103 protein-coding genes, 2 tRNA genes and 1 other RNA gene (2 of these 106 only partly in view) are annotated in these 113,742 nt (G+C 70.9%); 48 read left to right on the top strand and 58 right to left on the bottom strand.

From position 1 onward, the window contains the following. From BLT99_RS06160 to aceE, 4 genes are all read right to left on the bottom strand, one after another. On the bottom strand, nucleotides 1-764 hold the 5' portion of the coding sequence (locus BLT99_RS06160) for a beta-ketoacyl-ACP synthase III (RefSeq protein ID WP_092670195.1). It extends 241 nt beyond the left edge of the window; 764 of the gene's 1,005 nt are visible here — the first part of the coding sequence; the start codon lies at nucleotides 762-764; its stop codon lies beyond the left edge, outside the window. A gap of 28 nt (nucleotides 765-792) precedes the next feature. Beyond that, complete coding sequence (locus BLT99_RS06155) at nucleotides 793-1,716, bottom strand: ACP S-malonyltransferase (protein WP_092670193.1); 924 nt, start codon at nucleotides 1,714-1,716, stop codon at nucleotides 793-795. 90 nt (nucleotides 1,717-1,806) lie between these two features. Next, nucleotides 1,807-3,021, bottom strand: a complete 1,215-nt coding sequence (locus BLT99_RS06150; RefSeq protein WP_092670191.1) for a PucR family transcriptional regulator — start codon at nucleotides 3,019-3,021, stop codon at nucleotides 1,807-1,809. Nucleotides 3,022-3,035: 14 nt separating this feature from the next. Further along, complete coding sequence (aceE, locus tag BLT99_RS06145; RefSeq protein ID WP_092670189.1) at nucleotides 3,036-5,762, bottom strand: pyruvate dehydrogenase (acetyl-transferring), homodimeric type; 2,727 nt, start codon at nucleotides 5,760-5,762, stop codon at nucleotides 3,036-3,038. Nucleotides 5,763-5,929: 167 nt separating this feature from the next. Between aceE and BLT99_RS06140 the strand changes: the two genes are divergently transcribed. After that, the gene (locus tag BLT99_RS06140; RefSeq protein WP_229724819.1) at nucleotides 5,930-6,388 is read left to right on the top strand and encodes a redoxin domain-containing protein; all 459 of its coding nucleotides are present in this window, start codon (nucleotides 5,930-5,932) and stop codon (nucleotides 6,386-6,388) included. 27 nt (nucleotides 6,389-6,415) lie between these two features. Here BLT99_RS06140 and BLT99_RS06135 read toward each other — a convergent pair whose 3' ends face one another. Then, nucleotides 6,416-7,114, bottom strand: a complete 699-nt coding sequence (locus tag BLT99_RS06135) for a hypothetical protein (RefSeq protein WP_092670185.1) — start codon at nucleotides 7,112-7,114, stop codon at nucleotides 6,416-6,418. Between the two features lie 73 nt (nucleotides 7,115-7,187). Between BLT99_RS06135 and BLT99_RS06130 the strand changes: the two genes are divergently transcribed. The 4 genes from BLT99_RS06130 to rnpB all read left to right on the top strand — a co-directional run bounded on the left by BLT99_RS06130 (nucleotide 7,188) and on the right by rnpB (nucleotide 9,328). Next, nucleotides 7,188-7,263, top strand: a tRNA-Val gene (locus BLT99_RS06130). A 39-nt stretch (nucleotides 7,264-7,302) separates the two neighbouring features. Continuing rightward, nucleotides 7,303-8,124 carry a Nif3-like dinuclear metal center hexameric protein gene (locus BLT99_RS06125; RefSeq protein ID WP_092670183.1) on the top strand — a complete coding sequence of 274 codons (822 nt, stop codon included), beginning with the start codon at nucleotides 7,303-7,305 and terminating at the stop codon, nucleotides 8,122-8,124. A 37-nt stretch (nucleotides 8,125-8,161) separates the two neighbouring features. Further along, nucleotides 8,162-8,899: a zinc ribbon domain-containing protein gene (locus BLT99_RS06120; protein WP_092670181.1), complete on the top strand. Its 738-nt coding sequence runs from the start codon at nucleotides 8,162-8,164 to the stop codon at nucleotides 8,897-8,899. Nucleotides 8,900-8,954: 55 nt separating this feature from the next. Next, nucleotides 8,955-9,328: RNase P RNA component class A (rnpB, locus tag BLT99_RS06115), an RNA gene on the top strand. A 7-nt stretch (nucleotides 9,329-9,335) separates the two neighbouring features. On the opposite strand, the gene ppgK is transcribed toward rnpB, so the two are convergent. Then, the gene (ppgK, locus tag BLT99_RS06110) at nucleotides 9,336-10,091 is read right to left on the bottom strand and encodes a polyphosphate--glucose phosphotransferase (protein ID WP_092670179.1); all 756 of its coding nucleotides are present in this window, start codon (nucleotides 10,089-10,091) and stop codon (nucleotides 9,336-9,338) included. Between the two features lie 33 nt (nucleotides 10,092-10,124). Further along, a complete protein-coding gene (gene map, locus BLT99_RS06105; protein WP_092670177.1) occupies nucleotides 10,125-10,988 on the bottom strand; it encodes a type I methionyl aminopeptidase in 864 nt (287 codons plus the stop codon). An 11-nt stretch (nucleotides 10,989-10,999) separates the two neighbouring features. Here map and BLT99_RS06100 point away from each other — a divergent pair, with 11 nt between their 5' ends. Further along, complete coding sequence (locus tag BLT99_RS06100; protein WP_092670175.1) at nucleotides 11,000-11,185, top strand: hypothetical protein; 186 nt, start codon at nucleotides 11,000-11,002, stop codon at nucleotides 11,183-11,185. 47 nt (nucleotides 11,186-11,232) lie between these two features. Here the strand turns inward: BLT99_RS06100 and panB are convergent, their stop codons facing one another. Continuing rightward, a complete protein-coding gene (gene panB, locus BLT99_RS06095) occupies nucleotides 11,233-12,120 on the bottom strand; it encodes a 3-methyl-2-oxobutanoate hydroxymethyltransferase (protein WP_092670172.1) in 888 nt (295 codons plus the stop codon). A gap of 86 nt (nucleotides 12,121-12,206) precedes the next feature. Here panB and BLT99_RS06090 point away from each other — a divergent pair, with 86 nt between their 5' ends. Continuing rightward, a complete protein-coding gene (locus tag BLT99_RS06090) occupies nucleotides 12,207-13,544 on the top strand; it encodes a glutamine synthetase family protein (RefSeq protein WP_092670170.1) in 1,338 nt (445 codons plus the stop codon). A 13-nt stretch (nucleotides 13,545-13,557) separates the two neighbouring features. Next, the gene (locus BLT99_RS06085) at nucleotides 13,558-16,572 is read left to right on the top strand and encodes a bifunctional [glutamine synthetase] adenylyltransferase/[glutamine synthetase]-adenylyl-L-tyrosine phosphorylase (protein WP_092670168.1); all 3,015 of its coding nucleotides are present in this window, start codon (nucleotides 13,558-13,560) and stop codon (nucleotides 16,570-16,572) included. Between the two features lie 96 nt (nucleotides 16,573-16,668). On the opposite strand, the gene glnA is transcribed toward BLT99_RS06085, so the two are convergent. After that, nucleotides 16,669-18,093: a type I glutamate--ammonia ligase gene (gene glnA / locus BLT99_RS06080; RefSeq protein ID WP_092670166.1), complete on the bottom strand. Its 1,425-nt coding sequence runs from the start codon at nucleotides 18,091-18,093 to the stop codon at nucleotides 16,669-16,671. A 138-nt stretch (nucleotides 18,094-18,231) separates the two neighbouring features. Here glnA and BLT99_RS06075 point away from each other — a divergent pair, with 138 nt between their 5' ends. Further along, nucleotides 18,232-18,663 carry an RDD family protein gene (locus tag BLT99_RS06075; protein WP_092670164.1) on the top strand — a complete coding sequence of 144 codons (432 nt, stop codon included), beginning with the start codon at nucleotides 18,232-18,234 and terminating at the stop codon, nucleotides 18,661-18,663. A gap of 54 nt (nucleotides 18,664-18,717) precedes the next feature. Here the strand turns inward: BLT99_RS06075 and BLT99_RS06070 are convergent, their stop codons facing one another. From BLT99_RS06070 to lipB, 3 genes are all read right to left on the bottom strand, one after another. Beyond that, nucleotides 18,718-19,440, bottom strand: coding sequence for a DUF4191 domain-containing protein (locus BLT99_RS06070; protein WP_092670162.1), 723 nt, complete (start codon nucleotides 19,438-19,440; stop codon nucleotides 18,718-18,720). A gap of 75 nt (nucleotides 19,441-19,515) precedes the next feature. After that, a complete protein-coding gene (gene lipA / locus BLT99_RS06065) occupies nucleotides 19,516-20,505 on the bottom strand; it encodes a lipoyl synthase (RefSeq protein ID WP_092670160.1) in 990 nt (329 codons plus the stop codon). After that, nucleotides 20,502-21,149 carry a lipoyl(octanoyl) transferase LipB gene (gene lipB, locus BLT99_RS06060; RefSeq protein WP_092670158.1) on the bottom strand — a complete coding sequence of 216 codons (648 nt, stop codon included), beginning with the start codon at nucleotides 21,147-21,149 and terminating at the stop codon, nucleotides 20,502-20,504. The genes lipA and lipB overlap by 4 nt, the downstream gene beginning before the upstream one ends. Before the next feature lie 112 nt (nucleotides 21,150-21,261). On the opposite strand from lipB, the gene BLT99_RS06055 reads away from it, so the two are divergent. Then, entirely contained in the window at nucleotides 21,262-22,875 is a 1,614-nt protein-coding gene (locus BLT99_RS06055; protein ID WP_157674945.1) for a hypothetical protein, read from the top strand. On the opposite strand, the gene sucB is transcribed toward BLT99_RS06055, so the two are convergent. The 3 genes from sucB to BLT99_RS06040 all read right to left on the bottom strand — a co-directional run bounded on the left by sucB (nucleotide 22,872) and on the right by BLT99_RS06040 (nucleotide 27,531). After that, a complete protein-coding gene (gene sucB, locus BLT99_RS06050; RefSeq protein WP_092670154.1) occupies nucleotides 22,872-24,524 on the bottom strand; it encodes a 2-oxoglutarate dehydrogenase, E2 component, dihydrolipoamide succinyltransferase in 1,653 nt (550 codons plus the stop codon). The genes BLT99_RS06055 and sucB overlap by 4 nt on opposite strands. A 66-nt stretch (nucleotides 24,525-24,590) precedes the next feature. Beyond that, complete coding sequence (gene lpdA / locus BLT99_RS06045) at nucleotides 24,591-25,964, bottom strand: dihydrolipoyl dehydrogenase (RefSeq protein ID WP_092670152.1); 1,374 nt, start codon at nucleotides 25,962-25,964, stop codon at nucleotides 24,591-24,593. A 94-nt stretch (nucleotides 25,965-26,058) separates the two neighbouring features. Continuing rightward, on the bottom strand, nucleotides 26,059-27,531 hold the full coding sequence (locus BLT99_RS06040) for a leucyl aminopeptidase (RefSeq protein WP_092670150.1): 1,473 nt from the start codon (nucleotides 27,529-27,531) through the stop codon (nucleotides 26,059-26,061). A gap of 87 nt (nucleotides 27,532-27,618) precedes the next feature. Here BLT99_RS06040 and BLT99_RS06035 point away from each other — a divergent pair, with 87 nt between their 5' ends. The 4 genes from BLT99_RS06035 (at nucleotide 27,619) to BLT99_RS06020 (ending at nucleotide 32,256) form a co-directional block, all read left to right on the top strand. After that, nucleotides 27,619-28,536 (top strand): proteasome assembly chaperone family protein, encoded by a 918-nt coding sequence (locus BLT99_RS06035; RefSeq protein WP_092670148.1) that lies wholly within the window; start codon nucleotides 27,619-27,621, stop codon nucleotides 28,534-28,536. A 285-nt stretch (nucleotides 28,537-28,821) separates the two neighbouring features. Further along, nucleotides 28,822-30,252 (top strand): RNA polymerase sigma factor, encoded by a 1,431-nt coding sequence (locus BLT99_RS06030; RefSeq protein WP_092670146.1) that lies wholly within the window; start codon nucleotides 28,822-28,824, stop codon nucleotides 30,250-30,252. Nucleotides 30,253-30,259: 7 nt separating this feature from the next. Continuing rightward, nucleotides 30,260-31,516, top strand: a complete 1,257-nt coding sequence (locus tag BLT99_RS06025) for a Mur ligase family protein (RefSeq protein WP_092670144.1) — start codon at nucleotides 30,260-30,262, stop codon at nucleotides 31,514-31,516. Next, entirely contained in the window at nucleotides 31,513-32,256 is a 744-nt protein-coding gene (locus tag BLT99_RS06020) for a type 1 glutamine amidotransferase (RefSeq protein ID WP_092670142.1), read from the top strand. Before BLT99_RS06025 ends, BLT99_RS06020 begins: the two co-directional genes overlap by 4 nt. A gap of 87 nt (nucleotides 32,257-32,343) precedes the next feature. Here BLT99_RS06020 and BLT99_RS06015 read toward each other — a convergent pair whose 3' ends face one another. Next, complete coding sequence (locus tag BLT99_RS06015; protein WP_092670140.1) at nucleotides 32,344-32,580, bottom strand: DUF7455 domain-containing protein; 237 nt, start codon at nucleotides 32,578-32,580, stop codon at nucleotides 32,344-32,346. 146 nt (nucleotides 32,581-32,726) lie between these two features. Here BLT99_RS06015 and BLT99_RS06010 point away from each other — a divergent pair, with 146 nt between their 5' ends. Continuing rightward, nucleotides 32,727-34,805, top strand: a complete 2,079-nt coding sequence (locus tag BLT99_RS06010) for a DNA gyrase/topoisomerase IV subunit B (protein ID WP_229724818.1) — start codon at nucleotides 32,727-32,729, stop codon at nucleotides 34,803-34,805. Between the two features lie 19 nt (nucleotides 34,806-34,824). Here BLT99_RS06010 and BLT99_RS06005 read toward each other — a convergent pair whose 3' ends face one another. Both BLT99_RS06005 and BLT99_RS06000 read right to left on the bottom strand, forming a co-directional pair. Next, entirely contained in the window at nucleotides 34,825-36,165 is a 1,341-nt protein-coding gene (locus BLT99_RS06005) for an FAD-binding oxidoreductase (RefSeq protein ID WP_092670136.1), read from the bottom strand. Nucleotides 36,166-36,304: 139 nt separating this feature from the next. Further along, a complete protein-coding gene (locus tag BLT99_RS06000; RefSeq protein WP_092670134.1) occupies nucleotides 36,305-38,773 on the bottom strand; it encodes a DNA gyrase/topoisomerase IV subunit A in 2,469 nt (822 codons plus the stop codon). Nucleotides 38,774-38,850: 77 nt separating this feature from the next. Here BLT99_RS06000 and BLT99_RS05995 point away from each other — a divergent pair, with 77 nt between their 5' ends. Then, entirely contained in the window at nucleotides 38,851-39,996 is a 1,146-nt protein-coding gene (locus BLT99_RS05995; protein WP_229724817.1) for an alkaline phosphatase family protein, read from the top strand. Nucleotides 39,997-40,037: 41 nt separating this feature from the next. Here the strand turns inward: BLT99_RS05995 and BLT99_RS05990 are convergent, their stop codons facing one another. Beyond that, complete coding sequence (locus tag BLT99_RS05990) at nucleotides 40,038-40,622, bottom strand: DUF3043 domain-containing protein (RefSeq protein ID WP_229724816.1); 585 nt, start codon at nucleotides 40,620-40,622, stop codon at nucleotides 40,038-40,040. Nucleotides 40,623-40,662: 40 nt separating this feature from the next. On the opposite strand from BLT99_RS05990, the gene BLT99_RS05985 reads away from it, so the two are divergent. The 5 genes from BLT99_RS05985 to BLT99_RS05965 all read left to right on the top strand — a co-directional run bounded on the left by BLT99_RS05985 (nucleotide 40,663) and on the right by BLT99_RS05965 (nucleotide 45,845). After that, nucleotides 40,663-42,108, top strand: coding sequence for a dipeptidase (locus BLT99_RS05985; RefSeq protein ID WP_092670130.1), 1,446 nt, complete (start codon nucleotides 40,663-40,665; stop codon nucleotides 42,106-42,108). 109 nt (nucleotides 42,109-42,217) lie between these two features. Then, the gene (gene erpA / locus BLT99_RS05980; protein ID WP_092670128.1) at nucleotides 42,218-42,568 is read left to right on the top strand and encodes an iron-sulfur cluster insertion protein ErpA; all 351 of its coding nucleotides are present in this window, start codon (nucleotides 42,218-42,220) and stop codon (nucleotides 42,566-42,568) included. Between the two features lie 193 nt (nucleotides 42,569-42,761). Continuing rightward, entirely contained in the window at nucleotides 42,762-43,652 is an 891-nt protein-coding gene (ctaC, locus tag BLT99_RS05975) for an aa3-type cytochrome oxidase subunit II (protein WP_092670126.1), read from the top strand. A 6-nt stretch (nucleotides 43,653-43,658) separates the two neighbouring features. Continuing rightward, nucleotides 43,659-45,395: an aa3-type cytochrome oxidase subunit I gene (ctaD, locus tag BLT99_RS05970; protein WP_092670124.1), complete on the top strand. Its 1,737-nt coding sequence runs from the start codon at nucleotides 43,659-43,661 to the stop codon at nucleotides 45,393-45,395. Then, complete coding sequence (locus tag BLT99_RS05965) at nucleotides 45,396-45,845, top strand: cytochrome c oxidase subunit 4 (protein WP_092670122.1); 450 nt, start codon at nucleotides 45,396-45,398, stop codon at nucleotides 45,843-45,845. Nucleotides 45,846-45,904: 59 nt separating this feature from the next. Here the strand turns inward: BLT99_RS05965 and BLT99_RS05960 are convergent, their stop codons facing one another. The 6 genes from BLT99_RS05960 to ctaE all read right to left on the bottom strand — a co-directional run bounded on the left by BLT99_RS05960 (nucleotide 45,905) and on the right by ctaE (nucleotide 51,661). Continuing rightward, the gene (locus BLT99_RS05960; protein ID WP_188434426.1) at nucleotides 45,905-46,450 is read right to left on the bottom strand and encodes a methyltransferase domain-containing protein; all 546 of its coding nucleotides are present in this window, start codon (nucleotides 46,448-46,450) and stop codon (nucleotides 45,905-45,907) included. Nucleotides 46,451-46,587: 137 nt separating this feature from the next. Next, entirely contained in the window at nucleotides 46,588-47,436 is an 849-nt protein-coding gene (locus BLT99_RS05955) for a putative RNA methyltransferase (protein WP_092670120.1), read from the bottom strand. 29 nt (nucleotides 47,437-47,465) lie between these two features. Further along, nucleotides 47,466-49,076 carry a cytochrome bc1 complex cytochrome b subunit gene (gene qcrB / locus BLT99_RS05950; RefSeq protein ID WP_092670118.1) on the bottom strand — a complete coding sequence of 537 codons (1,611 nt, stop codon included), beginning with the start codon at nucleotides 49,074-49,076 and terminating at the stop codon, nucleotides 47,466-47,468. Then, the gene (qcrA, locus tag BLT99_RS05945; protein WP_092670116.1) at nucleotides 49,073-50,149 is read right to left on the bottom strand and encodes a cytochrome bc1 complex Rieske iron-sulfur subunit; all 1,077 of its coding nucleotides are present in this window, start codon (nucleotides 50,147-50,149) and stop codon (nucleotides 49,073-49,075) included. The genes qcrB and qcrA overlap by 4 nt, the downstream gene beginning before the upstream one ends. Nucleotides 50,150-50,179: 30 nt before the next feature. Beyond that, nucleotides 50,180-50,971: a cytochrome bc1 complex diheme cytochrome c subunit gene (gene qcrC / locus BLT99_RS05940; RefSeq protein ID WP_092670114.1), complete on the bottom strand. Its 792-nt coding sequence runs from the start codon at nucleotides 50,969-50,971 to the stop codon at nucleotides 50,180-50,182. 51 nt (nucleotides 50,972-51,022) lie between these two features. Next, a complete protein-coding gene (gene ctaE / locus BLT99_RS05935; protein ID WP_092670112.1) occupies nucleotides 51,023-51,661 on the bottom strand; it encodes an aa3-type cytochrome oxidase subunit III in 639 nt (212 codons plus the stop codon). 131 nt (nucleotides 51,662-51,792) lie between these two features. Here ctaE and trpD point away from each other — a divergent pair, with 131 nt between their 5' ends. Next, nucleotides 51,793-52,845: an anthranilate phosphoribosyltransferase gene (gene trpD, locus BLT99_RS05930; RefSeq protein ID WP_092670110.1), complete on the top strand. Its 1,053-nt coding sequence runs from the start codon at nucleotides 51,793-51,795 to the stop codon at nucleotides 52,843-52,845. 84 nt (nucleotides 52,846-52,929) lie between these two features. Here trpD and glpK read toward each other — a convergent pair whose 3' ends face one another. Together glpK and BLT99_RS05920 are read right to left on the bottom strand one after the other, a co-directional pair. Beyond that, nucleotides 52,930-54,450 carry a glycerol kinase GlpK gene (gene glpK / locus BLT99_RS05925; protein ID WP_092670108.1) on the bottom strand — a complete coding sequence of 507 codons (1,521 nt, stop codon included), beginning with the start codon at nucleotides 54,448-54,450 and terminating at the stop codon, nucleotides 52,930-52,932. Nucleotides 54,451-54,566: 116 nt separating this feature from the next. Next, complete coding sequence (locus BLT99_RS05920) at nucleotides 54,567-55,340, bottom strand: MIP/aquaporin family protein (protein WP_268238601.1); 774 nt, start codon at nucleotides 55,338-55,340, stop codon at nucleotides 54,567-54,569. A gap of 219 nt (nucleotides 55,341-55,559) precedes the next feature. Here BLT99_RS05920 and dhaK point away from each other — a divergent pair, with 219 nt between their 5' ends. From dhaK to BLT99_RS05900, 5 genes are all read left to right on the top strand, one after another. Then, nucleotides 55,560-56,561, top strand: coding sequence for a dihydroxyacetone kinase subunit DhaK (gene dhaK, locus BLT99_RS05915; RefSeq protein WP_092670104.1), 1,002 nt, complete (start codon nucleotides 55,560-55,562; stop codon nucleotides 56,559-56,561). Between the two features lie 11 nt (nucleotides 56,562-56,572). Continuing rightward, nucleotides 56,573-57,220: a dihydroxyacetone kinase subunit DhaL gene (gene dhaL, locus BLT99_RS05910; protein ID WP_092670102.1), complete on the top strand. Its 648-nt coding sequence runs from the start codon at nucleotides 56,573-56,575 to the stop codon at nucleotides 57,218-57,220. Continuing rightward, entirely contained in the window at nucleotides 57,213-57,929 is a 717-nt protein-coding gene (gene dhaM / locus BLT99_RS05905) for a dihydroxyacetone kinase phosphoryl donor subunit DhaM (RefSeq protein ID WP_231945699.1), read from the top strand. Before dhaL ends, dhaM begins: the two co-directional genes overlap by 8 nt. Nucleotides 57,930-58,019: 90 nt before the next feature. Beyond that, nucleotides 58,020-58,358, top strand: a complete 339-nt coding sequence (locus tag BLT99_RS17550; RefSeq protein WP_157674944.1) for a hypothetical protein — start codon at nucleotides 58,020-58,022, stop codon at nucleotides 58,356-58,358. Between the two features lie 99 nt (nucleotides 58,359-58,457). After that, nucleotides 58,458-59,399 carry a patatin-like phospholipase family protein gene (locus tag BLT99_RS05900; protein WP_331712595.1) on the top strand — a complete coding sequence of 314 codons (942 nt, stop codon included), beginning with the start codon at nucleotides 58,458-58,460 and terminating at the stop codon, nucleotides 59,397-59,399. A gap of 161 nt (nucleotides 59,400-59,560) precedes the next feature. On the opposite strand, the gene BLT99_RS05895 is transcribed toward BLT99_RS05900, so the two are convergent. The 6 genes from BLT99_RS05895 to BLT99_RS05870 form a co-directional block, all read right to left on the bottom strand. Then, nucleotides 59,561-59,935, bottom strand: coding sequence for a hypothetical protein (locus BLT99_RS05895; RefSeq protein ID WP_092670098.1), 375 nt, complete (start codon nucleotides 59,933-59,935; stop codon nucleotides 59,561-59,563). Between the two features lie 197 nt (nucleotides 59,936-60,132). Continuing rightward, on the bottom strand, nucleotides 60,133-60,960 hold the full coding sequence (locus tag BLT99_RS05890; protein ID WP_157674943.1) for a LysM peptidoglycan-binding domain-containing protein: 828 nt from the start codon (nucleotides 60,958-60,960) through the stop codon (nucleotides 60,133-60,135). 81 nt (nucleotides 60,961-61,041) lie between these two features. Next, nucleotides 61,042-62,232 (bottom strand): carboxylesterase family protein, encoded by a 1,191-nt coding sequence (locus BLT99_RS05885; RefSeq protein WP_157674942.1) that lies wholly within the window; start codon nucleotides 62,230-62,232, stop codon nucleotides 61,042-61,044. 278 nt (nucleotides 62,233-62,510) lie between these two features. Next, nucleotides 62,511-64,871, bottom strand: coding sequence for an ATP-binding cassette domain-containing protein (locus BLT99_RS05880; RefSeq protein WP_092670092.1), 2,361 nt, complete (start codon nucleotides 64,869-64,871; stop codon nucleotides 62,511-62,513). Between the two features lie 44 nt (nucleotides 64,872-64,915). After that, complete coding sequence (locus BLT99_RS05875) at nucleotides 64,916-65,326, bottom strand: VOC family protein (RefSeq protein WP_092670090.1); 411 nt, start codon at nucleotides 65,324-65,326, stop codon at nucleotides 64,916-64,918. 10 nt (nucleotides 65,327-65,336) lie between these two features. After that, nucleotides 65,337-65,804: a helix-turn-helix transcriptional regulator gene (locus BLT99_RS05870; protein WP_092670088.1), complete on the bottom strand. Its 468-nt coding sequence runs from the start codon at nucleotides 65,802-65,804 to the stop codon at nucleotides 65,337-65,339. Between the two features lie 110 nt (nucleotides 65,805-65,914). On the opposite strand from BLT99_RS05870, the gene BLT99_RS05865 reads away from it, so the two are divergent. Together BLT99_RS05865 and BLT99_RS05860 are read left to right on the top strand one after the other, a co-directional pair. Then, nucleotides 65,915-66,757, top strand: a complete 843-nt coding sequence (locus BLT99_RS05865; protein WP_092670086.1) for a patatin-like phospholipase family protein — start codon at nucleotides 65,915-65,917, stop codon at nucleotides 66,755-66,757. Further along, nucleotides 66,757-67,839 (top strand): 1-acyl-sn-glycerol-3-phosphate acyltransferase, encoded by a 1,083-nt coding sequence (locus tag BLT99_RS05860; RefSeq protein WP_092670084.1) that lies wholly within the window; start codon nucleotides 66,757-66,759, stop codon nucleotides 67,837-67,839. The genes BLT99_RS05865 and BLT99_RS05860 overlap by 1 nt, the downstream gene beginning before the upstream one ends. Here BLT99_RS05860 and BLT99_RS05855 read toward each other — a convergent pair. Beyond that, the gene (locus tag BLT99_RS05855; protein ID WP_308209008.1) at nucleotides 67,782-69,410 is read right to left on the bottom strand and encodes a RecQ family ATP-dependent DNA helicase; all 1,629 of its coding nucleotides are present in this window, start codon (nucleotides 69,408-69,410) and stop codon (nucleotides 67,782-67,784) included. The genes BLT99_RS05860 and BLT99_RS05855 overlap by 58 nt on opposite strands. A gap of 239 nt (nucleotides 69,411-69,649) precedes the next feature. Here BLT99_RS05855 and BLT99_RS05850 point away from each other — a divergent pair, with 239 nt between their 5' ends. Next, the gene (locus BLT99_RS05850) at nucleotides 69,650-70,258 is read left to right on the top strand and encodes an HdeD family acid-resistance protein (protein ID WP_092670080.1); all 609 of its coding nucleotides are present in this window, start codon (nucleotides 69,650-69,652) and stop codon (nucleotides 70,256-70,258) included. 70 nt (nucleotides 70,259-70,328) lie between these two features. On the opposite strand, the gene BLT99_RS05845 is transcribed toward BLT99_RS05850, so the two are convergent. Further along, nucleotides 70,329-71,093: an SDR family oxidoreductase gene (locus BLT99_RS05845; RefSeq protein ID WP_092670078.1), complete on the bottom strand. Its 765-nt coding sequence runs from the start codon at nucleotides 71,091-71,093 to the stop codon at nucleotides 70,329-70,331. A gap of 131 nt (nucleotides 71,094-71,224) precedes the next feature. On the opposite strand from BLT99_RS05845, the gene BLT99_RS05840 reads away from it, so the two are divergent. From BLT99_RS05840 to BLT99_RS05825, 4 genes are all read left to right on the top strand, one after another. Continuing rightward, nucleotides 71,225-71,692 (top strand): NfeD family protein, encoded by a 468-nt coding sequence (locus tag BLT99_RS05840; protein WP_229724842.1) that lies wholly within the window; start codon nucleotides 71,225-71,227, stop codon nucleotides 71,690-71,692. Next, nucleotides 71,689-72,630 carry an SPFH domain-containing protein gene (locus BLT99_RS05835; RefSeq protein ID WP_092670074.1) on the top strand — a complete coding sequence of 314 codons (942 nt, stop codon included), beginning with the start codon at nucleotides 71,689-71,691 and terminating at the stop codon, nucleotides 72,628-72,630. Before BLT99_RS05840 ends, BLT99_RS05835 begins: the two co-directional genes overlap by 4 nt. 13 nt (nucleotides 72,631-72,643) lie before the next feature. Further along, nucleotides 72,644-73,396: a glycerophosphodiester phosphodiesterase family protein gene (locus BLT99_RS05830; protein ID WP_092670072.1), complete on the top strand. Its 753-nt coding sequence runs from the start codon at nucleotides 72,644-72,646 to the stop codon at nucleotides 73,394-73,396. Nucleotides 73,397-73,482: 86 nt separating this feature from the next. Next, nucleotides 73,483-73,848, top strand: a complete 366-nt coding sequence (locus BLT99_RS05825; RefSeq protein ID WP_092675708.1) for an RNA polymerase-binding protein RbpA — start codon at nucleotides 73,483-73,485, stop codon at nucleotides 73,846-73,848. On the opposite strand, the gene lnt is transcribed toward BLT99_RS05825, so the two are convergent. The 9 genes from lnt to BLT99_RS05780 form a co-directional block, all read right to left on the bottom strand. Continuing rightward, nucleotides 73,845-75,479, bottom strand: coding sequence for an apolipoprotein N-acyltransferase (lnt, locus tag BLT99_RS05820; protein WP_229724813.1), 1,635 nt, complete (start codon nucleotides 75,477-75,479; stop codon nucleotides 73,845-73,847). The two genes, BLT99_RS05825 and lnt, sit on opposite strands and share 4 nt — an antisense overlap. Continuing rightward, the gene (locus BLT99_RS05815) at nucleotides 75,476-77,914 is read right to left on the bottom strand and encodes a DEAD/DEAH box helicase (protein WP_092670068.1); all 2,439 of its coding nucleotides are present in this window, start codon (nucleotides 77,912-77,914) and stop codon (nucleotides 75,476-75,478) included. The genes lnt and BLT99_RS05815 overlap by 4 nt, the downstream gene beginning before the upstream one ends. A 9-nt stretch (nucleotides 77,915-77,923) precedes the next feature. Then, on the bottom strand, nucleotides 77,924-78,688 hold the full coding sequence (tatC, locus tag BLT99_RS05810) for a twin-arginine translocase subunit TatC (RefSeq protein ID WP_092670066.1): 765 nt from the start codon (nucleotides 78,686-78,688) through the stop codon (nucleotides 77,924-77,926). 49 nt (nucleotides 78,689-78,737) lie between these two features. Further along, a complete protein-coding gene (gene tatA / locus BLT99_RS05805; protein ID WP_092670064.1) occupies nucleotides 78,738-79,022 on the bottom strand; it encodes a Sec-independent protein translocase subunit TatA in 285 nt (94 codons plus the stop codon). A gap of 63 nt (nucleotides 79,023-79,085) precedes the next feature. Beyond that, the gene (locus tag BLT99_RS05800; RefSeq protein ID WP_092670062.1) at nucleotides 79,086-80,105 is read right to left on the bottom strand and encodes a helix-turn-helix transcriptional regulator; all 1,020 of its coding nucleotides are present in this window, start codon (nucleotides 80,103-80,105) and stop codon (nucleotides 79,086-79,088) included. Further along, nucleotides 80,102-81,121: a helix-turn-helix transcriptional regulator gene (locus tag BLT99_RS05795; protein WP_229724812.1), complete on the bottom strand. Its 1,020-nt coding sequence runs from the start codon at nucleotides 81,119-81,121 to the stop codon at nucleotides 80,102-80,104. Before BLT99_RS05795 ends, BLT99_RS05800 begins: the two co-directional genes overlap by 4 nt. A gap of 48 nt (nucleotides 81,122-81,169) precedes the next feature. After that, nucleotides 81,170-82,087, bottom strand: coding sequence for an FKBP-type peptidyl-prolyl cis-trans isomerase (locus tag BLT99_RS05790; RefSeq protein WP_092670058.1), 918 nt, complete (start codon nucleotides 82,085-82,087; stop codon nucleotides 81,170-81,172). A gap of 39 nt (nucleotides 82,088-82,126) precedes the next feature. Then, entirely contained in the window at nucleotides 82,127-83,143 is a 1,017-nt protein-coding gene (locus BLT99_RS05785; RefSeq protein ID WP_092670056.1) for a tRNA (adenine-N1)-methyltransferase, read from the bottom strand. Next, entirely contained in the window at nucleotides 83,140-83,814 is a 675-nt protein-coding gene (locus BLT99_RS05780) for an HAD family hydrolase (RefSeq protein ID WP_268238600.1), read from the bottom strand. Before BLT99_RS05780 ends, BLT99_RS05785 begins: the two co-directional genes overlap by 4 nt. 35 nt (nucleotides 83,815-83,849) lie before the next feature. Between BLT99_RS05780 and BLT99_RS05775 the strand changes: the two genes are divergently transcribed. Continuing rightward, nucleotides 83,850-84,800, top strand: a complete 951-nt coding sequence (locus tag BLT99_RS05775) for a PAC2 family protein (RefSeq protein WP_092675701.1) — start codon at nucleotides 83,850-83,852, stop codon at nucleotides 84,798-84,800. Nucleotides 84,801-84,842: 42 nt separating this feature from the next. Here BLT99_RS05775 and BLT99_RS05770 read toward each other — a convergent pair whose 3' ends face one another. Further along, on the bottom strand, nucleotides 84,843-85,664 hold the full coding sequence (locus tag BLT99_RS05770; RefSeq protein WP_092670054.1) for an undecaprenyl-diphosphate phosphatase: 822 nt from the start codon (nucleotides 85,662-85,664) through the stop codon (nucleotides 84,843-84,845). 75 nt (nucleotides 85,665-85,739) lie between these two features. Then, nucleotides 85,740-87,095 (bottom strand): M20/M25/M40 family metallo-hydrolase, encoded by a 1,356-nt coding sequence (locus tag BLT99_RS05765; RefSeq protein ID WP_092670052.1) that lies wholly within the window; start codon nucleotides 87,093-87,095, stop codon nucleotides 85,740-85,742. Between the two features lie 122 nt (nucleotides 87,096-87,217). Here BLT99_RS05765 and BLT99_RS05760 point away from each other — a divergent pair. The 4 genes from BLT99_RS05760 (at nucleotide 87,218) to BLT99_RS05745 (ending at nucleotide 93,351) form a co-directional block, all read left to right on the top strand. Further along, nucleotides 87,218-87,302 (top strand) — tRNA-Leu (locus tag BLT99_RS05760). Nucleotides 87,303-87,572: 270 nt separating this feature from the next. After that, on the top strand, nucleotides 87,573-88,349 hold the full coding sequence (locus BLT99_RS05755) for a hypothetical protein (protein WP_157674941.1): 777 nt from the start codon (nucleotides 87,573-87,575) through the stop codon (nucleotides 88,347-88,349). Beyond that, a complete protein-coding gene (locus BLT99_RS05750; RefSeq protein WP_092670048.1) occupies nucleotides 88,346-89,896 on the top strand; it encodes a DNA polymerase Y family protein in 1,551 nt (516 codons plus the stop codon). Before BLT99_RS05755 ends, BLT99_RS05750 begins: the two co-directional genes overlap by 4 nt. Next, a complete protein-coding gene (locus BLT99_RS05745) occupies nucleotides 89,896-93,351 on the top strand; it encodes an error-prone DNA polymerase (protein WP_092670046.1) in 3,456 nt (1,151 codons plus the stop codon). The genes BLT99_RS05750 and BLT99_RS05745 overlap by 1 nt, the downstream gene beginning before the upstream one ends. Here BLT99_RS05745 and BLT99_RS05740 read toward each other — a convergent pair. Further along, complete coding sequence (locus BLT99_RS05740) at nucleotides 93,348-94,340, bottom strand: IS481 family transposase (RefSeq protein ID WP_157674940.1); 993 nt, start codon at nucleotides 94,338-94,340, stop codon at nucleotides 93,348-93,350. The genes BLT99_RS05745 and BLT99_RS05740 overlap by 4 nt on opposite strands. Nucleotides 94,341-94,468: 128 nt before the next feature. Here BLT99_RS05740 and BLT99_RS05735 point away from each other — a divergent pair, with 128 nt between their 5' ends. After that, the gene (locus BLT99_RS05735) at nucleotides 94,469-95,731 is read left to right on the top strand and encodes an MFS transporter (protein ID WP_092670042.1); all 1,263 of its coding nucleotides are present in this window, start codon (nucleotides 94,469-94,471) and stop codon (nucleotides 95,729-95,731) included. Nucleotides 95,732-95,814: 83 nt separating this feature from the next. After that, nucleotides 95,815-96,687, top strand: a complete 873-nt coding sequence (locus BLT99_RS05730) for a DUF3097 domain-containing protein (RefSeq protein WP_092670040.1) — start codon at nucleotides 95,815-95,817, stop codon at nucleotides 96,685-96,687. 12 nt (nucleotides 96,688-96,699) lie between these two features. Here BLT99_RS05730 and BLT99_RS05725 read toward each other — a convergent pair whose 3' ends face one another. After that, the gene (locus tag BLT99_RS05725) at nucleotides 96,700-97,794 is read right to left on the bottom strand and encodes a VIT1/CCC1 transporter family protein (protein ID WP_092670038.1); all 1,095 of its coding nucleotides are present in this window, start codon (nucleotides 97,792-97,794) and stop codon (nucleotides 96,700-96,702) included. Nucleotides 97,795-97,980: 186 nt separating this feature from the next. Further along, nucleotides 97,981-98,457 carry an Lrp/AsnC family transcriptional regulator gene (locus BLT99_RS05720; RefSeq protein WP_092670036.1) on the bottom strand — a complete coding sequence of 159 codons (477 nt, stop codon included), beginning with the start codon at nucleotides 98,455-98,457 and terminating at the stop codon, nucleotides 97,981-97,983. A gap of 120 nt (nucleotides 98,458-98,577) precedes the next feature. Here BLT99_RS05720 and BLT99_RS05715 point away from each other — a divergent pair, with 120 nt between their 5' ends. After that, complete coding sequence (locus BLT99_RS05715) at nucleotides 98,578-99,828, top strand: trans-sulfuration enzyme family protein (RefSeq protein ID WP_197675526.1); 1,251 nt, start codon at nucleotides 98,578-98,580, stop codon at nucleotides 99,826-99,828. Here BLT99_RS05715 and BLT99_RS05710 read toward each other — a convergent pair. Next, the gene (locus tag BLT99_RS05710; RefSeq protein WP_092670032.1) at nucleotides 99,747-101,195 is read right to left on the bottom strand and encodes an MFS transporter; all 1,449 of its coding nucleotides are present in this window, start codon (nucleotides 101,193-101,195) and stop codon (nucleotides 99,747-99,749) included. The genes BLT99_RS05715 and BLT99_RS05710 overlap by 82 nt on opposite strands. Before the next feature lie 22 nt (nucleotides 101,196-101,217). Continuing rightward, a complete protein-coding gene (locus tag BLT99_RS05705) occupies nucleotides 101,218-103,044 on the bottom strand; it encodes a DEAD/DEAH box helicase (protein ID WP_229724630.1) in 1,827 nt (608 codons plus the stop codon). Between the two features lie 64 nt (nucleotides 103,045-103,108). On the opposite strand from BLT99_RS05705, the gene BLT99_RS05700 reads away from it, so the two are divergent. After that, nucleotides 103,109-103,927, top strand: coding sequence for an SGNH/GDSL hydrolase family protein (locus tag BLT99_RS05700; RefSeq protein WP_092675698.1), 819 nt, complete (start codon nucleotides 103,109-103,111; stop codon nucleotides 103,925-103,927). Here BLT99_RS05700 and BLT99_RS05695 read toward each other — a convergent pair whose 3' ends face one another. Both BLT99_RS05695 and BLT99_RS05690 read right to left on the bottom strand, forming a co-directional pair. Next, nucleotides 103,928-105,226: a D-alanyl-D-alanine carboxypeptidase family protein gene (locus BLT99_RS05695; RefSeq protein ID WP_092670028.1), complete on the bottom strand. Its 1,299-nt coding sequence runs from the start codon at nucleotides 105,224-105,226 to the stop codon at nucleotides 103,928-103,930. Further along, nucleotides 105,223-106,047, bottom strand: coding sequence for a TrmH family RNA methyltransferase (locus tag BLT99_RS05690; RefSeq protein WP_092670026.1), 825 nt, complete (start codon nucleotides 106,045-106,047; stop codon nucleotides 105,223-105,225). Before BLT99_RS05690 ends, BLT99_RS05695 begins: the two co-directional genes overlap by 4 nt. A 114-nt stretch (nucleotides 106,048-106,161) precedes the next feature. Here BLT99_RS05690 and BLT99_RS05685 point away from each other — a divergent pair, with 114 nt between their 5' ends. Both BLT99_RS05685 and BLT99_RS05680 read left to right on the top strand, forming a co-directional pair. After that, the gene (locus tag BLT99_RS05685; protein WP_092675695.1) at nucleotides 106,162-106,971 is read left to right on the top strand and encodes a Sir2 family NAD-dependent protein deacetylase; all 810 of its coding nucleotides are present in this window, start codon (nucleotides 106,162-106,164) and stop codon (nucleotides 106,969-106,971) included. Further along, nucleotides 106,968-107,627, top strand: a complete 660-nt coding sequence (locus BLT99_RS05680; protein ID WP_092670024.1) for a histidine phosphatase family protein — start codon at nucleotides 106,968-106,970, stop codon at nucleotides 107,625-107,627. Before BLT99_RS05685 ends, BLT99_RS05680 begins: the two co-directional genes overlap by 4 nt. On the opposite strand, the gene BLT99_RS05675 is transcribed toward BLT99_RS05680, so the two are convergent. Further along, nucleotides 107,628-108,722 (bottom strand): glycosyltransferase family 4 protein, encoded by a 1,095-nt coding sequence (locus tag BLT99_RS05675; RefSeq protein WP_092670022.1) that lies wholly within the window; start codon nucleotides 108,720-108,722, stop codon nucleotides 107,628-107,630. It lies immediately after the preceding gene. Further along, complete coding sequence (locus BLT99_RS05670) at nucleotides 108,719-109,642, bottom strand: alpha/beta fold hydrolase (protein ID WP_092670020.1); 924 nt, start codon at nucleotides 109,640-109,642, stop codon at nucleotides 108,719-108,721. The genes BLT99_RS05675 and BLT99_RS05670 overlap by 4 nt, the downstream gene beginning before the upstream one ends. A gap of 52 nt (nucleotides 109,643-109,694) precedes the next feature. On the opposite strand from BLT99_RS05670, the gene BLT99_RS05665 reads away from it, so the two are divergent. Beyond that, complete coding sequence (locus BLT99_RS05665) at nucleotides 109,695-110,393, top strand: exonuclease domain-containing protein (protein ID WP_092670018.1); 699 nt, start codon at nucleotides 109,695-109,697, stop codon at nucleotides 110,391-110,393. Nucleotides 110,394-110,433: 40 nt separating this feature from the next. After that, nucleotides 110,434-110,931 (top strand): hypothetical protein, encoded by a 498-nt coding sequence (locus tag BLT99_RS05660; protein ID WP_092670016.1) that lies wholly within the window; start codon nucleotides 110,434-110,436, stop codon nucleotides 110,929-110,931. Between the two features lie 81 nt (nucleotides 110,932-111,012). On the opposite strand, the gene BLT99_RS05655 is transcribed toward BLT99_RS05660, so the two are convergent. The 3 genes from BLT99_RS05655 to glgA all read right to left on the bottom strand — a co-directional run bounded on the left by BLT99_RS05655 (nucleotide 111,013) and on the right by glgA (nucleotide 113,405). Next, nucleotides 111,013-111,261: a type B 50S ribosomal protein L31 gene (locus BLT99_RS05655; RefSeq protein ID WP_092670014.1), complete on the bottom strand. Its 249-nt coding sequence runs from the start codon at nucleotides 111,259-111,261 to the stop codon at nucleotides 111,013-111,015. A gap of 109 nt (nucleotides 111,262-111,370) precedes the next feature. Continuing rightward, nucleotides 111,371-112,162 (bottom strand): ABC transporter ATP-binding protein, encoded by a 792-nt coding sequence (locus BLT99_RS05650; protein WP_092670012.1) that lies wholly within the window; start codon nucleotides 112,160-112,162, stop codon nucleotides 111,371-111,373. Between the two features lie 52 nt (nucleotides 112,163-112,214). Further along, entirely contained in the window at nucleotides 112,215-113,405 is a 1,191-nt protein-coding gene (gene glgA / locus BLT99_RS05645; RefSeq protein ID WP_092670010.1) for a glycogen synthase, read from the bottom strand. Nucleotides 113,406-113,483: 78 nt separating this feature from the next. On the opposite strand from glgA, the gene glgC reads away from it, so the two are divergent. Beyond that, on the top strand, nucleotides 113,484-113,742 hold the 5' end (the start) of the coding sequence (gene glgC / locus BLT99_RS05640) for a glucose-1-phosphate adenylyltransferase (RefSeq protein WP_092670008.1). Its footprint extends 992 nt past the window's final position; only the first 259 of its 1,251 coding nucleotides appear in the window; its start codon is at nucleotides 113,484-113,486; its stop codon lies beyond the right edge, outside the window.

Raw genomic sequence — 113,742 nt, 5'->3', positions numbered from 1 at the left:
GCGGCGAGGTCGTCGGAGGTGATGCCCGCGGCATCCAGCGCCTGCTTGGCGACCTTGGCCATGTCCCACACGGCCCAGCGGAAGACCGTCTGGCCCTCTTGACGGAGCGTGGGCCACTCCGACGCGCCGTCGCGGAACTCGGTGAGCGTGTGGTTCATGCCCACCGCACCGGCCTTCGAGCCGTCGGAGCCCCAGACGGTGGCGCCGATGCCGGCCTCGTCGCTCGGACCGACGACGACCGCGCCGGCGCCGTCGCCGAGCAGGAACGAGATGGTGCGGTCGGTCGGGTCGACGACGTCGGAGAGCTTCTCGGCGCCGATCACGAGCGCGTAGTGCGCGGCGCCGGCGCGGATCAGCGCGTCGGCCTGGGCGACGGCGTACGCGTAGCCGGCGCACGCGGCGTTCATGTCGTAGGCGGCGGCGGGGTTCGCACCGACCCGGTCGGCGACGACTGCAGCGATCGACGGCGTCTGCTGCACGTTCGAGATGGTGGCGACGATGACCAGGTCGATCCGGTCGGCGGGGATGCCGGAACGTTCGACGGCCTCGCGCCCGGCCTCGGTGGCGAGGTCGACCGCGAGCACGTCGGCTCCCGCGCGGGCGCGCGTGATGATGCCCGTGCGCTGGCGGATCCACTCGTCGGACGAGTCGATCGGTCCGACCAAGTCGTCGTTCGGGACGAGGTTCTCGCCACGCGACGCCCCCACCGAGAGGAGGCGGGTGAAGGCGGGTCCGTGCGACTGCGTGAGGGTGGGATGCGTCATTCGTTCTCTCGTCCGGAGTCGGGGTGGGCTACGCGGCGGCCTGCTCGAGGAGCTCGATCGCGGCGGGCAGGTCGTCGGGCGTCTTGACGGCGACGGTCGGCACGCCCTTGAGGGCGCGCTTGGCGAGCCCGACCAGTGCGCCGGCCGGCGCGAGCTCGATGAGTCCGGTGACGCCGTCGGCGGCGAACGACTCCATGCAGCGGTCCCAGCGGACGGGCGAGGCGACCTGGCCGACGAGGAGATCGACGAACTCGGCGCCCGAGGCGACCTTCGACCCGTCGCGGTTGGTCCACAGCGTGACACCCGGGTCGGACACGGACAGGGACGATGCGACTTCGGCGAGGCGCTCGCGCGCGGGCTGCATGTACCGCGTGTGGAATGCGCCGGCGACCTGGAGCGGGATGACGCGGGCACCGGCCGGCGGCTCGGCCCTGAGCTGCTCGAGGGCCTCGACCGCGCCGGCGACGACGACCTGTCCGCCGCCGTTGAAGTTCGCCGGCTCGAGCCCGAGCACGTCGAGCCGTCCGAGCAGGTCGGCCTCGTCGGCGCCGATGACGGCGCTCATGCCCGTCGGAACGAGGGCGGCGGCATCGGCCATCGCCCGGCCGCGGGCCGCGACGAAGCGCATCGCGTCGGCGTCGTCAAGGACGCCGGTGGCCGCGGCCGCGGTGATCTCGCCGACCGAGTGGCCCGCGATCCCGCCGATGGCGGAGCCGTGCGAGCCTGCCGTGAGCGCGTCGAACGCGAGGATGCCGGCCGCGACGATGAGCGGCTGGGCGACGGCGGTGTCGCGGATCGTGTCGGCGTCGCTCTCGGTGCCGTGCGTGGCGAGGTCGATGCCGGCGGCTTCGGAGAGCCCCGCGAGGCGGTCGGCGAACGACGGCTCGGCGAGCCACGGAGCGAGGAAACCGGGGGTCTGGGAGCCCTGTCCAGGGCAGACGACGACGATCACCGCTCCAGTCTGCCAATCACGAGGTGGCCATGTGTGTGCACTCGCGACAAGGTATCGGACGAGTCGTTGTCTCCGCGATACATACGTGACTCAGCCCGCGGGTCGACGCCGAGGCGTGGCCTCGTGATCGCTCATCGAGCCGATGATCAGCGCGGACTGCAGGATGAGCGCCTCGCGGGCTCCCGTGGCATCCCACCCGATCACGTCGGAGACGCGCTTGAGCCGGTACCGCACCGTGTTCGGGTGCACGAACAGCTCGCGCGCGGTCGCCTCGAGCGACCGGCCGTTGTCGAGGTAGCTCCAGAGCGTGGTCAGGAGCTCGGTCGAGTGGGCCTGCAGCGGACGGTAGATGCGGTGCACCAGCGTGGCGCGTGCGAGCGGGTCGCCCGCGAGCGCCCGCTCGGGGAGGAGGTCGTCGGCGTGCACCGGGCGCGGCGCGTGACGCCAGGATCGTGCCACCGCGAACCCGGCCAGCGCCGCCTTCGCGCTCTTGCCCGCGTCGACGAGGTTCGCGACCTCGTGCCCGAGCACGAGGTGGCCGGGCCCGAAGTGCGGCTCGAGCTGGGTCGCGATCTCCATGAACGTGAGCGCGGGCGCCGTGCCGACCGCGTCCTCGGAGTCGGGGGCGCGCGGGTCGGCGCGGCCGATCACCACGACGAGGCGGTTGCCCTGCACACCGACGAGGACGTCGGCCTGCATGTGCCGTGCGGCGCGACGGACCTGGTCGACGTCGAAGAGCTTCGGTGCCGTGCCCACGAGCACCGCGACCTCGCCGTGGCCGTGCCATCCGAGGGCGGCGATGCGGCTCGGCAGCTCGTCGTCGTACTCGCCCGAGAGGATCGAGTCGACGACGAGCGCCTCGAGGCGCGCGTCCCAGAGGCCGCGCGCCTCGGCCGCACGAGCGTAGACGTCGGCGGCCGCGAAGGCGATCTCGCGCGAGTAGAGCAGGATCGCCTCGCGCAGCGGCTCGCCGCCGTCCTTCACCCGCTCCTCGACGACCTCGACGGTGACGCGGATGAGCTGCAGGGTCTGCTGCAGGCTCACCGACCGCAGGAGCTCGCGCGGCGCGGCTCCGAACACGTCGGCGGCGATCCATGGCGTCGAGCGCGGGTCGTCGAACCACGCGATGAACGAGGTGATGCCGGCCTGCGCGACGAGGCCCACCGCAGAGCGCCGGCTCGGCGGCATCTCGCCGTACCAGGGCAGGGTGTCCTCGAGACGCTTCAGCGTCTGCGTGGAGAGCTCACCGGAGATGGTGCGCAGCCATGCGAGGGTCTCCGCCTTGGTCCTGGGCTTCGTTGCCACCGTCTCGACGCCTGCTAGCTCTCGCCGCCGGCGGTGCCGGTCGTGCCCGCGTTGACGTCGTGCAGGCGGTACTTCTCGATCGCCCGGGCCGGAAGGGACCGGTCGACCTCGCCGCGGTCGGCGAGCATCTGCAGCGTCCGGACGACGACCGAGGGACCGTCGATCTTGAACCAGCGGCGTGCGGCCGGGCGGGTGTCGGAGAAGCCGAAGCCGTCGGCGCCGAGCGTGGCGTACTGGCCGGGAACATAGGGACGGATCTGCTCCTGCACCGCGCGCATGTAGTCGGAGACGGCGACGAACGGACCGCGCGCCCCCGAGAGCTTCTGCGTGAGGTACGGCACGCGGCGCTCGGCCTCGGGGTGGAGGAAGTTGTGCTCGTCGGCCGCGAGTCCGTCGCGGTTCAGCTCGGACCAGCTCGTGACCGACCACACGTCGGCCGCGACGCCCCAGTCCTGTCCGAGCAGGTGCTGCGCCTCGATGATCCACGGGACCGCGACACCCGATGCGAGCAGCTGGGCCCGGGGGCCTTCGCCCCAACCCTCGGAGATGCGGTGGATGCCGCGGACGATGCCGTCGACATCGACTTCCTCGGGCTCGGCGGGCTGCACGAGCGGCTCGTTGTAGACCGTGAGGTAGTACATGACGTTCGGGTCGTGGTGGCTGCCGCCGTACATGCGGTCGAGCCCCGAGCGCACGATGTGCCCGATCTCGTAGCCGTACGCCGGGTCGTACGAGACGACCGCGGGGTTCGTCGACGCCAGCAGCGGCGAGTGGCCGTCGGCGTGCTGGAGTCCCTCGCCGGTCAGCGTGGTGCGGCCCGCCGTGGCGCCGATCATGAAACCGCGCGCCATCTGGTCGCCGGCCGCCCAGATCGCGTCGCCCGTGCGCTGGAACCCGAACATCGAGTAGAAGACGTAGATCGGGATGAGCGGCTCGCCCTGCGTCGAGTACGACGTGCCGACGGCGGTGAACGCGGCGAGCGCGCCCGCCTCGTTGATGCCGACGTGCACGATCTGGCCCTGCGGGCTCTCCTTGTAGGCCAGGAGCAGCTCGCGATCGACCGACGTGTAGTGCTGGCCCATCGGGTTGTAGATCTTCGCGTTCGGGAAGAACGCGTCCATGCCGAACGTGCGGGCCTCGTCGGGGATGATCGGCACGATGCGGTTGCCGAAGTCCTTGGCGCGCATCAGGTCCTTGAGCAGCCGGACGAACGCCATCGTCGTGGCGATCTCCTGCGTGCCCGACCCCTTCTTGGCGATCGCGTACGCCGAGTCGTCGGGCAGCGAGATCGCCGTGTGCTTCGTGCGGCGCTCGGGCAGGTAGCCGCCGAGCTCGCGGCGACGCTCGTGCAGGTACTGGATGGCCTCGTCGTTCTCGCCGGGGTGGTAGTACGGCGGGAGGTAGGGGTTCTCCTCGAGCTGCGCGTCGGAGATCGGGATGCGCATCGTGTCCCTGAAGGTCTTCAGGTTGTCGAGCGTCATCTTCTTCATCTGGTGGGTCGCGTTGCGGCCCTCGAAGGCCGGACCGAGGCCGTAGCCCTTGATCGTCTTCGCGATGATGACCGTCGGCTGGCCCTTGTGCTCCATGGCCGCCTTGAACGCCGCGTACACCTTGCGGTAGTCGTGGCCGCCGCGCTTGAGGCCCCACACCTGGTCGTCGGTGAGGTCCTTCACGAGTTCGAGGGCCCGCGGGTCGCGGCCGAAGAAGTTCTCGCGCACGTAGGCGCCCGACTCGGCCTTGTAGGTCTGGTAGTCGCCGTCGGGCGTGACGTTCATCAGGTTGCGGAGCGCACCGTCGTGGTCGCGTGCGAGCAGGTCGTCCCACTCACGGCCCCAGATCACCTTGATGACGTTCCATCCGGCGCCGCGGAAGAAGCTCTCGAGCTCCTGGATGATCTTGCCGTTGCCGCGGACCGGTCCGTCGAGGCGCTGCAGGTTCGCGTTGATCACGAACGTGAGGTTGTCGAGCCCCTCGTTCGCGGCGACCTGGAGCTGTCCGCGGCTTTCGACCTCGTCCATCTCGCCGTCGCCGAGGAATGCCCAGACGTGCTGGTCGGAGGCGTCCTTGATGCCGCGGTTGGTGAGGTACTTGTTGAGCTGCGCCTGGTAGATCGCGTTGATCGGGCCGAGGCCCATCGACACGGTCGGGAACTGCCAGAACTCGGGCATGAGCCGCGGGTGCGGGTACGACGAGAGGCCGTTCGGCGCGTGCGACTTCTCTTGCCGGAAGCCGTCGAGCTGGTCGGTCGAGAGCCGGCCCTCGAGGAACGCGCGTGCGTAGGTGCCGGGGGAGGCGTGCCCCTGCACGAAGATCTGGTCGCCGCCGCCCGGGTGGTCGTGGCCGCGGAAGAAGTGGTTGAAGCCGACCTCGTAGAGCGCGGCCGACGAGGCGTAGGTCGAGATGTGGCCGCCGACGGCGATGCCCGGACGCTGCGAGCGGTGCACGAGCATGGCCGCGTTCCAGCGGATCCATGCGCGGTACCGGCGCTCGATCTCCTCGTCGCCGGGGAACTCGGGCTCGTTCTCGGGCGCGATGGTGTTCAGGTAGTCGGTCGTGGGCACCATCGGCACGCCGAGGTGCAGCTCCTTCGAGCGCTTCAGCAGGCTGAGCATGATCTCGCGCCCGCGCTGGTGGCCCTTCTCGGCGACGAGCGCGTCGAGGGACTCCGCCCACTCGCCGGTCTCCTCCGGATCGGAGTCCATCGCCTCGACCGAGTACGGGTCCTGGTCGTTGACAGTCACACTCGACCTCTCTCTTCAGCAGATCGTGCCTTCGGTTTCCGTGCGTGCGCACGCCGAAACGACCGGGTCACGGTCGGGGGCACCACGCCATCCTAGTGATTCTAAGCCGGGGTATGACCGGGCTAGGCTGGCCGCGCATTCAAGCCCCCGCTCGTGAGGAGGGCCACGTGATCCTGGGCACCGGGGCGATCGCGCCCGAGTTCGACCTTTCCGACCAGTTCGGCGCCCCGCAGCGGCTGGGCGCTCGCCGGGGCATCCGTGGCGTCGTGCTCGTCTTCGTCCCGTTCGCGTTCTCGCGCACCTGCACGGGGGAGTTGCACGATCTCGACGCGCACGCCGACCTGTTCGCGGCATCCGGTGCCGACCTGCTCGTCGCCTCGGTCGACGCCAAGTACGCGCTGCGCGCGTGGGCCGAGTCCGAGGGCGTCGGCCTCACGCTCGTGTCCGATTTCTGGCCGCACGGCGCGGTCGCACGCGCCTACGGCGCCTTCGACGAACGCGCCGGCCACGCGCGACGCGCCACGTTCGCGATCGGCGCCGACGGTGTCATCCGCTCGTCGTTCATGACCGGGCCGGGCGAACCACGCCCTATGGGCGCGTATCGCGAGGCGCTGTCGGCGTTGTGACGGATGGTCGGGGGCCGCGCTCGCGCGTCAGCCGAGGATGCCGACCGACCGGGCGATCACGAGCGCGAGGATCACGAACCCGCCGAACGCCTGCAGGCCCATGAGCAGCTTGATGCGCTGCGAGAGCGGGATGGAGTCGCTCGCGCTGAACGCCATGCTGTTCGACAGCGACGTGTAGAAGTAGTCGACGAAGCGGGGCGTCCAGTCCATGACCGCCGACGATCGGGCGGCGACCTCGGCCACGGCGGTGTGGTCCTCGTCCTGCGGGAAGCGCAGGTCGGCCGCCGGCAGCTCGGTGCGCGCCCACATGGTCCGCACGACCGGCCCGCCGCGGTCGAGCTCCCAGTACAGCAGGGCGAACCCGATGACGTTCGCGACCCACACCTGCAGCGCGGCGAGCAGCAGCTCGGGGGCGTCGTGATGCCCGCCGACGAGCTTGTAGACGATGATGACCAGCGCGACCTGGTTGACGAGCACGAGGAGCAGCGCGAACCCGACCGAGACGATCCGGTACCACCTCGGCTGGCGGACCAGCCGGTGCGGATTCACGATCGAGAGCGTGATGAGGAAGGCGACGCCGGCGCCGACGACGACGAACCGCTGGACGCCCACGAGCGAGTTGGGCAGCAACGCGTACAGCGCGAGCGCGCCCAGCAGCGCGACCACGGCCGGCCAGCGGTACTCGGGCTCGGCCGTCCGGCTCGGATGCCGCTCAGCCACCTCCATGCCCGTGAGTCTAGGCCGCTCGGATACCATGGGCGTGCGCCGCACGGCGGGCCGAGCGGCCCGGCGCGGCGAGGGGCCCTTAGCTCAGTTGGTAGAGCGCCACGCTTACACCGTGGATGTCGTCGGTTCGAGCCCGGCAGGGCCCACCACACGCCGGGGCGATCACCGCCCGGCGCTAGGCTGGGCGGGTGCCCGTCCTCCTCGCCGACCTCCTCGCGACCGTGGAGCGCCTGTGGCCGGTCGCCGGCGCCGAGGCGTGGGACGCCCCGGGACTCGTGACCGGTGATCCGCGCCGGGAGATCGGCCGGGTGCTCCTCGCCGTCGACGCAGTCGCCGCCACCGTCGACGAGGCGGTCGATGCCGGCGCCGACGTGCTCGTGACGCATCACCCGCTACTCCTGCGCGGCGTGACCTCGATCGCCGAGGACCGCTACAAGGGGGCGCTCCTCGCGCGCCTGATCCGCGCCGACTGCGCGCTCGTCGCCGCGCACACCAACGCCGACGTCGTCGAGACCGGCACGTCGGCCGCCCTCGCCGAGCGGATCGGGATCGTCGATGCCGTGCCCATCGTACCGAGCGCCGCAGACCCCGGCCGCGGGCTCGGTCGCGCCGGGCGGTTCCCCGAACCCACGACGCTCGGCCGTCTCGCGCGCCGCCTCGCCGAGATCCTCCCCGCCACGGCGAGCGGCGTCCGTGCCGCAGGCGGCTACGACGATCCGATCGAGACGGTCGCCGTCTGCGGCGGCGCCGGCGACTCGCTGCTCTCGCATCCGCTCGTGCAGGCCGCTGACGTCTACATCACCGCCGACCTGCGCCACCATCCCGCCTCCGAGGCGCGCGAGCAGGCGGTGCTCGGCGGCGGGCCCGCGCTCGTCGACGTCTCGCACTGGGCGAGCGAGTGGCTGTGGCTGGATTCCGCGGCCGCCGAGCTGCGCACCGCCCACCCCGAGCTCGAGGTCGTCGTCAGCGACCTGCGCACCGATCCGTGGGACTTCCAGGTCCTGCAGTGACCGTCCGACCGACCACGACCCCCACGAGGAGCACCACGTGAAGGCCAGCCCCGCCGACCAGCAGCAGCTGCTGCGTCTCCAGTCGATCGACACGCGCCTCCAGCAGCTCGCGCATCGGCTCCGGTCGCTCCCGCAGACCGCGGAGCTCACCGCGCTCGGCGAGCGCGACGGCGCCGTCCGCGCGCGGCGAGCCGAGGCCGTCGGTGCGCTCGAGGACGCGCGGAGCGAGCTGAGCCGCATCGAGTCCGATGTCGAGGTCGTCGAGAAGCGCATCGCGCGCGACGGCGAGCGGCTCACCCACACGTCGTCGATGAAGGATGTCGCGGCGCTCGAGTCCGAGCTGGCCTCGCTCCGCAGGCGGCTCTCCGACCTCGAGGACCAGGAGCTCGTCGTCATGGAGAAGGTCGAGTCCGCCGAGGCGCACGTCGCCGACGTCGACGCCGAGCGCGCCGACATCGCGGCCGACGTGGCGCGCCTCGAGGGCGAGCGCGACGAGGCGGCCGGCGGGCTGGCGACCGAGCGCGACGGCGCCGAGCGCGATCGCGCCGCCATCGCGGGCACCGTGCCCGAGGACCTCCTCGCCTTCTACGAGCAGCGCCGCGTCCGCGGCGGAGGCGTGGGCGCCGCACTCCTGCAGCAGCGCACCTGCGGGGGGTGCACGATCACGCTCACCGGATCCGACCTCGAGGCCGTGCGGCGGGCCGCGCCCGACGAGGTCGTGCAGTGCCCCGAGTGCGACCGCATCCTCGTCCGCACCGACGAGTCGGGCCTCTGACCCCTCGCCGTGCCCGGCGCGTACCCAGCCTGAGGCGCTAGCCTTGACGTGCGAGCGGGTCGGCAAGACGGTCGCGTCATCCGAGCGATCGGATGCCGAGGAACGTCCGGGCTCCGCAGGGCAGGACGGTGGGTAACGCCCACCCGGGGTGACCCGCGAGACAGTGCCACAGAAAGCAGACCGCCGCAGGCCCGCCTGCGGTAAGGGTGAAACGGTGGGGTAAGAGCCCACCAGCGGCCGCGGTGACGCGGTCGGCTCGGCAAACCTCGTCCGGAGCAAGGCCAGACAGGGAACCATGGGGCGGCCCGTCCCGTTCCCGGGTAGGCCGCTGGAGGGTCACGGCAACGTGGCTCCGAGAGAGATGGCCGTCCAGCCGGTGTCGCGCAAGCGCCCGGTGAACAGAACCCGGCGTATCAGCCGGCCCGCTCGCACCCCGTTAGTACTTCGCCGCGAGGGCGGCGGCGCCGAGAAGGCCCGCGTTGTTGCGGAACGCCGCCGGCACGATCGGCGTCGTCAGCGAGAGCAGCGGCAGGAAGTGCTCGTGGTGCTTGGACACGCCTCCGCCGACGATGAAGAGGTCGGGCGAGAAGAGGAACTCCACGTGCGAGTAGTACCGCTGGAGCCGCTCCGCCCACTGCGCCCACGAGAGGCCCTTGCGTTCCATCGCCGAGTAGGCGGCGCGGTCCTCCGCGTCGTGCCCGTCGATCTCGAGGTGGCCGAGCTCGGTGTTCGGCACGAGCACCCCGTCGTACAGGAACGCGGAACCGATGCCGGTTCCGAGCGTCGTGAGGATGGCGAGGCCCCGCTCGCCTCGGGCGGCACCGAACTGCGATTCGGCGTAGCCCGCGGCATCCGCGTCGTTGATGAAGTGGATGGGGCTGCCGAGCTCGCGCTCGAACAGCTGCTCGGCCTCGAGGCCGATCCACTCCTCGGAGACGTTCGCCGCCGAGAGCGTGCGACCGTGCTTCACGATGGCGGGAAAGCACACGCCGAGCGGCAGCGCCGAGTGCCCCTGGCCGGCGATGATCCCGAGCAGCTGCCCGGTGGCCGCGACGATATCGGCGGGTCGTCCGCCCGCGGGCGTCTTGATCTTCACGCGCTCGGTGACGAGCCCGCCCGTGCCGAGGTCGACCACCGCGCCCTTGATGCCCGTGCCGCCGATATCGATGCCGATCGCGCGCTCAGTCGCCATGCGGCCACACTATCGCGGCGCCCGGGCGCGGACTCACGGCAGCGTCAGGATCTCCGCCCCCCGCTCGGTCACGACGACGGTGTGCTCGAACTGGGCCGTCAGCGACCGATCCCGCGTCACGACGGTCCAGTCGTCGGCCCACAGGTCCCATTCGGTCGTGCCGAGCGTGAGCATCGGCTCGATCGTGAAGACCATGCCCGACTCCATCACCGTCGTGGCGTTCGGATCGTCGTAGTGGGGGATGACCAGACCGGTGTGGAAGGCCCGGCCCACGCCGTGTCCGGTGTAGTCGCGCACGACCCCGTAGCCGAAGCGCCTCGCGTACGACTCGATCGCGCGCCCGATCACGTTGACCTGCCGACCGGGGGCGGCGGCGCGGATGCCGCGGGCCAGGGCCTCGCGCGTGCGCTCGACGAGCAGCCGCGCCTCCTCGCTCGACTCGCCGACGAGGAAGGTGTGGTTGAGGTCGCCGTGCATGCCGTCGAGGTACGCCGTCACGTCGATGTTGACCAGGTCGCCGTCCTCGAGCACGGTGTCGTCGGGGATGCCGTGGCAGATCACCTCGTTCACCGACGTGCACGACGACTTCGGGTAGCCGCGGTATCCGAGCGTCGAGGGATAGGCGCCGTGCGCGAGCACGTGCTCGTGCGCGATCCGGTCGAGCTCGTCGGTCGTGACACCCGGTCGGATGGCGCGCGCCGCGGCCTCGATGGCTCCAGCCGCAACGCGTCCGGCGGCCCGGATCCGCTCGACCTCGTGGGGGGAATAGCGGTCGCCGCCGGTGTTCGGCGTCGGTGCGGCGTGGCCCACGTACTCGGGCCGGGGGATCGCCGACGACACGGCGCGCGTCGGCGACAGTCGGCCGGGGATCAGGCGGCCGGCGGGGTCCTTGGGCATAGGATCAGCCTATGTCGCGGGACGCCGAGCATCAGTTCTGGTACAACCTCACCACGGGGCAGGTCGAAGAGGGCATGGTCTCTCCGGCGGTCGAGCGCGTGGGCCCGTTCGAGACGCGCGCCGAGGCCGAGAACGCCCTCGAGATCCTCCGTGCGAACAGCGCGAAATGGGCCGAGGAGGAGGCCGCCGAGGAGTGAACCACCGCCGGCACGCGCGATCGGCGCGCGCCGGCCGGTGACGCGCCTCAGTACGAGTGCTGCTCCGTCGGGTAGGCCCCCGACGCGACATCGGCTCGCCAGGCCGTCGCGGCATCGCTCAGCACGCCCGCCAGGTTCGCGTACTGCTTGACGAACTTGGGGATGCGTCCGGTGGTGAGGCCGGCCCAGTCGGTCCACACGAGCAGCTGCCCGTCGCAGTGCGGGCCCGCGCCCACCGAGATCGTCGGGATCTCGAGCAGTTCGGTGACCTCGCGGGCGGCGTCGGCGGGCACCATCTCGAGCACGACGGCGAACGCGCCGGCATCCTGCACCGCCTTGGCGTCGGCGAGCAGCTGGTTGAGGCCCTCGCCGCGACCCTGGATGATGTGACCGCCGAGCTGGTGCTCGCTCTGCGGCGTGTAGCCGATGTGGGCCATCACCGGGATGCCCGCGCCGACGATGCGTCGGATCTGCTTGTGGCTGCGTTCGCCGCCCTCGAGCTTGACCGCGTGGGCCCCCGTCTCCTTCATGAAGCGGATGGCGGTGTGCAACGCCTCGTCGGGGCCGTTCTCGTACGAGCCGAACGGCAGGTCGCCGATCACGAACGCGCGGGTGACCGCACCGGCGACGGCGCGGGTCAGCGGGATCAGCTCATCGACCGTGACGGGCAGCGTCGTCTCGTAGCCGAGCACGTTGTTGCCGGCCGAGTCGCCGACCAGGAGGAAGTCGATGCCGGCGTCGTCGAAGATGCGCGCGGTGAGTTGGTCGTAGCTCGTGAGACCCGTGATCTTGATGCCCTCGCGCTTGGCGTTCTGGAAGTGCCGGGTTCGCACGCGCTTGGGGCCCCCGACGGCCGCCGAGGCGCCGCCGTACGGGTTCTCGGGCACGGGGGAATCGGCTTCGGACGCTGCGTCGCTGGATGCGTGGTCGGACATGTCGTCATCCTCGCACAGCGGACCGTCACCCGGCCGGGCGCGGGGGCGCGACCCAGTACGCTGAAGAGCGTCGAGGAAGGGTGTGCATGGACAAGCAGCGCGACTTCGTTCTCCGGACCATCGAGGAGCGAGGGGTCAAGTTCGTCAGGCTGTGGTTCACCGATGTCGTCGGCACCCTGAAGTCGGTCGCGATCGCCCCGGCCGAGGTCGAGGGCGCGTTCACCGAGGGCATCGGATTCGACGGCTCGGCGATCGAGGGTCTCAGCCGCACCTTCGAGTCCGACCTGCTCGCGTTCCCCGATCCGACCACGTTCCAGACCCTGCCCTGGCGCGGCGACATCGACCCGACCGCGCGCATGTTCTGCGACATCACGACGCCCGACGGCGAGCCCGCCGTGGCCGATCCGCGCAACGTGCTCAAGCGCACCCTCGCGAGCGCCGCCGACCGGGGCTTCACCTTCTACACGCACCCCGAGATCGAGTTCTACCTCCTCAAGTCGAGCAAGTACGGCCCCGAGGGTCCGCAGCCGGTCGACTCGGCGGGCTACTTCGACAACGTGCCCGGAGGCACGGCGCACGACTTCCGCCGTCGCTCCGTGCGCATGCTCGAAGACCTGGGCATCTCGGTCGAGTTCAGCCACCACGAGGCGGGGCCGGGGCAGAACGAGATCGACCTCCGCTACGCCGATGCGCTGACCACGGCCGACAACATCATGACGTTCCGCACGGTCGTCAAAGAGGTGGCGATCGAGCAGGGCGTGTACGCGACCTTCATGCCGAAGCCGTTCTCGCACTATCCGGGTTCGGGCATGCACACCCACCTCTCGCTGTTCGAAGGCGACGCGAACGCGTTCTACGAGCCCGGCGCGCAGTACCAGCTCTCGAAGATCGGCCGCCAGTTCATCGCGGGCCTGCTGCGGCACGCCAACGAGATCTCGGCCGTCACCAACCAGTTCGTGAACTCATACAAGCGCCTCTGGGGCGGCGACGAGGCGCCGAGCTTCATCTGCTGGGGCCACAACAACCGCTCGGCGCTCGTGCGCGTGCCGCTCTACAAGCCCAACAAGGGGCAGAGCGCGCGCGTCGAGTACCGCGCGATCGACTCGGCCGCCAATCCGTACCTCGCGTTCTCGCTCCTGCTCGCCGCCGGCATGAAGGGCATCGAGGAGGGCTACGACCTTCCGCCCGAGGCCGAGGACGACGTGTGGGCCCTGACCGACAGCGAGCGTCGGGCGCTCGGCTACCACCCGCTGCCCGCGAGCCTCGATCACGCGATCGAGTACATGGAGGAATCCGAGCTCGTCGCCGATACGCTCGGCGAGCAGGTCTTCAACTACGTGCTCGCGAACAAGCGGGCCGAGTGGCGCGACTACCGTTCGCAGGTGACGCCGTTCGAGCTGCAGCGCAACCTCGAGATCCTCTGACGAGCGCGAGCGGATGACTCGACAGGTCCCCACGCTCGGCGGACTCGCTCGCGCTGGGTTCGACGACCTGGAGCGGGCCGGGGGCGGGCTCGCCGAGCTCGCCGAGGCGGCCGGGCTGCCGCCGATGTCGCTGCTCGACGCGTTCGCGGCCGCGGGCGACCCCGACCAGGCGCTCGCCGAGCTGCAGCGGCTGTCCGAGCGGGCGCCCGCGGCGGTCCGCGACATCCTGCACGACCCCGGATCGCTCGATCGGGCCGCCCGGCTGCTCGGTGCGTCACGGGGATTCGGCGAGTTCTTCCTCCGGAACGTCGACGAGCTCGCCCTGCTGCGCGACGCGCCCCTGCCGCCGCCGTCGCCGGAGGCGGCGGCAGCCGAGCTCATCGACGCGGTCGCCTCGGTCGACGCGGCGCCGGCGATGCTCGCCGAGGCGGGCGGCCGAGCCCTCCGGGTTCGATACCGGCGGCTGCTCGCCGGCATCGCGGTGTGGGACCTGACCCGCTCCGACGCCGTCGAGGCCGTCGACACGGTCGCCGCCGGCCTGGCCGATCTCGCCGGAGCCGCCTTGGAGGCGGCACTGCACCTCGCGCGCCGCACGGTCGCTCGGCGCGACGACGAGCCCGCGGGTCCCGGCCGGTTCCCGGCGGCCGAGGTCGCTGCCACGAACCTCGCGATCATCGGCATGGGCAAGGCCGGCGCGCGTGAGCTGAACTACGTCAGCGACGTCGACGTGATCTTCGTCGGCGAGTCCGCCGACGACGATGTCGTGTCATCCGCCCGCGCGCTCGACGTCGCGACACGGCTCGCGATGACCGCGATGCGGCTGATCGGCGAGCCCGGGATCGAACCGCCGCTCTGGGAGGTCGACCCCAACCTGCGACCCGAGGGCAAGGACGGTGCGCTCGTGCGCACGCTCGAGTCGCACCTGCAGTACTACGACCGCTGGGCCAAGAGCTGGGAGTTCCAGGCGCTGCTGAAGGCCCGGCCGCTGGCCGGCGACCGCGACCTCGGCGATCGGTACGCCGCCGGCGTCGCGCCGAAGGTGTGGGCGAGCTCGTCCCGCGAGGGCTTCGTCGAGTCGGTGCAGCGCATGCGCGAACGTGTCACCGAGCACATTCCCGCCGACGAGGTCGACGTGCAGCTCAAGCTCGGGCCCGGAGGCCTCCGCGACATCGAGTTCACGGTGCAGCTGCTGCAGCTCGTGCACGGCGCGACCGATCCTTCGATCCGCCAGCCCGGGACACTGGGCGCGCTCGCGGCACTCGCCGAGCACGGGTACGTCGGACGCGAGGAGGCCGCCGAGTTCTCGCGCGACTACCGGATCCTGCGCGTCCTCGAGCATCGGCTCCAGCTCGCGCGGCTGCGGCGCACGCACCTGATGCCACGCGACGCGGCGGCGCGGCGTGCGCTCGCCCGGGCGTCCGGCCTCGGCCGCGATGCCGACGAGCTGACCTCGGTGTGGCAGGCCACGCGCCGGCGCGTGCGCGGACTGCACGAGCGCCTCTTCTACCGTCCGCTGCTCTCGGCGGTGGCAGCGCTGCCCGCCGATGGACTGGAGCTGACCAGCGCGCAGGCCGAGGCGCGACTCGCGGCCATCGGATTCCGGGATCCGCGAGGGGCGCTGGCGCACATCGGGGCGCTCACCGCGGGCGTGTCGCGGCGCGCGACCATCCAGCGCCACCTCATGCCCGTGCTGATCTCATGGTTCGCCGACGGCGCCGACCCCGACTACGGGCTGCTCGCGTTCCGGCGCATCAGCGACGGCCTCGGCACGACGCACTGGTACCTGCGACTGCTCCGCGATTCGTCGGATGCCGCGTTGCGACTCACGCGCGTCCTGTCTGGTTCGCGGTTCGCCGGCGAGCTCCTCGAGCGCATCCCCGAGGCGGTCGCCTGGCTCGAGGACGTCGAGGAACTGCGCCCGCGGCCGCTGTCGGCGCTTCGGGAGGAGACGTCGGCGGTGCTCGCGCGCCACTCCGAGCTCGACCCGGCAGCGAAGGTGCTGCGCGCCGTGCGCCGGCGCGAGGTACTGCGGCTCGCGCTCGCGGCGATGCTCGACGTCTGCACGATCGAGGAGCTCGGGCACGGCCTGAGCGATGTCGTGGAGGCGCACATCGACGGGCTCGTGCGGGCGATCCGGCGAGGCGACGACGGCATCGAGTTCGCCGTCATCGGCATGGGGCGGTTCGGCGGGCGCGAACTCGGTATCGGGTCGGACGCCGACATCCTGTACGTCTACCGCCCGGCAGGAGCCGAGCCCGATGCCGCCCACTCGCGCGCGCTCAAGATCGTGTCCGAGCTCGTACGCGTCAGCGAGGATGCGCGGCTGCCGTTCGAACTCGATACCGGATTGCGTCCCGAGGGCCGCAACGGCGTCGTCGCCCGTTCCCTCGACGCCTACCGTGCCTACTACGCCCGCTGGTCGCTCACGTGGGAGGCGCAGGCCCTGCTGCGCGCACGCGGCGTCGCGGGCGATCCCGCGCTCATCGCCGACTTCACCGAACTCGCCGACGCGGTGCGGTATCCGGCAGCGATCGCCGAGCAGGAAGTGCGTGAGGTCAAGCGCATCAAGGCGCGAGTCGAGAACGAGCGGCTCCCGCAGGGTGCTGACCCGACCCGCCACCTGAAGCTCGGGCGCGGCTCGTTGAGCGACGTCGAGTGGTTCGTGCAGCTCGTCCAGCTCGAGCACGCCTCGAGCGTTCCCGAGCTGCGGACGCCGTCGACCCTCGACGCCCTCTCGGCGTCGGTCGGCGCGGGGCTCGTCGCCGAGGTCGACGCCGAGACGCTCCGATCCGCCTGGGTGTTCGCATCCCGGGCGCGGTCGGCGCTGACACTGTGGCTCGACAAGACCACCGACGTGCTTCCCGTCGAGCGCACGCAGCTCGAGGGCGTCGCACGCATCATGGGCTATCCGCCGGGCTCGGCGACGCGCCTCGAGCACGACTACCTGCAGGTCACGCGTCGCGCGCGCGCGGTCTTCGAGCGCGGCTTCTACGGCGTCGAGCCGCGACGCGAACCGACGACCGGCTGAATCGCGCCATCCGCTCGGCCTCGGCTCGACCCGGTACGGACGAGGGCCCGTGTCGCACGCGACACGGGCCCTCGGCTCTCCCTCGGGGCGGAGAGATCAGACGCCGTAGTAGAGCTCGTACTCGAACGGGTGGGGACGCTGGGCCAGCGGCTTCAGCTCCTTCTCGCGCTTGTAGTCGATCCAGGTCTCGATGAGCTCCTTGGTGAACACGCCGCCCTCGAGGAGGAAGTCGTGGTCGGCCTCGAGCGCGTCGAGCACGGCGTCGAGCGAACCCGGCACCTGCGGGATCGACTTGGCCTCCTCGGGCGGGAGCTCGTAGAGGTCCTTGTCGACCGGCTCGTGCGGCTCGATGCGGTTCTTGATTCCATCGAGGCCGGCCATGAGCTGCGCCGCGAAGGCGAGGTAGGGGTTGCCCGAGGCATCCGGCGCGCGGAACTCGATGCGCTTGGCCTTGGGGTTCGTGCCCGTGATGGGGATGCGGATGGCTGCCGACCGGTTGCCCGCCGAGTACACCAGGTTGACGGGGGCCTCGAAGCCCGGCACGAGGCGGTGGTAGGAGTTCACCGTCGGGTTGGTGAAGGCGAGCAGCGCCGGGGCGTGACGCAGGATGCCGCCGATGTACCAGCGCGCGATGTCGGAGAGACCGCCATAGCCCGCCTCGTCGTAGAAGAGCGGCTTGCCCTCGTTCCAGAGCGACTGGTGGGTGTGCATGCCCGAACCGTTGTCGCCGAAGAGCGGCTTCGGCATGAACGTCGCCGTCTTGCCCCACTCGTTGGCGGTGTTCTTGACGATGTACTTGAACTTCAGGATGTCGTCGGCGGCGTGCACCATCGTGTCGAACTTGTAGTTGATCTCGCCCTGGCCGGCGGTGCCGACCTCGTGGTGCGAGCGCTCGACCTCGAGGCCGGCCTCGATGAGCTTGAGCACGATGTCGTCGCGCAGGTCGGCGTGCTGGTCGACGGGGGAGACGGGGAAGTAGCCGCCCTTGTACGCCGTCTTGTTGGCGAGGTTGCCGCCTTCCTCCTCACGGCCCGAGTTCCAGGCACCTTCGCTGGAGTCGACCGAGAAGAAGCTCGCGTTCTGCTTCACCTCGTAGCGGACGTCGTCGAAGATGTAGAACTCGGCCTCGGGCGCGAAGAACGCGGTGTCGGCGATGCCGGTCGAGGCGAGGTACTTCTCGGCCTTCTTCGCGACCTGGCGCGGGTCCTTGCCGTAGATCTCGCCGTTGCGCGGGTTGTAGATGTCGAAGACCATGATCAGCGTGCGCTCGGCACGGAACGGGTCGATGTACGCGGTCGAGACGTCGGGGATCAGCTGCATGTCGGACTCGTGGATCGACGCGAAGCCGCGGATCGAGGAGCCGTCGAACAGCTGGCCGACGGTGAAGAAGTCCTCGTCGACGGTGGAGGCCGGGATGTTGAAGTGCTGCTGCACGCCCGGGAGGTCGGTGAAACGGATGTCGAGGAACTTGACGTCCGTCTCCTTGATGAACTTGAGGACTTCGGAAGAATCACTGAACATGTGACGATGCTCCAAGGGCGGGTAGAGGGCGCGGACGCAGTCGTTCGACCGGTAGCGAGGCTACGCGGACGGCGTTTCCCGACCGTGACGCGAATGTTTCCACCGTGTTACGCGGTCGGCCCTCGGTAGAATCGTCCGGTGCCCGAACCCGCTCCCGCATCCGGTGACCTGACGCCCAATCGCTACCCGGGGGAGCGGCTCGGGCTTCCCGAGGAGGGCACGGGATCCGTCGCCCGGGTCGGGCGTCGCATCGCTGCCCTCCTCGTCGACTGGGCGATCGCGAACGTCATCGCCCTGCTCGCGGGTCCCTACGCATCGCCGGCGCAGTCGTGGGCGACGCTCGGAATCTTCGCGCTCATGCAGGTGCTCTTCATCCCGACCCTCGGCGGCAGCGTCGGCCACCGGTTCCTCGGACTCCGGGTCGTGCCGATGGCCGGCGGCTGGGTCGGCCTGTGGCGGCCCGTCGTCCGCACGCTGCTGCTCGTGCTCGTCATCCCGGCGCTCATCTGGGATGCCGACCAGCGCGGCTTCCACGACAAGCTCGCCGGGACCATCCTCCTCCGGAGCTGAGACAGCCGCGGCATCCGCTCGAAGAGAACGGATGCCGCGGGGGAGTCGTGCGGGTCAGCGCATCTTGCCGCGCTGCGGGCGCACCTTCATCGGGTCGATGCCCTTCGGGATCGGCAACGGCGCCTGGAGCGAGTTCAGGCGATTCGTGACCGCGAGCACCTCGGGCTTGGTCAGCACGCGCTTGCGCTTGCGCAAGGCGGCGGCGAGGCGGTGCAACTCGACCGAGCCCTCCTCGTGGCCGACGGAGAGTGTGCTCACGGGCACGTTCGGGAGCACTCGGGTCACCTTGCGCTGCTCGTCGGTCAGCATGCGCTCGGTGCGCGAACGCGGTCCCTCGCTGATGAGCACGACGCCGCCGCGGCCGACCGCGCGGTACACGGCGTCCTGCGTCTTGCCGTTGACGGCGACGGGCATCTCATTGCCGACCCATCCGCCGCGAAGACCGCTGCGGAGGACCGCGCCGACCGCGCCGGGCTGTCCGTCGATCTGGGAGTACGCGGCACGTTCGGCACGACGGCCGAGGATGACGAGCGCCACGAGCAGGCCCGCGAGCACTCCCGCGACGATCCACAGCGCGATGGTGAATCCGTTGCCCTCGCTGAGCCAGAGGGCGAGGCCGAGGCCGACGAGCACGGGTCCGAGGAATCCGAGGAGCATGAGCCACTGCGCGGTGGGGTCGTAGCGGCGGGTCATCTGGAAGACCTGCCACATCTGCTTCATGCGGCCGGGCTCCTTCGGGGGCTTGGAGGCAGCCCCGGCGTCCTTGGTTCGTGCCATGCGACAAGGATACCGGCGGCTGACGGGACGTCCGACCGTCGGATGACGACCGGACGTCCCGTGAGAGGTGCGGCCTCAGCCGACGGCCTGAGCGAATCCGAGCGAGGCGTCGGCGAGGTGTGCGAGTTCGGCCGGCAGCGCACGGCCCTTGGCGTGCATCGACTGCGCCCAGAGGCGGCCGGCACGGTACGACGAGCGGACCAGCGGGCCTGCGAGCACTCCGAGGAACCCGATGTCCTCGGCTTCGGCCTTGAGCTCGACGAACTCCTCGGGACGCACCCATCGCGCCACGGGCAGGTGCCGTGGGCTCGGGCGGAGGTACTGCGTGATCGTGATGATGTCGGTGCCCGCATCGTGCAGGTCGCGGAGCGCCTGCGAGATCTCATCGCGCTCCTCGCCCATGCCGAGGATGAGGTTCGACTTGGTGATCAGGCCCGCGTCGCGACCCTGCGTGATCACGTCGAGCGACCGTACGTACCGGAATGCCGGGCGGATGCGCTTGAAGATGCGCGGCACCGTCTCGACGTTGTGGGCGAACACCTCGGGGCGTGCCGAGAAGACCTCGCCGAGCAGCTCGGGCTTGCCCGAGAAGTCGGGCACGAGGATCTCGACGCCCGTGCCGGGCGACTGGCGGTGGATCTCGCGGATGGTCTCGGCGTACAGCCAGGCGCCCTCGTCGGGCAGGTCGTCGCGCGCGACGCCCGTGACGGTGGAGTAGCGCAGCTGCATCCGCACGACCGACTCGGCGACGCGCCGCGGCTCGTCGACGTCGTAGTCGGCCGGCTTGCCCGTGTCGATCTGGCAGAAGTCGCAGCGCCTCGTGCACTGCGAGCCCCCGATGAGGAAGGTCGCCTCGCGGTCCTCCCAGCACTCGTAGATGTTCGGGCAGCCCGCCTCCTGGCAGACCGTGTGCAGATCCTCGGACTTCACGAGCTGCTGCAGCTGGCGGTACTCGGGACCCATCTTCGCCCGCGTCTTGATCCACTCGGGCTTGCGTTCGATCGGCGTCTCGGCGTTGCGGACCTCGAGCCGGAGCATCCGGCGGCCGGCGGGATCGGCGCTCACGCGGCGGCCTCCTCGGCCGGGGCGAACTCGGCGGACAGCCGCGCCTGAACCGCGTCGACGACGTCGGCCGGCGTGACGGGGCGGTCGAGCTCTCTCGACATCGTGGTGATGCCGGCGTCGCGGATGCCGCAGGCCACGATCTTGCCGTAGGGCTCGAGCGAGTTCGAGCAGTTCAGGGCGAATCCGTGCATGGTCACGCCCTCGGCCACGCGGATCCCGATCGCGGCGATCTTCTCCTCGACCGCATCGCGGACGATCCAGACGCCGGAGCGGCCCTCGACCCGGCGGCCCTCGATGCCGAAGCCGGCAAGGACGTCGATGAGCACGCCCTCGAGGCGGCGCACGTAGCCGACCACGTCGATCGGCTCCTCGAGGTGGAGGATGGGGTAGCCGACCAACTGACCGGGCCCGTGCCAGGTGATCTTGCCGCCGCGATCGACGTCGACCACCGGTGTCCCGTCGGTCGGTCGCTCGTCGGGAGCGGTCCGCTTGCCGGCGGTGTAGACCGGCTCGTGTTCGAGGAGGATGACGGTGTCCGGCCGATCACCGGAGACCACCGCCTGATGGACGGCGCGCTGGAGGGAGAGACCCTCGAGATACGGCACGGAGTTGGCGCTTAGCCCCGTGACGACGTAGTCGAGCATGGGCTCCATCCTAGGTCGCGGCCCGTCCTCCACAGTCCGCAGGAAGCGCAGGATGTGCACCGTGGGCCGTCGCGTCGGCGGGAACCACGATCGTTCGCCCGATCCTGCCGGTATGCCACGCTTCCGCCGCCCGCAGTCACCCGCGACCTCGGCGTCGACGGCGGCCGGCGACCCCGCGTCGGGCGGTGCCGGCATCGAGACGGTCCTCGCCGGCTACCGGCTCATCCGCCGACTCGCGACGGGTGAACGAGCCGACGTCTACCTCGCCACGGCGCACGTCGACCCGGCCGCGACGCCCCCGATCGGGGCCACCTCGAGCGGGTCGCTCGTGGTCGTTCGCGTATACGGCCCGGCCGCCGACGAGGAGGCGATCGCGAACGAGATGCTCGCCATGGAGCACGACGGATCCGGTGCGACTCCCGCCCTCCTCGATGTCGCCGGGCTCGCCGAGGGCCGATGCTGCCTCGTCGTCGAGCGCATCGCGGGCATGTCGCTCGCGGCGGTGCTGGCCGATGGCGGGCTGCTTCCTGGACAGGCGGTCACCGCTCTGGCCCCGATCGTGGTCGCGGTCCGCGAGCTCGCCGGGCGCGGGCTCGTCCATACGCGCCTCGATCTCGTCGATGTGACGATCGACGCGGACGGCCGGCCGCGACTGCTCGGGCTGGGCGCCCTCGCGCGACTCGACCGCGCCGCCGCCGCAGGCGTGCGCGCCGACCTGCTCCGCACGGGGCATGCCGCACTGCTGCGGCTCATCGGGGACGTCGCCGCCGCCACGCGCGACCGACGGGCCTTCGATGGCGTCATCCGCATCGCTCGCGACGCGCTCGAGGCGCGCCCCTTCGTGCCACGCGAGCTCGAGCTCGAGCAGGCCCTGTTCGACGTCGCGGCACCCCTGCCATTGCCCGGGCGCCCGTCCGAGGCGACGCTGCGACGCGAGGTGCCGTCGCGCGTCGTGGGTGTCGCTGCGCCGTCGACCGCGCCGGGCCCGGCCCAGACGCGCGCGGCCGAGACCGACGCCGATGACCTCGCCGACGCGCGAGCCGGTCGCCCCGGCCGGTGGGCACGCCTCGCCGCGATCGCGCAACTTCCCACCGGTGCCGCCGCCGAGATGGCGGAGGCGCTCGATCATGATCCGCGCGCGGCGCTGACCGGGCGACTCGGTGACGTCGTGCGGCGACGCCGTGGCGCGCTGCTCACCGGTGGTTTCGTGGGCGCCGGTGCGCTGGTCGTCCTGCTCACCGCAGTTCCGCCGTCCGCGGCCGACCCTTCCTCGCGCCCCCGCGACGAGAGCGCCGCCTCCATCGCGCCGTCGCACGAGCCGGAGAGCCCGCCGCCGTCTCCCGAGCCCGATGGCGGCGGGTCTGATGCCGAGCAGGCAGCCGTGGCCACCGACCCCGGCGCCGCCGAGCCCGACGCCGACGACGCGATCACCGCGGCGGCGGCCCTGCTGGAGATCCGTACGAGCTGTCTCGCCTCGCGCGACCTCGCCTGCCTGGACGCGGTCGTGCAGCCGGGTTCGCCGATCGAGGCCAGGGACCGCGCCGCCATCGAGCGGGGCGACACCAGCGCTGAGGCGCAGGCCGACCTCGATGCGATCAGGGTCGTCGCCGACCTGGGCGATGCGGTGGTCGTCTCGGTGCCGGATGTCGCGGGCGAACGCGAACCGGCCTCGCTCCTCATCATGCGGAGCGAGGCCGGTTGGCGGTTGCGGGAGTGGTTCGACTAGATGCCGAGGTCGCCCTCGAAGTCGCCCTCCTCGAGGCGGGCCTTGACGGCGGTCAGGAACCGCGCGGCGTCGGCACCATCGATGATGCGGTGGTCGTACGACAGCGCGAGGTAGACCATCGAACGGATCGCGATCGCGTCGGAGCCGTCTTCCGAGATCACGACCGGCCGCTTCACGACGACGCCCGTGCCGAGGATCGCCGTCTGCGGCAGGAACACGACCGGCGTGTCGAACAGCGCACCGCGCGAACCGGTGTTGGTCAGCGTGAAGGTGCCGCCCGCGAGCTCGTCGGGCTTGAGCTGGTTGTTGCGGGTCCGCTCGGCCAGGTCGGCGATCTGCTTGGCGAGGCCGGCGATGTCGAGTTCGCCCGCGTCGCGTACGACCGGGGTGAGGAGGCCGCGCTCGGTGTCGACCGCGATGCTCAGGTTCTCCCGCTCGGGGTAGACGATCGACTCGCCGTCGACCGTCGAGTTGACGATCGGGTAAGCGCGGAGCGCCTCGACCGCCGCGAGGGCGAAGAACGGAAGGAACGAGAGCTTGGTGCCCGTCTGCTCGTGGAAGGCGCCCTTGACCCGATCGCGGAGGCGGGCGACGCGCGTGACGTCGACCTCGACGACCGAGGTGAGCTGCGCCGTCGACTGCATGGAGACCACGGCGCGCTCGGCGACGACCTTGCGCAGTCGCGTCATCGGCTGGGTGGTTCCACGGAGCGGCGACGTCTCGAGCGGCTGACGAGCGGGCTTGGCCTGGGCGCCCGCCGCAGCCGGTGCCGCCGCGGGGGTTCCCGCCGACATGACGTCCTGCTTGCGGATTCGACCGCCGACGCCCGTGCCCTGCACCGACGCGAGGTCGACGCCCTGCTCGTTCGCGAGCTTGCGCACGATGGGGGTGACGTAGCCGGAGGCGCCGGCGTGGGCGCCGGCCTGCGGAGCCGGAGCGGCCTCGGCGGCCGGGGCCGGTGCGGCCGGCTGCTCGGGAGCCGGCGCCGGAGCGGCGGGAGCCTGTGCGGCGGGCGCCTGGGCGGGCTGCTCGGGTGCCGGGGAGGGCTGGGCCGGAGCCTGCGCCGCCGCGGGCTCGGCGGCCGGCTGCGCGGGCGGAGCCGGAGCCGGAGCGGCCTGCGGGGCTGCCGGCGCCTCGGCGGCCGGAGCCGGGGCTTCGTATCCGCCCTGCGGCGCGGGTGCCGCCTCAGCGGCCGGCTGTGCCGCGGGCGCCTGCGCCGGTGCGGCCGGAGCCGCCTCCGGAGCCGGGGCCGGTGCGGCCGGAGCCGCCGCGGGCGCCTGCGCCGGTGCCGCCTCGGGAGCGGCCGGTGCCGCCTCGGGAGCCGGCGCCGGGGCCTGCTCGGCGGGGGCGGCCTCAGGTGCCGGCGCCTGCTCGGCTGCGGGCGCCTCGGCGGGCGCGGCGCCCGCTCCGGAGCCGTCGCCGATGGTCACGAGCGGGGTGCCGACCTCGACGGTCTCATCCTCCTGGACCAGGATCGCCTCGATGACTCCGGCGACGGGGGATGGGATCTCGGTGTCGACCTTGTCGGTCGAGACCTCGAGCAGCGGCTCGTCGACCTCCACACGGTCTCCCACGTTCTTCAGCCAGCGGGTGACCGTGCCCTCCGTGACACTCTCGCCGAGTGCCGGGAGGCTGACGGATTCGCTCATGCGCTTGTCTCCTTCACAGCGTTGACGCGTTCTAGCTTATTGCAGTCGTGTTTCAGCGGGCCGGGCTCAGAGCGCGTGCAGCGGCTTGCCCGCGAGCTTGAGGAACGCCTCGCCGAGTGCTTCGTTCTGGGTCGGGTGCGCGTGGATGAGCGGGGCGATGTCCTCGGGGTACGCCTCCCAGTTGACCGCGAGCTGGGCTTCGCCGATGAGCTCGCCGACGCGCGCGCCGATCATGTGGACGCCGACCACCGGGCCGTCCTCGACGCGGACGACCTTGATGATGCCGCTCGTCTCGAGGATGTGGCTCTTGCCGTTGCCGGCGAGGTTGTACTCGTACGAGGAGACCTTGTCGGCACCGAACTTCTCGGCGGCGCGGGCCTCGGTGTAGCCGACCGACGCGACCTCGGGCTCGCAGTACGTGACCTTGGGGACGTTGACGTCCTCGACGACGATCGGGTTCAGGCCCGCGATCTCCTCGGCGACGAAGATGCCCTGCTGGAAGCCGCGGTGCGCGAGCTGCAGGCCCGGGACGATGTCGCCGACTGCATAGACGCCGGGAACGCTCGTCTGGAGGCGCTCGTCCGTGATGACGAAGCCGCGGTCGATGGTCACGCCGGCCTCTTCGTATCCGAGGTTCTGCGTGACGGGCCCGCGACCGACGGCCACGAGCAGGAGCTCGGCTTCGACGGTCTCGCCGTTCTCGAGCGTGACGACGACGCCGTCGTCGTGCTGGGTGACGCCCTGGAAGCGGACGCCGAGCTTGTAGTCGATGCCGCGCTTGCGGAAGGCGCGCTCGAGGTGCTTCGAGATCACCTCCTCCTCGTTGGGGACGAGGTGCGGCAGGGCCTCGATGATCGTGACCTCGGCGCCGAACGACTTCCAGACGCTCGCGAACTCGACGCCGATGACGCCGCCGCCGAGGACGGCGACCTTCTGCGGCACGAAGTCGAGCTCGAGCGCCTGCTCGCTGGTGATCACGCGGCCGCCGATCTCGAGGCCCGGCAGCGAGCGCGAGTACGAACCGGTCGCGAGCACGACGTTCTTGCCGACGAGGCGCTGGTCGCCGACCTGGACGGCGTTCGCCGCGACCAGGCGGCCCTCGCCCTCGACCACGGTGATGCCGCGCGCCTTGACGAGGCCCTGCAGGCCCTTGAACTTGCTCGCGACGATGCTCTCGCGGTACTTGGTCACCGCTGGCACGTCGATGCCCTCGAAGGTCGACCGCACGCCGAACTTCGCCGACTCGCGGGAGTTGTCGGCCACCTCGGCGGCATGCAGGAGCGCCTTGGTGGGGATGCAGCCGCGGTGCAGGCACGTGCCGCCGAGCTTGTCCTTCTCGACGAGTGCCACCGTGAGGCCGAGCTGGACGGCGCGCAGCGCCGCCGCGTACCCTCCGCTGCCGCCCCCGAGAACGACGAGGTCAAAGTTCTGCTCGGACAAACGGAATCTCCCTTGCGCATCGGTCTGCGGCGCCATCCACCGCGGCTCGTGGCCGGGGCGGGCCTCGGGGCGACGATCGCCCCACATGACCTTACTACTTGGCGGCGAGCTGCTCGCCCAGCCGGACGAGCGTCCGGACCGCCGCTCCGGTGGCGCCGGAACCGGTGAATCCCCACGGCGATCCGCTGTTGAACGACGGGCCGGCGATGTCCACGTGCGCCCATGGGATGCGGGCCTCGTCGGCCTCGTCGCGACGCCCGACGAAGTGCTGCAGGAAGACGCCGGCGAGCAGCATGCCCGGCACGACGGTGCCCAGCTTGGTGTTCGCGAGGTCCGCGACATCCGACTTCAGCAGGGCCTTCAGGTCGTCGGGCAGCGGCATGGGCCAGATCGGCTCGCCGACCGCGTCCGCCGCGCTGCGCACCTGCGCGACGAGGTCGTCGTCGCCCATGAGTCCCGCGATGCGGTTGCCGAGCGCCACGACCTGCGCTCCCGTCAGCGTCGCGACGTCGACGATCGCGTCGGGCTGTTCCGCGCTGGCCGCGGCGAGCGCGTCCGCCATGACGAGCCGGCCCTCGGCATCGGTGTTGAGCACCTCGACGGTCGTGCCGTCCTTCATGCGCAGCACGTCGTTCGGGCGCACGGCGTGACTGGACGGCATGTTCTCGGCGAGGCAGAGCCAGCCGGTGACGCGGACGGGAACGCGCAGCTCGGCGAGTGCGACGATCGCGGACAGCACGGCCGCCGCGCCGGCCATGTCGGACTTCATGCCGACCATGGAGGCGCCCGGCTTCAGCGAGAGCCCGCCGGAATCGAACGTGATGCCCTTCCCGACGAGGGCCAGGTGCACGGATGCCTCGGCCGGCGCGTACTCGAGGCGCACGAGCCTCGGCGGACGCGACGAGCCGGACCCGACGGCGAGGATGCCGTTGAAGCCCTCGTCGGCGAGCAGGCGCTCGTCGAGCACGCGCACGGCGATCCCGGCGGCCGAGGCCGCCTCGGCCGCGAGCTCGGCGAGCGCCGCGGGCGGCAGGTCGTTCGGCGCGGTGTTGACGAGGTCCTTCGTGCGTGCCACCGCCGCGATGACGGCGCGGATGCGGTCGAGACGGATCGCGTCCGCGGCGTGTTCGGTGTGGAGGACGATCCGGCCCGGACCCGAGGGACCGTCGCGGTACTCGGTGAACGCGTAGGCGCCGAGGGCTGCCCCCTCGAGGAGGGCGGCGGCCGGCTCGGGCTCGGACGTCGGGACGGCGATCGCGACCGCGTCGAGCGACGGGATGGTGCGCACCGCGGCGCCCGCGGCGAGGCGGAGCGTCGCGGCATCCGCCTCGTCGCCGACGCCGGCCACGATGACCACCCGGCCCCGCTCGCCCGGCTCGACCAGGCGCGTGATCTCCTCGGCGGCGCCTTTCGCGCCGAAGGCCGTGAGCGCCGCAGCCACCCACTCGAAGCCGTCGGGTGCGAGCAGCTCGGGTCCGTCCCCGGTGCGACGTGCGGCGAGCAGGACGGCGCCGGCGTCCGAGTCGACGGCGGGGGAATCGGTGAGTTCGAGCGTGGGAACGGGCATGCGTTCGATGCTAGGTGTTCGCTCAGGGCATCACGTGCGGGGGCGTGGGCCGGCGGTGGGCGTCGCACCCGTCAGTACCCTTGAGGTATGCGCGACCCACGCTCCCTGTACGAGCTCAATGCCGACGTCGAGGTGCCGGCCGGGCTGCCGCTCGTCGCCGGGCTGACGGGCTTCGCCGACGCCGGGAGCGCGGTCGCGCAGACCTCGTCCTACCTGTTGAGCACGCTCGACACGACCGTGGTGGCGACCTTCGACGCCGACGAGCTGCTCGACTACCGCGCGCGACGTCCCATCATCCTCTTCGAGGGCGACCACCTCACCGACTACCGACCGCCGCGGCTGTCGCTCGACCTGGCGCGCGACGAGCTCGGCCAGCCGTTCCTGCTGCTCACCGGCTTCGAGCCCGACTTCCAGTGGGAGCGCTTCGGCGCGGCCGTGCTCGGCCTCATCGAGCAGCTGCAGGTGGGCTCTACGACGTGGATCAACTCGATCCCCATGCCCGTGCCGCACACCCGGCCGATCGGCGTGACCGTGAGCGGGAACCGGGCCGACCTCATCGACGCGATGTCCGTCTGGAAGCCCACCACCCAGGTGCCGGCCAATGCCCTGCACCTCGTCGAGTACCGGCTGCAGGAGCGGGACCACCCCACGACCGGGTTCGTGCTGCTCGTGCCGCACTACCTCTCCGACGCCGAATGGCCGTCGGCGGCCGTCGCCGCGCTCGAGGCCGTGAGCGCGTCGACCGGCCGCATCTTCCCGACCGATGCCCTGCGCGAGCAGGGCCGCGAGTTCTCCGCGCGGATCGACGAGCAGGTCGCCGAGAACGGCGAGCTCGCCAAGCTCGTGCACGCGCTCGAGGAGCGCCACGACGCCTACATGGAGGGCACGACCCTCCGCTCCCCGTTGACCGACGAGGACGGCGAGCTGCCGTCCGCCGACGAGATCGCCGCCGAACTCGAGAAGTTCCTGGCGCATCGGCGAACCCGCGAGGACGACGGCGCCTGACGAGCTCGGGCGCCCGCCTGCGGGAATGCGGCGCGGTGCCGTCGCGTTCCATCTTGAGACGGGTGCGAGGCGCTCCGGATCCGGCGGTGTCGCGGATCGGTTCGCGCGCGCGGCCCTGTATAATAGGGGGAAGGACCCGTTCTGGTCCGCTGTGCGGTTCGAGCCGCACGTCTCGCGGACTTGACATGGGTCCTCATCGTGTCCGAAATCACCGAATCGTGACGCAGATCTCCGCGGGTCCGGGCTCGGACTCCGGTCGCGACGGTGAGGAAGAGGTTCTAACGCATGGCAACCAAGGCCACCAAGGCCCCGGCGGCGACCGACGAGTCGGCTGAGGCCGCACGCACGACCGCAGCACCCAAGCGCGCCACCGCCAAGTCGAGCACGGCGTCGAAGTCCACGTCCGCCAAGGCGGGCGCCAAGAGCACCGCTGCAAAGTCGCCGGCGAAGGGCAAGGCCGCGCTGACCGCGTCGAAGACGTCGCGCACGTCCACCGCGAAGGGCGCGAAGGCCAAGACCGCGCCGAACGGCGATGACGCGGCCCTGGACGACGAGGAGCTCGATCCCGAGGCGATCGAGGTCGACGAGGGCGACGCCGCCGAGGGTGACGCCGCCGAGGTCGACGAGCAGGCCGCCGAGGGCGCCGAGGCGGCGGATCCGGCTGAGGCCGACGCCGCTCCCGCCGACGACGAGGAGGAGGCGAAGCCGATCCCGGTCGAGCCGCACCCGACCGGCGCGCTCGTGCTGCGCGCGTCCGACGACGAGGACGAGATCCCGGTCTACTCCACGACCATCACCGGCGCCACCGCCGACCCGGTCAAGGACTACCTGAAGCAGATCGGCAAGGTCGCGCTCCTGAACGCGGCCGAAGAGGTCGAGCTGGCGATGCGCATCGAGGCGGGCCTCTTCGCTGAAGAGAAGCTCTCGCACATGAGCGACGCCGAGCGGAAGTCGCAGCTCGGACGCGAACTGCAGTGGGTCGCGCGCGACGGCCAGCGGGCCAAGAGCCACCTGCTCGGCGCGAACCTGCGCCTCGTGGTCTCGCTTGCGAAGCGCTACACGGGCCGCGGCATGCAGTTCCTCGACCTGATCCAGGAGGGCAACCTCGGCCTGATCCGCGCGGTCGAGAAGTTCGACTACACCAAGGGCTTCAAGTTCTCGACCTACGCGACGTGGTGGATCCGCCAGGCGATCACCCGCGCGATGGCCGACCAGGCCCGCACCATCCGCATCCCGGTGCACATGGTCGAGGTCATCAACAAGCTCGCCCGCGTGCAGCGCCAGATGCTGCAGGACCTGGGCCGCGAGCCCACGCCCGAGGAGCTGTCGAAGGAACTCGACATGACCCCCGAGAAGGTCATCGAGGTGCAGAAGTACGGCCGCGAGCCGATCTCGCTGCACACCCCGCTCGGCGAGGACGGCGACAGCGAGTTCGGCGACCTCATCGAGGACACCGAGGCGGTCGTGCCGGCTGACGCGGTGGGCTTCACGATGCTGCAGAAGCAGCTCGAGTCGCTGCTCGACTCGCTGAGCGAGCGCGAGGCCGGCGTCATCCGCATGCGCTTCGGGCTCGGCGACGGCATGCCGAAGACCCTCGACCAGATCGGCGACACGTTCGGCGTCACGCGCGAGCGCATCCGCCAGATCGAGTCGAAGACGATGGCGAAGCTGCGCCACCCGTCCCGCTCGCAGTCGCTCCGCGACTACCTCGAGTAGGCCGGCGGTGCGCTACGCGCCGGCGATCCTCGTCGGCAGGCTCACCCGATTCGCCGCCCGGCTGCGCAAGCCCGGCGGCGGATCGGCCGTTCCCGGCCTCATCGTCAACCGGCTCGCGCCCGGCTACCTCAAGCGGACCCTGTCCGGCTTCCCGCAGGGCCTCGTGGTCGTCTCGGGGTCCAGCGGCAAGTCGACGACCACCAAGATGCTCGTGGCCATCCTGCGCGCTCACGGCGTCGACGTCTTCACGAACCCGTCGACCGCGAACATCAGCCAAGGGCTCACGTCGGCGCTCTTGGAACGCGCCGACTGGCGCGGCCGCGTGCCGGGCGACATGGCCGTCCTCGAGATGGACGAAGGCCACGGCGCGCTGGTGATGCAGGGGGTCGACGCACGCGTCGTGACGCTCACGAACGTCATGGTCGACCAGATCGACCGCTTCCACGACTCCGAGATGGTCGCCGGCATGCTCGCGCGCATTGCGGCGCGCGCACACGAGACGGTCGTGGTGAATGCCGACGACGCGTACCTCGAGCGACTCGCGGGCGGACTCCGACCCGAGGTGCGCGTGCGGCGATTCGGCGTGTCCGAGGCGGTGCTCGCCGCCGCACCGCGCGGGCTCGGCCACACCGAGACCAGCGCACGGCGCCTCGACCCGGGTGACGGAACCCTGGTCGATTCGGTCGACGGCGCCTCGGCAGTACTCGCCGACGGCGCGGCATCCGTCCCCATCGGCCTGCCCGCCCGGGGCACGCACTACGCCGTGGACGCAGCCGCGGCCTACGCCACCGCGAAGGCGGTGCTGGCCGAGCGCTTCGCGCCCGAGACCGCGGCCGCCGCGCTCAGCGCCATCCCCGCGGTGTTCGGCCGTGGCGAGCGCGTCACCGTACGCGGCCACGAGGTCGACTTCGTCCTGGTCCAGAACCCGGCGAGCTACCAGCTCAACGTCGACAGCATCGCGCCCGGCACCGAGCAGATCCTCTTCGCGATCGGGTCCGACGTGCGCGACCCGTCGTACTTCTGGCCGACGGATGCCTCGTCGCTCGGGCGTGTGGCGATCGTGAGCGGGTCCAAGGCCGACGAGGCCGCGCTCATGCTCGCGTACGACGGCGTCGCGATCGACCGGGTCGAACCCGACCTCGCTCGCGCGCTCGACGACTTCCTCGCCGCGCCCTCGCCGCACTCGGGCGTGAAGACCATCGTCTTCTCGGCCGACGCGATGCGGCGCACGCGCGCCCACCTCGGACTCACGGGAGCGGAATGACCCTGACGATCGTCTCCCTGCTGCCCTCGCTGCAGAACACGAACGGCGATGCCGAGAACGCCGCCGTGCTCGCGGCGCGCGCCGGCTGGGCCGGGCACGACGCGCGCGTCGTGCCCGTCGAGCGCGCCGAGGACCTGCCGTCCCAGGTCGACGCGGTGATCCTCGGCTCCGGCAGCGACGCGTCGCTCGAGACGAGCCGCACGCGGCTGCTCGAGGTGCACGACGAGCTCCGCCGTTGGGGGACCGAGGGCGTGCCGATCCTCGCCGTGGGCACCGGATGGGAACTGCTCAGCTGGGGCATCGAGCGCCCCGACGGCAGCACCGTCGAGGGGCTCGGCATCGTCGCCGGCCGAGCGGTGGCGCGCGAGGGCCGCATCGCGGGCGATCTCGTGGTGAAGGCCGGCGGCGGGCTGGGCCTCCTGGTCGGATTCGAGAACCACGCGCGCGATTACGTGGGCGCCGAGGCCTCCCCGCTCGGCCGCGTCCAGGCGGGGTCGGGCAACGGGCGCGGTTCGGGGCAGGAGGGCCTGCGGATGGGCGACGTCATCGGCACGCACCTGCACGGACCCGTGCTCGCGAAGAATCCGAAGCTGGCCGACGCCATGCTCGAGCGCATATGCGTGCGCGCCGGATCGACCTACGAGCCCGGAGCGCAGGCGCTGGTCGTCGACCGCTACGCCGACTCCGCGCGAGCGGCGCAGCTGCGTGCCGCCGGCGTCGCGGCATCCGTCGGCGCCTGAGGCTGCGCCGCAGCACAGCTCGAATACCCCCGAGGAACGACGAACGCCCCAGGTGGCACCGGGGCGTTCGTGACGTGTCGGGGGCGCTCAGTCGCGCGTGTCGGTGAGGAGCCGGCTCGACTCGTCGTGCCAGCTGTGCGCGATCTGCGAGAGCTTCTCCTGGTGCTTGCGGCCGTGGTGGGCGCAGAAGAGCAGCTCGCCGCTCGAGACGACCACGCGGATGTAGGCCTGCGCGCCGCAGGCGTCGCAGCGGTCGAGGGCCGTGAGCTCGTGCGGGGTGTCGAGTTCGTCGACCGCACCGGCGGTGTCGGTGGTCTGGTTCATGGCGCCTCCTCCGTAGCTCACAATCCGTTCCGTTGTCATCAATGAAAACACGGCCGGGGCCGGGAAACTTCCGTGCTGCCCTGCATTTCGCTCTGCGCGAAGCGCCTGGCCGGCATCGGGGGTGGCCCTCAGTAGGCTTGTGCGACGTGAGCTCCGACTATTCCGCCCGCCATCTCTCCGTGCTCGAGGGCCTCGAGGCCGTCCGCAAGCGACCGGGCATGTACATCGGCTCGACGGACTCGCGCGGCCTGATGCACTGCCTGTGGGAGATCATCGACAACTCCGTCGACGAGGCGCTCGGCGGCTTCGGAACCGAGATCGACGTGGTCCTCCACGCCGACGGCAGCGTCGAGGTGCGCGACCGCGCCCGCGGCATTCCGGTCGACGTCGAGCCGAAGACCGGCCTCACCGGCGTCGAGGTCGTGTTCACCAAGCTGCACGCGGGCGGCAAGTTCGGATCGGGCTCGTACTCGGCATCGGGCGGCCTGCACGGCGTCGGTGCGTCGGTCGTGAACGCCCTGTCCGAGCGGCTCGACGTCGAGGTGGATCGCGGCGGTGCCACCTGGGCGATGTCGTTCCACCGCGGCGAGCCCGGCGTGTTCGCCGACAACGGGGTCGTGTCGCCGGCCTCGCGGTTCAGTCCGTTCGAGCAATCCAGCGAGTTGCGCAAGGTCGGGCGTGTCGCGAAGGGCGTCACGGGCACCCGCGTGCGGTACTGGGCCGACCCGCAGATCTTCACCAAGGGCGCGTCGTTCCAGGTCGACGAGCTGCTCAACCGAGCACGGCAGACCGCCTTCCTGGTGCCCGGCCTCGCGATCACCGTCGTCGACCAGCGGGGCGAGGAGCGCGAGTCGCACCGCTTCCAGTTCGACGGCGGAATCTCCGAATTCGCCGAGCACCTGGCCGTCGACGGACCGGTCACCGACGTCTGGCGCATCACGGGCGACGGTCGCTTCACCGAGACGGTCCCCGTGCTCAACGACCACGGCGCGATGATCCCGACCGACGTCGAACGGCATTGCCACGTCGACATCGCCCTCCGCTGGGGCATCGGCTACGACACCGTCATGCGCAGCTTCGTGAACATCATCGCCACGCCGAAGGGCGGCACCCACCAGGCGGGCTTCGAGCAGGGGCTCCTCAAGTTCCTCCGCCAGCAGGTCGAGCAGAACGCGCGGCGCCTCAAGGTCGGCAACGACAAGCTCGAGAAGGACGACGTCCTCGCGGGCCTCACGGTCGTCCTCACGGTCCGGCTGCCCGAACCGCAGTTCGAGGGCCAGACGAAGGAGGTGCTCGGCACCCCTGCCGTGCGCTCCATCGTGGCCTCCGTCGTGCAGAAGGCCCTCGGCGAGCGATTCGCCTCGACCAAGCGCGACGACAAGGCGCAGACCTCTCTCGTGCTCGAGAAGATCGTCTCCGAGATGAAGGCGCGCATCTCGGCGCGCACCCACAAAGAGACGCAGCGTCGCAAGAACGCCCTCGAGACTTCGTCGCTCCCGGCGAAACTCGTGGACTGCCGTTCGAGCGACGTGGCGCAGAGCGAGCTGTTCATCGTCGAGGGCGATTCGGCGCTCGGCACGGCGAAGCTCGCGCGCGACAGCGAGCACCAGGCGCTCCTGCCGATCCGGGGCAAGATCCTCAACGTGCAGAAGGCGAGCATCGCCGACATGCTGAGCAACGCCGAGTGCGCATCCATCATCCAGGTGATCGGCGCCGGATCCGGCCGCACGTTCGACCTCTCCGGGGCCCGCTACGGCAAGGTCATCATCATGAGCGACGCCGACGTCGACGGCGCGCACATCCGGACGCTGCTGCTCACCCTGTTCTTCCGGTACATGCGGCCGATGATCGAGGACGGCCGCGTGTTCGCCGCCGTCCCGCCGCTGCATCGGGTCGTGGTGCTGAATCCCGGATCCAAACCCAACGACGTGCTGTACACGTACTCCGAGGCCGAGTTGCAGGGCGTGCTCGCGACGCTGCGCAAGCAGGGCAAGCGGTACCAGGACCCGATCCAGCGCTACAAGGGCCTCGGCGAGATGGATGCCGACCAGCTCGCGACGACGACCATGGACCGTCGGCACCGCACGCTCCGCCGCGTCGGCGTGGCCGACGCCGAGAGCGCGGGGCGCGTGTTCGAGCTGCTCATGGGCAACGAGGTCGCGCCGCGCAAGGAGTTCATCGTCGACAGCGCGGCGGCGCTCACGCGCGACCGCATCGACGCCTGAGCAGCTCAGCGCCGGCCCCTCAGGCCGGGGACGGCGCGATGTTCTGGTTGTGGTGGAACACGTTGGCCGGGTCGTACGCGTCCTTCACGGTGCGCAGGCGGGCGAGCTTGTCCTCCGAGTACGCACGCCGGATCCCTGCGGCGCCCTCGTCGCCCAGCGCGTTGACGTAGGCGCCGCTCGCGAACCGTTCCAACGGGCCCGCGTATCGGCGCGCCGCCACCATCCGCTTCTCGTCGTCGGCGGGCTCGTGCCAGCGGCACGCGGCCACGAACTCGAACGCGGTGTCGCGTCGCGAGAACGCCGTGTCCCCGTCGGCCACGTCGGCGATCGCTCCGCCGTACGCCTGCAGGCTCACGTCGGGCACGTCGTCGCCGTCGCGGGCGAGGACGGCGTCGATGACCTCGTCGCCGAGGTCCCGGAAGTAGTGCCCCTTCCAGTAGCGACGCAGCGCGGGTCCCTCGACGTCGTCCTCTCGTACCTGCAGCTCCAGGTACGAGAGCGGCTCGACGATCCGACGGGCGATGGGGCCGGCAGTCGCCAGCAGTGCGCCGAGCTCGTCGGCCCGGTCCGCACCCGCTGCGGCGTCGCCGACCCAGACGAATCCGAGCGACACCGTCTGCTCGACGATCGTCGCGTTCCAGGTGGCGCGTCGATCGGCCGTGCGGCTCGCATCGCGCCATCTGCGCATCGGACCCGCAGCGGATGACACGGGGAAGAGGAACTCGACGGACAGCGCGTCTCCGGGCTCGGGATGCAGGGCGAACTCGAATTCCGTGACGACGCCGAAGTTGCCGCCGCCACCGCGGAGCGCCCAGTACAGCTCGGGATGCGACTCGGCATCGGCCCGGAGGATCTCGCCTCCGGCGGTGACGACCTCGAACGAGACCACGTTGTCGCACGAAAGGCCATGCTGCCGGGCGAGCCAGCCCATCCCTCCGCCGAGGGTGAGGCCGCCGACGCCGGTGTGCGACACATTGCCCGCGGTCGTCGCGAGCCCGTAGGCCTGCGTCGCGAGGTCGAGCGCCCCGAGGAGTGCGCCGCCCTGCACGCGGGCACGGCGAGCCGTGGCGTCCACCTGCACCTCGCCCATCGGGCGGAGGTCGAGCATGAGGCCGTCGTCGGGCACGGCATGGCCCACGATGCCGTGCCCGCCGCAGCGGACACCGACCTCGAGCTCGTGCTCGACCGCGAACCGCACCGCGGATGCGACGTCGCCGGCGCTCGCGCACCGGACGACGAACCTCGGCCGGCGGTCGATCATCGCGTTCCACACCGACCGCGACTCGTCGTACCCCGCATCGCCCGGCTCGAGCACCGGTCCCTCGACCCTGCTCCGCAGCATCCGACCTGACGTCGACATCGACCACCCCGTCCCTCGATGCGGCGCCCGATGTCGTCCGTGTCCCCTCGGGTCGCCCGGTCAGGGCCGAAGATGCCACTCGACCGTCGGTGAGGTCAAGCGAACGGGCCGACTTCTCGTGCCGCGGGTGGTGATGCGGTCAGCGGATGGCGCGCCCCACGACCTGCACGACCGCCTCGAGCGGCTGGCCGGAGCCGTCGCGCCTGCCGTTCGCCTCGGGCAGCGGCCGCACCGAGCCGTCGGCGCCGAGCCCGTGCGCAGGTCCGGGCCCGACCCAGGCGAGCGAGAGTGCGTCCTGGCCCTTGAGGAATCGGTGCGCCCGGACGCCGCCGGTCGCACGGCCCTTGCTCGGGTACTCGGCGAATGCCGCGACCTTCGCGGCACCTGGGTCGGCGCCCAGCAGCGTGTCGCTCGACGCGGCGACCGTCACGACCACCGCTCGCTCGACATCGGCGCGGACGAGCGCGGTGAACTCGACCACCTTTGCCCCGGACGCCAGCTTGATGCCGGCCATGCCGCCCGCCGGACACCCCTGCGGGCGCACGGACGAGGCCGGGAAGTGCAGCAGCTGCGCATCGCTCGTGACGAAGACGAGTTCATCGTCGTCGCCGCCCTGGGCGGCGCCGACGACCCGGTCGCCCGCCTTGAGGCCGATGACCTCGAAGTCGGGCCGGTTCGGATAGCCCCCGGGCGCCACGCGCTTGACGACGCCCTGCTCGGTGCCGAGCACGATGGGCCGGCTCGACTCGAGCGACACCACCGCGAGCACGCGCTCGTCGCGGTCGGCCAGCGCCAGGTAGTCGCTCACGCGGACGCCCGCCGCGAGCTGCACCGAGTTGGGCGGAAGCACCGGCAGGTCGAGCGGCGAGAAACGGATCAGTCGGCCCTTCGAGGTGACTGCGCCGATCTCGGTCCGGCTCGTGGTCTCGAGCTCGGAGCGCACCGCATCGTGCTTCGACCGCCGCGACGGGGGAGTGATCGCGACCGCCGCCTCGGCCTCGGGCGCGTCGACCCTGGCGATCCGGCCCGTCGCGCCGAGGATCACCCGGCAGGGCACGTCGGCGTGCTCGAGCGTCGCCGGGTCGACCGCCTTGCGCGTCTTGGGCATCACGCGCGCCTCGGTCAGCATCGTGCGGCGCGGGGTGCCGTAGAGATCGGCGGCCCGATCGAGCTCGTCGGCCACCTGCGCGCGGATCCGAACGTCGCTGCCGAGCAGCTCTTCGAGCGCGGCGATCTCGGCGAGGAGCTGGTCGCGCTCGGCCTCGAGCTCGATGCGCGAGAACCTGGTCAGGCGGCGGAGCCTGAGCTCGAGGATGTACTCGGCCTGCAGCTCGCTGAGGTCGAACACCTCGATGAGGCGGCGGCGCGCGGCATCCGCATCGTCGCTGGACCGGATGACCTGGATGACCTCGTCGATGTCGAGGATGGCGATGAGCAGGCCCTCGACGAGGTGGAGCCGTTCGCGTCGGCGGGCGAGGCGGTACTCGGATCGCCGCGTGACCACGCGGATGCGGTGCGCGAGGTACACCTCGAGCAGCTCGCGAAGTCCGAGGGTCTGCGGCTGCCCGTCGACGAGGGCGACGTTGTTGATGTTGAACGAGTCCTCGAGCGGCGTGAGCCGGTACAGCTGCTCGAGCACCGCCTGCGGATTGAATCCCGTCTTGACGCCGATCACGAGTCGCAGTCCGCGCGTGCGGTCGGTGAGGTCGGTGACGTCGGCGATGCCCGTGATCTTCTTGGCGTTGACGCCGTCCTTGATCTTCTCGATGACCTTCTCGGGGCCGACGAGGTACGGCAGTTCGGTGACGACGAGCCCCGTCTTGCGTGGCGTGAGCTGCTCGATCGACACCTTCGCGCGCGTCTTGAAGGAGCCGCGGCCGGTCGCGTACGCGTCGCGCACGCCGGCGAGCCCCACGATCGTGCCGCCCGACGGGAAGTCGGGTCCGGGCACGAACTCCATCAGCTCGTCGAGCGTCGCCTCGGGCGTGCTCAGCAGATGGCGCGCCGCAGCGACGACCTCGACGAGGTTGTGCGGCGCCATGTTCGTGGCCATGCCCACGGCGATGCCGCTCGCGCCGTTCACGAGCAGGTTCGGGATGGCGGCCGGCAGGACCTCGGGCTGCTGGTGCGAGTTGTCGTAGTTCGGGATGAAGTCGACGACATCCTCGTCGAGGCTCTCGGTCATCGACATGGCCGGGGGAGCCATCCGCGCCTCGGTGTACCGAGCCGCCGCCGGGCCGTCGTCGAGCGAGCCGAAGTTGCCGTGCCCGTCGACGAGCGGCACGCGCAGCGTGAAGGGCTGCGCGAGGCGCACGAGCGCGTCGTAGATCGCCGCGTCGCCGTGCGGGTGGAGCTTCCCCATGACCTCGCCGACCACGCGCGCGGACTTCACGTGGCCGCGGTCGGGGCGCAGCCCCATGTCGCTCATCATGTAGAGGATGCGCCGCTGCACGGGCTTGAGGCCGTCGCGCGCGTCGGGCAGTGCGCGCGAGTAGATGACCGAGTAGGCGTACTCGAGGAACGAGCCCTGCATCTCCTCCGCGACGTCGACGTCGTCGATCCGTTCGGCGATCTGGGAGGGGGCGGGCTCGTTCTTGCCTGGGGTCATTCGTCGTCTCTGCGCAGGGCGTGCCGGGCACGCGGGGGAAGCGGGGAGCGCGCCGCCCCTATGCGAGACTGGGCGCGATGCCTGCCATGCTACCGGTGCCCGCCGACGGTGCCCCGAGGCTCACCGCGGTGCTCGGCGCCGCGCTCGACTCGCTCGCCGGGTCGTCGAATCCGTTCGGTCTTCCCAGAGCGGACTCCGCGGTGGTGGTGCTCGTCGACGGCCTCGGCGCGGCCAACCTGCGCGGGCGCGCCGGGCACGCGAGGTTCCTCGCCGGGCGGATGGCGAAGCGGGACGTGATCCGCACCGTCTTCCCGTCGACCACCGCCGCGGCGATCGCGAGCTTCGCGACCGGAATCATGCCCGGTGAGCACGGGCTGGTGGGCTATCGCGTCCCCGATCGGGCGAACGACCGCGTCGTCAACCAGCTCAGCGGATGGGACGACCGGATGGTGCCCGAGCAGTGGCAGCGCCATCCGACCGTCTTCGATCGCGCGACCGAGCGGGGTCTCCGCGCGGTGGCCGTGGGCGGCACGCGCTACGCGACGTCCGGCTTCACCCGAGCCGTGCTCCGGGGCTCCGAGTACCGGTCGGGCGCGAAGGTGACCGACCGGTTCGCCGAGGCGCTGCGGATCGTCGAGGAGGGCCCGGCCCTCGTCTACGTCTACGTCTCCGAGCTCGACCAGATCGCCCATGCCCACGGCTGGGAATCCGACCGATGGATCGCCGCCCTCGAGGCGCTCGACGCCGAGGTCGCGGCATTCGAACGACGGATGCCGCGTGGCACGGGCCTGATCGTGACCGCCGACCACGGCGTGATCGACGTGCCCGCGCACCGCCACGTGTTCATCGACGCGTCGCCCGTGCTGCTCGATGGCGTGCGGCACGTCGCGGGCGAGCCGCGGTGCCTCGGCCTCGTGCTCGAGCCCGGACTCGACGCGGGGGAGCGGCAGGTGCTGCTCGAGCGGTGGCGGGCCGCAGAGGGCGATCGCGCGTGGGTGCTCTCGGGCGACGAGGCGATCGCGGCGGGGCTGTACGGCGCCGTCGACGCGGGCAATCGCGATCGGATCGCCGACATCCTGGTGGCCGCGCGTTCGGGCATCGCGTACTACGACCGACGGGATCCCGACCGCCGCGGCGAGGGCATGATCGGCCAGCACGGCTCGCTCACCGACGAGGAGACCAGGATCCCGCTCATCCGCTCGGGCGTGTTCGCGCGCGGCTGACCCGTCGGTGCACCCGGTGCGCGCCCACTGCGCCGGCGGGATCAGGACGGGTACTGGCCCCGCTTGACCTGCGGCTTGGGCAGTCGCAGCGGGCGCAGCTGCAGCGCGCGCATCGCCGCGTACCACCGGACGCGCTCGACCCGGTCGGCGCCGAACTTCGCGGCGAGCTTTCGCTTGAGCACGGTGCCGAGGATGATCACGTCGACGACCGAGATCAGGAAGAACGCCCAGAGCGCGAAGATGCCGATGGTCTGCACCTCGTAGCTCGGGATGAAGGTCAGCACGATCACCGCGAACATGACGGGGATGAGCACCTCGCCGATGCTGAACCGGGCGTCGACGTAGTCGCGCACGTACTTCTTCTGCGGACCGCGATCGCGGACGGGGAGGTACTTCTCCTCGCCCGCGGCCATACCCAGCCGGGCGCGCTCACGTGCGTCGGCCGAGCGGGCGCGCGCCTGGCGCGCCGCCTCCTTGCGGTCGTTCGGCACGAGCGGTCGCTTGCGGGCCGCCTCCTGTGCGGCGCGGCTCGGCGTCGGAGCGCCCTTGCCGGCCTTGGGAGCGTCGGGCGCGGCGTCGGCGCCGTTCTCGGGTGCGGGGGAGTCGGTACGGGGGTGCTTGGCCACGGGAGTCCTCGTCGATTCGGTTCGCCTTAAGATTACCCGCATGACCGACACCCCGACCGACGTCCAGCCTGCCCGCGAACCCCGAGCGGACCACGGGTGGGGCGGCACGCTCGATCGACTGGGGGAGGCCGTCGAGGCCGGGTTCCCCTCCACGATCGCCGACCTCACCCGCCTGGTGCGCATCCCGTCCGTCTCGTGGAGCGCGTTCGACCCCGAGCACGTCGCGGCCAGCGCCGAGGCCGTGGCCGAGCTCGTGCGCGGGCTTGAGGTGTTCGACGAGGTGGACATCCGCCGGGCGGCGGTCGCCGGCGGGGCCGAGCTCGGCCAGCCCGCCGTCGTCGCGCGGCGCGCCGCGCGCAACGGCCGGCCCACCGTGCTGCTGTACGCGCACCACGACGTCCAGCCTCCCGGTCGCGACGAGCACTGGGAGTCGGCGCCGTTCGAGCCCACGCTCCGCGGCGACCGACTGTACGGGCGCGGGGCTGCCGACGACAAGGCCGGCGTCATGGCCCACGTCGCCGCCATCCGGGCCCTCGTCGACGTCGTGGGCGACGACCTCGACCTCGGCCTCGCGCTCTTCATCGAGGGCGAGGAGGAGGACGGATCGCCTTCGTTCGCCGACTTCCTGCGCGAGCAGCGCGACCTGCTCGAGGCCGACGCCATCGTGGTCGCCGACTCGAACAACTGGGACGTCGACACGCCGGCGCTCACCGTGGCGCTGCGCGGTAACGTGACCTTCCGGCTGACCGTCTCCACCCTCGACCACGCGTCGCACTCGGGGATGTTCGGCGGGGCGGTGCCGGATGCGATGCTCGCCGCCATCCGGCTGCTCGACTCGCTCTGGGACGAGGAGGGCTCCGTCGCCGTCTCCGGCCTCCGCTCGGCCGATCTCGAGACGCCCGAGTACGACGAAGCCCAGCTGCGGGCCGAGACCGGCCTGCTCGACGGCGTGGCGCCCATCGGCCGGGGAGGCATCCTCGCTCGGATCTGGGCGCAGCCCTCGATCACGGTCACCGGCATCGACGCGCCATCCGTCGCACACGCCTCGAACACGCTCCTGCCCAGCGTGGCAGTGCGCCTCAGCGCCCGCATCGCGCCCGGACAGGATGCCGGCCAGGCCCTCGAGGTGCTCCGCGAGCACCTGCTGGCGAACGCGCCGTTCGGTGCTCGGATCGAGATCGACGACGTCGACACCGGTCAGCCGTTCCTCGTCGACACCAGCGGTTGGGCGGTCGCCGAGGCCAGGGCTGCCATGGCCGAGGCATGGGGGCGCGCACCGGTCGACATCGGCGTGGGCGGCTCCATCCCGTTCATCGCCGAGCTCGTCGAGGAGTTCCCTTCCGCGCAGATCCTCGTGACGGGCGTGGAGGACCCCGACTCGCGCGCGCACAGCCCGAACGAATCGCTGCACCTCGGAGTCTTCCGCCGCGCCGTGCTCGCCGAGGCGGCGTTCCTCGCGCGCCTGGAGCGGCGCGAGCAGGGCTGAGCCCGCCGACCCGCCTCGGTGCACCGAAGGCGCGATCGCGGCGTCGCACTGGGGAAGCGTCCAGCCGGCGCAGGTACAATCGAGGCATCCGTACTCTTCGAGGAGTGACATGAGCGACACCATCACCGACGCCATCCACGGCGTGAAGCTGAGCGATCCGGCTGCCGACAAGGTGCGCAGCCTCCTCGAGCAGGAGGGTCGGGACGACCTCCGCCTGCGCGTCGCGGTGCAGCCCGGCGGCTGCTCGGGGCTGATCTACCAGCTCTACTTCGACGAGCGGCTGCTCGACGGCGACGCCGTCGTGGACTTCTCGGGCGTCGAGGTCGTGGTCGACAAGATGAGCGTGCCGTACCTCGACGGCTCGACCATCGACTTCGAGGACACCATCCAGAAGCAGGGCTTCACCATCGACAACCCCAACGCGCAGGGCAGTTGCGCGTGCGGCGACTCGTTCCACTGAGTCGTCCGCAAGCAGAAAGGGAGATCGCTCGCGCGGTCTCCCTTTCCGCATTTTCGGCGGCCGAACTCGGGATTCCTCGCACGTCCGCCTGAACGCGCGTCGGGGGTGCACGAGCCGGTGGTCGACTCGGAGTAGGCTAGGGATGATCAATGCGCTTCTGTGAAGCGCCTTCGAATCTCCCGAAAGGTCACCGGTGCGCCACAATCGCCGTCTCCGATGGGCTGCAGTTCCGATCGCAGCGACGCTCAGCCTCGTCCTCGCCGGATGCACGCAGGCACAGCTGAACGGATTCCTCCCCGGGTTCGTCGAGGGCGAGCCGCCCGTGACCAACCACACGGAGCGCGTCTCGGGCCTCTGGGTGACGTCCTGGATCGTGCTGCTCGTCGTCGGCATCATCACGTGGGGCCTGACCATCTGGGCCGTGATCGCATACCGCCGACGCAAGGGGCAGACGGGCCTCCCGGTTCAGTTGCGGTACAACATGCCGATCGAGGTCTTCTACACGGTCGTCCCGCTGATCCTGGTCCTCGGCTTCTTCGCGTTCACCGCGCGCGACCAGGCGGTCATCGAGGAGCGCTTCGCGGAGGACCAGGTCGACGTCAAGATCGAGGCCATCGCGAAGCAGTGGGCGTGGGACTTCAACTACGTCGACGAAGACGTCTACTCGGCCGGCATCCAGGCGCAGCTCGAGGTCGACGGCGACGGTTCCGTCAACCAGGAGGAGCTGCCCACGCTCGTGCTCCCGGTCGGCGCCAACGTCGAGATCGCGCTCCAGGCGCGCGATGTGATCCACTCGTTCTGGGTCGTGGACTTCCTCTACAAGAAGGACATGTTCCCCGGCAAGACGAACTACATGTCATTCGTCCCCGAGCGCGAGGGCACCTACGCCGGCAAGTGCGCCGAGCTGTGCGGCGAGTACCACTCGCTCATGCTCTTCAACGTCGAGGTCGTCTCGCAGGGCGAGTACGACGACTACATCGAGTCGCTGCGCGACGCCGGCCAGGAGGGCCAGCTGTCGACCGAGTACGACCGCAACCAGAACCTGCCCGGCACGGGCGCGCCCGAACTGAAAGAGGAAGAGTAAGCCGCGATGAGCACCACGACCGCACCGGCTCGTCCCACCGCATCGTCGCCGCAGTTCGGCGCGCTGAAGGTCGAGCGCAAGGGCAACGTCCTCGTCAAGTGGATCACCTCGACGGACCACAAGGTCATCGGGTACCTGTACCTGATCACCTCGTTCGTCTACTTCTGCATCGGCGGCGTGATGGCCCTCATCATCCGCGCGCAGCTGTTCGAGCCGGGTCTCGAGATCCTGCAGACGCGTGAGCAGTACAACCAGCTGTTCACGATGCACGGCACGATCATGCTGCTCATGTTCGCGACGCCGCTGTTCGCAGGATTCGCGAACGTGCTGATGCCGCTGCAGATCGGCGCACCCGATGTCGCCTTCCCCCGACTGAACGCGTTCGCCTACTGGGCGTTCAACTTCGGCTCGCTGATGGCGGTCGCCGGCTTCTTCACCCCGCAGGGCGCGGCGTCGTTCGGATGGTTCGCCTACCAGCCGCTCGCGTCGACGACGTTCTCACCGGGCATCGGAGGCAACCTCTGGATGCTCGGCCTCGGCCTGTCGGGCTTCGGCACGATCCTCGGCGCCGTGAACTTCATCACGACGATCATCACGATGCGCGCACCCGGCATGACCATGTTCCGCATGCCGATCTTCACGTGGAACACGCTCGTGACGTCCATCCTCGTGCTCATGGCGTTCCCGGTCCTGGCGGCCGCCCTGCTCGCCGCCGCTGCCGACCGCGTGTTCAACGCGCACATCTACGACCCCGCGAACGGCGGCGTCATCCTCTGGCAGCACCTGTTCTGGTTCTTCGGCCATCCCGAGGTCTACATCATCGCGCTGCCGTTCTTCGGCATCGTCTCCGAGGTGTTCCCGGTCTTCAGCCGCAAGCCGATCTTCGGCTACAAGACGCTGATCTACGCCACGATCGCGATCGCCGCGCTCTCGGTCTCGGTGTGGGCGCACCACATGTACGTGACCGGCTCCGTGCTGCTGCCCTTCTTCGCACTCATGACGATGCTCATCGCGGTGCCGACGGGCGTGAAGATCTTCAACTGGGTCGGCACGATGTGGCGGGGCTCGATCACCTTCGAGACCCCCCTCATCTGGGCGCTCGGCTTCCTCGTCACCTTCGTGTTCGGCGGCCTGACCGGCGTCATCCTCGCCTCGCCGCCGCTCGACTTCCACGTCTCCGACACCTACTTCGTGGTGGCGCACTTCCACTACGTGGTGTTCGGCACCGTCGTGTTCGCCATGTTCTCGGGCTTCTACTTCTGGTGGCCCAAGTGGACCGGCAAGATGCTGAACGAGACGCTCGGCAAGTGGCACTTCTGGCTGCTGTTCATCGGCTTCCACACGACGTTCCTCATCCAGCACTGGCTGGGCGTGGTCGCCATGCCGCGCCGGTACTACTCGTACCTGCCCGAAGACAACATCACCTGGATGAACCAGTTGTCCACGATCGGCGCGTTCATCCTCGCGATCTCGCTCCTGCCGTTCTTCCTGAACGTGTACATCACCGCGCGTCGCGCTCCGAAGGTGACCGTGAACGACCCTTGGGGCTACGGCGGGTCGCTCGAGTGGGCGACCAGCTGCCCGCCGCCGCGGCACAACTTCACGTCGATCCCGCGCATCCGCTCGGAGCGCCCCGCCTTCGACCTCAACCACCCCGAGGCCGGAATCCCGGTCGGCATCGGTCCGGCCAAGGACGCCCCCGAGGCTCCCGTGTACGACGCTGAGACGAAGGAAGTCAAGTAGATGCGCGCCAACGTCATCCTCTTCTGGATCCTCGCCGGCTTCTTCGCCCTGGCGACGGCCGTGTACGGCTTCTGGTCCGCGATCGACGCCGGCGCCTCGCGCATCGCGAACTCCCACGAGCTCGTCGGACCGGAGTGGGCGGGGACCATCGCGCTCGGCCTGACGACCGTCCTCAGTGCGTTCATCGCCTTCTACCTCGGCCGCGTGCGGCGGGAGCAGGGCGGCGTGCTCCCCGAGGACCGCCTCGACGCGAACATCGACGACGGCGACGCCGAGCTCGGGTTCTTCAGCCCGTGGAGCTGGTGGCCGATCCTCGTCGCGGGCGGTGCGGCACTGGCGTTCCTCGGCCTCGCGGTCGGTGTGTGGATCACGTTCATCGCGGTCCCACTCGCCCTGATCGCGCTGGTCGGCTGGGTGTACGAGTACTACCGCGGCAACTTCGCCCGCTGAGTCCACCTTCAGACGAAGACCCCGGGACGCCGTGCCGGGGTCTTCGTCGTCTCCGTCGCTCACGCGGCTGCCGACCGCGTCGCCGCGACCACCCACCACTGAAGACCGGTGCTGAGCGGCGACGCCGCGAATCCTGCGTCGGCGAGCACGTCGTACATTCGGCTGGGGGAGTGGACGAACCCGCGGTACTCGTGGCCGCGGAATCGCATCCAGCCGTTGCCCATCGCCACTGAGCTTCGCGTCAGCCAGGTCCGGGGCGGATGGCTGAACACCAGCGCCCGCCGCGCGTGTCCTGCCGCGGCCAGCAGGAGCTTGTCCACGTCGGGGTAGCAGCACACCACGCGGTGGAGGACGACGTAGTCGGCCGTGGGCACCCGATCGCCCTCGACCGCCACGTCGACTCCGACGATCCGGGTTGCTCGGCGCTCGAGTCCGCGTTCCTCGAGGAGCGCGGCCGCTTCGCGCTCGTAGGCGCCCGAGAGCTCCACGTTCGTCGTATGGGCGGCGCCGCGCGTCAGCAGTTCGAGCTGGATCGCGCCGACGCCGCCACCGATTTCGAGGACCGCGCGATCGTCGACCCCCAGGCCGGCGAGATGCTCGACCATGCGGCGTTCCGATCTGGTCGGCCCGCGGCGCCGGTAGCGTCGGGCGAGATCCCGGGCGAATCTCGCGTCGAAGACATCCTCGTAGCGCGCCCAGCCGGGATCGCAGCAGTCGGGCATGGGCCCAGTATGCACCCGGATCAGCCAGAGGCAGAGCCACTGCGATGACCGAAGCCGAGCACGTCGACCGAGACCGTCACCTCGATGCTGGTGTCATCGGACACGTCGGCGGTCGAGGCGGCGTGATGCGCGGACGGACCCATCCCGGAGAGCATCCGGCGGAGATTCCCGTCCGCCTCGATGCGATACTCCACCGTGGCGGCGCTCCGGCGGATCAGCCCGGCGTCGTCGAGCCGTTCGGTCGTGGTCGAGGCCTTCTCGGGCGGCACGTCGAGCAGTAGGCCGGCACGACGCAGTTCGGCCAAGTGGCCGACGCGCGGCACGACGACGACCACGCGTCCGGACGCGTGCAGGATCCGCGCGAACTCGGCGGGATTCCGCGGCGCGAACACATTCAACACGACATCGGCGACGGCCGAGCGGATCGGGAAGGGTCGCCAGATGTCCATGACGATGCCGGTGCCGTCGGGCAGTGACCGCAGGCTGGCGCGAACCGCATCTGCCGACCGATCCGCGAGGAGGAACCGGGCTCCCGGATGCGCCTCCGCGATGCGCTGCGAGTAGTAGCCCGTGCCGCAGCCGAGGTCGGCGATGCTCGGAGTTCCACCGGCGGAGTCGATGGCCGTGGCATGGAGGATCTCGTCGGCGATGGGGCGGTAGGCGCCGCTGCCCAGGAGCGCTGCCCGCGCATCGAGCATCGCCCGGTCGTCGCCGACGGTCCGCGGCGCCTTCGGCGGCAGCAGGGTCAGGTAGCCCTGCTTCGCACGGTCGAACCGGTGTCCGCGGTCACATCCGAACACGCGCTCGTCGACGGGCGACAGGTCGGAGAAGCAGTTCGGGCACCGGAGCCAGGTCGAGTCGATCGACATGGCCCGGTGCCCGAAGGTGCCCGGAACGGTCAGTGGTGGTTCGAGTGGGATGCCTCGAGCTCGCCCTTGGTGACGGGCGCGATGCGGTCCTCGAAGAACCAGCGCGACATGCCCGCGCGAAGACGTTCGCCCGCCGTGATCTTGCCGCGCGCGTTCGGACGCAGCATGAGCGGCTCATAGGAGTCGTAGCTCACGAGGCGCCAGCGCTCGTACTCGTCGAGCGGCTGGTGGACCTCGATGAACTCGCCTCCCGGAAGCTTGACGATGCGTCCGGACTCGTAGCCGTGGAGGACGATCTCGCGGTCCTTCTTCTGCAGGGCGATGCAGACGCGCTTGGTCACGAAGTACGCGACGATCGGCCCGATGAAGACCAGGGCCTGCAGCGCGTGGATCACGCCCTCCATCGTGAGCTTGAAGTGCGTGGCGATGAGGTCGGAGCTCGCGGCGGCCCACAGGACCGCGTAGAACGTCACGCCCGCCGCACCGATCGCGGTGCGCGTCGCCATGTTCCGCGGGCGATCGGCGATGTGGTGCTCGCGCTTGTCGCCGGTCACCCATGCCTCGATGAAGGGGTAGATGAGGACCGTGACGATGAACAGGCCGAGCCCGATCAGCGGGACGAGGATGTTGAACGACCAGGTGCGATCGAACAGCACGAACTCCCAGCCCGGCGGGATCAGGCGCAGCGCGCCGTCGGCGAAGCCGATGTACCAGTCGGGCTGCGTACCCGCCGACACGGGCGAGGGGTCGTACGGACCGTAGTTCCAGATCGGGTTGATCGTGAACAGCGACGCGATGACGGCCACCACACCGAAGATGATGAACATGAAGCCACCGGCCTTGGCCGCGTAGATCGGCAGGATGGGCGGACCGACCGAGTTCGTGACGTCGCGGCCGGGGCCGGCGAACTGGGTGTGCTTGTGGATGAACACGTAGCCGACGTGGACCGCGATGAGCGCGACGAGGATCGCCGGCAGCAGCAGGATGTGCAGCGTGTACAGGCGCCCGACGATCGCCGTGCCGGGGAACTCACCGCCGAAGAGGAGGAACGAGATCCACGTGCCGATGATCGGGATGCCCTTGACCATGCCGTCGATGATGCGGAGGCCGTTGCCCGACAGCAGGTCGTCGGGGAGCGAGTAGCCCGTGAAGCCCTCGCCCATCGCGAGGATGAACAGGATGAACCCGAACACCCAGTTGATCTCGCGCGGCTTGCGGAAGGCACCCGTGAAGAAGATGCGCAGCATGTGCAGGCCGATCGCGGCCACGAACAGCAGCGCCGCCCAGTGGTGCATCTGGCGGACGAAGAGGCCGCCGCGGATGTCGAACGAGATGTCGAGCGTCGACGCCATCGCCACGGACATCTCGACGCCCTTGAGGGGCACGTACGAACCGTCGTACTCGACCTCGGCCATCGAGGCCTGGAAGAAGAACGTCAGGAACGTTCCGGTGACCAGGATGACGATGAAGCTGAAGAGCGCGACCTCACCGAGGAGGAACGACCAGTGGTCGGGGAAGGCCTTGCGACCGAGCCCCTTGACGGCGACGGCGATGCCGGTGCGGTCGTTGACGTACTCCGACGCTGCAGCGGTGAACGAGCGCCGAGTCGGCGCTGGCGGACGGGTGGTTGCGGTGCTCAATGACGCTCCCAGAAGCTCGGGCCCACGGGCTCGGTGAAGTCGCTCTGCGCGACGAGGTAGCCCTCGTCGTCGACCTCGATGGGCAGCTGCGGAAGCGGTCGTGCGGCCGGTCCGAAGATGACCTCGCAGTGGTTGGCCACGTCGAACTGCGACTGGTGGCACGGGCAGAGCAGGTGGTGCGTGTGCTGCTCGTACAAGGCGACGGGGCAGCCCACGTGCGTGCAGATCTTGGAGTAGGCGACGATGCCGTCGTACGACCAGGTACTGCGTTCTTCGGTCTCGTTGAGCTCCTCGGGATTGAGCCGCATGAGGAGGACGGCCGCCTTGGCCTTCTCCTCGAGGCGGCCCTCGTGGAGCTCGCTGAGGCCTTCGGGGATGACATGGAAGGCGCTGCCGATGGTCACATCGGCGGCCTTGATGGGGACGCCCGAGGGGTCGAGCGTGAGGCGGGTGCCCTTCTTCCACATGGTGTGGCTGAGCAGTTCGACCGGGTGCTGGTCCTGCGGCGCCAGCCCGCGGAAGAGCACGACGGCAGGAAGCGGCATGACGAGCAGCGCTCCGATGAGGCTGTTCCGGATCACGCTGCGCCGTGAGAAGCCCGACTCCTCGTCGGCCTGGCGGAACACCTCGACCGCGCCCTGCTTGGTCGTCTCCGTCGAGCCGATCGGGTGGCGGATGTCGATGGACTCGGCCGAGGTCATCAGGGTCTTGCCCCAGTGCACCGCGCCGAAGCCGATGCCGAGGAGCGCGAGCGCCGAGCCGAGGCCGATGAACATGTTGTTGAGCCGGACCGCGCCGACGTCATTGGACTCGATCGGGAAGAGCATGTACGCCGCGATCGCCCAGACGCTGCCGAGGATCGACAGGTAGAACAGGGTGTAGACCGTGCGCTGGGCCCGCTTCTCACGCGCCGGATCCTCATCGGTGACGCGAGGGCGGTGCGGCTCGAAGCCGGGGTTCTCGAACGTGTCGGTCTGGACGAGTGCGGTGCCCGCCTTGACGGCGGGAACGTTCGCGGCGTGCGACGAGTCGGCAGCGGCGAGTTCAGAGCCGCTGTGGTCGTCCTGTGCCATGGTTCTCCTTCTTCGCTTCTTCGGTCGGCCCTAGTTGGACTTCGCCGTGATCCACACGGTGATCGCGACGATGGCGCCGAGACCGAAGATCCAGATGAACAGGCCCTCCGCGACCGGACCGAGCGAGCCGAGCTCGAAGCCTCCGGGCGAACGGTTGTCCTGCACGTACTGCAGGTAGGTGATGATGTCGCGCTTGTCTTCGGGCGTGATGTTCAGGTCGTTGAAGACCGGCATGTTCTGCGGACCGGTGACCATGGCCTCGTAGATGTGGACGCCCGAGACATCCGTGAGCGGGGGAGCGTACTTGCCCTCGGTGAGCGCGCCGCCCGCGCCGGCGACGTTGTGGCACATCGCGCAGTTGACGCGGAAGAGCTCTGCGCCGTTGGCCGCGTCGCCGCCTCCGTTGACGAGGCTGTCGGCGGGGATGTCGGGGCCCGGTCCGAGGGAGGCGACGTAGTACGCCAGCTGCTTGACCTGCTCGTCGGTGAACTGGACCGGCTTCTGCTCGGCCTGCGGGCCCTGCATCTGCATGGGCATGCGGCCGGTGCCGACCTGGAAGTCGACGGCGGCGGCGCCCACGCCGACCAGGCTCGGCCCCGCCTCGGTGCCCTGCGCCTCGAGGCCGTGGCACGTGGCGCAGTTGGCCTGGAACAGCTTCTGGCCCTCGTCGATGGTCTCCTGCGACGTGGGGGAGGCCTCGGCCTGCGCCGTGGTCGTGCTGAAGGCGGCGTACGCGCCACCCGTGAACACGAGGCCGAGCGCGAGCAGCGCGGCGGTGGCGAGCGGGTGCCGGCGGCCGGTGCGTCGCTTCGAGCGGGTCATTGATCTCTTCCTGTTCACGGGCATTGCGGGATGACGCTCCTGGACTCGGCCTTATCTGAGGACGTAGATGACGAGGAACAGGCCGATCCAGACGACGTCGACGAAGTGCCAGTAGTAGGACACGACGATCGCGCTGGTCGCCTCGCGGTGGCCGAAGTTCTTGACCGCGAACGTGCGCCCGATCACGAACAGGAACGCGAGCAGGCCGCCGGTGACGTGCAGGCCGTGGAACCCCGTGGTGAGGTAGAAGGCCGAGCCGTAGGCGTTGGAGTCGATGGCGATGCCCTCGGACACGAGCTGCGCGTACTCCCAGACCTGGCCCGCGACGAAGATCGCGCCCATGGCGTAGGTCAGGAAGAACCACTCGACCATGCCCCACTGCGTCGGCCGCCAGCCCGTGCGGTAGGGCTGGCTGCGCTCGGCGGCGAAGACGCCGAACTGGCACGTGAACGACGACGCCACGAGGATGATCGTGTTCGTCAGGGAGAACGGGAAGTTCAGGCGATCGGCCTCGAACGCCCACAGCTCGGGGGACGTCGAACGCAGGGTGAAGTAGATCGCGAAGAGTCCCGCGAAGAACATCACCTCGCTGCCGAGCCACACGATCGTGCCCACAGCAACGGTGTTGGGACGCTTGATCACGGGCGCGGTCGCCTGATACGTCAATGAGGTGCTCGTCACGCTCCCCATTATGGCTGATCCGGCGCCCGAGTTTTTGACGTCGAAGCTCGTTCGCAGGCGGATTCGCTCGTTCGGAGCCTGCGGTGGGGCTGATGAGGTGCCGTGAATCCGCCTCGAATCCCCGCGGATAGGATCGAGGCATGTCCCCAGCCCAGTCCTGGCCCGCCGTCCTGAACACCCTCATCGAGGGCGAAGACCTCAGCGTGTCGGATGCTGCGTGGTGCATGGAGCAGGTCATGACGGGGGTCGCGACCGACGCGCAGCTCGCGGCATTCCTCATCGCGCTGCGACTCAAGGGCGAGACCGTCGACGAGATCGTCGGTTTCCGCGACGCCATCCTGGAGCACGCCGTCGAGCTCCCGGTCGATCCGATGGCGCTCGACATCGTCGGCACCGGCGGCGACCGATTCGGCACGGTGAACGTCTCGACGATGGCCTCGGTGATCTGCGCGGCAGCGGGCGTCCCCGTGATCAAGCACGGCAACAAGGCCGCGAGTTCCGCGTCGGGATCGTCCGACGTGCTCGGCGCGCTCGGGATCGACCTCGCGCTTCCGGCGCACCGGGTCGCCGAGATCCTCGGTGAGGCGGGCATCACGTTCGCATTCGCGGCGGCGTTCCATCCCGGCTTCAAGCATGCCGGTCCCGTGCGGTCGCAGATCGGCGTGCCGACCGTGTTCAACTTCCTGGGCCCGTTGTGCAATCCCGCACGACCCGAGGCATCCGCCGTCGGCGTCGCCCAGCTCGATCGCGTCCCGCTCATCGTCGGCGTCTTCCAGACGCGTGGGGCCACGGCGCTCGTCTTCCGCGGCGACGACGGGCTCGACGAGCTCACCACGACGGGGCACAGCCACATCTGGGAGGTGTCGCGCGGAACGGTCAAGGAGCACGACCTCGACCCGCGCGAGCTCGGCCTGCCGCGAGCGACGATCGACCAGCTGCAGGGCGGCGACGCCGAGCACAACGCGCACATCGTGCGCGAGGTCTTCGCCGGTGCCCGAGGGCCGGTCCGCGACATCGTCGTGCTGAACGCCGCGGCGGGACTGGTCGCGTTCGAGCTCGCCAACGACCCGAGCCAGCTGCAGCGGACGATCCTCGAGCGCTTCCACGAGAAGATGGCCGTCGCCGAGGGCGCGATCGACAGCGGTGCCGCCGCACGCAAGCTCGAGGACTGGGTCGCAGCGACCCGTCGCTGACCGCTCCGGCGCACGCCGCACGGTCCCGCCCCTCGGGCGCATGACGAGAGCCCCGCCGCGGCGGGGCCCTCGTCATGCATCAGGTCACTCGTGCGACACGTCGGCGTCGACCCAGTCGAACGTCTTCGAGACGGCCTTCTTCCACAGTCGGAGCTGGCGCTCGCGCTCCTCGGCATCCATCTTCGGCTCCCAGCGACGATCCTCCTGCCAGTTGGCGCGAAGGTCGTCGAGGCCCGACCAGAAGCCGACCGCGAGGCCGGCCGCATACGCCGCGCCGAGCGCGGTGGTCTCGGCGACGACCGGGCGCACGACGGGCACACCGAGGATGTCGGCCTGGAACTGCATGAGCGTGTCGTTCGCGATCATGCCGCCGTCGACCTTGAGCTCCTCCAACTCCACGCCCGAGTCCGCGTTCACGGCGTCCAGCACCTCGCGGGTCTGGAACGCGGTCGCCTCGAGCGCCGCTCGCGCGATGTGGCCCTTGTTCACGTAGCGGGTCAGGCCCACGAGCGCGCCGCGCGCGTCCGGACGCCAGTACGGCGCGAAGAGGCCCGAGAAGGCCGGCACGAAGTACGCGCCGCCGTTGTCCTCCACCGATTTGGCGAGCTCCTCCACCTCGGGTGCGCTGGAGATCAACCCCAGGTTGTCGCGCAGCCACTGGATGAGCGAACCGGTCACGGCGATGGAGCCCTCGAGCGCGTAGTGCGCCGGCTCGTCGCCGATCTTGTAGCCGAGGGTCGTGAGCAGGCCGTTCTTGGAGTGCACGATCTCGGTGTCGGTGTTGAAGATGAGGAAGTTGCCCGTGCCGTAGGTGTTCTTCGACTCGCCCGCGTCGAACGCCGCCTGGCCGAACGTGGCGGCCTGCTGGTCGCCGAGGATGCCGGCGACGGGGACCTCGCGCAGGAGGCTCGAGGGCTCCACGTTGCCGTACACCTCGGACGACGCCCGGATCTCGGGCATCATCGAGCGCGGCACGCCGAACGCCTCGAGGATGTCATCCCGCCAGGAGAGCGACTCGAGATCCATGAACATCGTGCGGCTCGCGTTCGTGACATCCGTGGCATGCACGCCACCCTCGGTGCCGCCCGTGAGGTTCCACAGCACCCAGCAGTCGGTGGTGCCGAACAGGAGGTCGCCGGCCTCGGCCCTCTGGCGTGCGCCGTCGACGTTCTCCAGGATCCAGACGATCTTCGTGCCCGAGAAGTACGTCGCCAGCGGCAGCCCGACGTCCTGCTTGAACCGCTCGACGCCGCCGTCGGCGGCGAGCCGGTCGACGATCGGCTGCGTGCGGGTGTCCTGCCAGACGATGGCGTTGTAGACGGGCTCGCCCGTGTTCTTGTCCCACACGACCGCCGTCTCGCGCTGGTTGGTGATGCCGACCGCGGCGATGTCGTGGCGCGTGAGATCGGCCTTGCCGAGGGCCTGGCCGATCACCTCACGCGTGTTGCGCCAGATCTCCATGGGGTCGTGCTCGACCCATCCGGGCCTCGGGAAGATCTGCTCGTGCTCGAGCTGCCCGCTCGAGACGATCGAGCCCTTCTTGTCGAAGATGATGGCCCGCGTGCTGGTGGTTCCCTGGTCGATCGCCAGGATGTAGTCCGCCATGACGTCCTCTCAAATGTTGCGGATGTCCCGTCGGCGTCGATGCCGAACGGGCGCACGACTGCATGCGTGCGGAACGGAAGCGGGGCCGGTCCCGGAGGACCGGCCCCGCCGGATGGTCAGGTGATGATGGGGAGCAGCCAGATGGCGGTCCAGCCGGCGAGCAGGCCGCCGACGATGGGACCGACCACCGGAACCCACGAGTAGGCCCAGTCGGACGCGCCCTTGCCGCGGATCGGCAGGAACGCGTGTGCGATGCGAGGGCCGAGGTCGCGTGCGGGGTTGATCGCGTACCCGGTCGGACCACCGAGGGAGACGCCGATGCCGACCACGAGGAGGGCGACCGGCAGTGCACCCAGAGAGGCCAGGCCCGAGGGGTCGCCCTGGCGGCCGAATCCGATGACGACGAACACCAGGACGAAGGTGCCGATGACCTCGGTCACGAGGTTCCACGCGTAGTTGCGGATGCCGGGGCCCGTCGAGAACGTGCCGAGCTTGGGCGCCGGGTCGGGCTCCTCGTCGAAGTGCTGCTTGTAGGCGAGCCACACGATCACGGCGCCGATGATCGCGCCGATCAGCTGAGCGCCGATGTAGGCGATGACGCTGAGCACCGTGACCGGCACCGTGAGGCCGAGGCCGGCGTTCCCGAACTCCGTCGCGCCGTTGGCCACCAGGCCGAGCGTCACCGCGGGGTTGATGTGGGCACCGGACGCGTACGCCACGATGACGCCCGCGAAGACGGCGAAGCCCCAGCCGAACGTCACCATGAGGAAGCCGCCGGCGAAGCCCTTCGTCTTCGCGAGGGCGACGTTCGCCACGACGCCGCAGCCGAGGAGCACCAGCATCGCTGTGCCCACGAGTTCGGACAGGAACAGTACACCGAGATTGTCCACGTCGACCTTCCATCCTTTCGCCGAGCCCGAGGGCCGCGCCCCTGGGGCGGATGGCGCCAACCATACTCGCGTCGCGAAGTCACGCGGAAGGGCCGCTCCGCTTTTCGCGGAGAGCCCTTTCATGCGCTGCGGCGGCGGGGGTAGTTTTGCGGGGAGTGCTGCCGACGGCGTCGATGCGCGTGGGCCCGGCGCGGGCAGTTCGAGGGGAAAGGGACGTCCGTGAAGAAGATCATCAACGACCCGAAGCGCGTGGTCGACGAGTCCGTCGCCGGGTTCGCGCTCGCGCACGCCGACCTCGTGAAGGTCGCGACCGACCCGATCCACGTCGTGCGCGCCGATGCGCCCGTGTCCGGCAAGGTCGGCATCGTCTCCGGCGGCGGCAGCGGCCATGAGCCGCTCCACGCGGGCTTCGTGGGACACGGCATGCTCGATGCAGCGGTGCCGGGCGCGGTGTTCACTTCGCCCACGCCCGACCCGATCCTCAATGCGACCAAGGCCGTCGACGCCGGCAAGGGCGTCCTGCACATCGTGAAGAACTACACCGGCGACGTGCTCAACTTCGAGACGGCGGCCGACCTCGCCGCCGCCGACGGCATCGAGGTGCGCGCGGTCGTCACCAACGACGACGTCGCCGTGAAGGACTCGCTGTACACGGCGGGCCGTCGCGGCGTCGGCGGAACGGTCCTCGTCGAGAAGATCGCCGGCGCGGCCGCCGAGCGCGGCGACTCGCTCGATCAGGTCGCCGAGATCGCCGAGCGCGTGAACGCCAACGTGCGCTCGATGGGCATGGCGCTGACGCCGTGCATCGTGCCGCACGCCGGCGAGCCCAGCTTCACGCTCGCCGAGGACGAGGTCGAGATCGGCATCGGCATCCACGGCGAGCCTGGTCGCGAGCGCATCAAGCTCGAGCCGGCCGACTCGCTCGTCGACCGTCTGCTCACCCCGATCCTCGAGGATCTCCCGTTCTCGTCGGGCGACCGGGTGCTGCTCTTCGTCAACGGCATGGGCGGCACGCCGCAGGTCGAGCTCTACATCGCCTATCGCCGCGCGGCCGAGGTGCTCGAGGAGCGCGGCATCCGCATCGAGCGATCGCTCGTCGGCAACTACATCACCTCGCTCGAGATGCAGGGCTTCTCGCTGACGCTGCTCAAGCTCGACGACGAGATGGTCGAGCTCTGGGACGCGCCGGTGCACACCGCGGCGCTGCGGTGGGGCCGGTAGGGGGCCGGACGGTGGGACTGGACATCACGTGGGCGGTCGATTGGATTCGGCGCAGCGCGGAGGCCATGTCGGAGCATCGGATCGAGCTCATCACGCTCGATCGCGAGATCGGTGACGGCGATCACGGCGAGAACATGGATCGCGGCTTCCAGGCGGTGCTTCCGAAGCTCGACGACCTGCCAGCCGGTTCCACGCCGGCCGACGTCCTGAAGCTCGTCGCGACGACCCTGATCTCGACCGTCGGCGGGGCGGCCGGTCCGCTGTACGGGACGGCCTACCTGAAGGCGTCGGGGGCCGCCGCGGGGGAGACCTCGATCGACGCCGGCGGCGTCGCGGCGCTGCTCGAGGCGGGCCGCGACGGCATCGTGGCGCGCGGCAAGGCTGAGCTGGGCGACAAGACCATGGTCGATGCCTGGACGCCTGCGGTGGACGCGGCCCGCGACGCCGCCGAGCGCGGAGCGACCGCCGCCGAGGCGCTTCGGGCGGCAGCGGACGCCGCGGCCGCGGGAGCGGTCGCGACGGAGCCGCTCGTCGCGCGGAAGGGGCGAGCGAGTTACCTGGGGGAGCGGTCCGCGGGCCACCGGGATCCCGGAGCGCAGTCCACTGCCTACCTGCTCGAGGCCGCCGCCGCCGCGGCCACGAACGGCACCAGTGCCTGACCCCGTGCGCGACGCTCGGGTGGGCATCGTGTTCGTCTCGCACTCCCGACGACTCGCGGACGGGCTCGTCGAGCTCGCCAGGCAGATGGCGCCGACCGCGCGGCTCGAAGCGGCCGGAGGCACCGACGACGGACGGATCGGGACGAGCTTCGATCTCGTCTCGTCGGCCATCCAGGCCGCCGACGACGGGGTCGGCGTCGTGGTGCTCTGCGACCTCGGATCGGCGATCCTGACCGCCGACACGGCGCTCGACTTCCTCGACGACGACCAGCGGGCACGCGTGCGGATCGCCGACGCACCGCTCGTGGAGGGCGGCGTCGCGGCATCCGTCGCAGCAGAGTCGGGCGACCCGCTGGACGCGGTCCTGCGTGCCGCGGAGACGGCGGCGGGAGCCGGGCCTCGATCGGTCGAGGACGCCCACGCCGGCGCCGGCGTCGCGCCCGCCGCGACGCCCGTTCATCGTCGACGCGTCACGCTCGCCAATGCCGACGGTCTCCACGCGCGCCCTGCGGCCGAGCTCGTGAAGCTCGCCGGGACGTTCCCGCAGCGTGTGACCGTCAACGGCACCGACGCGAAGAGCCTGCTCGCGATCATGGCGCTCGGCCTCGTCAGGGGAGATGAGGTCGAGATCGCGAGCGAGGATCCCGATGGAGCACCGGCAGTCGACGCGATCGCCGACTTGGCGGAGTCGGGTTTCGGCGAGCACTGACTCGGGGGACCCGGGGCCATCGGAATCGATACTGGAACTATCCGTTCGAGTGCTCGCGCGTCCCACGACCTCGGGAGTACCATCGGCGCCATGGCACGCGAGGATGCGGGCCCTGACGACCGGAATGCGTTCACGCGGTTCTTCGATCGCGTGGACCGGACCCTCAGTCCAGCATTCGCATCGCCGGAGATGGCCCCGGAAGACCCAGATGACCGCAGTCAGCTGGGGGAGAAGCCGTGCCCCGTCTGCGGGCACCCGATGTTCGAGCACCGCGTCGACGAATCCACGTCGAATGTCCTGCTCGAATGCCCGACCGATGAACGCCTGCCAGAACGGGCGGCGACCGGTCCACTCAACGAGTTCGGCATGCCGGCGGGGGAGAAGCGCCTCGAGAAGATCCGGCGACACGAGGAGCGATACGGCGGCTGATGACGCCACGGCCCAAGGCCGCGTGACCACACGCACCGTCCGGACCTGGGGGGTCGGGCGGCGTCTCCGCGCGTGTCAGCGTCCATCTGAGTCACCTGCATGATGAAGCGACCTCACGATGAGGTGGGTCCAGCGGTTCGTGGGAGGCCGCCGGACGACTCGGCTCGAACCGCGTTGGTCCTCGGCGGCGGAGGGTCCGCCGGCAATGCCTGGTTGATCGGCGTCCTGGCGGGCTTGTCCGAGGGCGGGGCGGATCCGACCCGAGCGGATGTCGTAGTGGGAACCTCGGCGGGATCGACGGCCGCCGCGCAGATCCTGGGCGCAACGGCGTCGGATCTGCTCGATGCCGTCCTGACCCCTCCGGCACCGCCACCGGCACGGGGGAGCGGAACCGGTCCTGCGCGGGGCCGGGCCCGGCTCACCATAAACCACCTGGAGCGACTGAGGGCGATCATCGCAGCGTCGGAGGATGCCGTGGACTGGCGCCGCAGGATGGGTGCGGCGCTCGCGTCGGACGCGGCATCCGACGATCTGACGAGTGAGCGCTGGCGCGCCACGGTGGCAGCGCGCTTTCCGACCCGGGACTGGCCGATGCGACGATTGCTCATCACCGCGGTGGATGCCGATTCCGGTGAACCGGTGGTCTTCGATCGTCGCAGCGGGGTGGATCTCGTTGACGCGGTCGCCGCCAGCTGCGCCGGCGGGTTCGCCTACCGCGTCGGCGACCGGCGATACATCGACGGCGGGTATCGGGCCAACGCGGACAACGCGGACCTCGCGGCCGGATGTGCCCGAGTGCTCGTATTGTCGCCATTGGGCGGCAGGTCCCTGACTCCGGTGGAATGGGGCACGCATCTCACCGACCAGGTCGATGCACTCCGCGCCGAGGGGAGCGTCGTGGAAACCGTCTTCCCGGACGATGCCTCGCGAGCGGCGTTCGGCGACGACATGATGGATCCGTCGACGCGACCGCCCGCAGCGCGAGCCGGATACGAGCAGGGCAAGCGCATTGCTGTTCAGCTCGCCGAGCTGTGGAGCTGACGGCTCTCGCGGGCGGCGAGCGTTCCAGCCGGGGAGGGAGTTCCAGAGCCGAACCGACATAATGCGCATTATCGGCGCTTCCAGGAACTCGCAGGACGTCATGTCTTGTGAGGCGCACACCACCGGGTCGCGAGCGCCGCACTACGGCGCGGGCGCCGACCTCACCCGGCGCTGGAAAGGCACAGGGTCGCAGACGTGGTGTCGTCCGTCAGCAACGCGGCGGACTCCGCGCTGATCCGCTCGGCCGCCTCCAGGTCGTCGACCTTCGTCTGCAGGTTCCCCAGTTTGACGACCGCATCGGTCGTCTTGCCGTCGTCGACCAGGGTGATCGTGGCCTCGACGAGTTTCACCAGCCCAGCGCGCTCCTTCTCGACCTTGCCCCCGGTGATCGGCACCGAGCCGACATCGTTCTGCAGCTGAAGAAGCTCCTCGCCGCAGAGCCTCATGCTGTCGGCGTTCGCCGTCGATGCTCCTGCGGCGATCAGGACGGTTGCGAGCAGCGTGGCCGAGACGGCGGCCGGGATTCGTGTGAGCACGATGTTCCTCCAAGTGTTCGGGTATCGGAATGCTAGGCGCCGAATCGCCGCGCGCGGAGTCCCCCGCGACAACTTGGTCAGTCATCGGAGCGCGGGTGCGGAAGACTCGGGGAACTCGCTCAGCGGCCGCGGCTCGTCGAACACTCGCCTACGCTCACCCTGACGCTGGACGGTGCTGTTGCGCACCGCCGCCCTATTCAACCCCGAAGCCCGCGAGCATCCCGCGAGAGGTTGATCGTGAGGTCGGCGAGCACGAGTCGCGTGGTCAGCCGATCCGGGTTCAGCCACTCCAGGTCCTCCATGGTGATGCCGAAGCGCTCGGTGATGCCCTCGGGCGTATCACCGCGGGCGACCCGATAGGTCGACGGCGTGCCGTCCGAACCGACGGTCACCGCTCCGCGTGCTCCATCCGCCGTTCCGCGATCGACCAGCTCGAGACCCTGATTCATGTCGGGAAGGTCCCAGGTCAGCTGCGCGGTCGCGACGACGCTTCCGAGGCCGATCGGTGCGCCGGGCGGCGCGGCCCAGATCACCGCCGTCCGCATGTAGCTGGGGTCGTTCGTCTCGAATCCCCCGTACCCAGCGCCCGGCATCGAGAAGGTCTGATCGGCCGATCCCCGGAGCGCGTCGTACGTGTAGAAGCTGAAGCCCTGCTGGAGCTCGGCATCGGTCGCAGTCGCCGGGAGGGCGTTCAGTTCGAGTGAGGTGCCGACGGGTGGAAGCGGCGAGATACCGATCAACGCAACGTCGAACCCCTCGTCGGTGCCGTTCGCCTTGATCTCGATGCGCCCGGTGACGCCCCGGGAATCGAAGTCGCCGGTGGCCACGATGGTGCCCGGCGCGAGATCCGACAGGCGTGGACGCGTCTCGGTCGGCTCGGACGCGATCTCGGGCCTGGCCTCGCTGGTTCCGACCACAGCATCGACGGGCGCCGTGCGAGGTCCGGTCGCCGAGCAGCCCACCAGGCTGGTGAGCAGCACGACGGCGATACCCATCCGTCGGCCCGATCGACTCGTGCGCATCATGACCGCACCCTAGTCGGATGGGACTCCCCCGATTCCAACTTGCGCGCAGATGTGGAGAACTTCCTCCGCTCCCCTTATGGCTCAGTCCCGGGTGAACCCGAGCATCCACGAGTAGATGTCGTCGCCCTCGCTGCCGCTGTAGGCCTGATCCCAGCCGTCGTGCCCGAGGCCGGGGTAGATCGACAGCTTCGCGCGCTCCGGCGCGACCCCGGCACATCCGCTGAGGGACGTGATGGGCTCGATGCTGCCGGCGGGATTCACGTCGGGGTCGAGCTCGCCGTGGATCGCCCAGATCGCGACGTCGCCCAGCGCGCATGCGCTCGTCGCCCAGGCAGGGCGGCCCTCTCCCGCGATGGGTACGGCGGCTGCGACCTGGTCGTCGCCGAACTCGGCCAAGTACTCCCAGGTCCCGAACGCACCGCAGGACAGGCCGGTGAGGTACACGCGGTCGGGATCGACGTCGTACCGGCCGGTGGCGAACTCGATGAAGTCGCGGAGCTCGTCCGGCGTCGTGCAGGGCGACACCGGCGGATGCCCGAGGTCGTGCTGGAGCTGCATGACGCACGAGCCGAACCACGGCACGTCCTCGCAGACGGGACCGAGCCCCGGCGGCTGCTCGATGTGCTGGGTCGAGAGCACCACGAGCGGACGGTCGAGCGGCCATCCGCCCACGTCGATGAATCGCGGAATGCCGGTGAACAACAGGCGGTCGAGCCCCTCGGCCGACCCGTCGCCGTTCTCGCCGTATCCGTTCGCGACGACGAGCAGCGGGCTGCCTCCCCCGACCTCGCCGTACGAGGGCGGAAGGTACTCGTAATAGCCCATCGACGCCTCGGTCGTGCCGAGCGGGCGTGGTGTGTGGAACTCGGCCGACGCCGTGCCGACGACGGGTGCGACGATCTTGCAGAGATCGGTTTCGAATCCGGGGTGGGGGCCGTTGAACCGAACGCCGAGGAACTCCCTCGCGCCGGTTTCGATGTCGTGCGTGAACGTGAACCGAACGAGGCCACGGTCGCGGGCGAGAACCTCATCCCCGGCCATCACCACCCCTCTCTGGCCCGAGAGCTGCGCGGTGACCTGGTAGAGGGAACCACCGAGCGGCGTGACCTTCAGGTCCTTCTGGAGCGCTCTCCCGGAGATGCTGAACTTCTCGCCGTCCTCGTTCGTCCAGGTCTCGTGATACTCGAAGCGCTCGTACGAGAGGGTTCGGTCGCCCCCGTGCGGGTCCGACCGTTCGCGGAACGTCGAGGTCGAGGTCCCCTCGATCTGCATCGGGTACCCGCAGGACCAGTTCACGGATTCGTAGTCATCGGTGACGGTTTCGGGGCCGCCCGCCGCCGCGGCCGCGGGTGTGGTCGAGAATGCAGCCAGTGCCAGCGCCGCAACGATCACTGCACCCCCGCCGATCCATCGTGAACGCCGTGGTTCCTGCTCAGTCGAGTTGCGCATGACAGCACCACCTTCGTGTCGACGCGGACGTGCGACCACCCGAAGCGTAGTGTTCCTGAGGGAACCTCACCCTCCCCAGTTCTGGTGTCGACTCCGCGTCCTCACACGGAAGCGACCGCGCCGACGTACTCGGCCAGGTGCTCGCCCGTCAACGTCGAGCGGGCGGCGACCAGGTCGGCCGGCGTCCCTTCGAAGACGACGCGGCCACCGTCGTGACCGGCGCCGGGTCCGAGGTCGATGATCCAGTCGGCGTGGGCCATGACCGCCTGGTGATGCTCGATCACGATGACCGACTTGCCCGAGTCCACGAGACGGTCGAGCAGTGCCAGCAGCTGCTCGACGTCCGCGAGATGGAGTCCCGTCGTGGGTTCGTCGAGGACGATCACGCCGCCCCGCTCCCCCAGGTGCGTCGCGAGCTTCAGGCGCTGCCGCTCGCCGCCCGAGAGCGTGGTCAACGGCTGTCCGAGGGAGACGTAGCCGAGGCCCACGTCGGCGAGGCGGCTCAGGATGGCATGCGCGGCCGGGAGCCGGGCCTCACCTGTCGCGAAGAACTCCTCGGCTTGCAGCACCGGCATCGCGAGGACCTCGCTGATGTCGCGACCCCCCAGGCGGTACTCGAGCACCGACGCGTCGAACCGCCGGCCCTCGCAGACCTCGCAGGTCGAGGCGACCGTGGCCATGGGGCCGAGATCGGTGAAGACCACGCCGGCGCCGTTGCAGTTCGGGCACGCGCCCTCGGAGTTGGCGCTGAACAGCGCGGGCTTCACGCCGTTGGCCTTCGCGAACGCCTTGCGGATGGGGTCGAGCAGCCCGGTGTACGTCGCCGGGTTGCTCCGGCGCGAACCGCGGATCGCTCCCTGGTCGATCGAGACCACGCCGTCGCGCCCGGACACCGAGCCGTGGATCAGCGAGCTCTTGCCCGAACCCGCGACGCCCGTGACCACGGTCAGCACGCCGAGGGGCAGGTCGACGTCGACGTTCCGCAGGTTGTTCGCCGTCGCCCCGCGCACCTCGAGTGCGCCCTTCGGCGTCCGGACCGATTCCTTGAGCCTCGCGCGGTCGTCGAGATGGCGACCCGTGAGCGTGCCGCTCGCCCGCAGCGCGTCCACGGTCCCCTCGAAGCAGATCGTGCCGCCGGCGGTCCCGGCCCCGGGCCCGAGGTCGACCACGTGATCGGCGATGACGATCGCCTCGGGCTTGTGCTCGACGACGAGCACGGTGTTCCCCTTGTCGCGCAGTCGCCGCAGCAGGTCGTTCATGCGCTGGATGTCGTGGGGGTGCAGCCCGATCGTGGGCTCGTCGAACACGTACGTGACATCCGTCAGCGACGAGCCCAGGTGCCGGATCATCTTCGTGCGCTGCGCCTCACCGCCCGACAGCGTTCCCGACGGCCGGTCGAGCGAGAGGTACCCGAGGCCGACCTCGACGAACGAGTCCAGGATCTGGCCGAGACCGGTGAGAAGCGGCGTGACGGATGGCTCGTCGAGCGCTCGAACCCACTCGGCGAGGTCGCTGATCTGCATGGCGCAGGCGTCGGCGATGCTGACCCCCGCGATCTTCGATGACCGGGCCGGTGCGTTCAGGCGCGTGCCGCCGCACTCGGGGCAGGGCGTGAACGTGACCGCGCGTTCCACGAACGCGCGGATGTGCGGCTGCATGGCGTCGACGTCCTTCGAGAGCATCGACTTCTGGATCTTCGGGACGAGACCCTCGTACGTGAGGTTGATGCCGTTGACCTTGACCTTGCGCGGTTCCGCGTAGAGGAAGTCGTGGCGCTGCGCGTCGGAGAACTCGGAGATCGGCACGTCCGCTGGAACCACGGCGCCGATGATCTTCGTCCCCCAGCCGTCGGCCGTGTAGCCGGGCACCGTGATCGCGCCCTCGCGGAGCGACTTCGTCTCGTCGAAGAGTTCGGAGAGATCCAGGTCGGAAACGGTTCCCATGCCCTCGCAGCGGGGGCACATGCCGCCGAGCTGCGTGAAGGTGCGCTCGACGGCCGTGCTCGTGGAGCCGCGTTCGATCGTCATCGAACCGCTCCCGCTGACCGACGGGATGTTGAACGAGAACGCCTGCGGCGAGCCGATGTGCGGCTCGCCGAGCCGGCTGAAGAGGATGCGCAGCATCGCGTTGGCGTCGGTCGCGGTGCCGACCGTCGACCGCGCGTTCGATCCCATCCGTTCCTGGTCGACGATGATCGCCGTCGTGAGCCCCTCGAGCAGGTCCACGTCGGGCCGTGCCAGCGACGGCATGAACCCCTGCACGAACGCGCTGTACGTCTCGTTGATCATCCGCTGCGACTCGGCCGCGATCGTCTCGAACACGAGCGAGCTCTTGCCCGAACCCGAGACCCCGGTGAACACCGTGAGCCGGCGCTTCGGGATCTCGAGGGAGATGTCCTTGAGGTTGTTCTCGCGTGCGCCCTGCACGCGGATGAGGTCGTGGCGGTCTGCTTCGTGCGTCACCGGAACGGCACCCTCCGTCGTGGTCGTCTCGTGATCGTGCGGGATCAGCGCGGCTCCTGGATCCTGACCATGTTGCCCGCCGGGTCGCGGAATGCGCAGTCGCGCACGCCGTAGGGCTGGTCGATCGGCTCCTGTGCGACCTCGGCGCCGCTGGCCTGCACCTGCTCGAACGTGCCGTCGACGTCGGGCGTGGCGAGGACGATGCTCGCGAACGTGCCCTTCGCCATCATCTCGGCGATCGTGCGCCCCTCGTCCTCGGTGACGCCCGGGTCGGCAGTGGGCGGGTACAGCACGACGGATGTCCCGGGCTGGCCGGTCGGTCCGACGGTGATCCACCGCATGCCCTCGTATCCGACGTCGTTGCGCACCTCGAACCCGAGGACGTCGCGGTAGAAGGAGAGCGAGGCCTCGGGGTCGGTGTGCGGGAGGAACGTGTACTGAATCGTGATGTCCATGCCCGTCACGCTATCGGCGCCCCCCGGCGGTCGCTTCTCGATTCCTGACCGGACGCGCGACCCGCTTGGCGAGGACGGACGGCACGCCGGCCACGACCGACTGAACACCATCGGTGGGCTGACGTGCCTGACGCTGGTAGACGCTCGGCGGCACGCCGACGAGTTCGGTGAACCGGGTGCTGAAGGTGCCCAGCGACGAGCAGCCGACCGCGAAGCACACGTCCGTCACGCTCAGGTCGCCCCGCTGCAGGAGCGCCATCGCCCGTTCGATGCGACGCGTCATGAGGTAGGAGTACGGCGACTCGCCGTAGGCGAGTCGGAACTGCCGGCTCAGGTGCCCGGACGACATGTTCGCGCCGCGGGCGAGCGCCGCGACATCCAGCGGCTGTGCGTACTCGCGGTCGATCCGGTCGCGGACGCGCCGCAGGCGGACGAGGTCGTCGAGCTGCGGCGCGCGCGAGTCGGGACTGCTGCTCACGTGGGTGATCGTGCCACCTCCACACGGCGATGTCCACCTCCGATGCGGTTCGCCGCGAGGCGGGTCGAACGTCACTCGCCGGGCGGACACCCCGGTGGGAGAATGGCGCCATGGGCTCGGCGAAGGTGGCGTTCGTGCTCGGTGGGGGCGGCGTGCTGGGCGCCGTGCAGGTCGGAATGCTGCGCTCGCTGCTCGAGCGCGCGGTCCGCCCCGATCTGATCGTCGGCACATCGATCGGCGCGATCAACGGCGCGATCATCGCCGCCGGCGTGGATCTCAGCGTCGCCCGGCTGGAGCGGGCCTGGACGTCGCGCGAGGCAAGGGCGCTGACCAATGGGGCGGGGATCAGGCCCGGGCGGACGCATGTCATGTCGACCGGCCCCCTCCTGCGCCTGCTGAAGACCGGCCTGCCGACGGCACGCACCTTCGCCGACCTCGAAGTCGAGTTCCGCTGCTGCGCCGCGAGCATCGAACGAGCAGCCGAGCACTGGTTCAGCGAGGGCGCGCTGATCCCGGCCGTGCTGGCCTCCGCTGCGCTGCCGGGCGTGTTCCCCGCGGTCGAGATCGACGGCGAGCACTTCCTCGACGGCGGGATCGTGAACTCCATCCCGATCAGCGAGGCGGCCGCAGCCGGAGCCACCGAGATCCACGTGCTGCAGGTTGGTCGGATCGAGTTCCCGCTCGCCGCGCCACGACACCAGCTCGACAACGCCCGCGTGGCCTTCGAGATCGCGCGGAGGCACCGCTTCGCGCGCGACTCCGCGTCGCTGCCCGCGGGGGTCCGCCTCCACGTGCTGCCGACGGGAGTGGCCACCGAGCGCGAGAACCGCATCGCTCGGAACGTCACGCCGGACGCCGTCCGCCGACGCATCGACGGGGCCTATCACGCGACCTGCGCCTACCTCGAACACGAAGGCCTGGCGAAACCGGCGCCGCACGGGATCCGGAGCTGATGCGCGTCCCGCCGGTGTGGGTGCGTCGGCTCATCCTGGCGCCGCTCGTCGTCGCCGCGGCACTCGCCGCGACCGCGCTGCTGCCGGCATGGCTCGTGATCGCAATCGCGCTGTCGATCTTCATCGAACCGCGGCTGAGGACGCCGAGGCTGCTCTGGATGGGGTACCTCTACCTGCTGTGGGATGCTGCGGCCCTCGTCGCGTTGTTCGCGCTGTGGATCGCATCGGGATTCGGATGGCGCATCCACACGCCGCGCTTCCGCCACCTGCACTACCGACTGGTGGCGAGGATGCTCGAGTTCCTCTTCTGGAACGCGTACTGGGTGCTCCGGCTCGACATCGACGTGCGCGTCCCCGAAGGCTTCCACGACGACGATCGACCTCGGATCATCGCGAGTCGCCACGCCGGACCGGGCGACTCGTTCGTCCTCATCCACGCGGTGTTCCACTGGTTCGAACGCTCACCGCGGATCGTGCTCAAGGATACGCTGCAGTGGGATCCGGCGATCGACGTGGTGCTCAATCGGCTGCCGAACCGGTTCATCGCGCCGCCGCCGGCCCCCGGGCGCCGGCGACCGCGCGATCGCGATCTTCCCGACCGCATCCGCGACCTCGCGAGCGACATGGGGCCGCGCGACGCCCTCGTGATCTTCCCCGAGGGCGGCAACTTCACCGAGCGGCGCCGCCGGCGCGCCATCGACAGGCTCCGTGCGGCCGGCCTGTCCGCAGCCGCCGACCGTGCCGCGCGCCTGCAGAACGTCATGGCACCGCGACCCGCGGGCTTCTTCGCCGCGATCGACGCCGCGATCGACGCCGACGTGTTCTTCGTCGCTCACACCGGGCTGGATCGCATCCGCACGGTCGTCGACGTGTGGCGCGAGCTGCCCACCGACAAGGTCATCGTGATGCGCTTCTGGAACGTGCCGCGCGCGTCGATCCCCGCGGACCATGAGGCGCGCACCGACTGGCTCATGCGCGAATGGGAGCGCATCGACGACTGGATCGAGCGGCACCGACCCGACGGTCAGGACGCAGTCAGCAGTCCGCCCTCGCGCACGGCGGCGAGCGACAGCACCCGGTAGCCCTCCTCGTCGAAGAACACGGTGATGCGGTCGGGCTCGATGCTCATGACCCGGCCGTCGCCCCATTCGCGGTGGCGGACGGCCTGGTCGAGCCGATACTCCCCCTCGGCGCCACCCTCGTCGGACTCGTACGCCGAGCCGCGGTCGCAGGTGTCGCAGTTGCCGCACGGCGCAGTGACCGCGTCGCCGAAGTACTCGAGAAGGTAGGCACGCCGGCAACGGGTGGTCTCGGCATAGCCGCGGATCATCGCGAGCCGCGACTCGTCGATGCGGCGGCGTCGCTCGACGACCTCGTCGACGAGGGCCAGCGCCGTGTCGCCGGGCAGCTCGCCCAGCACGAGGACGCCGCCCTCGACCGCGGTCGCGGCATCCGCCTCGACCAGCATGTTCAGGATGGCGGTGACCGCCCGCGTCGGGAGGGCGAGTGCCTCGGCGACGTCACGGCCCGAGCGCGGCGCATCGCCGGCCGAGAGGGCCGCGGCGACCGCCCGGACGCGATCCTCGCGCGGCCGGCCCGACGCGAAGAACGCGCGAAGGCCGAGATCCTCGGGCCGGTAGTGCAGGGTCGCCGCCGTCGCCTCGCCGTCCCGGCCGCCTCGCCCGACCTCCTGGTAGTACGCGTCGATCGACTCGGTCACGTCGCCGTGCACGATCGTGCGCACGTTCGGCTTGTCGACGCCCATCCCGAAGGCGCTCGTCGCGACCACGAGCTCGATCTCGTCGGCGAGGAAGGCCTCGTGGACCTGCCGGCGCGCTCGGGCGGGCATCCCGCCGTGGTAGAAGGCGGCGCGCAGCCCCTCCTCGCCGAACCGCTCCGCGAAACGCTCGGTGTCGGCGCGCGTCGCGACGTACACGAGCGCGGGTCGTGCCGCCTCGACCGCGGTCTCGATGATCGCCCGCTCCTTCGCCGCCTGATCCTCGTGACGCACCACGGCGAGGTGGATGTTCGGCCGGTCGAAACCGCCGACGAGCACGCGCGGGTCGCGCAGGCCGAGGCGCTCGATGATCTCCTCGCGCACGGGCGCGGACCCGGTCGCGGTGAGCGCCACCACGCGCGGGCGACCGAGCGCCTCGATGGCTGCGCCGAGCCTCAGGTAGTCGGGACGGAAGTCGTGACCCCACGAGGAGACGCAGTGCGCCTCGTCGACCACCACGAGCGAGACGCCCAGCGTTGCGAGCTCATCGACCACCTCGGGCTTCGCGAGCTGCTCAGGGGCGAGGAAGACGAACTCGGCCTCGCCCGACGCGACGGCCTCCCATGAGCGCTCGTTGGCGCGATCGGTGTGCGACGAGTTCACGGCGACGGCCGAACCCTCGCCGGACGCGCGCTCGAGGTGGCGCACCTGGTCGGCCTGCAGCGCGATGAGCGGCGAGATCACGAGCGTGGGACCGTCCAGCAGGTGCGCGGCGACCTGGTACACGGCGGACTTGCCGTATCCCGTCGGCATCACGACCAGCACATCGCGTCCCGCGACGACCGCCTGGATCGCCTCGGCCTGCCCGGGCTTGAGCGCGGTCCATCCGAAGCGCTCGCGCGCGATCTCCTGCATCCTCTGCCTCAGTCCGGTCACGCGACTCCCCTGCTCGAATCGGACGTCCCAGTCTGGCGCACGATCGGAGGATCCGGCCGTCGCCGCCCGTGGGCTTGACGTGGAGCGCGCGGCGAGTCCTGCGACCCCCCGCCTGCGCGCGATGAGGGGCGACGTCACGCGACACGCCCTCCGCGGGACGAAAGGCTCCCCGCGCTTCCGCCCCGAGGGCAATACCCTGATCGCGAGCGCGCGGAGCGCGCGCCGGAAGGAGTCGTCGGATGTCCACCCCGCAGTCCAGCAGTACCTTCGCCGCGTTCTCGTTCGATTCCGCCGAGCTGACCAAGTCGGCGGTCAACACGATCCGCGTCGCGCTCGGCGTGACGGGCGTGCTCGCCCTCCTCGCGGGCATCTTCATCACGTTCTGGCCGAAGAACGCGGCCATCTTCCTCACCGTGCTGCTCGGCATCTACTTCGTGATCGCCGGGCTCGCCTACGTCGGCCTCGGCATCTTCTCGAGGGGCATCTCGGGCGGCGCCAGGGCGCTCGACATCATCCTCGGCGTGCTGTTCGTGATCGGCGGCGTGCTGATGCTGAGCAGCCCGAGCGACAGCGCCGTGGTGATCGGCATCTTCCTCGGCGTGCTCATCGGCATCCTCTGGATCATCGAGGGTGCCGTCGCGCTCGCCCAGTCCGGCAGCTCGTCGTCGAGGGGCTGGAGCATCTTCTTCGGCATCCTGAGCATCATCGCCGGCATCGTGCTGCTGTTCTCGCCGGTGTGGGGTGTCGTGATCCTGTTCTGGGTCCTCGGCATCGCACTCATCGTCCTGGGCATCGTCCAGATCGTTCGCGCGTTCACGTTCGGACGCGGCATGCAGCTGTCGAGCTGAGCCGTCCTCCTACGCGAACGGGGCCGGCGGATGATTCCGACCGGCCCCGTTCGCATGCGCCTCGCTGCGACTACTCGGGCGTGAATCCCGACGTGTCGCCGACGTAGCGCGTGTGGTCGGCGGGGATCGGCTCGACGGCGGCCGACGCCACCTCGGCGGCGAACTCCGCCACGTTGTACAGGCGACCGGCGTCCTCCTTGCGCGCGGCGATCGCGCCGGGGTTCGCACGTTCGAGCAGCGTGGCGGTGATCGTTCCCTCGATCATGTCGCCCGAGACGACGACGAACTCGACGCCCTTCGCGTCGAACTCCGTCAGTTTCGCGCGCAGGGCGTCCTCGCCGGCGCGCTTGGAGAGTGCGACCGGCTCGTACTCGGTCATGGTGGGAGTGGTGCGGATGAAGTGCGCCTGGTGGCTGGTCACGAAGACGATACGGGCGCCATCCGCGAGGTGCGGCAGCGCGTTGTCGACGACGTTGACCTGGGCGTCGCGGTTGAGGCGCATGGCGTAGTCCTCGCCCATGCCGGTCTCCATGCCGCCGGACGCGTTGAGCACGAGCACGTCGATCGGCCCGAGCTCGGCGACGGCCCGCTCGAACATGGCCTGCACCGAAGCGGCGTCGGTCAGGTCGGCGCCCACGGCGATCGCGCGGCCGCCTGCGGCGGTGATCTCGCCGGCGATCTTCTCGGCACGCGGCGCCTTGCTGCGGTAGTTGATCACGACCGCCGCCCCGGCCTCGGCGAGGTAGCGGGCGGTGTCGGCGCCGATGCCGCGGGAGGACCCCGTGACGAGGGCGACGCGACCGTCGAGCGATCCGGGTGCGAGCGGGTTGGTCACGATGGGCTCCTCATGTGGTGCGGATGTCGCGGGGGCGCGCTCCCGCGCGCCGCACCGAGACTACCAACTCCCCCGCCGGCGGGCCTGCCGCTGATAGGTTCGTGACAGGCCCCGAAGGAGTCGAATTGGATGTGCTGACGCAGTACGCGTGGATCGCCTGGGTCGTACTGATCCTGGTGTTCGCGACCATCGAGGTGTTCACCCTCGAGATGACGTTCCTCATGCTCGCGCTGGGCAGCGTGGCCGGGCTGCTCTCGGGCCTGCTGGGCATCCCGTGGTGGGCGCAGTTCCTCATCGCGGCCGTCGTCGCCGTCGCGCTCATCCTCGTGCTGCGGCCGCCGCTGCTGCGCCGGCTCCGTCGCGGGGGCGATCCGGCACGGAGCAACATCGACGCGCTCATCGGCGCCGACGGCGCGGTGCTCCGGACGGTGACCGCCTCGGGTGGACAGGTCAAGCTGCAGAACGGCGACGTGTGGACGGCGAGGCTGTCCCCGATCACCGAGCAGGCGGATGTCGCGGTGGGCGAGCGCGTGCTCGTAACCGGCATCGACGGGGCGACGGCGGTCGTCGTCCCGGTGGAGAGGAGCTCAGAGGCGTGAACGACGTCGGACCCATCATCACCGTGATCGCCGTCGCGGCGATCACGATCTTCGTGATCGTCGTCATCGCGAGGTCGATCCGGATCATCCCGCAGGCCTACGCCGGCGTGGTCGAGCGCCTCGGCCGCTACCACAAGACGCTCACGCCCGGTCTCAACATCCTCGTGCCGTTCATCGACCGCCTCCGGCCGCTCGTCGACATGCGCGAGCAGGTCGTGTCCTTCCCGCCTCAGCCGGTCATCACCGAAGACAATCTCGTCGTGTCGATCGACACGGTCGTCTACTTCCAGGTCACGGATGCCCGGGCCGCGACGTACGAGATCGCGAACTACCTCGGCGCCGTCGAGCAGCTGACGACCACGACCCTGCGCAACGTGGTCGGCGGACTCAACCTCGAGGAGGCCCTGACCTCTCGCGACAACATCAACGGCCAGTTGCGCGTGGTGCTCGACGAGGCGACCGGCAAGTGGGGCATCCGCGTGTCGCGCGTCGAGCTCAAGGCCATCGACCCGCCCCTCTCCATCCAGGACTCGATGGAGAAGCAGATGCGCGCAGAACGCGACCGCCGTGCGCTGATCCTCACCGCCGAGGGAACGAAGCAGTCCGCGATCCTCACCGCCGAGGGCGAGCGGCAGGCGGCGATCCTGAAGGCCGAGGGCGACGCGAAGGCCGCGGTGCTGCGCGCGCAGGGCGAGGCCGAGGCGATCCTCACGGTCTTCGACGCCATCCACAAGGGCGACGCCGATCCCAAGCTGCTCGGATACCAGTACCTGCAGATGCTGCCGCAGCTCGCCGAGGGCGCGTCGAACAAGCTCTGGATCATCCCGAGCGAGCTCACCGAGGCGCTCAAGGGCATCGGCCGCGCCTTCACGCCGAACGGCGACGCCATCGGCGGAACCGAATCGGGCGGCGTCCCACGACCCGGCGGGCTCGCCTGACCCCGACCCGCCGGTGACCTCGCACTGGTTCGAGCCGCCCCGGCCGCGGGTGCTCGCACACCGCGGGCTGGCGATCGACGTGCCCGAGAACACGCTCGCCGCGTTCGAACGGGCGGTTCGCGCGGGCGCGACCTACCTCGAGACCGACGTGCACGTCAGCGCCGACGGGGCCGCCGTGCTCGCACACGATCCGACCCTGAAGCGCGTGGCCTCGCGGCCCGAACAGGTCTCGAGGCTCACGGTCGATGAGCTCCGACGCGTCGACCTCGGCGGCGGCCACGCGTTCGGCACGCTCGACGAACTGCTCCACGCGTTTCCCGAGGCGCGCCTGAACATCGACGTCAAGACGGATGCCGCGGTGCCCGCCGTGATCGAGGCGATCCGCCGTGCGGACGCCGCCGACCGCGTCCTGCTCACGTCGTTCTCGGACGCCCGCCGTCGACGCCTCGTCGCCGCACTCCCCCGGGCCGCCACGTCGGCCGGTCAGGCGACCGTGCTCCGGGCGCGCGCGGCCTCCGTCACCCGCAATGCGGCGCTCATGCGACGCGCGACGGCGGGGCTCGGCGCGTTGCAGATCCCCGAGCGGCTGGGGCGGATCGCGGTGCTCTCCCCCGCACTGCTCGCCGCGGCGCACGCGGCCGGCGTCGAGGTCCACGTGTGGACCGTCAACGACGAGGCGGACATGCGGCGCCTGCTCGCCCTCGGCGTCGACGGCCTCGTCACCGACCGAGCCGACGTGGCCCTGCGGATCATCTCGGAAAACTGAGAGTTCCCCGGCAAAACATCAGGCCGCGGAAAGAAGATGCCCAGCTTGATCGTTTATACCTGATGAACGATCGAGAGGAGTACGCCATGGCGGACCGGAGCCTTCGGGGCATGCGAATCGGCGCGCAGAGCCTGCAGAGCGAGGACGGCGTCGTCTTCGCCGACCGTGCCGAGTACACATACCAGTGCGAGACGTGCGGTCGCGACACGACCATGGTGTTCTCGACCGAGGCCGAGATCCCCGAGACGTGGGAGTGCCGCCACTGCGGCAACTCCGCCGTGCTGCTCGTCGACTCCAAGCCCGTCGAGATCGATCGCTCGGGCGAGAAGGTCGCTCGCACGCACTGGGACATGCTGCTCGAGCGCCGCACCCGCGCCGAGCTCGAGGAGATCCTCCAGGAGCGACTGAACTACCTGCGGGCCCGTCGCGGCCAGCAGAAGATCGGCGCCTAGGTCGCCGTTCCCCCGTCGACGCCCCGCTCGGACCCGCTCCGACGCGGGGCGTTCCGCATCCCTCCGCGAACCCCGGCCGCGACGAGTCCGGCGAGGGCGCCGAACCCGATGAGGGTCGGGATGACGCCGCCGAGCGCGACCGAGGGCGTGATGCCCGTTCGCAGCTCGACATCGGTGACCATGGCGCCAGCCTCGTACGCCGGAAGCGAATCGATGGTGCGACCGGACGGGTCGATGACCTGGCTCGTGCCGACGGTCGAGATGTTGACCACCGAGCGCCCCGTCTCGATCGCGCGGAGCCGCGCGATCGCGAGCTGCTGCTGGTTCTCATCCGTGCCGCGGAAGTCCGCGTTGTTGGTCTGCAGCAGGTAGACCTCTGCGCCGTCGCGGGCACCCTCCCAGATCACGCCGTCGTAGATCACGTCGAAGCAGATGGCGAGTCCGGCCACGGTGCCGTCGAGATCGAAGACCGGCGGTTCGGTCCCGGGCGAGTAGCCGCGCTGGACGAGGCCGGTGAGCTCGGGGACGATCGCCTCGTAGAACCACCGGTCTGGGATGTACTCGCCGAACGGAACCGGGTAGCGCTTCGAGTACCGGTCCACCGCGCCCTCCCCCGCCTTCCACAGCAGCGAGGTGTTGTAGAACCGCTCCTCGTCGGCCTCCTCGTCGATCGTGACGGTGTTGAGGATCACGGGGGCGTCGAGCCGTTCGCTCAGGTCGTCGAAGACGCGAGCGGCGTCGGCGCTCCGTGTCGGGTCGATGTCGGATCCGCCCTCGGGCCACAGCAGCACATCGACACCCGGTTCGTCGAGGATCGGCTCGGTCGCATCGAGCTGCGCCGCGAGCACGTCGCCCTGGGATCGTTCATCGAAGTACCCGGATGGGCCGTTCCCCTGCACGCTCGCCACGCGCAGCTTGCCGGTCGGGCTCGTCTGCCAGGACGGAACCACGATCGCCACGACGAGGAGCGCCGCGACCGGGATGCCGGTGCGCAGGTCGCGCCATCCGCGGATGCGCACCCACTCGATGACGCCCGCGACGATCGCCACCATGACGAAGCTCAGACCCGAGAAGCCGACCCACGACACCACATCGGCGAACGGGCTCTCGGACTGGCTCAGCGCGGCCCGGCCCCACGGGAAGCCGGTGTACGGCAGCGTGCCCGACGCGGTCTCGCGCAGCACCCACAGCCCCGCCACCAGGAGCGGCAGCAGCACGAGCTGCGACCAACGGGAACGGGTCGCGCGCGGCATCCAGCGGTATGCGAGCGCGATCAGCACGGCGCCCCCAGCGACGAAGAGCGACTCGAGGATCGACAGCGCGAGCCACGGGATCGGACCGAGGTACAACGACGTCCACGACACGTGCGTGAGGTAGAACGCGAGACCGAACACCAGGCCGACGTGGAAGGCGGCCCAGGAGGATCGGCCGATCAGGCTCACGAGCGCCATGGCGATTCCGACGAACGCGAGCGGCCAGACGCTCGCGCCCGGGAAGCCGAGGTCGTAGACGAACCCGCCGAGCGCCGAGACGAGCAACGCCGCCCAGAGCGGAAGCGGCAGCAGGGTGCGGGAGGGGACGCGGGCGCGCACGGACGCCGCGTCATCGGGCCGTGGCGGAGCCGCGCTCACGCCGCCGCCCCGTACGCCACCACGCCGCGGCGGACGGCGTCGATCGCGGCGCGTGCGGTGGCGCCGAGCTCGGCCTCCGCCACGATCGACACCTGGTCGAGCAGGTCGATGACCTGCTTGGCGAGCCGGACGAAGTCGCCGGCCGCGAGCTCGGTGTCGGCGAGGATCGCGCCCAGGCCGACGCCGCGCGCCCAGGCGTGCATCGCCGACGCGAGGGCCGGCGATGGCTGCTCGCTGCCCGGCAGCCGGTGATCGCGCTCGACGTCGTCGAGCTCGCTCCACGCGTCGGTCGTGCGCTCGAACGCCTCGCGGAACGGCCCCTTCGGCAGCCGGAACTGCATCCCGCGTTCGTCGCGTCGCGGCTCGTAGACGAGCGCGACCGCCATCGCGGCGATCGACGGCACGTCGAGCCGATCCCACAGGCCGCGTCGCAATGATTCCGCGACGAGGAGATCCCGTTCGCCGTAGATGCGCTTGAGCGTGCGGCCGGCCGCCGTGGAGGCCAGTCCGCCCCGCCCGTCGGACTCGAGGTAGCCGAGCTCCTGCAACACCTCGGCGACACGGTCGAATCGCTTCGCGACCTGGCCGGTGCGCGTCCGGATCTGCCGGGACAGGTCGTCGTGGTCGCGCTTCAGCCGCCACCACCGCTCGGCCCACCGCGCATGCTGCTCGCGCTCGGCGCACCCGTGGCAGGGATGCGCGCGCAATCGCTTGCGTTCCGCTGCGAGCTCGCGCTGCATGCGCTCGCGCTGGGCGTGCGTGGGATTGCCCTTCGCCTGCTGGCGCTCGAGCTCGCCGATCCGCCGGCGGATCGAGAAGTACTCGCCGAAGTCGCCGAGGTGGCAGCGCATCGCCTGCTCGTACCCGGCCATCGACTCCTCCTGCTTGCGCAGGGTCCGGGCCAGATCGACCACCGCTCGGTCGGCCTGGAACTGCGCGAACGACAGTTCGAGCACCTGTCGCGTGCGCTCACGGCCGAACTGGTCGACCAGGTTCACGGCCATGTTGTACGTGGGGTTGAAGCTCGAGTTCAGCGGGTAGCTCCGCCGCGAGGCGAGCGAGGCGACCGACTCCGGATCGAGGCCGTCGACCCACTGGATGACCGAGTGCCCTTCGACGTCGATGCCGCGGCGTCCGGCGCGGCCGGTGAGCTGCGTGTACTCCCCCGGAGTGATGGGAACCCGTGCCTCGCCGTTGAACTTCTCCAGCTTCTCGAGCACGACCGAGCGAGCCGGCATGTTCACGCCGAGCGCGAGCGTCTCGGTCGCGAAGACGACCTTCAGCAGCTTGCGCTGGAACAGGTCCTCGACGACCTCCTTGAACGTCGGCAGCATGCCGGCGTGGTGGGCGGCGACGCCGCGCTGGAGCCCCTCGAGCCACTCCCAGTAGCCGAGCACCGCGAGGTCCTCGTCGCGCAGCATCCGCGCCCGCTCCTCGACGATCGCGCGGATCTCGTCGCGCTCGACGGCGTCGGTCAGCCGGATGCCGCTGCGGAGCACCTGCCGGACCGCCTGGTCGCACCCGGCCCGCGAGAAGATGAACACGATGGCGGGCAGCAGGTGCTTGCCGCGGAGCAGTTCGACGACCTCGGGTCGCTCGGCGCGGCCGCCGCCGAGGCCGCCGCCCGGTCCATGGAACCGTCCGCGATCGCTCCCGCGTCGCCCGCGCTGGGAGCGGCCCTGGATGGAGCGCCCGCCCGCGCGCGCGAGTCGTTGCAGCTCTGGATTGACCCGGTGCGTCGCCGCCTGGCCCGACGAGTCGAACAGGTCGACGAGCTTCGCACCCACCAGCACGTGCTGCTCGAGCGGGACGGGTCGCTGCTCCGAGACGATCACGTCGGTCTCACCCCGGACCGCCTGCAGCCAGTCGCCGAACTCCTCGGCGTTCGACACCGTGGCGCTCAGTGAGACCAGACGCACCGCCTCGGGAAGGTGGATGATCACCTCCTCCCACACGGCGCCGCGGAACCGGTCGGCGAGATAGTGCACCTCGTCCATGACCACGTAGGCGAGCCGGTCGAGCAGCGGCGAGTCGGCGTAGAGCATGTTCCGGAGCACCTCGGTCGTCATGACGACGATGCGGGCGCCCGAGTTGATGTTCGTGTCGCCCGTGAGCAGGCCGACGTTGCGCGCGCCCCAGGTGTCGACGAACTCCTGGTACTTCTGGTTCGACAGCGCCTTGATCGGCGTCGTGTAGAAGACCTTCTGATCGCCGGACTGCATGGCCAGGTACACGGCGAACTCGGCGACGACCGTCTTGCCCGCGCCCGTGGGCGCGGCGACGAGCACGCTGCGCCCGTCGTCGAGCGCGGCGCACGCCGCACGCTGGAAGGGGTCGAGATCGAACGAGAGGCCGGCGGCGAACTCCTGCAGCCTGGGCTGCCGCTGCTGCTGTCGCGACAGGGCGTACCGCTCCGCCGGTGAGAGGCTCTTCACCCCTCCAGCCTAGACAGCCGTCCCGAACTCCAGCTCATTGCGCTTGGCCACTCGGCGGTCGTGCAGGAACGCGATGCCGTACGCCGCGAAGTACAGCCCGATCATCGGCAGCGCCAGCATGAACATGGAGACCACGTCGGCCGACGGCGTCGCGAAGGCGGTGAACAGGACGATCACGAGGATGGCGACCCGCCACGACTTGATGATCGAGCTCGCGCTGATGACGCCGGCGAAGTTGAGCAGCACGATGAAGACCGGCAGGACGAACGCGATGCCGATTGCGACCACCAGCTTCAGGACGAAGTCGATGTACTCCTTCGCCGTGAGCAGCGTCTCGGCCCCCTCGGGGACGAAGCTCGTCATGAGCTTGACGATGTTCGGCAGCACGAACCAGCCGGCCGCGCAGCCGGCGAAGAAGAGCGGGATCGCGGTCGCGAAGAAGCCGAAGGTGTACTTGCGCTCCTTCGAGCTCAACCCGGGCACGAGGAACGCGAAGACCTGGTAGAGCCACACCGGAGCGGAGATGACGATGCCCAGCGTGAACGCGATCTGCAGGCGCAGGTCGAACGCACTCGAGATCGTCGGGAAGATGATCCCGGTGCTCGCGGCGTCGGTGCCCTGCTGCGCCTCGACGACGAGGTTCACCGGCTCCTGGATGGCCTGCCACACGAACAGGTCGGTGAGCACCCAGCCGGCGGCCATGCCGACGACGATCGCGATCGCGGAGATGAACAGCCGCTTGCGCAGTTCGAGCAGGTGCTCCCCGAGCGACATCCGCTTCTCGGGGTTGCGGGTGCCGCGATCCTTCACGGCAGACACGGGGTCAGGCGCTCGGGCCGGCGTCCGTGCGCTTGGCCTGGTCGGCGGGCGCGGCCGGCGTGGTCGTCGGCTCGGCAGCCGCAGGCGGGGTCGACTGGGCCGGAGCCTCGGTCTTCGCCGCCGTGCCGTCGGTCGCCTCGGCGTCCTCGGAACGGACCTCGCTCTTGAGGATCTTCATCGACTGGCCCAGGCTCCGCGCGAGCGCGGGAAGCTTCGGCGCACCGAACAGCAGCAGGATCACCAAGAGGATGATCAGCGCGTGCCAACCGGTGAAGGCGTTTCCAAACATAGGTGCTCGTCCATTCTGGCGGGATGGTGCGGCCAGTCTACCTGCTCGCGAGCGGTGCCGATCTCACGCTTCGGTCACGCGCGGGTCGGGGTCTCCCGGCGCGTCGGAATACCCCGCGAGCCCCGCCTCGGCCCAGTCCGCGACGGCGGCCCGGGCCACGTCGGGCGCGACCACGGTGACGAGTCCGGGCAGGCCGGCCACCAGCCGCTTCAGGCCGTGCACGTGGGAGAGGCGAAGCGTGACGCGCAGACGGTCCCCCGCCTCGGCCTGGGTCGAGTCGGCGAGGTAGTCGCCGAGCAGCGGCAGCGTCGCCGGAGCGACGTCGACGACGACCTCGAGGTCGTCGGGCGACGCTTGGAACAGGGTCTCCGGGATGGCGCGCCCGGAGTGGTCGCCGATGGGCTCGTCGGTCACCTCGAGGTCGCTCATGCGATCGACGCGGAAGTTGCGGACGTCCTCGCGCAGGTGGTCGTACGCCTGCAGGTACCAGTCGGCGCCGAGCGAGGCGATCCGCAGCGGGTCCACCCGACGCCGGCGGCGTTCACCCCGCGCGTTGAGGTAGTCGAAGTCGAGGCGATGACCGGATGCCACGGCCCGACGTACCGTCGCGAGCGACTCGTCGGCCGACTCCTCGGCGACCGCGAGCCGGCTCGGCGCCGAGGATGCGCCGGCGCGCAGCTTCTCGGTCAGCGCCGCGAGGGAGGCCCGGCCGGCGTTCTCGGGCAGCGCCGAGAGGTACTGCAGGCCCGCGATGAGGGCGGCCGCCTCGCGCGCCGAGAGCCGCGGGGCGTCGTCGATCGCGACGTGGTGCACGATCACGATGACGTCGTCCTCCTCGAAGGAGTCCCAGTCGATGTCGAAGAGGTCGTTGGGCTGGTACGTGCCCGTCGCGCCGGGCAGGCCCGACGTGGCGATCAGCATGACCGCGTCGCGGATCTCCTGCTCGCCGACGCCGAAGTGCGCCGCGGCCTCGGCGACGTCGACGACCCGCTGCTCGAGCAGATAGGGCACCAGCGACAGCAGGAACACGAGCTTGTCGGGCGCGCGCAGGCCGGCCGGCCGCCGCGAGGACGGTCCGCTCATGCCGCTCCTCCTGCACGGTGCGCCGCCGCGACGGCCTCGAGGCGGTCGCGGACCGCGTCGCGCAGCGACGCCGGCGCGAGCACGCGCACCTCGGGGCCGTACGAGGCCAGTTCGTCGGCGAAGATCGCCGCGTCGGTGTAGTGCAAGCGGATGACGCCGGCATCCTCGTCGGCGGCGACCGCGCGCTTGCCCAGTCGCACCTCTGCATCGGACCCCGCGCGCACCGCGAGGTCGGCCGCATTCGACAGGCGCAGCGCCTGCAGGTCGGCCAGCGCGCGGTCCTGGATGTCGGGCGGCGGAGGCGCGAAGGGCGCACCCGCGACCACCTGCACATCGCCCACGATGCGCGAGAGCAGGAAGGTGCGGCCCTCGTCGACGTCGACGTCGCGGCCGTGCAGGTGCCAGCGCCCCTCGTGCAGCACCATCGCGTACGGCTCGACCGTGCGCAGGCGCGGCTCGTGCTCCCCCGGCTTGAGATACCGGAATCGCACGCGCTGGCGCTTGTCGAGCGCCTGGCGGATCGGCTCGAACGCGGCATCGCGCACCCGCAGGCGAGGCGCGTACCCGATCACGGGTTCACGCGGTTCGATGCCGAGCGAGCGGAGCTTCGTGAGTGCACGCTGCGAGTCGGCCGACAGCGACGCCTCGCGCCACACCTCGGCCGCGAGGCCGAGCAGCGCGAGCTCGTCGGGCGTGAAGCGCACGTCGACCGGCAAATCGTACTCGCCTTTGGGGATCCGGTACCGCAGCGCCTGGTTGTCGCCGGGCCGGTCGGGCGACTCCACCGTCTCGAGCGGGATGCCGAGGTCGCGGATGTCGTCCTTGTCGCGCTCGAACTGGCGCTCGAGGTTGGCGTTGCCGCCGCGTGCGTCGTACCGCTCGGCGTATCCGCGCACGGTCGAGAGGATCTCGGACTTCAGCAGGCCGGTCTCGGTGGCGAGCAGCGCCAGGACGAGGCTGAACAGCCGGTCCTCGACCGGGATCCTCGGCTCTCCCGAGCGCTTGGGTGTCGCCACGTCAGCGATCATACTGAAGCGCCGCGGCGGCACGGCGACCGCTCGTGGTCACACCACCCCGAGGACGTCGACCACGTAGAACGTGGCCGGGTTGCCGGCATCGTCGGCCGGGACCGCGATGCCCAGCTGCGAGCCGACCGTCACGCCTTCGAGCGACGACGCGAAGGGCGGGCCGCCCTGGGACGCCGCATCGTCGCCGACGATGATCGCGGTCGGGCCGCCCTGCTCCCACGTGGAGCCGTCGAGGACGGTGCCCTCATCCCAGTTCACGCCGGTGTAGTGCACCACGACCTGGTCGCCCGACTCGACCTCCTCGCCGTGGCCCTTCTTCAGGAGCTCGACCTCGGTCGACTCGAACGGCGCCTCGTCGGGAACCGTGATGCCGGGACGTCCGTCGGGCGCGAGGACCACGGCGGGGAACCCGTCGCGCGTGAGCTGCGGGGTGCCGTTCGCGCGAGGCATGAATGCGCGCTGCACGTCGAACACCACCACGAGGCTGTCGTCGCCGCTGATGCCGAGGGACGCGTTGCCTTCCTCGCCGAACCCGTCCTCGGGCGGCACGACGACCGCCACCCGCGATCCCTCGCTCGTGCACGAGAGGCCCTTGCTGAGGCCGGGGAGCGTGTTGCTGCCCAGCAGCACCGGAACCGGATCCTCGTCGCCGAACCCGACGACCTGGATCTCGTCGCCCGTGGTGCCGTTGTAGACGGCGAGGCCGACGAGCGCCTGCTGGCCCTCGATGAGATTCTCGCCATCTCCCTCGATCACCGTCGTGCACTGCGTCGTCCCGGGCGAGACCGGCGTCGGGAAGTCGACCTTGGGGGCGTCGCCGAAGTCACCGCGCACCTCGATGAGATCGGACGACGCCCCGGCCGTCGCCTGCGGCTCGGGCGCCGGGGCGGAGCAGCCGGAGAGCGTGATCGCCAAGGCGGTCGCGGTGGCCATGAGTGCGAGCGGGACGCGCACGGATCCTCGTTTCGTCGGGTGGGACGGGCGGCAGACAGCCTAGTCGGCGTCGGCGGGCTCCGTGGTCTGGTCTGGGTCGTCGTCGCCGCGCGAACGGCGCGCCGCGGCATCCGCCGCCCTCGCGCGCTTGCGAAGCACCTTGTCGCTGACGTTGCGCTCGCCGAGCGCGCCGGGCGTCCACGCCTCGACGTCCTCGTCGCTGAACTCGGTCTTGGAGGGCCGGCGCTTGAGTTCGGGCAGCACCGTGCCGGGTGCGAGCCGCCGCGCCGTGAGCAGGAAACCGGTGTGGGCGATCATGCGGTGGTCGGGCCGGACCGCGAGCCCCTGCACGTGCCATCCGCGAACCATGGTCTCGTTCGCCTGCGGCTCGGTGTACGCGCCGGTCGCACGGATCGCCTCGGCGACGCGCGAGAGCTGCGTGACGGTCGCGACATAGCAGAGGAGCACCCCGCCGGGCTTCAGCGCGGTCGACACGACGTCGATGCACTCCCAGGGCGCGAGCATGTCGAGCACCACGCGGTCGACGGACGCGTCGGCGGCCTGCTGCGGCAGCGTCTCGGCCAGGTCGCCGAGCGTGATGGACCAGTTCTCGGGGTCCTCGCCGTGGAACGTCGCGACGTTGCCTCGTGCGACCGACGCGAACTCCTCGCGGCGCTCGAACGAGAGCAGGCGACCCTGCGGGCCGATCGCTCGCAGCAGCCACAACGACAGCGCACCGGATCCGACGCCGGCCTCGACGACCGTCGCACCCGGGAAGACGTCGGCCTGCGCGAGGATCTGCGCGGCGTCCTTCGGGTACACGATCGCCGCGCCGCGCGGCATCGACATGACGAAGTCGCTGAGCAGCGGGCGCAGCGCGAGGTACTCGACGCCGACCGCGTTGGCGACGACCGAGCCGTCGGGCAGCCCGATCAGGTCGTCGTGCGCGATCGGGCCCTTGTGCGAGTGGAACACCTTGCCCGGCTCGAGCGTGATCGTGTGCAGCCGCCCCTTGGGACCAGTGAGCTGCACGCGGTCGCCGGCCCGGAACGGCCCGCTCGCCTCGCCGCGGCTCATGGGCGATCCCAGACGGATGCCGCGACCGCGACCACGTCGTCGAGCGAGCGTCCGTCGAGGGTCGGCCAGACGACGTGCGAGGGCGCCTCGTCGAGCGAGAGCATGTGGGGCACCCCGATGGAGACCGCACCCGCGCTCATGGCGGCGGCGAGTCCGGTCGGCGAGTCCTCGATCGCGACGCAGTCGGCGATGTCGACGCCGAGGCGGCCCGCCGCGGCGAGGTAGGGCTCGGGATGCGGCTTGGGCGCCGCCACCTCGTCGCCCGTGACGAGCTCGTCGAAGGCCGTGAACGGGATGGCGCCGACGATGTCCTCGGCCATCGACCGGATCGACATGGTGACGAGCGCCGTCGGGATGCCGGCCTCGCGGACCGACCGCAGCAGCTCCTGCGCGCCCGGCTGCCACGGCACGCCGTGCTGGGCGAGCTGCTCGCGCACGCGCTCGGTGAGCCGTGCGACGATCTCGTCGGCGGGGAGGTCGACGCCCTCGCGCTGGAAGACCGCGGCGGCATCCCACAGGCCCGCGCCGACGAGCTGGAGGGCGTCCTCCTCGGTCCACGATCCGCCGAACTCGCGGATGAGCTCGGTCTCGGCCCGCATCCAGTACGGCTCGGTGTCGACGAGGGTGCCGTCCATGTCCCAGAGGACGGCGGCGGGGAGGCGCTTGGTCACAACGGGCGATTCTATCCGCACGCCCTATTGTGGAGATGAGCCCGGAGATCCCGGTCTCGGGAAGCGGGGCGAACCGAGTGCAGCATCCGACCGGATTCGAGGGCGGCCGACTCCTCATCGTGGCCTTCGAGGGGTGGAACGACGCGGGCGAGGCCGCCACGGGGGCCGCGAGGCTGCTGGCCGAGCGTCTCGGGCTGGTCGAGATCGCCGCGGTCGACCCCGAGCTGTACTTCGACTACCAGTTCACGCGTCCGACCATCCAGGTCGACTCCGACGGCGTGCGACGGCTGAGCTGGCCGGGTGCGGCGATCCTCGGCCCGAGCGGGATCCCGCAGGAGGACGACGACGAGATCGTCACCGGCCCCGGTGCCGACACGCTGCACGTGCTGCTCGGTGCCGAGCCCGCACGCACGTGGAAGGGCTTCGCGGCCGAGCTCATCGACGCCGCGCTCTCGGCCGACGTCGAGGGCATCGTGCTGCTCGGCGCCATGCTCGCCGACGCGCCGCACACGCGTCCCCTCGCCGTGTTCGCGTCGAGTGAGAATCCCGAGGTGCGCGCGGCGCTCGGCGTCGAGCGCTCGTCCTATGAGGGTCCGGTCGGCATCCTCAGCGTCATCGCCGACCAGGCCGAGCGCGTCGGCATCCCGACCGTGTCGCTCTGGGCCTCCGTGCCGCACTACGTGCACAACGCGCCCTCGCCGAAGGCCGTGCTCGCGCTCCTCGGCAAGGTCGAGGAGCTCACGGGCCTCAGCATCCCCCGCGGTTCCCTCGAGGACGAGGCGCAGGCATGGGAGGCCAGCGTCGACGCGCTCGCCGCCGACGACGAGGAGATGGCCGGCTACATCCAGCAGCTCGAGCAGGCCCGCGACGCGGTCGACGCGCCCCAGGCGTCGGGCGAGGCGATCGCCCAGGAGTTCGAGCGGTACCTGCGGCGCCGCGGCGACCAGCCCGGCGGCGGGCCGTGGCGTCCGCGCGACGTGGGCTGAGCCTCCGCTCGCCCGCGGCCGGCCGGCCCGGCGGCCGCCCGATCAGAACGGCTCGAGGACGCCGACGCCCAGCAGGATGAGGATCGTCGCGCCGAGCGCGATGCGGTAGATCACGAACGGCAGGAAGCTGTGCCGTGAGATCCACTTCATGAAGACCGCGATGATCAGGATGGCGACGCCGAACGCCACCGCGGTCGCGACGGCCGTCTCGACCGGGCCGTACACGGCCGGCTCCCCCATGCTCATGAAGAGCTGGTAGAAGCCCGAGCCGAAGACGGCCGGGATCGCCAGCAGGAACGCGTATCGCGCGGCCGCCGCGCGCTCGTAGCCGAGCAGCAGCCCCATCGTGATGGTGCCGCCCGATCGCGAGACGCCCGGGATGAGGGCGAGCGACTGCGCGAGGCCGAAGTACAGGCCGTGCGGGTAGGTGAGGTCCTCGAGCTTGCGGCGCTTGGCCCCCGCCCAGTCGGCGAGGCCGAGCACGATGCCGAAGACGATGAGCATCGTCGCGACCACGTACAGCGAGCGGAAGGTCGTCTCGATCTGGTCCTGGAACAGCAGGCCGAGCACGACGATCGGGATCGAGCCGATGATGATCAGCCAGCCCATGCGCGCGTCGGGGTCGTCGTGCGGGATCTTCCCCCGGATCGCCCGGAACCAGTGCGAGACGATGCGCACGATGTCGCGCCAGAAGAACACCACGACCGCCGTCTCGGTGCCGAGCTGCGTGATCGCGGTGAACGCCGCACCCGGATCGGCCGCGTTCGGCAGGAACTCACCGAGGATGCGCAGGTGCGCGCTCGATGAGATCGGCAGGAACTCGGTGAGTCCCTGCACGAAACCGAGGATGATGGCTTCGAGCAACGGCGTGGTCGCCTTCCCGCCCTCGCACGGCGAAGGGCATCGGACCGTCGTGGTCGGGTTCGGGTGGAGTCGTGCTCAGTACGCGAGGAGCAGGTCGCGCAGGACCTGCCTACCGAAGACTAGTGCGTCGAGCGGCACGCGCTCGTCGACGCCGTGGAACATCGAGGGGAAGTCCAGCCCGTCGGGCAGGCGCAGCGGCGCGAACCCGTAGCCCGCGATGCCCAGCCGCGAGAGCGACTTGTTGTCGGTGCCGCCGCTCAGCAGGTACGGGAACACCTGCGCCTCGGGGTCGTGCACGCGCAGCGCCGACGTGACCGCGTCGACGAGGGGGCCGCGGGTCGGCGCCTCGAGGCCGACGTCGCGGTGCACGACCTGGATCTCGATGTCGGGGCCGACGAGTTCGCGGATCTCGGCGAGCACGTCGTCCTCCTCGCCCGGCAGGGTCCGGATGTCGACGAGCGCCTCCGCCCGGTCGGGAATGACGTTGTGCTTGTAGCCCGCGCTCAGGAGCGTCGGATTCGAGGTCGTACGCAGCGTCGCCGTGATGAATCCCGACGCGGATCCGGTCGCCAGCGCGAGCTCGTCGGGAGCGACCTGCTCGGGATCGACGCCGAGGGCGCCGGCGATCGCGGCGAGGAGCTCGCGCGTCGTGCCGGTCAGTCGCAGGGGCCACTCGCGGCGGCCGATCTTCGCGATCGCATGGGCGAGGGCCGTGACCGCGTTCTCGCGCACGAGCCGGGAGCCGTGCGCGGCCCGGCCGTGCGCCACCAGGCGCACCCAGATGAGCGACTTCTCGCCCGTCTGGAGCAGGTAGGCGCGCGTGCCCCCGACGGTGATCGAGTAGCCGCCGACCTCGCTGATCGCCTCGGTGGCGCCGACGAAGAGCTCGGGGTGCTCGTCGACCAGCCAGCTCGCGCCGTAGAGTCCCCCGGCCTCCTCGTCGGCGAAGAACCCCAGGATGAGCTCGCGCTCGGGCAGTCGTCCGGCGGCGAGGATGTCGCCGACCGCCGTCAGGATCATGGCGTCCATGTCCTTCATGTCGACCGCGCCGCGGCCCCACAGCATCCCGTCGCGGATCTCGCCCGCGAACGGATCGACGCTCCAGTTGCGCGGATCGGCCGGGACCACGTCGAGGTGGCCGTGCAGGACGAGCGCAGGCTTGGCCGGGTTCGCCCCCGGGATGCGCGCGACGACGCTCGCACGCCGCGGCGCCGACTCGTGCATCACGGGGTCGAGCCCCATGGCGCGCAGCCGCGCCTCGACGTACTCGGCGGCCTCGCGCTCGCCGTTCGAACGGCCCTCGCCGTGGTTCGTCGTGTCGAACCGGATGAGGTCTCGGGCGATGACGGCGGTCTCGTCGAGGACGGCTGCGGCCGCGCCATCCGGGTTCGCGTCGGGCGTCGGGGCGTCGGTCGGGGTCGTCTCGGCCATGCGCTCCACCGTAGCGTTCGGCCGGCCCCGGAGGCGGTGCGGGGGTGGTGCGTGGTGGTCAGCGGGCCCTGCGATCCGTGCTAATGTCGTCTACGGCCGCTGAGCGATCAGCGGCAGGCAACGCGCGGGTGGCGGAATTGGCAGACGCGCTAGCTTGAGGTGCTAGTGCCCGGATAGGGCGTGGGGGTTCAAGTCCCCCCTCGCGCACGCGTTGTCGAGAAGGCCGGATCTTCGGATCCGGCCTTCTCGCGTTTCCGGTCTCCTCCGTCCGCGCCACCTGCGCCGATGACGCCCGCGTCCCGAGGCTGTCGCACGTCCAAGGCAGGTCGTGCACTGGAGTACGTCTCGCGAATCTCCTCAGGCGCAGAAACCTCACTCAGTGCGGTTGGGATGCATTCGCCCCCGATCGGGGACGTGGACGGACGGCATTCGCGACTTGCCGTATTCGAACATGTGTTCGAACATTGAGTGGTGACGATGACCGCTCCCCGATCCGTGCCGACGGCTTCCGCGGCGGCCGCGGGCCGGGTCGAGCGTGTAGAGGAACTGCAGGCGCGTATCCGCGGCATGCAGTCGACCCGGCTCGATTCGCGGGCGGTGCCCACGCATCCCGCGCTCGCCTCGGTGCTGCCCGGGGGCGCACTCCGCGAGGGCGCGGTCGTGCAGGTCGAGGGGTCGGTCACGCTGCTCATGGCGGCGCTCGTCGGGCCGTCGCAGAGCGGGCGGTGGGTCGCGGTGGCGGGCATCCCCGAGTTCGGCGTCGAGGCGGCCGCGCGGTTCGGCATCGACCTCGAGCGGCTCGTGCTCGTGCCCGATCCGGGCCGGCAGTGGCTCACGGTCGCGGCGGCGCTCGCCGACGTCATCCCGGTGGTCGCCGTGCGGCCGGCCGGCCGGCTCGCGCCCGCCGAGGCGTCGCGGTTCGCCGCGCGGCTCCGCCAGCGCGGTGCGCTGCTGCTCGTCGACGGCGACTGGCCCGGCAGCGACGCGCGCCTCGAGCTCGAGCGGAGCGAGTGGACCGGGCTCGAACACGGCCACGGGCACCTCGCCGAGCGCGAGGTCGTCGTCCGGGTCACGGGTCGCGGCGAGGTCGGCCGGGGCAGCCGTCGCCGCCTCCGGCTGCCGGCGGGCGACCTGGGGTTCGCCGCGATCGGCGAGGCCGACGCGACCGGGCGCGACGCGGCATCCGTCGCCGACATGACGGCCGCCGACGGCGGCATCGTGCACCGGCCCGACTTCGCGGCGAGGGCCTCGTGAGCGCGGCCGTGCGCACCATCGTGCTGTGGTGTCCCGACTGGCCGGTGCTCGCCGCGTGCCGCGAGGCCGGCCTCGACGCGGCCCAGCCGGTCGCGCTGACCGAGTCGGGCCTGGTGCACTCGTGCTCGGCGGCGGCCCGGCGCGATGGCGTGGCGCGCGGGCTGAAGCTCCGCGAGGCGCAGTACCGCTCGACGGCGCTCACGGTGCTCGAGTACGACGCGGCGCTCGACCATCGCGCGTTCGAACCGGTCGTGCGCGGCATCGAGGCGATCGTGCCGGGCGTGCAGGTGCTGCGGCCCGGCACGCTTGCGATGCGGGCGCGCGGCCCGTCCCGGTACTACGGCGGTGAGGATGCCGCGGCGCGGGCGCTGCTCGACGCCGTCGCCGGGCTCGGGGTCGTCGGCGCCCGGGTCGGCGTCGCCGACGGCCCGTTCGCGGCCGAGCAGGCGGCGCGTGCGGCCGTGCGGGGCGGCGTGCCCGTCCACGTGGTGGCACCCGGCGAGGCGGCCGCGTTCCTCGCCCCGTTGCCCGTGGCGCTCGTGGTCGATGCACGTACGACGACGCTGCTGCACCGGCTCGGCGTGCGCACGCTCGGCGAGTTCGCGGCGCTGCCCGACGAGGACGTCCGGCGGCGCTTCGGAGCGGCGGGCGCGTTCGCGCACGACCGCTCGGCCGGCCGCGAGCAGTCGCGCGTGGCGCCCCGCACTCCCCCGCCCGACTTCGAGGTCGAGCAGCACTTCGAGCCGCCGCTCGATCGCATCGACCAGCTCGCGTTCGCGTTCCGCGTGCGCGCCGAGGAGTTCATCGAGCGGATGCGGGCGGTGCGGCTCGTGTGCACCGGCATCCGCGTCGAACTCGACGACGAGCGTGGCGGGCACTCGAGCCGCAGCTGGCTGCACCCGCAGTGGTTCACGCCCGCCGATGTGGTCGACCGCGTGCGCTGGCAGCTGCAGGGCGCCGGCACGGCCGACGCGGGGCTCGACTCCCCCATCGTGCGCCTGCGCGTCGTGCCCGAGCGCGTCGACTCGACCGGCAACCACGAGCAGGGCCTCTGGGGCGGCGGCCCCGACGAGCGCGTGCACCACGGGCTGACCCGCGTGCAGAGCATGCTCGGGCACGAGGGCGTCGTGACCGCGGCGGTCGGCGGCGGGCGCATGCTCGCCGACCGGCAGGTGCTCGTGCCGTGGGGCGACCGCGCCCCCGAGCCTGCCGCGGCCGAGGCGCCATGGCCGGGGAGCCTGCCCGCACTCGCGCCCGCGAGCGTGTTCCGCGAGCGATTGCCGGTGGCGCTCGTCGACGCGGGCGATGCGGCCGTGTCGGTCGACGCACGCGGCGCGATCTCGTCGGCGCCCGCGTCGTTCGCGGTCGGCGCCGGGCGGCCCGCGCCGGTGCGCGCGTGGGCCGGCCCATGGCCGGTCGTCGAGCGCTGGTGGGATGCCGGGCGTGCGCGCCGCGTGCACCGGTTCCAGGTCGTCGACCACGACGGCTGCGCGTGGCTGCTGGTGCGCGATGCCGAGGGCTGGTGGGCCGAGGCGAGGTACGACTGATGGGCTGGAACAACCCCGAGATCCCGTGGTCCGAGCTCGAGCGGCGGCTGTCCGACCGGCAGCGGCCCGGTGGCTCGAAGGTCCTGGCCGACGGCGGCGACAGTCCGGGATGGAGCCGCAAGCGGCATCCGTACCGCCCCTCGCACGACGCCGACGAGCGGCCCGCCGGCCCCGTCGTGCCGTACGCCGAGCTGCACGCGCACTCGACGTTCAGCTTCCTCGACGGCGCGTCGGGGCCTGAGCGGCTGGTCGAGGAGGCGCACCGGCTCGGCCTCGCGGGCATCGCGATCACCGACCACGACGGCTTCTACGGCGTCGTGCGCTTCGCCGAGGCCGCCGAGTCGTACCCCGAGCTCGACACCGTGTTCGGCGCCGAGCTGTCGTTCGGGCTCACCGAGCCGCAGATGGGCGCGGCCGACCCCGAGGGCGAGCACCTGCTCGTGCTCGCCGCGGGTGAAGAGGGGTACCACCGGCTCGCCGCCGCGATCACGGCCGGGCAGCTCGCGGGTGGAGAGAAGGGCCGCCCGGTGTACGACCTCGAGCAGCTCGCCGAGCGCGCCGACGGGCACTGGGTGATCCCCACCGGGTGCCGAAAGGGCGCGGTGCGACGCGCACTCGCCGGCGAGGGCGGGGCGGATGCCGCGTGGCGCGAGCTCGACCGGCTCGTCGCCCTGTTCGGACGCGACCACGTGGTCGTCGAGCTCACCGACCACGGCGACCCGCTCGACCAGGTCCGCAACGACGCGCTGGCCGAGCTCGCCGCCCGTGCACGCGTGCCCGTGCTCGCGACGAACGCCGTGCACTACGCCACGCCCGGCGAGCACCGGCTCGCGTCGGCCCTCGCCGCGGTGCGCGCCCGGCGCAGCCTCGACGAGCTCGACGGGTGGCTGCCCGCCACCGACGGGCTGCACCTGCGCTCGGGCGCCGAGATGCTCGCGCGGTTCGACCGCTACCCGGGAGCGGTCGCGCACTCGGTGACGCTCGCGCGCGACCTGTCGTTCCGGCTGCGCAGCGCCCGGCCGAAGCTGCCGAGGCAGCAGGTGCCCGACGGGCACACGCCCATGTCGTGGCTGCGCGAGCTCGTGTGGGCGGGCGCCGACCGCCGCTACCCCGGCCTGCCAGATCACGTGCGCGACCGCCTCGCGAAGGAGCTCGACGTGATCGAGCAGAAGGACTTCCCGGGGTACTTCCTGATCGTGCACGACCTCGTGCAGGAGGCGCGGCGTCGCGGCATCCTGTGCCAGGGTCGCGGCTCGGCGGCGAACTCGGCGGTCTGCTACGTGCTCGACATCACGGGCGTCGACTCGATCTTCTACGAGCTGCCGTTCGAGCGGTTCCTGTCGTCATTGCGCGACGAGGAGCCCGACATCGACGTCGACTTCGACTCCGACCGGCGCGAGGAGATCATCCAGTACGTCTACGGCAAGTACGGCCGGCACAACGCCGCACAGGTCGCGAACGTCATCAGCTACCGGCCGAAGGGCGCGGTGCGCGACATGGCGAAGGCGCTCGGCTACTCGACCGGGCGGCAGGATGCGTGGTCGCGCCAGGTCGAGCGCTGGGGCGCCGTCGTCGAGACGCAGGACCACGACATCCCCGACGCGGTCGTCGAACTCGCCGAGCAACTGCTGACCTTCCCGCGGCACCTCGGCATCCACTCTGGCGGCATGGTGCTCACCGACCGGCCCGTCGGCGAGGTGTGCCCCATCGAGCACGCCCGCATGGAGGACCGGACGGTGCTGCAGTGGGACAAGGACGACTGCGCGTGGATGGGCCTCGTGAAGTTCGACCTGCTCGGACTCGGCATGCTCGCCGCGCTCCAGTACACGTTCGACCTCGTGCGCGAGCACACGGGCGAGCACTGGGAGCTCGCGACCATCCCGAAGGAGGAGCCCGCGGTCTACGACATGCTGTGCCGCGCCGACTCGATCGGCGTGTTCCAGGTCGAGTCGCGCGCGCAGATGGGCACGCTCCCCCGGCTGAAGCCGCGCTGCTTCTACGACCTCGTCGTCGAGATCGCGCTCATCCGTCCGGGTCCGGTGCAGGGCGGCGCGGTGCACCCGTACATCCGCCGCCGCACGGGCGAAGAGCAGGTGAGCTACCTGCACCCCAAGCTCGAGCCCGTGCTCCGGCGCACGCTCGGCGTGCCGCTGTTCCAGGAGCAGCTCATGCAGATGGCCGTCGCGGTCGGCGACTGCGACGCGGCCGACGCCGACCTGCTGCGCCGCGCCATGGGCTCCAAGCGCGGTGTCGAGAAGATCGAACGGCTGCGCGCGAAGCTCTACGACGGGATGGCTCGCAACGGCATCGAGCCCGACGTCGCCGACTCGATCTACGAGAAGATCGAGGCGTTCGCGAACTTCGGCTTCGCCGAGAGCCACGCCATCAGCTTCGGGCTCCTGGTCTACGCGAGCTCATGGCTGAAGCTGCACTACCCGGCGGCGTTCCTGGCGGCCCTGCTGCGCGCGCAGCCCATGGGCTTCTACTCGCCGCACACGCTGACGGCCGATGCCCGGCGGCACGGCGTCGAGCTGCTCCGGCCCGATCTCGCGCGTTCGGGCGTGAACGCCGGGCTCGAGCCGATCGGGGCGGCGGGTTCCGATGAGCCGGCGACGGATGCCGCGGCGGAGGCGAGCGGCATCCGTCGCCCCACTGGCATGCCGGAGTGCGCCCGCGTGACGCAACCGCCCGTCGGAGAGTTCGATCGCGACGCACCCGACCGCTCGGGCGAGCACCGGCGCGATGGCGCGTTCGCCGTGCGGCTCGGGCTCGCCGACGTCACCTCCATCGGCGAGAAGGTCGCCGAGCGCATCGTGGCCGAGCGCGAGCAGCACGGCCCGTACCGCGACATGGCCGACCTGTCGCGGCGTGCCGACCTCGACGCCGCGCAGCTCGAGGCGCTCGCCGCGGCGGGCGCGTTCGAGTGCTTCGACCTGCAGCCCCGGCAGGCGCTGTGGCTCGCCGGCGAGGCCGCACAGGACCGGGCCGACTACCTGCCGGGCGCGGTCGTCGTCGTGCAGCCACCGCTGCTGCCGATCCTGAACGACGCCGAACAGGTCGTGTACGACCTCTGGGCGACGGGCATCTCCCCCGACGACCACCCGATCCGGCACGTCCGCGAGCGCCTCGACGCCCGCGGGGTCGTGCGCATCGACCTGCTGCGCGAGGCCGAGTCGGGCCGGCGCATCGAGGTCGGCGGCGTGGTCACGCACCGGCAGCGGCCGGCGACCGCGAGCGGCATCACGTTCATGAACCTGGAAGACGAGTCCGGCACCCTCAACGTGATCGCGAGCGTCGGGGTCTGGACGCGGTATCGCCGCATCGCGCGCGAGGCGCCCGCGATGGTCGTGCGCGGCATCCTCGAGCGTTCGCGCGAGGGCGTGGTCAACCTGGTCGCCGACCGGTTCGAGCCGCTCACCGTGTCGACGACGAACCGGTCGCGCGACTTCCGCTAGCTGTGATGTCCAGGCAGGTTGTTGAGTCTGCTGATGGGTGCGGCTCCGATTGCGGAGTGCTGCCCGTGGTGATTGTAGAAGTGCAGCCAGCCGGGGAGCGCAGCGCGGCGTTCGGTCTCTGATCGGTAGAAGCGTGCGTATGCCCATCCGTCGGCGAGGGTTCGGTGGAATCGTTCGATCTTGCCGTTCGTCTGCGGCCGGTAGGGACGAGTCCGTTTGGGTTGAATGCCGAGCTCGGCGCACGCGTCACGCCAGGCGTTGGAGCGGTAGGCCGGGCCGTTGTCTGAGAGCACTCGTTCGACGGTGACCCCGTGGTCGGCGAACCACGCGACTGCGCGTTGCAGGACCGCGATGGCGGTGTCGGCTTTCTCGTTGTGGCAGATCTCGACGTAGGCGACGCGGGAGTGATCATCGATCACCGTGTGTAGGAACGCGGTGCCGATGTTCGGGTGTCCCTTCTGGGTCCGTCCGGTACGCACCGCAGTTGCCGCCTTGTTCTTGTCGCCTTGTTGCTTGCCTGTGAACCGCCAGCCGCCGCCGTCGGGGATGTTGCCGAACTTCGTCACGTCGACGTGGATCATCGAGCCCGGCTTCTCGTGCTCATAGCGGCGGATCGGTTCCCCGGTGACCCGGTCGATGCGAGACAGCCTGTTGATCCGACATCTCGTGAGCACGGCGTGCACGGTGGAGACCGGCATCCCGAGTGCGCCGGCGATCTGCGCCGGCCCGAGCCGACGACGCCACCGCAGCTGCACGATCTGTTTGACCGTTGCCGGCGGCGTCTTGGTCGGCATCGAGTGCGGGCGGCTGGAACGGTCCGTCATTCCGGCCGAACCTTCAGCGCGATAGCGTGCCGCCCACTTGCGGGCGGTGACGGGCGAGACCATGAACATCCTCGCCGCGATCGCCGGTGGCCACCGCTCTTCGACGACCAGCTTCGCGAGCCGCAGACGGGCGCGTGGAGTGAGAGCAGCGTTAGCGTGGGACACGAAGGCCTCCTGTTGCGTGAAGCGGTTCCTAGACAGCTCCACTTCACAACGGGAGGCTTTCGCCCGTCAGCAGATCACACGCGATTCACGAAGCAACGTCCTTGGACATCACAGCTAGCCATCGGCGGATGCCGCGGCATACGCCCGGCGGTACGCTGAGCGCGACCCGGACGATCGGTGCGGAGCGCACCGATCGCGAGGGGGTGTGCATCGTGATCGGGGCCGCACGCGCACCGCTGTTCACCGGCACGTTCATCGCCCTCACGGTCGGGGACCTCGCCTACTTCACCGCGACCGGCGTGGCGATCTTCGTGCTGCCGCTGTACGTGACCGGACCGCTGGAGCACGACGAGGTCGCCGCGGGCATCGCCTTCGGCGTCTTCGCGGTGTCCGCCCTCGTCCTCAGGCCCTTCGCGGGCCGGCTCGCCGACCGGTTCGGCCGTCGACCGCTCCTCGTCGGCGGTGCGCTGCTCGCCGCCGCCTGCCTGGCGGCGACCGCGGTCGCCACGGACCTCGTCGCGATCATCGCACTCCGACTGGCCGCAGGTGTCGCCGAGGCCGCGTTCTTCGTCGCGGGCTTCGCCGCACTCGCCGACATCGCTCCGACCGAGCGGATCGGCGAAGCGCTCTCGTACAACTCGCTCGGCCTGTACCTCGGCATCGCGCTCGGTCCGCTGCTCGGCGAGGCACTGCTCGAGAACCTCGGCTACCCCGCGGCCTGGCTGGGCGCCTCCGGGCTCGCGCTGCTCGCGGCCGCGCTCGTGCTCATCGTCGGCGAGACCCGTCCGTCGTCGACGGAGCACGACGGACCCTTCCGGATCCTCCACCGGCCGTCCATCCCGGTGTCGATCGGCTTCCTCACGTCCCTCGCCGCCGTCGGCGGGTTCCTCGCCTTCGCGTCCCTGCACGCCCGACGCGTGGGCCTCGCCGATCCGAGCCTGGCGCTGTTCGCGTACGGGGGCATCGTGGTCGTCTGCAGGATCGCGTTCGCCCGCCTGCCCGACCGGCTGCCGTCGCTGCCGCTCGCGGCGGCCGCCCTCGGCACGATCGCGACCGGCCTGATCTTTGCGGCGCTCTGGCAGGATCCATGGGGGTTCGTGCTCGGTATCGCGGTCATGGCCCTCGGCGTCACCTTCAGCACGCCCGCGTTCTTCTCCGCGGTCTTCGCGACGGCGGCGCCGTCGGAGCGGGGGCTCGCGTCGGGAACAGCGAGTGCCGCCATCGACCTCGGACTCGGGATCGGGCCGATCCTCCTCGGCTTCGTGGCCGCACCGTACGGCATCCCCTGGGCGTTCGGGCTCGCTGCGGCGATCGCCGCGATCGGTGCGGTCTGGACGCTCCGCCTCGCGGGCGGCGCGCGTCCTCAGCCGGTGACGACCCAGGATCCGTGAATGCGCGTCGGTCTCCCACGGCACGACTCGTGACGCCGTCGTGTCGTCCGGGCCGAGCACCGACGCTCGGCTAGCCTCGTGCGGTGCCTCCCTCGACCGCTGACCGCTTCGGACCCGATCGCTACAGCGACGACGTGCTCGCCGGCGACTGGCGTGCGGCCGGTCGCCGCACCATCCCCGAGGTTGCAGCGACCCGCGACCTCGTCGTCGAGCTCGCCGCCGACGGCTACTGCGGCGCCGTGGTGGGCGTCGAGAAGCAGACGGTGACGCTCGAGGACCGCCACGGGCGCACGCGCATGTTCCCGCTCGGCCTCGGCTTCCTCGTCGACGGCGAGCCGGTGCGGCTCGTCGCACCCGCCGCGGCCGCACCGAAGGGTCGGCTCCGGACCGCGTCCGGCTCGTTCGCGACCGAGGCCGGACCCGCGAAGGTCGCGCTCCCGAGCCGCATCTTCGTCGAGGGGCGGCACGACGCCGAGCTCGTCGAGAAGATCTGGGGTGCCGACCTGCGCGTCGAAGGCGTCGTGGTCGAGTACCTCGAGGGCGTCGACCTGCTCGGTGAGGTGCTCGACGAGTTCCGTCCCGGGCCCGGACGCCGTGTCGGCGTGCTCGTCGACCACCTCGTTCCCGGCTCGAAGGAGCAGCGGATCGCGGACGCCGTCATGCGGGGTCGCCATCGTGGGCACGTGCTCGTGGTCGGGCACCCGTACATCGACATCTGGCAGGCGGTGAAGCCCGCCAGGATCGGCCGGGACGCCTGGCCCGAGATCCCTCGCGGCACCTCGTGGAAGCACGGCGTGTGCGCGACCTTCGGCTGGCCGCACGCCGAGCAGGCCGACATCGCGCGCGCCTGGCAGCGCATCCTCGGCCAGGTGCGCGGGTACGGCGACCTGGAGCCGGCCCTTCTCGGTCGGGTCGAGGAGCTCATCGACTTCGTGACCGCGCCGAGCAGCGCCTGAATCGCGGCCGCCTCAGCCGATCGTGGTGCCGAACGCGAGGCCCAGCAGGTAGGTGACTGCGGCCGCGCCGAGCCCGATCGCGAGCTGTCGCAACGCCCGCTTGAGCGGCGACGCACCCGAGAGCAATCCCACCGTCGCGCCCGTGAGCAGCAGCGCGATGCTGACGAGCACGGTCGCGGTGACGATGGCGGCGAGCCCCGACATCCCGAGCAGCCACGGAAGCACCGGGATGAGCGCGCCGGATGCGAAGAACAGGAAGCTCGAGATCGCCGCGCTCATGCCCGTGCCGACGGCCTCGTCGTCGTGCTCGACGGTGCCGATCGCGTCGGTCGGTGCGGGCGTGCGCCCGGCGGCCTGCACGCGGGCCAGCACGAGTGCCGCCTGCTCGATCGCGTCGTCCTCGGCCATGCCGCGCGCCCGGTAGACGAGTGCGAGCTCGTTGGCGTCGAGGTCGAGGTCGCCGAGTGCCTCGCGCGCGGTCGGGTCGGGGGCGGACGCCTCGAGCAGCTCCCGTTGCGAGCGGACCGAGACGTACTCGCCCGCGCCCATCGAGAGGGCCCCGGCGAGCAGGCCGGCGATGCCGGTGAAGAGCACGACCGGCGCGGGAACCCCGGTGGCGCCGATGCCGAGCACGAGCGCGAGGTTCGACACCAGCCCGTCGTTCGCGCCGAACACCGCCGCGCGGAACGTCCCGGCGAGCCGCCGACGGCCGCGGGCGGCGAGCCCGCGCACCACCTCGCCGTGTATGCGTTCATCGGCGGCCATCGCCGCGGTCGCGTGCGGATCGGTGGCGTAGGGCGATCGTGCCTCCGCTCGCTGCGCGAGCGCGAGCACGAAGATCGAGCCGAACGCGCGCGCGAGTCCAGCCAGCAGCCGGGTCCGGACGTCGGCGCGCGGGATACCGCGGTCGTCGTCGCCGAGCAGGGCGAGCCAATGCGCCTCGTGGCGCCCCTCGGCGGCCGCCAGGGCGAGCAGGATCTCGCGTTCCTCGCCCTCGCGGCGCGCGGCAAGTTCGCGATACACCGCGCCTTCAGCGCGCTCGGCGGCCAGGTACCGCTTCCAGCGTGCGCGGTCGGCCGGCGTGGCAGTGGGCTGATCGGCGGTCATGGTGCTCCATAGGGTCGCGGGCCGCCGTCGCGATGCTGTCGCTCCGAGCGCCCGCCTCGTCGCGTCCGGCCCCGCGGGGCCTCCGAAAGGCTAGCGAACCGGATGGCGCGCACCGGCCGGATCCGCGGGATTGGCAGCATTTCGGAACGCCGAACGCCGAACGCCGGAGCCGGCCGGGTCCCGCGGTCAGCCGACGAGCTGCTGCCAGCCGTCGCCGTCGACGTGCTCGAAGATCAGGTTCGTCTCGGTGTGCGCGACGGCCGGATGGCCCGTGAGGTGCGCGAGCACGAACTCGCGCAGTTCCTCGGCATCGCGCGCCGCGACGTGCAGCAGGTAGTCCTCGGCGCCGGCCATGTGGAACACACCGAGCACGCCGGGCAGGTGGGGCACCGCATTGCGGAACGCATCGATCTCGCTGCGGTCGTGCTTGACGAGCCGCACCGCGATGAGCGCCTGCAGCGAGACCCCGAGTGAGACGAGGTCGACGTCGACGCGATAGCCCCGCACGGTGCCGAGGCTCTGCAGTCGTCGCAACCGCAGGGAGACCGTCGACTCGGCGACGCCGACCTCGGCGGCGAGGGCCGCGCCCGAGGCGCGCGCGTTCTTCGAGAGGGCGGCGAGCAGCGCGCGGTCGACTCGATCGAGTTCGGGTTTCTGCGCCATGTTCTCGTTCCTTCCGCGCGTTGCGAAGATCCTGCGCCGACCTGAGCCATCTTGCAAGAGTCTGCGGGTCAACTTGAGCCCTGTGACAGATTCTGCTTCATTTGCCGCATGCTGACACCGATGTCGAACCTCGAGACCCGTGCCGTCCACGCTGGGATGGAGGGGGTGCGCGAGCAGGGCTCGCACGTCCCCTCGATCGATCTTTCCACGACGAACCCGCTCGGCGACGTCGAGAACGGCGGCCTGTCGTATGAGGAGCTCGCCACCGGCGGCTCGCTCGGCGAGGGGCGCTCGGCCGTGTACCAGCGCCTGTGGCATCCGGGCGTCGCGCGTTTCGAGTCGGCGCTGGCCGACCTCGAGGGCGCCGAGGGCGCGGTGGCATTCGCCAGCGGGATGGCGGCACTCGCCGCCACGCTCATCGCCACCGTGTCCGCCGGCACCCCGCACGTCGTGGCGGTCCGGCCGCTCTACGGTGGCAGCGACCACGTCCTCGAGAGCGGGCTGCTCGGCACCGAGGTGACCTGGACCCACGTGGACGGCATCACGAGCGCCATCCGACCCGACACGGGCCTCGTCGTCGTCGAGACGCCCGCGAACCCCACGCTCGAGCTGCTCGACCTCCGGCGCGTGGCGGATGCCGCGGGGCGCGTGCCGCTGCTCGTCGACAACACCTTCGCGACGCCCGTGCTCCAGCGCCCGATCGAGCACGGCGCGACGCTCGTGCTGCACAGCGCGACGAAGTACCTGGGCGGACACGGCGACGCCATGGGCGGCGTGGTCGCCGGCCCGACGAAGTGGGTGGAGCGCCTGCGACGCGTGCGCGCGCTCACCGGCGGACTCCTCCACCCGATGGGTGCGTACCTGCTGCACCGCGGGATCCGCACGCTGCCCGTGCGCGTGCGAGCGCAGCAGGAGACGGCCGCCGCGCTCGCGGTGCGCCTCGAGGCGCACCCCGCCGTCGCGCGAGTTCGGTACCCGGGGCTGCCCGGACAGGACCCGCAGGGGCTGATCGGGCGCCAGCTCGCCGGGCCGGGATCGATCATCGCGCTCGAACTCGCGGGCGGCTACGACGCCGCCTGCCGGTTCACCGAAGCGTGCCGGCTCGTCACCCACGCCGTGTCGCTCGGCGGAGTCGACTCCCTGGTGCAGCACCCGGCCTCGCTCACGCACCGCCCGGTCGCCGCGCACGCCAAGCCGGACGGCGGCGTCGTCCGCCTCTCGATCGGGCTCGAGCACCTCGACGACCTCACCGCCGACCTGATGTCGGCGCTCGACGCGGCGGCCGAGCCTCAGGACCTCGGCCGCTCCCCTGCACTCGCCGCATCGGAGCCGGCCGCCGCGGAACGTTCGGCGTCGGTCGACGCCGGCTGATCTCTGCCGCCGTCGGGCGGCGCGGGGTTGCGGATGCCGATCCACGACACCGCGCCGCCGACGACGAGCAGCACGGCCGTCGCGATGGCCGCCCGTCGGTAGCCCTCGACGTCGAGCGCGTCGCCGACCACGACGCCGATGGAGGCGATCGACACGAGCCCCGCGATGCGCGCGACGGCGTTGTTGACCGCGGAGCCGATGCCGGCGCGAGCCGGATCGACGGCTCCGAGGATCGCGGCCGTCAGCGGCGCGACGGTCATCGCCATCCCGAGCCCGACGATGACCATGCCGGGGAACACCTGCCACCAGTACTGCACGGGCAGGTCGATGAGCAGGGTGAGCAGGTAGCCCGCCGCGATCACGAAGGGCCCCAGGGTCATGAAGATCCGCGGTCCGTAGCGACCGCCGAGCGCGCCGAACCGCGAGCCGAGCAGCACCATCATCACGGTGGGCGGCAACGTGGCGAGGCCCGCGAGGGTGGCGCTGAACCCGCCGACCTGCTGCAGGAAGATCGGCAGGGCGAACAGCCCCAGCGAGAACGCGGCGTAGATGAACCACGTCGCGAGGTTGCCTGCGGCGAAGTTCCGCGCGCGGAACAGCGAGAGCGGCAGCATCGGCTCGGGCGCGCGTCGCTCCCACACGACGAACGCGATGAGCGAGATCCCTCCGACGACGGCTGGAACGAACACGAGCGGGTCGCCCCAGCCGAGACGCCCCTGTTCGATGAGCGCGAAGACCGTGCCGCCGAGGCCGACGACGCCGAGCGCGGCGCCGAGCCAGTCGATCCGGGCGCGAACGACATGGGGCTCGTCGCGGCCCAGCGGATGGAGCATCACGAGCGCGACCGCGATGGGCAGCACGTTGATCGCGAACACGAGCCGCCACGAGACGAGGTCGACGAGCGCACCGCCGAGGATCGGCCCGATGAGGAATGCGCTCGTGGTCCAGGCCGTCCAGCGGCCGATCGCCCGGCCCTGCTCGGCCGAGGGGAAGGTCGCGATGATGAGCGCGAGCGAGCTCGGAACGAGGAGCGCACCCGCCGCACCTTGAAGCGCCCGCCCCGCCACGAAGATCCCGCCGTCGATCGCGATCGCGCACACGAGCGACGTCGCACCGAAGCCGACGAGCCCGATGCGGAGGATGCGGAGCCGCCCGAACGAGTCGGACAGCGAGCCGGCGAGGAGGATGAGCGAGCCGAGCGTGAGCAGGTAGGCGTCGACCGCCCACTGCTGCAGGGCGAGGCCGCCGCCGAGGTCGGCTTCGAGCGCGGGCAGGGCGATGTTGATGACCGCCCCGTCGAGGAACGCGATGAAGGCGACGATGATCGCGATGACGAGCACGCGCATCCGCCGGTCCATGCGCGTCATGCTACGCCGAGCCGTCACGGGCTCAGCGTCCGGACAATCGGCGGCGCAGCAGCTCGATCCGCGCCTGCAACTGGGTCACGGTCGCGTGCGCCACGTCGGGGCCGCCGCACGCGCGACGCAGTTCGGCGTGCACGAGCGAATGCGCCTGACCGGTCTGCCGTGCGTAGAGGCCGACGAGGCTGTTGAGCAGCGAGCGCTGCTCCTTCAGGGTCCGGTAGAGCGCGACGGGCTCGGTCGAGCCGCCGGCGCCGCCGTCGTCACCTTCCGTTGCGGCCACGTGCTTGCGCCGGTCGGACGCTCGACGCGCCTGACGCGCCTGGCGGTGCCGAAGCAGCTCGGCGACCTGGTCGGGATCGAGGATGCCGGGGATGCCGATGAAGTCGAGCTCCTCGTCGCTGCCGGGCTCGGCGAACGTCCCGAATTCGGTGCCGTCGTAGACGACCCGGTCGAACGTCGCATCGGAACCGAGCGCTTGCCACGTGAACTCGTCCTGGAGCTCGTCGGAGCCCTTCTCGTCGCGGTTCGCGGCCTCGAGCAGGCCGTCGTCGAGGCCGGGATCGTCGTAGTCGCCCGAGCGGCGGTCGAGCGCGTGGTCGCGCTGCCGCTCGAGCTCGGACGCGAGCGCCATGAGGACGGGGACGTTCGGCAGGAACACCGACGCCGTCTCGCCGCGGCGCCGGGCGCGCACGAAGCGCCCGATCGCCTGCGCGAAGAACAGCGGTGTCGACGAACTCGTCGCATACACGCCCACGGCGAGCCGCGGCACGTCGACGCCCTCGGACACCATGCGGACCGCCACCATCCATCGGCTCGTGCCCGCGGAGAACTCCTCGATCCGCGCCGACGCCTCCTTCTCGTCGGAGAGCACGACGGTCACCTTCTCGCCGCAGGTGCGCTCGAGGATCTCGGCGTACGCGCGCGCCACGGACTGATCGGTCGCGATCACGAGACCGCCGGCATCGGGGATCGACTGGCGGATCTCGGTGAGCCGGCGGTCGGCCGCCTGCAGCACCGACGGGATCCACTCCCCCGTCGGCTCGAGCGCCGTGCGCCACGCGGCCGAGTGGATGTCCTTCGTCGCATCCTCGCCGAGGCGGGCCTCCATCTCGTCGCCGGCCTTCGTGCGCCAGCGCATGCTGCCCGCGTAGACCATGAAGATGACGGGGCGCACCACGCCGTCGGCGAGGGCGCGACCGTATCCGTAGTCGTAGTCGGTGCTCGACACCCGGATGCCCTGCGCGTCGGGCTCGTAGTGCACGAACGGGATCGGTGCGGTGTCGCTGCGGAAGGGCGTGCCCGTGAGCGAGAGACGGCGGGTCGCCGGCTCGAAGGCCTCGCGGATCGCGTCGCCCCACGAGAGCGTGTCGCCGCCATGGTGCACCTCGTCGAGGATCACGAGCGTGCGACCCGACAGCGTGAGCTCGCGGTGCAGCGCGGGCCGGATCGCGACCTGCGCGTACGTGACGGCCACGCCGTGGAAGTGGCGCGCCACGCGGCCGTGGGCGTTGCGGAATCCGGGGTCGAGCCGGATTCCGACGCGCGCCGCTGCATCGGCCCACTGCCGTTTGAGGTGGTCGGTCGGCGCGACCACGGTGACGCGGTCGATCGTGCGTCGCGCCCTGAGCTCGGCCGCGAGCCGCAGCGCGAACGTCGTCTTGCCGGCGCCGGGCGTCGCAGCGGCGAGGAAGTCGCGCGGCTCGGTCTCGAAGTACCGGTCGAGCGCCTCGGCCTGCCAGGCGCGCAGCTTGGACGCGGTGCCCCATGGCGCGCGGGCGGGGAACGACGGTGAGAGGTGCTCGGCGGCCGAGGTGCCCGGCAGGTGATGGCCGGAGGGGGTCGCTGTGCTCACTGGATGGGAGGCTACCGGAGCGGACCGACAACGCTCCACTCGGCGGACTGTGCAGAATGGGGGGATGGTCACCCAGCAGCATCCGTGGTCGCGATATGTCGCGATCGGCGACTCGTTCACCGAGGGCATCGGCGATCCCGAGCCCAGCGCGCCCGGCGGCCACCGCGGTTGGGCCGACCGGGTCGCCGAGGTGCTCTCGCAGGGCACGGAGGACTTCGCCTACGCCAACCTCGCGATCCGGGGTCGGCTGATCCAGCAGATCATCGACGAGCAGGTCGAGTCCGCCCTCGAGCTGCGTCCCGACCTCATCACCATCTCCGCCGGCGGCAACGACGTGATCCGCCCGCGGACCGACCCCGACGAGATCTCGGCGCGGTTCGAGTACGCGATCGAGCGGCTCTCGCGGGACCGTGCGACCATCGTGCTGTTCACGGGCGTCGACGTGGGCTTCTCCCCCGTGTTCCGCGGCATCCGCGGCAAGGTCGCGATCTACAACGAGAACCTCCGCGCGATCGCGCAGAAGCACGACTGCATCGTCGCCGACCAGTGGGCGCTCGCCGAGATCCAGGACCAGCGCATGTGGGACCGCGACCGGCTGCACCTCAACTCGCTCGGGCACCACGAGGTGGCGCGGATGGTGCTGCGCGCGTTGAACGTCGAGAACGACCTCGAGCCCATGAAGCCCGAGCCGCTTCCCCTGCGCTCGTGGCGGGCGGCCCGCACCGAGGACCTCTCCTGGGCGCGCGAGTACCTCGTGCCGTGGGTGGTCCGTCGGATCCGGCACCAGTCGTCGGGCGACTTCGTCACCGCGAAGCGGCCCGCTGCGGGTCCGTACGCGGCGGGCGCCGACGAGCCGATCGAGCGGATCGCGGAGGGCGACTAGCTAGTCCGCGTCGAGTCCGCCGGGGTTCGTGAGGCGCCACCAGGCGCCCGGGTCGTCGACCGTGCCGTCGAGCACGATGGGCACCTCGATCCGCTGCGTCCCGGCCGTGACGACGGCGGTGCCGACGTCCGCGCCGTCGGCGGCGAGCGTGATCGGCTGGGCGGTGACCGCCACGTCGACCGGGGTGTCGGACCAGACCACGACGGTCGCGCCCTCGGCCGTGCGCGCGGAGGCCGTGTCGCCCCACGGTGTCGCGTACGTCGCGACCTCGGTGCCGGCCTCGATCGCCACGACCTCGTGGAAGCCCGGCGCGATCGTGTCGATCATCTCGGCGATCGCCTGGCGCACGGCGGGATGGTTCGCGCCGCCGAGCAGCACGCCCACGACGGTGATCGATGACGAGCCGACCGCGACGTCGGTGGAGAACAGCAGGTTGGCCGCGTCGTCCGTCGTGCCGGTCTTGATGCCGTCGACACCGTGCGTGCCGAGCAGCCTGTTGGAGTTCTTGAGCGTGCCGAGCTCGGGGATGTCCACCTGCTGCGTCGCGACGATCTCGGCGAGCGTGGCATCCTGCAGCGCGAGCTCGCCGAGTCGCACGAGGTCGGCCGCGGTCGCGGTGTTCTCGAGCGAGAGGCCGCTCGGGTCGGCGATGCGGAGCGACGTGAGTCCCTGTTCGGCCGCCCACGCGTTCGCCCGCTCCACGTAGGCGTCGACCGACCCGAAGCCCCAGATCGCGAGCGAGATCGCGTAGTTGTTGCCGGACGGCAGGAGCATGGCCTCGAGGCTCTCCTTGAGGCTTAGCGTCGCTCCGGCGGCGACCGGCGCGACCGAACCGTTCTGGGCGATCATGTCCCAGTAGATCGCCACGTCGGCATCGGTGTACCGGATGTCGGGACCGCTCTCGCCCGCCGGGATCGGCTGCTTCTCGAGCAGCACCAGTGCGGTGACGACCTTGGCGATGCTCGCGATGGGCATCGCGGTCGAGTCGTTCCCGGCCGCAAGCGCTCCGTCGAAGCCGACCGCGCCGACCGCCCACGCCCCGAAGTCGGGCTGATCGACCACCTGCGGCGGGGCGACGATCGGCGCCGGGTCGATGACGGATGGCGCGGCCGCCGGGATCGGCGCGTTGAGCGTGGTCATCGCGTAGGCTCCCCCGCCGACGAGGCCCGCGAGGAGCATCCCGAGCGTGCCGAACACGACGATCCGGCGACGTCGGTACACCCGCGCGGAGGGACGCGGGCTGGGCGCGGCCGCGGGTGCGGCCGCCGGAGGCGGTGCCGGATCGAGGGTACGAGTCATCCGTTGCAGGATATCGAGCCCACCTCTGCAAGTGCGTACAACGCCACGGCAGCAGCGGCCGCGACATTGAGCGAGTCGACGCCGTGCGCCATCGGGATCGTGACGACCGTGTCGGCCGCGGCGAGCGCCTGTCGCGAGAGCCCGTCGCCCTCGGCGCCGAGCACGAGTGCGAGCCGCTCGGGCGGCTCGGCGGCGAGTTCGCGCAGCGTGACCGCGTCGTCGGCGAGGGCGAGCGCGGCCACCCGGAAGCCGTGGGCGGTGAGCAGGGCGCGCGCCTCGGCCCATTCGGGAAGGCGCGTCCACTGCACCTGGAACACCGTGCCCATGCTCACGCGTACGCTCCGGCGGTAGAGCGGGTCGGCGCAGCGCGGGGTGACGAGCACGGCGTCGGCGCCGAGGGCGGCGACCGAGCGGAAGATCGCGCCGACGTTGGTGTGGTCGACGATGTCCTCGAGGATCACGACGCGCCGCGCGGTCGCGAGCAGGTCGGCCGGGTCGGACACCACGGGTCGCTCGAACGCGGCGAGCGCGCCGCGGTGCACGCGGTACCCGGTGATCGTCTCGAGCTGGGCGGGGTCGGCGAGGTGCACGGGGATGTCGAACGGGGCGAGCGCGGCCTCGAGCCCGGGCAGCCACTTCGCCTCCATCAGCACCGAGCGCGGCGTGCAGCCGGCGTCGATCGCACGGCGGATGACCTTCGCCGATTCGGCGATGAAGATGCCGCGCTCCGGCTCGGTGATGCTGCGCAGGGCGACATCCGTCAACCGGGCGTAGTCAGCGACGGCGTCGGATGTCGCGTCGCGGACGTGTTCGATTCGCATGCCTCCAGCCTGCCGGTTCTGGAAACATTCTCGAAAAGCCGGGCGTTTAGAATCACAGCACCGTCGAAGGGAGTGCCCGTGGTCACTGGGATCGAGGCGCCGGCTCCGTCCGACATGCTGCTCGACGAGGCGATCCGGCTCATGCGGGGGTCTCGCGTCGCCGTGCTCACCGGCGCGGGTGTGAGCACCGACTCGGGAATCCCCGACTACCGCGGCGAGGGCGCGCCGGTGCGCACGCCGATGACGTTCCAGACGTTCCTCTCGTCCGAGAGCGCCCGCAAGCGCTACTGGGCCGGCAGCCACCTCGGGTGGCGCCACTTCGGTACGGCCGAGCCGAACGCCGGTCACTTCGCCCTCGCGGCGCTCGAGCAGGGCGGCGTCGTGTCGGGCGTCGTGACCCAGAACGTCGACGGCCTCCACCGACGCGCGGGCAGCACCCACGTGGTCGAGCTGCACGGTGCGTCCGATCGCGTGCTGTGCCTCTCGTGCGGGCAGGTGTTCGCGCGTCAGGCCGTCGCCGACCGGCTCGAGCAGCTCAACCCCCACATCGACCTCGAGGTCGCGATCCGGCCGAACCCCGACGGCGACGTCGACGTCGACGACCCCGACGCCATCGTGATCCCCGCGTGCACGGTGTGCGGCGGCCTGCTCAAGCCCGACGTCGTGTTCTTCGGCGAGTTCGTGCCGACCCCGGTCTTCCGCCAGGCCGCGTCGCTCGTGCACGGCGCCGACGTGCTGCTGGTCGCCGGTTCGTCGCTCGTGGTCAACTCGGGCGTGCGACTGCTCGAGATCGCCCGCCGCCGGCGCGTGCCGATCATCGTCATCAATCGCGGCATCACCAAGGGCGACAGTCGCGCGACCGTGAAGCTCGACGCGGGCGCGACCGAGACGCTCACCGCGATGGCGGAGGCGCTCGTCGCATGATCGTCCGCCTCTGGCGGCATCCGGATGCCGCGGGGCCGGTCGTCGACGCGTCGACGGCCGCCACGATCGCGCTCGTCCGTCACGGCGAGACCGACTGGAACCGCCAGGGACGCATTCAGGGATCGACCGACATCCCGATGAACGAGACCGGGCGCCGGCAGGCGCGCGCGACCGCATCGCGTCTCGGCCCGCTCGGGTGGGATGCCGTCGTGACGAGCCCCCTGGCACGCGCCCGGGAGACGGCGGAGATCATCGCGGACGGTCTCGGCCTGCCGGCGCCGGATCTCGAGCACGACCTCGCCGAACGGCGCCACGGCACCCTCGAGGGCCTCACATCCTCCGAGCGCCGTGCACTCGAGGCGCGGGCGGTGCCGATCGCCGGACTCGAGTCCCGCGTCTCGGTCGTGTCGCGCGCGGTGCCGTCATTGCTGCGGCTCGCGGCGCGCCATCCGGGCGGTGCGGTCGTCGCGGTCACCCACGGGGGCGTCATCCAATCGGTGCTGCTGCACCTCTGGGAGCGGCGATCACTGCCGAGCGGTGCCGTCGCGAACGGCTCGGTGCACGAGCTGCTCGTGACCGGCACGCGACTGCAGGTGGTGTGCTCCGACGTCGACGCGATCGGCGTCGCCGACCTCGCCGGGGAGGCGCCCGCCTGATCAGCGGCGGGCGTGGGCCGCGCGGCCGCTCGCTCCGCCCACCTCGAGCAGCAGGGCGAGCAGCTTCTCGGCCGACTCGCTCCAGGTGAACCGAGCGGCGAGCTCGGCGGATGCCTCGGAGCGCCGTTCCCACTCGCCGGGTTCGTCGAGCGAGGCGATCGCTCGCGCCGCCGCCGGCGCGTCGTCGGCGGGGAAGTACACGGCCGCGTCACCGCCGATCTCGCGGAAGATCGGGATGTCGGTCACCACGACCGGCGTTCCCAGACGCATCGCCTCGACGAGCGGGATGCCGAACCCCTCGGCCTTCGAGGCGGTCACGAGTGCGGTGGCGCTCGCGAGCACGTCGGCGTACTCGGCATCGGTCGCGCCGTCGTGGAACACGAGTCGCGCCTCGGGAGCGAGGCGCGTCAGCCGGCCGCGCTCCTCGTCGGAGATGCGACTCATGAGGTGCAACTCATGATCGGGCAGCGTCGCGACGGCGCGCACGAGCGTGTCGACGCCCTTGTACGACATGAACGAGCCCATGTACACGAGCCGCTTGCCCGCCGGCCGGCGCCGCGGCAGATCGGGCGTGCCGAGGGCATCGGCCGCGTTGTGCACGACGGAGAGCGGGCGCTTCGTCAGGTGGTGCTTCCGGATCAGGCCGGCGCTCGTCTCGGACACGGTCACGACCGCGTCGGCCCGGTTCAGGAGGATCCGCTGCGGCCACCACGCGAGGTGGTAGAGCCGCCACAACCCGCGGACGAACGCGGGCAGGTCGCGCGGCGGCGTGCGGTTCTCGTAGTAGATGAGGTCGTGCAGCGTGAGCACGAGCCCGTAGTTCCGCCCCCACGACCCCATGGTCTGCATGGGCGAGAACACGACATCGGGCTTCAGCTTGCGCACCTGTCGCGCGACCCAGGGTTCGCGCGGGCTCGTGGGGCTGCTGACCAGCTCCCACGGCAGCGCCGGCAGCTTCGCGAGCTGCCGGTGGTCGCTGATGAGCATCGTGACCGGATGGCGCCGGCCGATCTCGCCCACGAGGGCTGCGGTGAACCGGCTGATGCCGTCGTGGTGGTCGATGCGCACGTAGCGGCAGTCGAACACGAGCCTCACGGGCGCTCCCCCTCGAGGAACACCCGGATGTGCCCGGCCGCCTCGGCGGGCGTCTCGTAGTGGATCAGGTGCCCCACTCCGGGGATGACCGCGAGCGTCGCGTCGTCGAAGAGGGGCTGCAGGCGACGCTGTGCGGCGAGCGGGGTGACGTCGTCCTGCTCGGCCACGACCAGGAGGACGGGCACCGCGATCGACGGCGCGTACTCGCGCACGTCGTGGCTGACGGATGCCTCGAATGCCTCGAGCACGGCGTCCCGGTCGCCGAACGCAGAGAAGTACCGGTCGTGCTGGTCGTGGATGAAGCGGCGGAGCGCGGGCTCTTCCGTCTTGGCCATGGTCACGCTCATGACGCGGACAATGACCCGGTTGCGCAGGAGCGCGAAGCCGAGCTTCTCGGGCAACGCGGCGGCGGCCCGGTAGTAGCCCACCGCGAGACGCGTCATGATCGCCCGCGGACCCTCGAGCGCCGGCGCGCCGATCGGGTTGACGAGCACGAGCTCGCGCGGCGCCAGGCCCGCCGCGACCGCCGCAGCCGTGATGATGGAACCGAACGAGTGGCCGAGCAGGGCGAAGCCGTCGCTGCCGCCGGCCGCCGCGGCATCCGACGCCCCGCACACCCCGACGAACTCGGCGAGCCAGGCCGCATATCCGTCGATGTCGTGCGCGCCCGCGGCGAAGGTCGATGAGGCGCCGAAGCCGGGCAGGTCGGGCACGATCAGTCGGTAGCCCTGGAGCTTCGCGACGATCGGCTCGAGCCCGTGGTGGTCGCCGCGGAACCCGTGCACCATGACGATCGTGGGTGCCCCCGGGTCGCCGTACTCCCACCAGGCGGTGTCGCTGCCGTGCACGAGGGCGCGGTGTTCGCGGACCGGGATGCGCGCGAGGTCGTCGGCGTACGGTGAGGCGATCATCGCAGTCATCCTACGGCGCGCCACCTGAGCGCTGTCGGGGGACGCGGATACCGTGACCGGCATGGAGCACTCCCCCGCCGCCTGGGCCGACACCCTCGCCGTCTTCGATCTCGAGACCACCGGCATCGACATCGACACGTGCCGGGTCGTGACCGCGCACGTCGGCGTCATCGGGCCCGAGGGCGACGTGCTCGAGCAGCGGCAGTGGCTCGTCGATCCCGGTGTCGAGATCCCGACGGCCGCGACGCTGATCCACGGCGTCACCACCGAGCGGGCGCGGCTCGAGGGGATCGCGGCCGCACGCGCGGTCGGCGAGATCATCGCGACACTGCGGGAGGTCGCGGCTCGGAGCCTGCCCATCGTGGCGTACAACGCCGCATACGACCTCTCGCTCCTGCGGTACGAGGCCGAGCGGTACGGGCACGAGCCGTTCCGCGGTCCGGGTTGGGTCGTCGATCCGCTCGTGATCGACAAGGCCGTCGACCGGTACCGGTCGGGCAAGCGAACGCTCACCGCGGCGTGCGAGCACTACGGCGTCGAACTGCTGGCCGCGCACGACGCGGGCGCCGATGCCATCGCGGCAGGGCGCGTCGCGCAGGCGATCGCTCGGGCATTCCCAGAGCTCGCGGCGTGCGCGATCGCCGAGTTGCACGCACGCCAGGTCGACTGGAGCCGCCAGCAGGCCGAGAGCTACCAGGACTGGCGCCGGCGCAACGGCGAGCCCGAGTTCACCACGTCGGGCGCCTGGCCGTTGCGCTGAGGCCGTCGCGCATCGCGCGCCGTCGTGGAATCCTTGGCACATGGAGCCAGCCCGCGTGAACCGTTCGGAGACCGAGGCGCTCGTTGACGCGAGCGCGCTGTGGATCCTCGGCGACACCCCGGTCGATCCCGTGCTCGAGGCGGCCGTCGACCTCATCGTCGCCGGGGCCGACTCGGCGGCGCTCCGCGAGCTCGCCGGGATGTCCGACGCGGAGGATCCGTGGGACATCCGCGCCGCCCTGGGCCGCGCATTCGACGAGCTCGGGCTCGAGATGCCCGATGCCGCCGCGCCCGAGACCACGCGGCTGGCGCTGCGCGAGCTCGGCGCGCTGCTGCTGCACGATCGCATCTCGGTGCGCGAGCTCCTCGACCGGGCGCGAGCGCTCGTGGGCGATCGCGCCGACTCGGTCGGCGCTCGCGAGCTGATCGACATCGGCGCCGCGCTCGATGCCGGCCGCTCCACGCCGCACGAGGCGCAGCTCGCGGCGATCGACTGGGCGACCGGCTACATCACCGCATCGCCGTCTCCCGAGGCGTGAACGAGGCCTGAATCCGGGCGGTGCGTCGGCGGCATGACGAAGGGCGCGCGACCGGAGTCGCGCGCCCTTCGTGGTGGCGTCTTAGGCGCCGAAGTTCTTGAAGCGCTTGTTGAACTTCTCGACGCGGCCCGCCGAGTCCATGATGCGCTGCTTGCCCGTGTAGAACGGGTGCGACTCGGACGAGATCTCGACGTCGATGACCGGGTAGGTCTCACCGTCGAGCTCGATCGTCTTGTCGCTGGACACCGTCGAGCGGGTGAGGAACGTGGCGCCCGAGGCGAGGTCGCGGAAGACGACGGCGTTGTAGGCGGGGTGGATGTCGGCCTTCATGAAGAGTCCTTGCTGATCGGATGATGGGTTCGCCCCGCCTCTGGGCAGGGAAGCGTGTCGGCCGTCGGGCCAAAACAGAAGTCTAGCAGAGGCTGGGATCTGGTGCGGCTCAGGCTGCCTGGCGGCGCGCCGTGTAGCGGCCGTCGCGCTCGGTGAGCTCGATCGGCATGCCGAACGTCTCGCTGAGCGTCTCGGGGGTCAACGCCTCGGCGATCGGGCCGGCCGCGCGGATCCTGCCGTCGGCGAGGAGCAACGCGTGCGTGAAGCCCTCGGGGATCTCCTCGACGTGGTGCGTGACCATCACGATCGCGGGCGAGGACGGTGAGGACGCGTATCCGCCGAGGAGTGCGACGAGTTCCTCGCGCGCACCGAGGTCGAGCGACGCCGCGGGCTCGTCGAGCAGCAGCAGCTCGGGGTCTGTCATCACGGATCGCGCGATCTGCACGCGCTTCTGCTCGCCGTCGGAGAGGCTGCCGAAACGGCGGCCCGCGAAGCCCTCGAGGCCCCATTCCTTGAGCACGCGCTGTGCACGACGATCGTCGATCGCCTCGTACTCCTCGTTCCACCGGCCGGTGACGGAGTAGGCCGCGGTGAGCACGGCGTCGAGGACGGTCTCGTTCTTCGGGATCCGACGTGCCATCGCGGTCGACGCGAAGCCGATCATGGGTCGCAGTTCGAAGACGTCGACCTTGCCGAGCGACTCCTGGAGCACCTCGGCCGAACCGGTCGTCGGGTGCATGGCTGCGGCCGCGATCTGCAGCAGCGTGGTCTTGCCGGCGCCGTTCGGGCCGAGGACCACCCAGCGCTCGTCGGATTCGACGTTCCAGTCGATGCCGTCGAGGATCGCGTTGCCGTCGCGGACCACCGACACGTGCTGGAACTGCAGAACCGTAGACGCCATGCGTTCCATGCTAGTGGGACGGATGGCACCCCTCCGCGCACCCCGGGAGGGGTCAGCGACCCGCGAGCACCCGCTCGTAGAGGGCGCGCGTCTCGCTCGCGATCGCGTCCCACGCGAAGTGCTGCTCGGCGCGCACGCGCCCCGCGGCGCCCATCTCTCGGGCCCGCGCGGGATCGCTCACGACCCGCGTCAGCGCGTCGGCCAGGTCGGCGACGAACTTCTCGGGGTCCAGCGGCGTCCCGGTGCCATCCTCGTGCTGCTCGATGGGCACGAGCACGCCAGTGACGCCGTCGTCGACGACCTCGGGGATGCCGCCGGTGGCCGTGCCGACGACCGCCGCGCCGCACGCCATCGCCTCGAGGTTCACGATCCCGAGCGGTTCGTAGACCGACGGGCACACGAAGCACGTCGCCGCGGTGAGGAGGGCGGTGAGCTCGTTGCGCGGCAGGTGCCGCTCGATCCACACGACGCCCTCGCGCGTGCGGCCGAGCTCGGCGACCAGCCCGGACACCTCGGCCATGATCTCGGGGGTGTCGGGTGCACCGGCGCAGAACACCAGCTGCACCTCGGGCGGCAGGACGCGCGCGGCCCGCAGCAGGTACGGCAGGCCCTTCTGCCGGGTGATGCGCCCGACGAAGACGATCGACGGCCGGTCGGGGTCGACGCCCAGTGCGCGCACCTGGTCGGGGTCGTCGTTCGGCTTCCAATCGGTCAGGTCGATGCCGTTGTACACGACCGAGACGCGCTCGGGATCGATGCCGGGGTACGAGCGCAGGATGTCGCGACGCATGCCGTCGCTCACGGCGATCACCGCGTCGGCGTCCTCGAACGCCGTGCGCTCCACCCAGCTCGAGACGCGGTAGCCGCCGCCGAGCTGCTCGGCCTTCCACGGACGCAGCGGCTCGAGGCTGTGCGCCGTCACGACGTGCGGCACGCCGTGGAGCTGCTTCGCGGTGAAGCCCGCGAAGTTCGCGTACCACGTGTGGGAATGCACGAGGTCGGCGCCCGCGGCATCCTGGGCCATCAGCAGGTCGACGGCCATGGTCGACAGCGCGGCGTTCGCGGAGGCGAACTCTGCCGGCGTTGCGTACGCGGTCGTGCTCGCCTCGTCTCGCGATCCCCCGAAGCAGCGGACCTGCACATCGATGTCGCGGCGCAGCGCCCGCACGAGCTCGGCGACATGCACGCCGGCGCCTCCGTAGATCTCCGGCGGGTACTCGCGGGTGAGGAGGTCGACTCGCATGCGGCAACGTTAGCCCCACGGGGTCATTCGCCGTCAACCTCCTGCCCCAGCCGACGCGGTGCTGACTACGCTGGGCACATGGTGGCGACGCGCAAGATCTTCGGAATCATCCTCGCGGGCGGCGAGGGGAAGCGCCTCATGCCCCTCACGGAGGACCGCGCCAAGCCCGGCGTCCCCTTCGGCGGGCAGTACCGGCTCATCGACTTCGCACTGTCGAACCTCGTGAACTCGGGGCTCCGTCAGATGGTCGTGCTCACCCAGTACAAGTCCCACAGCCTCGACCGCCACGTCTCGCAGACGTGGCGGCTCGACGGCATGCTCGGCTCGTACATCGCCT

Origin of the sequence: Agromyces flavus (assembly GCF_900104685.1) — a bacterium.
Taxonomy (GTDB): domain Bacteria; phylum Actinomycetota; class Actinomycetes; order Actinomycetales; family Microbacteriaceae; genus Agromyces; species Agromyces flavus.
This window is presented reverse-complemented; position numbering and strand designations above follow the sequence as displayed.

Bases quoted from the DNA above. Each gene is read 5' to 3' on its own strand.
- BLT99_RS06135 (WP_092670185.1), bottom strand. From the start codon at position 7,114: ATGGAGGTGGCTGAGCGGCATCCGAGCCGGACGGCCGAGCCCGAGTAC.
- ppgK (WP_092670179.1), bottom strand. From the start codon at position 10,091: ATGGCGACTGAGCGCGCGATCGGCATCGATATCGGCGGCACGGGCATC.
- map (WP_092670177.1), bottom strand. From the start codon at position 10,988: ATGCCCAAGGACCCCGCCGGCCGCCTGATCCCCGGCCGACTGTCGCCG.
- BLT99_RS06100 (WP_092670175.1), top strand. From the start codon at position 11,000: ATGTCGCGGGACGCCGAGCATCAGTTCTGGTACAACCTCACCACGGGG.
- panB (WP_092670172.1), bottom strand. From the start codon at position 12,120: ATGTCCGACCACGCATCCAGCGACGCAGCGTCCGAAGCCGATTCCCCC.
- BLT99_RS06090 (WP_092670170.1), top strand. From the start codon at position 12,207: ATGGACAAGCAGCGCGACTTCGTTCTCCGGACCATCGAGGAGCGAGGG.
- BLT99_RS06085 (WP_092670168.1), top strand. From the start codon at position 13,558: ATGACTCGACAGGTCCCCACGCTCGGCGGACTCGCTCGCGCTGGGTTC.
- glnA (WP_092670166.1), bottom strand. From the start codon at position 18,093: ATGTTCAGTGATTCTTCCGAAGTCCTCAAGTTCATCAAGGAGACGGAC.
- BLT99_RS06070 (WP_092670162.1), bottom strand. From the start codon at position 19,440: ATGGCACGAACCAAGGACGCCGGGGCTGCCTCCAAGCCCCCGAAGGAG.
- lipB (WP_092670158.1), bottom strand. From the start codon at position 21,149: ATGCTCGACTACGTCGTCACGGGGCTAAGCGCCAACTCCGTGCCGTAT.
- BLT99_RS06055 (WP_157674945.1), top strand. From the start codon at position 21,262: ATGCCACGCTTCCGCCGCCCGCAGTCACCCGCGACCTCGGCGTCGACG.
- sucB (WP_092670154.1), bottom strand. From the start codon at position 24,524: ATGAGCGAATCCGTCAGCCTCCCGGCACTCGGCGAGAGTGTCACGGAG.
- BLT99_RS06040 (WP_092670150.1), bottom strand. From the start codon at position 27,531: ATGCCCGTTCCCACGCTCGAACTCACCGATTCCCCCGCCGTCGACTCG.
- BLT99_RS06035 (WP_092670148.1), top strand. From the start codon at position 27,619: ATGCGCGACCCACGCTCCCTGTACGAGCTCAATGCCGACGTCGAGGTG.
- BLT99_RS06030 (WP_092670146.1), top strand. From the start codon at position 28,822: ATGGCAACCAAGGCCACCAAGGCCCCGGCGGCGACCGACGAGTCGGCT.
- BLT99_RS06020 (WP_092670142.1), top strand. From the start codon at position 31,513: ATGACCCTGACGATCGTCTCCCTGCTGCCCTCGCTGCAGAACACGAAC.
- BLT99_RS06015 (WP_092670140.1), bottom strand. From the start codon at position 32,580: ATGAACCAGACCACCGACACCGCCGGTGCGGTCGACGAACTCGACACC.
- BLT99_RS06005 (WP_092670136.1), bottom strand. From the start codon at position 36,165: ATGTCGACGTCAGGTCGGATGCTGCGGAGCAGGGTCGAGGGACCGGTG.
- BLT99_RS06000 (WP_092670134.1), bottom strand. From the start codon at position 38,773: ATGACCCCAGGCAAGAACGAGCCCGCCCCCTCCCAGATCGCCGAACGG.
- BLT99_RS05995 (WP_229724817.1), top strand. From the start codon at position 38,851: ATGCCTGCCATGCTACCGGTGCCCGCCGACGGTGCCCCGAGGCTCACC.
- BLT99_RS05985 (WP_092670130.1), top strand. From the start codon at position 40,663: ATGACCGACACCCCGACCGACGTCCAGCCTGCCCGCGAACCCCGAGCG.
- erpA (WP_092670128.1), top strand. From the start codon at position 42,218: ATGAGCGACACCATCACCGACGCCATCCACGGCGTGAAGCTGAGCGAT.
- ctaD (WP_092670124.1), top strand. From the start codon at position 43,659: ATGAGCACCACGACCGCACCGGCTCGTCCCACCGCATCGTCGCCGCAG.
- BLT99_RS05965 (WP_092670122.1), top strand. From the start codon at position 45,396: ATGCGCGCCAACGTCATCCTCTTCTGGATCCTCGCCGGCTTCTTCGCC.
- BLT99_RS05960 (WP_188434426.1), bottom strand. From the start codon at position 46,450: ATGGTCGAGCATCTCGCCGGCCTGGGGGTCGACGATCGCGCGGTCCTC.
- BLT99_RS05955 (WP_092670120.1), bottom strand. From the start codon at position 47,436: ATGTCGATCGACTCGACCTGGCTCCGGTGCCCGAACTGCTTCTCCGAC.
- qcrA (WP_092670116.1), bottom strand. From the start codon at position 50,149: ATGGCACAGGACGACCACAGCGGCTCTGAACTCGCCGCTGCCGACTCG.
- qcrC (WP_092670114.1), bottom strand. From the start codon at position 50,971: ATGACCCGCTCGAAGCGACGCACCGGCCGCCGGCACCCGCTCGCCACC.
- ctaE (WP_092670112.1), bottom strand. From the start codon at position 51,661: ATGGGGAGCGTGACGAGCACCTCATTGACGTATCAGGCGACCGCGCCC.
- trpD (WP_092670110.1), top strand. From the start codon at position 51,793: ATGTCCCCAGCCCAGTCCTGGCCCGCCGTCCTGAACACCCTCATCGAG.
- glpK (WP_092670108.1), bottom strand. From the start codon at position 54,450: ATGGCGGACTACATCCTGGCGATCGACCAGGGAACCACCAGCACGCGG.
- BLT99_RS17550 (WP_157674944.1), top strand. From the start codon at position 58,020: ATGGCACGCGAGGATGCGGGCCCTGACGACCGGAATGCGTTCACGCGG.
- BLT99_RS05900 (WP_331712595.1), top strand. From the start codon at position 58,458: ATGATGAAGCGACCTCACGATGAGGTGGGTCCAGCGGTTCGTGGGAGG.
- BLT99_RS05890 (WP_157674943.1), bottom strand. From the start codon at position 60,960: ATGATGCGCACGAGTCGATCGGGCCGACGGATGGGTATCGCCGTCGTG.
- BLT99_RS05885 (WP_157674942.1), bottom strand. From the start codon at position 62,232: ATGCAGATCGAGGGGACCTCGACCTCGACGTTCCGCGAACGGTCGGAC.
- BLT99_RS05875 (WP_092670090.1), bottom strand. From the start codon at position 65,326: ATGGACATCACGATTCAGTACACGTTCCTCCCGCACACCGACCCCGAG.
- BLT99_RS05865 (WP_092670086.1), top strand. From the start codon at position 65,915: ATGGGCTCGGCGAAGGTGGCGTTCGTGCTCGGTGGGGGCGGCGTGCTG.
- BLT99_RS05860 (WP_092670084.1), top strand. From the start codon at position 66,757: ATGCGCGTCCCGCCGGTGTGGGTGCGTCGGCTCATCCTGGCGCCGCTC.
- BLT99_RS05850 (WP_092670080.1), top strand. From the start codon at position 69,650: ATGTCCACCCCGCAGTCCAGCAGTACCTTCGCCGCGTTCTCGTTCGAT.
- BLT99_RS05825 (WP_092675708.1), top strand. From the start codon at position 73,483: ATGGCGGACCGGAGCCTTCGGGGCATGCGAATCGGCGCGCAGAGCCTG.
- tatC (WP_092670066.1), bottom strand. From the start codon at position 78,688: ATGTCGCTCGGGGAGCACCTGCTCGAACTGCGCAAGCGGCTGTTCATC.
- tatA (WP_092670064.1), bottom strand. From the start codon at position 79,022: ATGTTTGGAAACGCCTTCACCGGTTGGCACGCGCTGATCATCCTCTTG.
- BLT99_RS05800 (WP_092670062.1), bottom strand. From the start codon at position 80,105: ATGAGCGGACCGTCCTCGCGGCGGCCGGCCGGCCTGCGCGCGCCCGAC.
- BLT99_RS05785 (WP_092670056.1), bottom strand. From the start codon at position 83,143: ATGAGCCGCGGCGAGGCGAGCGGGCCGTTCCGGGCCGGCGACCGCGTG.
- BLT99_RS05775 (WP_092675701.1), top strand. From the start codon at position 83,850: ATGAGCCCGGAGATCCCGGTCTCGGGAAGCGGGGCGAACCGAGTGCAG.
- BLT99_RS05765 (WP_092670052.1), bottom strand. From the start codon at position 87,095: ATGGCCGAGACGACCCCGACCGACGCCCCGACGCCCGACGCGAACCCG.
- BLT99_RS05755 (WP_157674941.1), top strand. From the start codon at position 87,573: ATGACCGCTCCCCGATCCGTGCCGACGGCTTCCGCGGCGGCCGCGGGC.
- BLT99_RS05745 (WP_092670046.1), top strand. From the start codon at position 89,896: ATGGGCTGGAACAACCCCGAGATCCCGTGGTCCGAGCTCGAGCGGCGG.
- BLT99_RS05735 (WP_092670042.1), top strand. From the start codon at position 94,469: ATGCCGCGGCATACGCCCGGCGGTACGCTGAGCGCGACCCGGACGATC.
- BLT99_RS05725 (WP_092670038.1), bottom strand. From the start codon at position 97,794: ATGACCGCCGATCAGCCCACTGCCACGCCGGCCGACCGCGCACGCTGG.
- BLT99_RS05720 (WP_092670036.1), bottom strand. From the start codon at position 98,457: ATGGCGCAGAAACCCGAACTCGATCGAGTCGACCGCGCGCTGCTCGCC.
- BLT99_RS05715 (WP_197675526.1), top strand. From the start codon at position 98,578: ATGTCGAACCTCGAGACCCGTGCCGTCCACGCTGGGATGGAGGGGGTG.
- BLT99_RS05710 (WP_092670032.1), bottom strand. From the start codon at position 101,195: ATGACGCGCATGGACCGGCGGATGCGCGTGCTCGTCATCGCGATCATC.
- BLT99_RS05700 (WP_092675698.1), top strand. From the start codon at position 103,109: ATGGTCACCCAGCAGCATCCGTGGTCGCGATATGTCGCGATCGGCGAC.
- BLT99_RS05695 (WP_092670028.1), bottom strand. From the start codon at position 105,226: ATGACTCGTACCCTCGATCCGGCACCGCCTCCGGCGGCCGCACCCGCG.
- BLT99_RS05690 (WP_092670026.1), bottom strand. From the start codon at position 106,047: ATGCGAATCGAACACGTCCGCGACGCGACATCCGACGCCGTCGCTGAC.
- BLT99_RS05685 (WP_092675695.1), top strand. From the start codon at position 106,162: ATGCTGCTCGACGAGGCGATCCGGCTCATGCGGGGGTCTCGCGTCGCC.
- BLT99_RS05680 (WP_092670024.1), top strand. From the start codon at position 106,968: ATGATCGTCCGCCTCTGGCGGCATCCGGATGCCGCGGGGCCGGTCGTC.
- BLT99_RS05670 (WP_092670020.1), bottom strand. From the start codon at position 109,642: ATGACTGCGATGATCGCCTCACCGTACGCCGACGACCTCGCGCGCATC.
- BLT99_RS05665 (WP_092670018.1), top strand. From the start codon at position 109,695: ATGGAGCACTCCCCCGCCGCCTGGGCCGACACCCTCGCCGTCTTCGAT.
- BLT99_RS05660 (WP_092670016.1), top strand. From the start codon at position 110,434: ATGGAGCCAGCCCGCGTGAACCGTTCGGAGACCGAGGCGCTCGTTGAC.
- BLT99_RS05655 (WP_092670014.1), bottom strand. From the start codon at position 111,261: ATGAAGGCCGACATCCACCCCGCCTACAACGCCGTCGTCTTCCGCGAC.
- BLT99_RS05650 (WP_092670012.1), bottom strand. From the start codon at position 112,162: ATGGCGTCTACGGTTCTGCAGTTCCAGCACGTGTCGGTGGTCCGCGAC.
- glgA (WP_092670010.1), bottom strand. From the start codon at position 113,405: ATGCGAGTCGACCTCCTCACCCGCGAGTACCCGCCGGAGATCTACGGA.